Here is a 115,343-nt window from a genome sequence, read left to right on the forward strand (position 1 = left end):
TCCATTGATCTGGAAAACGCCGTCCGTAATTGTAATTTGCCTGAATCCGACTGGAAATTGAAGCACCTCATTACCACAATGAACATAGAGTTGGTACAGATTCGGTTTCTCGGCATTCCACAAGACCGGATTCGTCACCTCGAAGCGGAGCGTACCTTTGCCGTCGACAGAGGCTTCGTCCGTACCCACGATGTTACCTTCAGCATCCTTCAATTCGGCTCGGATCGTAGCCCGGCCCGTTGTCTCCAGTTCTGTCAACAGGGTAGCCTTGCGGAAACCGTCTTCGAACGTTTGTTTATTGAACACATCTCGAACATGGACGGAATCGCGTGCAAGCAAATACACATCCCGGAAGATTCCGGTATACCGCCACGCATCTTGGTCTTCCAGATAAGAACCGTCGCACCATTTCAACACCATGACGGCAATACGGTTCTTCCCTTCACGGAGTAAAGAGGATACATTGAATTCCGCAGGTACTCGGCTGCCTTGACTGTAACCAGCAAAGTTACCGTTTACCCAAAGGTAAAAGCACGAATTAACGCCTTCAAAGACGATATATTTATCCTTTTTGTCCCAGTGACCCGAAATATTGAATTCTCTCACATACAGTCCGACTGGGTTGGTATCCGGTACATAAGGGGGATCGCAAGGAAAAGGATAATTGATATTGGTGTATTGAAGCTGATCATAGCCATTCACCTGCCAGCAAGAAGGAACGATTAATTCATCCCAGGCGCTGACATTGGCCGATTCCTCATAGAAAGCTTCTTCTACCTCCCTAACACTGCGATGATATTGAAACTTCCAACTTCCGTTCAATGTCTGATAAAAAGGGGAACGAGCGCGTTTTCCGGATTTCGCCGATCCCGCATCCGCATAAGGGATGTAATGGGCTCGGGGAGTCTCCCTATTCACCTGCAAAACGCTTAAGTCTTCCCAATATCGATTGATGTGAATCAATGTGACCACTCTCTCCTTCGTCAAGACATCTATGAATTAAAGTAACCCTTTACCATCAAACGGTGGATCAACTCGCCGAATAAGCTGTTTGCCCAAGCAAACCATGGACGCGTATAATCGGACGGGGAATTCGGATCAAACCCTTCATGCATGTAGCCCGTATCCGCATCGGTGCGCAGCAGCATCTCCAGAAGCTCTCTTACTTCGCTTTCATCCTCCGAGGTAAGGGCCTGCATCGCCAGACTGATCGGCCAAATGTAGCCCGCCGGCGTATGTGGGCTTCCGATTCCCTTCGCATATTTCCCATCAAAGTAGTATGGATTGTCACTGCTTAGCACAAATCTACGCGTATTCTGATAGACTGGATCGTCAGAGGTCGTGTAACCCAAATAAGGAATCGACAGCAAACTGGGAACATTGGCGTCATCCATCAGGTTGTAATTGCCGAATCCGTCTGTTTCATACGCATAGATCTTTCCGTACTTAGGATGAAGATAAGTCCCGTAGTTTTGAATGCCAAAGTCTATCTCTTCTCGAAGCTCCGCTGCAAGCTGTACGCACTCCTGATCGTCCCATACGATCTTGGCAATTTCCTCGATGTATCGGAGCACCACTACCGCAAACATATTGGCGGGAATTAAATAGCCGAACGTACAGGCATCGTCGCTTGGCCGAAATCCGGACCAAGTCATCCCTGTATAATTTACGGGCATTCCCATCCGTTTATTACGCAGTGTATCACTTGGCGGACAATCTAAACGGGCGAACCTATAAGGAGATTCTTCGGCATGTCTTTGTTCTGTTTTCCATAGCGACATAATGGTGTGGACCGCTGACCGGAAGGAATCATCGAACATATCCGTCCGTCCGGTCGCCTTCCAAAACAAGTAAGACAGTTGGATCGGGTAACAGAGCGAATCAATTTCGTATTTGCGTTCCCAAATCCACGGATTCAGCTCGGTCAGATCCTGATCGTACCTATTATCGTTCGCTTCCTCATTAAACGCATTCGCATAAGGATCGATATGAATATAAGCGATTTGCCTGCGAATCAAGCCCGCTACTATTTCCTGCAGTTCTTTGTCTCCGGCCGTAAGCGGTAGATAATGCCTCACCTGCGCACTGGAATCCCTTAACCACATCGCCGGGATATCCCCGGTGAATACAAATGCGGTATTGTCGTTCATTAGTTTGGTCGTCGTTTCAAGTGTATTCGGATAGCAGTTCTTGAACATGGCGAGCAGCTTCGGATGCCCAGCAAGCTTAATCTCCGCTTTTTCAAGCAAGGATGTGACAGAATTCGGCAAGGTCATTATTTCCAATCCCCCAGAATATCCTTATAGGCTTCCAAATAATCATCGACAAGCAGCTTAGCAATGGAATAGGAATTAACAAGCGGATGAACGGTGAGTGCCTGGATGGCTAGATCACGTGATTTATGTTTGACAGCCTCAACGGTCAGACGCTCAAACAGCTTCACATTTTTCATTAGCAAACTCATTTCCTCCGGCACGGAACCGATCTGAACCGGCTTTGCCCCGTCTTTCGTGATTATGCAAGAAATTTCAACGACGTCATTATCCGCGAACCCTTCGATACTGCCTTCATTCGGTACAGACAGAACGATGTTGTTAGTCTCACCCGTTTGCAGCGACTCCACGAAATCCAGCATGACACCCGCATAGCCAAGTGAGTTAGGCAGTTCCAGCTTATCTGTAGGAAGAACTGGCTTCGACTCCGAGTTGGTTTCAATCGCCATGTAAGAAGCTTCCCTTTTTTGCGTATAGTATAAATAGGTTTGAATAGCTTCATCCGGATTGCTTTCAATATCCATCTTACGTAAGATATCCAACATTTCCTTATTATTCTCAGCGATCATCTGACCGCGCGTCATTCCTGATTTGACAATATTGGCGAAGGCCTTTTCGCGGTGGTAATAATAGTACAAATATTCATTTGGCAGAAAAGGAAGTGATTTCAGCAAATCGGTGTCGAACATTTTGAATTCATCCACTCGACTTGTAAAATCAGGATCATTCTTAAGCTCTGACATGATGTCTTTGCCTTGGTAAATCACTTTGGTCATCCATGACAAATGATTAAGTCCGAAAAACTCAACTTCAAGCTCCTTCGGATCGATCTCTAACGCTTCCGCCATTCGCAGCTTCGTATGGCTTGGCGAATCACAGATCCCGATCACCCGATCGTAACCCGCATTTCGCAATGCTTGCGTAACGAGTCCAGATGGGTTCGAGAAGTTAAATATCCAGGCCTGGGGTGCAAGCTCCTTAGCAATCTCGCAATATTCCATGAGAACTGGAATCGTACGAATCGCCATCGAGAAACCGGCTGGTCCAGTTGTTTCTTGACCGATCACGCCATGCTTTAGAGCGATCTGCTCATCTACATACCGTGACCATTCCTTACCTACACGTACCGTAGTTACAATGTAGTCCGCACCCTTAATCGCTTCGCGGCTATCTGTTGTCGTCTCCAACTGAAGGTTGATTCCGCTGCGATCGATTACGATCTGGCATAATTTCGAAATAATCGCTAGCTGCTCCTCATCCGTATCATGAAGAACAAGCTTAGTAATCCCGGCATCTTCTGCTTTTAACGTTAAGCTTTTTGTAAATAAAACGGCGCGAACCCCGCCGCCTCCGATTAAGGTCAATTTCATAATTACGCCTCCATACGTTCTTTGATGTGATCTCCGAATTGAAGGATAAAGGCCTCAAGCCCATCCTTGTCCGGTGTACCCGTGCTGCCGCCATGAGCTCCGACAGATAGTGCTCCGCAAACATTTCCGTACTGCAAGCATGTTTCCACATTTTGACCCGTCAAATGTCCATAGATATAACCAGCGTTAAAGGAATCCCCTGCGCCAGTTGTATCTACAGTCTCGGCTGGAAATGCCGAGTGGTACGTTATTCGGCCATCCTTCATGGCAACGGCCCCTTTTGGACCGAGTTTAACCACAATATGATTGGAATAGCTCGCCATAAAACGTAAGCTTTCTTCTATATGATCGAAGCCTGTGTAATGAAAAGCTTCCGTTTCGTTCATTAGAAACACATCAAAATAAGCCATTAAATCGAAAACACCTTTAAACCACTCACCGGAATCATCCCAGCCTACATCGCAAGAAAGGGTTAGCCCCATCTCCTTAAGTAGTTTGGCCATCGCTATGAATTCTTCGTGGTTGCGCCTTCCTCTATATCCGGTCACGTGGACATGTTTCCCTTGAGCGATTTGTAACAAGTCCAAATCCTTTATTTGAAGCTCCATATTGGATCCCCCATAAGTGATAAAAGAGCGATCCGTTTCGGGATTAATCGCGATCGTGATACCGGTGTTACTTGTTTTACTCGTCTTAATCAAGCTGGTATCGATTCCATATTGGGCAAACTCCTCTCGAACATAATGGCCATAGCCATCATCTCCCAGAACACCGTTAAAAGCCACATGAAGCCCGAGCTTAGCGAGTGAAATCGCGAACAAAGCCGCTCCCCCGCCAACATGCATCGTCATATTATTAACGAAAATCTCCTGCCCTGGCTGTGGAATTTGATTAAGTCCTGCCACAACGAGATCTATATTGGCGTCACCGATGACCACCGCATCAAATTTTTTCAATATACTCTCCCTCTCTCAATCCAGATAAATAATCTATGCTTTTACGCTTCTCTATATCTATGTTTTTCTATGCTTATTTGTCTTCGCGATAAGGCCCACAGCTGTTACGGACAACAAGCTTGTGTTTCAAAATGATATCTTCCTTCGGCGTTTCCGCATCCCCTGAAATCAAATCAAGCAGTGTTTCCACCGTAACTTTCCCCATATCCTGAATAGGCTGCTCCATCGAGGATAACTGTGGACGAACCAACTCCGTCAACTGGCTTCCATCGAATCCAATGATCGAAATGTCGTCCGGTACTTTCAACTGATGGTCATGAACGCAATTCATTGCCCCTACAGCCATATCGTCACTCACTGCAAATATAGCAGTTGGATGGGTACCGCAAGCCAGAATCTCTTTCATGAGATTGTATCCGCTTTGTATTTTATAATCGCCGAACCGAATGTATTCATCTACGATTGGGATGTTGCGCTCGGATAGAGCACCGCGGTAACCTATGTAGCGATTTTGGCCGGAGGTCACATCCCTCATATCTCCGCCAATAAACCCAATTCGTTGATGTCCAAGCTCTATCAAATAATGGGTTGCATCGAAGGCTGCCGCGTAATCATCAATGATCACAGAAAGGAACGTTTGATCCGATGGTCTTACACTTGAGAAAATAATCGGGATATCCAGCTTATTCAAAAATGCCCGGATTTCATCATTCAGTTTTTCATGCATAATGATAATGCCGTCTACACGCATTTCATTAAATACATTTAAATATTTGAACTCTTTATCGGTATCCTCAATGATGTTACACACCAGAAGATTGTAATCATTAAGACTCGCTGTTTCTTCAATACTGCTTAGAATGGTGGAGTAAAAGCTTGACGTAAGGTCTGGGACAATGACACCGATAAGGTTCGTCTTTTTCCGCACCAGACTCCTTGCGATATGACTAGGCGCGTAGCCGAGCTCGTCAATAGCTCTTTTCACCCTAGCTTTTAGATCGTCCTTTACATACTTCTCTCCATTAAGCACCCGCGAAACCGTAGTCACGGAAACGCCCGCTTGTTTGGCGACATCCTTAATCTTCGGAGCCAACCTTGTCACCCTACCTTCTGAAAACTAGTTCTCTTCAACTTCTATCTTAGCTTTTAACTGCACCCTCTGTGATCCCAGCTATGAATTGTCTGCTCACAATGAGGAAGAAGACAATCAATGGAAGGGTAGCCATAAGTGCTCCAGTCATGACCATGGAATAGTCTGCTGTATGAGCCGATTTTAATTGCTGTAAAGCCAACATTAATGTGAATTTGGATGTGTCTGTCAATACGATCAAAGGCCACAAATAATCTTCCCATACGCCCATAAACGTCGTGATAGCGAGAAAGGCAAGCGCAGGTCTTAAAATCGGTAAAGCAACATGCCAATAAAGTCCAAATTTATTACAGCCATCGATTCTCGCAGCCTCGAGCAAATCATCATGAATCGCTAGCGCATATTGCCTGATCCAAAAAATTCCGAATGCACTTGCCATGCCCGGGATAATCAAGGCCTTATAACTTCCCAGCCAACCGAACTCCTTAATAATGATGAATTGCGGAACGAGCAGCATTTGCGCAGGGATCATCATCGTAGCCATCATAGCAAAAAAGAGAAATTTAGAACCTGGAAACTTAAACTTGGCAAATGCAAATCCAGTCAATGAATTGAAAAACAACTGAAGCGCGCAGCTAATCAATGCAATGAAAACCGTGTTGAAGAATGAACGAATAAAATTGCTTTTCTCCAATACATGATGAAAGTTATTCATAAAATTAGTTCCGAACGTTAACTTCGGAGGAAAAGCAAACATCGCGCTTGTCTCATTCGTGGACATGACGATAAGCCAGTAAAACGGGAATATGGAGATCGCGACTCCGATCATCAATAAAGTATTTACGATTATCTTTTTGGTCAACACTTCAACAGTCATCTTGTATTCTCCTTTTTATCAATCATCCGATCTGTTGAAAAATTTCCAATTGAGGACGGATAATAAGCCGATGATGATGAATAACACCCATGATACCGCAGCTGCATAACCATAATTCTGATAATTAAAACCTTCCCGGAACATATAGAGAACGATCGTATCGGTGCCCGGGTATGGCGGTTGATTTCCAGCTAATACTTGAGGTTCCGTGAAAATTTGAAACCCGCCGATTGTCGACATCATCACAGAGAACAAGATGATAGGTCTGAGCATTGGTATCGTAATTTTAGTGAAAGTTTGAAATAATGTAGCGCCGTCCAACTCAGCTGCTTCATATAGATCTTTTGGAATCCTTTGCAAGCCCGATAAATAGATGACGGCGTTATACCCCATATATCTCCAAGAAATCATGGCTGCAATAACAACTCTTGCTCCAAATTCAGAATTTAACCATGCTATCTTATGAAGGCCGATTTTTTCCATCAAATAGTTAATTAGCCCGTACTCGTTGCCGAACAAGGACTGAAAGATAATGACGACAGCCACCATAGCTGTTACATTCGGTAGAAAATAGGCAATTCTGTAAAAACCCTTGAATCTTACAATGGATAAATTAATGATATAGGCGACAACCAATGCACACAGAAGCTGCGGGGCGTTCCCTAATATCCAAAGTGCGATGTTGTTGACTAACACCTTCCAAAAAGTCGGATCATGGAGCATATAATCAAAATTCTTGAATCCAACATATTTCATTTCTCCAATTCCATCCCATTTATGTACGGCTAAGTACATCGAGAACAAAATGGGAAATACAGAAAAGATCAGGAACAAAATATAAAATGGAGAAATAAATAGATACAGTGTTCTGCTCTTATAAATTTCTTTAAAAAGACCTCCCATGCTATTCCTCCGCTAATTGGACGAGGCGAGGAAGCCTCCTTCCTCACCTACATCCATTATTTCATTCATTTACTTGCCAGATCCGACTTAGCGTGAAAGCTGCCTTTTAATTTTTTCCTGCGCATCTTTCCAAGCCTTTTCTGGGTCTTTCTTCTGCGTATCAATTAAACCAATTTCATCGGTCAAAGAAGTACCGACCATATCATCTCTTGAATCAACAAGTGCGATTTTTACATCTTTTGCCGCGTCAGCGAATATCGGACTCAGATCTTGGTTTCCGAAGAACTCATTTTTATTTACCATTTCGGGTTTCGTGTAAACTTCCGGTGTAGACGGATAGTTACCGAATTCCTTATATCCAGCAACCAGATTGTCGGGGCTAGTTAGGAATTTAATAACTTCATAAGCTTCTTTCGGATTTTTCGTCGATTTCAACAATCCGAAGAAGGATCCTCCCTGATTACCCACACCACCAGGCGGGTAGGCAATTTGCCATTTCCCTTTCGTGTCAGGAGCTGCGCCAATCAAATCACCAACAGCCCAAGAAGCCCCGATGAAAGAAGATACTTTGCTGTTATTCGTTGCCGCATTTTTCTCAGCATCACTAACATTTGGGTACGTTAAGCCTGATTGGTAGGCTTTAACAGCCATATCCCAAGCACCTTTGATATGCGCCTGATCACCAATATATTTCCCATCTTCCGTAAAATAACCTTGGCTATTCTGGCCTATGATGTTTCTGAAAACATCCACAATGGATAATAATTGCGATCCTGTTGCGTCTTTCACTTTCTGCTGAAGATTGAAATAATCCCCCCAAGTCTTCACTTGGCTCTTAATGGCTTCCGGCGTGCTCGGCACTCCCGCTTTCTCAAACAAATCTTTGCGGTAGTACATAACAACAGGAGCGACGTCGATCGGCAAACCGATCAAATATTTATTGTCTGCTGACGCGGCCATTTTCCATTTCCAATCCAAATATTGGGGTTGAATGTCCTTAGCGCCTTGATCGTATAAATTCACAAATTTTTCTTTGTAAGGGAGCATGGAAGAAATCCAGCTATCCATCGCTACGATGTCCGGCCCGCTTCCTCCGCCTGAAATTGTTGTTTTTAATTTGGTAGCGTAATCACTTCCTGACGGAAGTTTCTGTGCTTGCAAATCAATATTCGGGAATTTTTTCTTAGCTGCTTCAATGGTTGAATCGGATATCGCACCGTTCCAATACCACATCGTTAACGAAACCTTTTGATTAGAAGCGCTTTCATTTTGATTAGGGCTGGTCGTAGTTGGTTTTTGCGTCGAAGTACTCGTATTAGTCTGGTCACCACAAGCAGAAACGACAAGAATCAAACTAAGAGCTAGTGGCACACTGTACAATGCTTTAAATTTCATAGTCTTGTTCCTCCGATTTAAGCGAAATTTGATAATAATATCAGACATTTGTAATTCCAAGGCTCATTTCAGCTTTCCCCAACCGCATACGACGCCCACTTGATTTCACGTTATTCATGGCGCTTGCACCACCATATATGCATTCATTAGCATAAACATTTCGTGTAAGAATTATTTCTGGTATCGATACCAGAAATGGTAGGCAAAACGTTCGCAGGGGCTAACCACCTTCCTGTGTAAGATTACAACAATCTGGTATCGATACCAGAATCAGCGCTAAATATCCAAATCATTTGTTGCTGAATAAATAATGCGTTTTCTGGTATCGATACCAGAAGGTTTACTGTGCTTCTGGTTCATAGTATAAATCGATTATCTTCTTTTGACAATGGCATAAATTTACAAGGGTTTAAAATTTTCAACCTACGCATCTCATTCATAAAGTATTGTATTATACAAATATTAAGGTGATCGAGGTGACACGAAATATATGAAGCTAGAAGTGAAAACGATACAACTTTCCGACATTGTTCCGCAAATATATCGAGCTGATTATTTTCCGTTTCGTCCAAATGAGCGAATTGGTCCGCGTAAATCGTTCGTACATTCCTTTGTATACATCTATGAAGGCAAGGGTTTAATAACTATTGGAACAACCGTTTATTCCTGTACCAGAGAAGAGTTATTTTACATTCCGCCAGGCCTGCCTCACTCTTTTCATGCGGATCACCAGCATCCGATGGTCCATGCTTCGATTTACTTTGATTGGATCAACACGATACCTCGAGTAGGAGATATGTCTTTATTTCATTTCGGAGATCAGATCTATGAGCCTTCCGAGTGCTCACCTAACGTCGTATTTCAGGATATGCCTACGATTCCTACCAAAGTGCACGCCCCCAAGCAGATGAGATGGATGGAATTGTACCTTCACGTAATCGAAAATATCGAGCAGACACAGGAAGATGCTAAACTTTTCAGAAGGGCTGCCTTTGAGCAATTTGCTTCAGAATTGGCGAACCTATGGCGAAACCCTACCCTTAAAAGTGACAGAAGAATGCAAGCGATTATGAAGCAAATGAAGGAATTTCCTCAACATAATATTTCTATAGAAAAATGGGCATCGCAACTAGGGATTAGCACTTCATACTTGCATAAGTTATTTATCCAGGAAATAGGCATGAGCCCTCATTCTTATGCGATTAAATGCAAGCTGGAGAGAGCCAAGAAGATTCTACGAGAGACCAATCTGTCTATCACTGATATCACGGAAGACCTTGGTTTCGGTTCCATACATTACTTCTCAAGATTATTTACGCAAAATTTCGGCGAGTCACCCTCAGCTTATCGCAAACGTCTAAGGGAGGGATATTAAAAGAATAGGATAGTTTTGTACAAATTTAATACATTCCTTCAAAGACAGCTTATAACGCTTTTGTTATTCTAAATTTGGGTTTCCATCCAAATTGATGGTTCACACGGAATAACAATACACTTAGAAAGAATGTGAATCTATGAAATCATTTAAATCTATTCGTTACCGCCAAGTCCATCTGGACTTTCATACGTCCGAGCACATTACCGGCGTTGGTAGAAATTTCGATGAAGAACAATTCATCTCTTGTTTACAAAGTGCTCAAGTAGATACCATCAACGTCTTCGCCATGTGCCATCATGGTTGGAGTTATTTTGACACGAAAGTCGGTAAGCCTCATCCTCATTTGGAAACGAATTTGTTGCCACGTATGTTAGATGCTTGCAGCAAAAATGACATCGAAGCTCCGATTTATATTACGGTCGGATTTAACGAGCTCTCTGCCCGCGAGCACCCTGATTGGGTGGCGATCGCCCCCGAAGGTGATGACCCCTACGGTCCACCGAAATCTGATCCAGAGGACCCCCGGTCGACTGGATTTGACGGTTGGCATATGCTGTGTCTGAATACACCGTATCTACAGTATCTTCTGGACTATACGAAGGAAGTCATGGAGAGATTCCAGCCAGTTGGAATCTTTTACGATATCGTCGGAGAATATCCTTGCGTATGTTCTTACTGCCGCGATAGTCTGAAAGAAATGGGTCTTGATGAAAACAACCCGGATCATCGCAAGCAATTAGCCAAAAAAGTGTACTTGAATTACTTGCAGCAAACATCCGAATTGATCTGGTCCCTTAACCCGGAAACCAGACTGTATCATAACTGCTGCACGGAAAAAATGGGTGAAAAACAATACTACCCTTACTATTCGCATTACGACATCGAGTCGCTGCCGACAGGCGGTTGGGGTTATGATTACTTCACCAGCATGGTTCGGTACATTCGCAAACAAGACTTTCAGTATCTAGGAATGACAGGAAAATTCCACAAATCATGGGGAGAATTCGGCGGATTCAAGAATCCGACCGCATTGAAGTACGAATGCCAGCAAATGTTAGCCTTCGGAGCGAGAATTTGTATTGGGGATCAGCTTCACCCAGATGGACAAATGGACGAAGAAACCTATCGGATTATTGGGGAAGCTTTCGATGGGATTGCTGCCAAAGAACCATGGTGTAAGGATACGACCAGCGTAGCCGAAATTGCCATCCTTTCAGCCAATGCACTAATGGATGCCGATGATAGCCGAACAAGCGATATGGGTGCTTATATGATGCTTGAAGAGGGCCACTATTTGTTCGATATCATCGATGACTCGATGGACTTCTCTGCCTATCGAATTATCGTTCTGCCCGATTGTATTCGAGTATCTGATGCCTTACAGCGCAAACTTGAAGATTATATAGCTAGCGGCGGAAATGTGATCATGAGCGCTGAAAGCGGACTTAGGGTTGACCGCCCAGAATTCGCCCTGGATCTAGGCGTAGAGTTCAATGGGAAATCCGAGTGGGATGTGGATTATACCCTAGTCACTGATCAACTAACCGGTTCGCTTGTGAGATCCCCTTTTCTCAATTATGAATCGGGTTATCAAGTTCAGGTGAATAGAGCTGAAGTGTTGGCCCAAACCTACAGGCCTTATTTCAACCGGAGGCATGGGCATTTCTGTTCGCATCTTCATGCTCCGGCCAAAGAAGAAGCAGATTATCCGGCTGTTGTTAAACACGGCAATATCATCTACATCGCTCAACCCCTATTTAGGTTGTATCGGAAGCACGGCGTGCAGTTGTATAGGGACTTATTCCTTGCGTGTGTCAAACAGTTTATCTCAGCTCCAACGGTGAAAACCGATCTGCCTTCTGCAGGGAAAGTAAACTTGACCCGTCAATCCAATGGGACTGATTACGTGCTGCATTTGCTCTATGCCGTCCCTATCTTGCGCGGAGATACCCAAGTCATCGAAGATGTGCTGACTTTAAAGGATATCTCCGTACAGATCAAATTGGATGAGACGGTTAAACAAGTCATGCTGCTGCCTGAGATGACGATGATTCCTCATAGGACGGACGAAGAAGGTTATACTTCGGTTTCTGTCAGTCTTACAGGTCACCAAATGGTTCTTTTTGAAACCTAAACATTTCCTTGCTTTCCGTGGAAAGTTGTATTTTGTACAAATTTATGCAAGCTAATCCGCGTTTTCCAAGCGAATGTTGCAAAAAATACAACAATTTCAGCCAAAAGTAGCTCTATTGCCTCCAAAAAGGCTAAATTGTTGTACCACATACAACATACTTAGCATTCCGAGAAGAAATCAAGAAAATTGTTGTACGCTGTACAACAACTTGCCCTTCTAATTCTCCATCTAGCTAACTTTCCTAGGTTATCGCCTTACCCGCTAGTCCAAAAAAGCCGTCAGGATATCCTGACGGCCCTTCCTATTTTACCTAACTAGACTTAATACTAATGTAATAAACTCAGCCCCGCAGCTGTTCCGTTCTATGTATGCTTCGTATCTTTCTCGTCCTTATACGATGAATCGCCATAATACATCCAATGAGTCCAGCGCCGCCAGCGGCAAACCCTGCCAGTACATCACTTGGATAATGAACACCAAGATAAATGCGGCTTAACCCGATACATACAACCACAACGATAGTAACAACCGGAATTAGCCAGGCTGCTTTCCAAATTCTACGCACATTGACCCACAATAAGTAGCCGATCAGTCCATAGAATAAGCTAGACACCATCGCATGTCCACTAGGAAAGCTGAAGCCATTTTCTTCTATTAACCACATTCCAACAGGGCGCTCACGCTGAAATAGAGCTTTAAGCAGTTGATTCAATCCCCATGCTGTCAATACACCAACAAGCAGAACAAACGTCTCCCATTTGTGCTTAAATTTGATCAGTAGGATCAGGGCTACAACAACGAATACAATGAATTCTGTTATCGCTTTTCCCATTATCGTAAAAAATAAAGCAACCGGCGTTACATCATCACTCCTAAGTGAACGTACGGCAGTTCCAATAACCTCGTCAAATTCCTTTAACCAGCTGGATGACAAGCTTTGAGACAATAGAACGAACCCGATTAACAATACGCACGCTGCCCCAAATCCCCAGAATAAATCTTTGTACAACGATTTCCCCTGCATAACTTAAGTTCTCCCCCTACTAAACTTCTATGTACGATTTTCCCGATCACGAGTCCTTAATGCTTGTGTCTTTTTCAGGAGCAGCGGTATTAACGCAAAAACGATGTACATTCCCACTGCGGCATAAAACTTACCCGATCCAATGTCTTGCAGTGATGCGCCAAAAACGTTATAAACAACGGCACCCGGAATTATACCAATCAGCGTTCCCCACGTATAGTCCCAGAAGCGAATTTTGGACAGTCCTGCCCCATAACTCACGCCATCGAAAGGAAAGAAAGGCATTAGCCGCATATACAGGACGACCATAAAGCCTTTTTCTTCGGCCTTTTGATCGAACGATTGAAGCTTCTTATTTCGCAAAATCCGCTGAAAGCTGTTGCGGCCCCATTTGCGCGTAATATAGAAAGAGAGCATCGCCCCGGCGCCAGCCCCAATAATATCATAGATAGTCCCCCAGAAAGCGCCAAACACATAGCCCCCATATAGGGTCAACGGTGTCGCAGGAAATAAGACTAATGGACGAAGCGTGTAAACAATAATATATAGCAGCCCACCAAGTGGACCTAAGTCACGCAGCCATTCGGTCATCCAATCCATATCCAAACGCTCCCATACACCGGTCCATTTCAAGACGAGCAGACCAGCGACAGCGATTATAAACCATAACAATAGTAACCAGAGCGATTTCGAGCGCGCCATGGCTCCCCTCCTTTATGCAATGCCCCAGTATTCTTGAGTTCCATCTTACACAAAGCGAGGGCTACTTATCAACCATGTGCATGCAAGCAAGGATAAACGAACTGAAAAAAGCCCCACCCGCTGAAGACGAGTGAGACTCCTAAGACCATACAAATTTATGCCAGCCATTGCTTCACTTTCGAAGCAAAATTGTTCAGCATCTCCTGCGAGCCATATTGACCGCTGAAATCTTCAATGCCGAGGTAACCATCGTAGCCGACTGCTTTTAGGTCGTTCAGCAATTGCTTCCAATTGACGACTCCTTCGCTCAGTGGTGACCACTCGCTTTTCCAGAGTTTGATGCCATCTTGCTCTTCGCCGGTTGGCAACCATCTTGCATTTTTAACATGAACATGCGCTAGATAAGGTCCGAGCAGCTCAAGACCCATGCGGAAATTCTCATATCCTTCATGCACCATGTTGCCTGCATCATGCAGAACCCCAATGTAATCCGGATTGAAGTTGGAAACCAGTCGATGTGCCAATCCAGCACTTGGTGTGATCGTATTATGGTGGATTTCAGCTAATGCTTTAATGCCATACTGCTGAGCAAATTCCTGCACATGCTGCAAATAGTCCACAGCCGTTGCATACAAGTCATTATAATTTTTGCTTCTGTCATAGCCAGGAACACCAACACGAATGAAGGAAGCTCCAATTTTCTGAGCAGCTTTGAAAACATGCTCGGTCTCTGCAACATTGCAAGCGTTTAAGTAAGGGGTAACACTCAAGTTCACCAAGTTATTGTTAACAGCAGCAAGCCGGAAGCGTTCCAATTCTTCATCCGAACCATTCGGATCAATGGAACAAAGATTATTTCGCCAGAAAGATGGCTTCTCATTTACCGCGTCTGCAGGAACATCTTTAAAACGCCATTCAATGCCTTCAATCCCGGCAGCAATAGCCGCCTTTGCTAGTTCTTCTGGAGTCAGGTCAGGTGTTGCTACAGTAAACACGGATAATTTCATATACGAGCCTCCTTATATTTTAACAAGAGCAGGTTGATTGTTTAACTATTCTTTATTTTGCAGTATAATAAAAACGTATTCATTGCATTAATTGGGCAAAAGTTTGCTAATATTGACTCCAGCTTAATAGAGGAGAGCCTCACATGCAGGAACTTTACCAGAATCTACATCGCATGATCGATTTTAGACATGCCGTGACCCATGATCCGATTCCATTGGATTTCCACCAGCATCAGGACAAATATGAAATTTATTTTTTCCTTACTGGAGACGTTCATTACTTCATCGAAAAACAGGTTTACCCCCTGCAGTATGGGGATCTGCTGATCATGCACAGTAATGAATTGCATCGACCTAATTTCCAATCCAAAAAACAGCGATATGAGAACGTCGTGATCCATTTCAATCCTACGCTGGTGGAGAAGTTTAGTTCTCCACAGTTTAACTTGCTCGACTGCTTCAATAACCGTATATTTGGTGAGCAAAACCGGATGCGGCTGACTCCTCAGCAGATTGATGACATCATGAAGCTCTATGAGCGTATGGAAACGCATAAAAGGCCTCAAGCGCTCCCAGGATCGGAAATCCTGTTTGTTTCAGCCTTTATCGAGCTGCTCGTGTTTATCAATCGAATTTTTCAAAATCAAGGCAAACAAGAGGAACAGATCATGATTCCCGACAAGCTCTCCTCTCTATTCACCTACATTGACGAAAATTTAGATCAAGATCTGTCGCTCGAGGTACTGGAACACGTCGTGTTCATGAATCGTTCCTACCTATGCAGACTGTTCAAAAAACACACTGGCAGCACCATCCATGAGCATATTTTGTTCAAGCGCATCGCCAAAGCGAAACAGCTGCTGCGCGAGGGCTCTACAGTCACAGATACGTGCCAGCTAGCAGGCTTCAACGACTACTCCAACTTTATCCGAACGTTTAAGAAGGCAGTCGGCCTTCCACCTCGGCAGTATCAGGCCCAGCAGCGGCGGGTTTGATTGGTCACCAAGCAGAAAAAGGTCGCCCAAGTCTTTTTGACTTTGGACAACCTTTTTTTTGTTGGCACTATGGAGGGGTAATCAGAACAGGAGGGAATTCGGTATTAGGAGAGCACTAAAGCTAAGTAACTGCATAAAGTGCATCAATTTCTTGAGGAATCACTCTATTCGTGTTGACTTGCTGCAGAAAGTGCATCTATTTTCCCGATTTCGAGCAAATGACAGCCTAAACGCCGAATTTTGCTGCACTTTTTGCAGTAAAACATGCTTACAAAGGCTTTAGAGCAAAATTTGCTGCACATAATACATCTAACTGACTCGAGGAGATACCTCGTAAATTAGCAGCCATTGTGCGGGGCATCTTAACACTTGAAAACCAGCTACCCATTACCAAGCAGTCACAGAACCCTCGAAACCAACTAACCATCACCACACTAGCTCAAAACCTCGCAAGCCAGCTACCTGATAACCGAACACCTCGTCGGCTCTACTTCAAGTTTTCCGGATTCAGCTGTAAAAGCTCAGGCAGTACGAAAATACCGTCCTTACGGATCAGCACATCGTCAAACCAAATTTCGCCGCCGCCGTATTCTGGACGTTGGATATTCACGATATCCCAGTGCAAGGAGGATTTGTTGCCGTTATAAGCATCATCGTAGCAATTTCCAGGTGTGAAGTGGAAGCTGCCGTCAATTTTCTCATCGAAAAGCGTATCTTTCATCGGCTCTTTAATATAAGGATTCACACCAATCGCGAATTCCCCTATATAACGCGCACCTTCATCCATATCGAAAATTTCATTTATTCGATCTGTATCGTTAGCTGTCGCTTTTATGATTTTACCATTTTCGAATTCAAGTACGATATTCTCGAAAATGAAACCATCATGAGGCGTTGGTGTATTGTAGGAAATGATACCATTCACTGACTCACGAACCGGAGCGGAGTAAACCTCGCCATCCGGGATGTTGAGCTCCCCATCGCATTTAACGCCGCCGATTCCTTTAATCGAGAACGTCAAATCCGTGCCTGGACCAACGAGGCGCACTTTATCTGTGCGATCCATTAGGTCTTTCAAAGCATCCATTGCTTTGGACATTTTGCCATAATCCATCGTACATACGTTGAAGTAGAACTCCTCGAACTCATCCGTACTCATGCTGGCAAGCTGCGCCATGGAAGACGTAGGGTAACGCAGAACGACCCATCTCGTATCTTTAATGCGGACATCGAAATGAACTTGTTGATAATAAATCGAATTGTACAGCTTCATCCGATCTGCCGGAATATCCGACAGTTCATAAATATTGGCTCCGCCGCGTACACCTATATAGCCTTGCATTTGTTTCATTTGGAAAGCATCGGCATCTGCCCATGTTTGCATTTGAGCTTCCGTACCGTTCATGATGAGCTGACGCATAATCACATGATCTCTTACATTGACGAAAGGATGCGCACCAGCTGCGTGAACCTTTTTCACGATCTCTTTCACAAGAGCTGAATCAATGCCATACGCTTCTATCAAAATATTTTCGCCCGGCTGCGCTTTCACCGAATAATTCACAAGCACATCTGCGAGCTTCGTTAGTCTTGGATCTAGCATACTTTATCTCTCCTCTTCTTCTACAACAGGGTCAAAAGACGGCTCATTCGTTTGAAAGCCGACCGTAGTCAAATAAAACCACTCCCCATTTTCTTCCTGTGACGCATCGAGCTCAAAGATAAGAGCACGAAACTTTCTCAGCCATTCTGCATATTTCTCTTTGCTCATTTTGACTTCGACCTGGGTCATGATAATCGGCCATTGGGTACGATCAGAAGAAGGAATTTGAAACGCCTCTTCAGGGGCATTGATCGCTCTGCGTCTAGCACGCCCAAGTACGCTAAGCGTCCTCTCGCGATAGTAATTCTCTACCTCTGAAACGTAAGGCAGCAGTTTTTCACTAGGAACGAAGCCGCGGGCAATTGCACGATAAAACTTTTGCAAAATACCATTCTTAAGTTCCGTACGAACGACCGAAATTAAACCATGCTTCTCAAGTTCATTCAAATGATAATGCACTTTTGCACGTGCCATTCCCAGCGTTTTAGCTATTTGCTGACCGGTGTAAGCTTTCTCTATTAAATAAAGTAACACCTTAGCGCGTAGTGGATCGCTTATCGTTTTTAATTGCTCAAGTTCTTCAATAATATAAACTGGTTGCAGCTTCATCTGGACTCGACCTCCCTCTATTGTACCAATCTAGCCCTTAAACATGCGCTCATGGTCAACTCTTAATCTCTTAATGAGATTAATTAAACGACGGTCAAATCTTTTTAACCGTATCATAATGCGAAAAGGATTTCATGTCAATTGCAGTCTCAGCAAGCATGAATGTCCTCTTTTCTGACCATTTCAACGCTTTAACGAATTAACGAAGTTAAGCTTTTCTCTATGGTAGCAAAAAGGGACGTTTCTGTCACCCATTAATGGTGGAAACGTCCCTCTATTTTATTGATATATTTGACTTCCTGCTTCACGGAATTCTTTGGACTTCTCTTCCATGCCACTGTTCCGCGCGGACTCTTCATCAAGCCCTTGTGCGTGTGCGTACTGCCTTATATCCTGCGTAATGCGCATGCTGCAAAACTTCGGTCCACACATGGAGCAGAAGTGCGCTGTCTTCGCGCCTTCGGCCGGCAGCGTCTCGTCGTGGTACTCGATGGCGCGTTCCGGATCGAGCGAGAGATTGAACTGATCGCGCCAGCGGAATTCGAAGCGCGCCTTCGACAGCGCGTTGTCGCGGATTTGCGCTCCCGGATGGCCCTTAGCCAGATCGGCGGCGTGCGCAGCGATCTTGTACGTGATAACCCCAACGCGTACGTCTTCCTTATTCGGAAGGCCGAGATGCTCCTTCGGCGTCACATAGCAAAGCATCGCGGTGCCGAACCAGCCGATCATCGCTGCCCCAATGGCCGAGGTGATATGGTCGTAGCCTGGCGCAATGTCGGTCGTCAGCGGTCCAAGCGTGTAGAATGGCGCTTCTTGGCAAACTTCCAGCTGACGGTCCATATTTTCTTTGACCAGGTGCATCGGCACGTGGCCTGGTCCTTCGACCATCACTTGGACGTCGTGCTTCCAAGCGATTTGCGTCAGCTCACCTAGTGTTTCCAATTCGGCGAATTGGGCTTCATCGTTCGCATCCGCGATCGATCCAGGGCGGAGTCCATCACCAAGCGAGAAGGCGACGTCGTAAGCTTTCATTATTTCGCAAATATCTTCGAAATGCGTATAGAGAAAGTTCTCTTGGTGATGAGCTAGGCACCATGCAGCCATGATGGATCCACCGCGGGAGACGATACCAGTTACGCGCTGAGCTGTCATAGGGATGTAACGCAGCAGTACGCCTGCATGGATAGTGAAGTAGCTAACGCCCTGTTCTGCTTGCTCAATCAGCGTATCACGGTACACTTCCCAAGTGAGGTCCTCTGCTTTGCCGTTCACTTTTTCGAGTGCTTGATACAGCGGCACTGTTCCAACAGGAACCGGGGAGTTACGAATGATCCATTCGCGTGTTGTATGTATGTTTTTCCCTGTCGATAAATCCATAATCGTGTCGGCGCCCCACCGGGTAGCCCACGTCATTTTTTCTACTTCTTCTTCAATGGAAGAAGCGACGGCGGAATTTCCAATATTGGCATTAATTTTCACAAGGAAGTTGCGTCCGATGATCATCGGCTCGCTTTCGGGATGATTAATATTGGAAGGAATGATGGCACGACCTATAGCGACCTCTTTACGAACGAATTCAGCATCGAGATTCTCTCGAATCGCAATGTACTCCATTTCCGGTGTCACGATGCCTTGGCGTGCATAATGCATCTGTGTCACGTTGCAGCCTTTTTTAGCTCGGAGCGGCCTGCGGTGTAAGCCAGGGAATATTTCAGCGGCACCTCTTGCATCAGGAGATGCAAGCCCATTATCTTCTGGCTTCACTTCACGTCCAACGTAAGATTCAACGTCACCACGTTCTTCGATCCATGATAAGCGATTAGCGGGAAGACCCTGACGGATATCCGTTTTCAGTTCTGTATCGGTATAAACACCACTTGTGTCATAAACCTGCACAGGCTCATTAGCTACTTCCTCTCCTTGTATATTCGTGGAGGTTCCCAAAGAAATTTCCCTCATTGGCACTTGAATATCGGGTCTTGAGCCTTGTACATACACCTTTTTACTTCCTGGAAATGTTGAAATTTGGACGTCTTTCACAGAACTACTATTAGTCGTTGTCATACGAATTCCTCCTCTATTTGATGTTTCTAAGCAGCTCAGCTGCTGCTTCACGTGGTGAGTGCGCGCTTGCAATCGCGCTGACTACGGCTACGCCATCCGCCCCTGCGCGGATGACGTGGCATGCGTTCGTGGCATCGATGCCTCCGATGCCAACGAGCGGCAGCCGGATGCCGCCTGCGCGAATCCGCTGGATGACGGCAGGCCCCTGGACCTCACGCGCATCCAGCTTGGTGCGCGTGGCGTATTGGGGGCCTACGCCAAGATAGTCGGCGCCTTCGGCGAGCGCCGACTGGGCTTCGCCAAGATCGTGGGCCGAGACGCCTACGATCATGTTCTTCAGCCGCTGCCGCACAGCGGCGGCTGAAGCGTCTTCTTGGCCGATGTGAATACCATCGGCCTCAAGCTCTAGAGCGAGCCCTTCATCATCGTTGACGATGAAGGGGATCGCGTGCTGCGCGCACAAGCGGCGCAGCCGCGCGCCCAGCTCGAACTTCGCCGCCCCCTGCAGGGCTCCGGCGCCCTTCTCGCGGAACTGAAACATCGTAATGCCGCCGGCAATCGCGGCCTCCAGCACTGCATATGGGTCAGCCCCGCCACAGTTCGGGCTGCCCATGACCAAATACAAACGCAGCGCTTTGCGCAGCTGCTCGATTTTCATCGTACACCTCGTATGAAAACATCCTCGTTGACGAAAATGTCATCAAAGCTAGCGGCATTAGCTTCAGCGCCCACAGCCTTATCACTCTTTAGCTGTCCGCCAGCTGATGTTCTATCAAGCTCATTCGCCACCGTTCGAGTAATACTTGCTCTTACTCCACGTTGATAAGCCCAATGGTTCGTAGGGCCATGACCGCTGCCTATGTGTAATGGATCCGCAATTGCAGCTTGGATGAATCTTTTTGCCAGTTGGATGGCTTCATTCGTCGTTAAGCCCTGCGCAAGTCCCGAAGTGACCGCAGCAGCAAACGTGCAACCTGTACCGTGCGTATGCTTGGTAACCAAACGTCTGGACGAAAACTCCGTGAAAGTCTTCCCGTCATAGAGCAAATCAGTTGCATGCTCCGTATTTACTTCATGACCGCCTTTAATCATCACGTTCTTGCAGCCGTAAAGATGAATCTGCTTCGCAGCCTGCTGACGCGATTCACTGTCCGTTATTTGCAAGCCGCTGAGCGCTTCAGCTTCAGGTATGTTTGGTGTAACCACATCGGCCAGCGGCAATAAAGAGTGGATCATCGCCTCAACAGCCTCTTGCTGAAGTAAGGAGGCCCCGCCTTTGGCTATCATCACTGGGTCGACCACGACACGCTCCCACTTGTAAGTTTGTATCGCGGCCGCTACGATTCGTATAATGTCACCACTGAATAACATCCCTGTTTTGAGCGCATTGGGAGGTAGATCTTCCCCGATAGAAGCCAACTGCTGCTCGATCGCCTCAGCGCTCATCGGATAAACCCCTTGAACACCCAGCGTGTTCTGCGCAGTCACAGCAGTAATGACCGACATCCCATAAACGCCCAGCTCTTGAAACGTCTTCAGGTCTGCTTGAATCCCCGCACCCCCTCCGCTATCCGAGCCCGCGATCGTTAATGCTTTGTAAACAGACATCTTGCTCCCCCTTTCAGACACACACTCTTGCTTCAACCCGGTAACATTAGCCGAGAAGGCCATTTTCGACCGCTCACCATGGATTATCTGCTATCCCTCACGCGAGACGTCATTTTCGGCTTTCTCCGATTCACACTTCTGCTCTTCCCCAACTAAACGCGACTAAAACCCTCCATCGGACTGCTAGCCGAAGCATAACGCTTCTTCGGAATACGCCCCGCTTCGAATCCGACACGTCCGGCTTCAATCGCCAATTTCATGGCGTAAGCCATTTTGACCGGATCCTTGGCACCCGAGACAGCGGTGTTGAGCAGCACACCATCAGCTCCCATCTCCATAGCAAGCGCCGCGTCCGAAGGAGCGCCAATGCCGGCATCGACGATTACAGGTACGGTCGCTTGCTCAATAATGAAGCTCAGGTTCAGCGGATTGATGATGCCTTGACCTGTTCCGATTGGCGATGCGCCAGGCATAATGGCATGAACACCGAGCGCTTGCAAGCGTTTGGCTAAAAGAACATCATCTGATGTGTATGGCAGCACGATGAAGCCCTCCTCCAGCAGCATTTCCGAGGCTTTCAACGTTTCAACCGGGTCAGGCAGCAGCGTCATCTCGTCTCCAATAACTTCAACTTTGATCATATGGCAAAGTCCGGAAGCCTTCGCTAGTCTCGCGATGCGTACAGCTTCTTCAGCTGTTTTGGCGCCTGCCGTATTCGGCAGTAGGGTGAACTTCGACACATCCAGCATCGACAGGAAATTAGGCTGACTCGCTTCAAAAATATTCATACGACGCACCGCAAACGTCAAAATCTGAGATTCACTAACCTCAACCGCTTGCTTCTGAATATTGAAATCCGGAAATTTCCCCGTGCCTAGCAATAGTCGTGAACGAAACTCGTAAGGACCGATTTTTAACATAAGAATTATCCCCCTCCAACAAAATGAACGATTTCGATTTTATGTCCTTCGGAAAGCTCAACTTTCGCGTGATCTTCTTTTTGTAAAATGTTTTCGTTATGTTCCACGACGAGCATTTTCTCACTCAAATCAAAATGCTTGAGCAGCTCTTCAATGGTTCGGATAGAATCTGGAATATCTACGCTTTGCCCATTAATGTGCAGCTTCAATGCTGTGCAGCTCCTTTCCTATGGCTGAAAATTGTTTCCCTTCACGCCGCCCAATCCGCTTCGATTGCCCAGATAGATCAGGACTAAAAGCATCGAGCAATGATTCCATAGCCGAAAAGGTCTGTGCTTCTGTTCTTGTTCCTGTTCCTGTCACTGTCCCTGATGTTGTCTCTGATCCTAATTCTGTCTCAGATCCTATCTCCAATACCAGCTCCAGCTCAGGCTGAAAGGAATCCTCTCCACCACCTAAAACAAAATCCGCGATCACCTTCCCGGTGACCGGACTGAGCAAAATCCCATTGCGGTAATGCCCGCAAGCAGCATATAAACCCTCGTACGCCGGCACTTTGCCGATGTACGGCAGCCCATCTGCCGTCTGCGGTCGCAGACCCGACCAAGCTTTCTCCCACTCGGCTTCGCCAAGAGCGGGCATAAGCAGCCTCGCGCGATCCATCAGCTCAGCCAACCCAGCCAGCGACACCTTGCGGTCGTAGCTGTTCGGCACTACCGTCGCGCCGACCAGCAGTCGTCCTCCGGCTTTCGGGACGATATAACACCCTGTCGTGAACAGGGTCTTCCTGAGCAGCGGCTTCGTCGTAAGGACAGAGAAGCACTCGCCCTTCACGGGATACATCGGCAGGTCGACGCCGATACGTGCCATTAGCTGTCCGCTCCACGTGCCAGCAGCCACAACGACGTTGTCGCTATAGAGCGGACCTTCGCTCGTCATAACCCCGACGGCTCGGCCTCGCTCCGTCAGCAGCCCTTGTACCTGGGCGAATTCTTGCACCTTCGCCCCCAGCACCCGGGCTGCCTGCGCGAACGCCGCCGCCAGCAGCGGTGCCTCTACCTGCCCATCGCCCGGCAGGTATAAGGCTCCGCGCGTCGCCCCGCTCAAGGCGGGCTCGAGCTTGGCGGCTGCAGCTGCGCTCAGCCACTCCGCCTGCTCGCCCGCAGCGCGTTGGAGCTTCTCCCTCGCGCGCAGCTCCTGCTCTTGAACGTCGCTGAGCGCAACGTTCAGCAATCCTTCACGGACGAGGCCGATGTCGATGCCCGTGAGAGCTTTCAATTCCTCGCTCAGCTGAGGGAACATCGCTCGGCTTTGCCGGGCCCACTGGAAAAGCGGCCCCGTATCCTCCATCTCGGATTGTGCTCCGAGCATGCCACCCGCCGCCGCTGAGGCCTCCATGCCAAGCCTCCCGCGTTCGAGGAGCATGACGGACTGGCCTCTCTTTGCCAGGTTATAGGCGATGGAGGAGCCAATGACTCCGCCGCCGACGATGATCACATCGTTCATATGTTTCATTTATCCCACCTCCTTTCGCTCTAGTACTTTGGCGTAAGCTTTCACTGCTTCTGAAGGGTCTTCCGCTTCCCAGATCCCACTCATCACTGCTATACCAGAAGCTCCCGCTTCCAAAACTGATCCTACACGTTCAGGTCTCATGCCTCCGATAGCAATAATCGGAATTGATACTTGGGCTGCCACATCTCTGAGCGACTCCAACCCCCGAGGTGGGATACCCAGCTTAGAATTCGTAGGAAAAATATGACCGAACATCACATAATCTGCACCCTCCCGCTCTCGTTGCTTAGCTTCCTCCGCACTATGTATCGATACGCCAGTCCTCTGCACTCCCTGAGAGAATTCTCTTAGGGTTGAAAGCGGCGGGGTGCTGCCCTGGAGTTGTAATCCGCCTAAAGCTGCAGCCGTAACAATGGACGGGTAACCATTGATATAAAGGCTTTTCGCCGGAATACCTGATTCGAGCAGAAACTGAACACCTAAGAAAATCTCGTCTAATGATTTCGTCTTTTCACGTATATGAATAGCTGTAACATGGGGGTGAATCTGAGCTGCAATCGCCGCTAGTTCCGTCCAAGACAACTTGCCATTGGAAATGACATGCAGTTCATATCCTGACATATTGAGGCTCAACTCCCTTCCTGAGCATTGCTAAAAATAACACTACAAAATGAGAAATTCCCTTATCCAGCTTCATCTCGGGTTTAAAGTATGTCTTTCATCACTACGGAGACACTTTTCCCCTTCGCATACACTTTAGCGGTATAAAACATCCCTAAAATCACTAAATACTCACTTACAACCAGCAAGCAGCTACTCTAACGATGAAAAACATCACTAACCCACCTGCTAGATTATCTATTCCAACTTTAGCGATGAAAAACATCCCTAAAATGGCTCAATACCCACTTACAACCAGAAATCAGCTACTCTAACGATGAAAAGCATCGCTAACCCACCTGCTAGATCATCTATTCCAACTTTAGTGATGAAAAACATCGCTAAAATCACTCAAAACTCACTCACAATCAGCAATCAGTTACTCTAACGATGAAAAACATCGCTAACCCACCAGCTAGCTCATCTATTCCGACTTTAACGATGAAAAACATCGCTTCAGAGTGGACATCTCCCTAAATCATCCTCATCTTTTTGTTTTAAGCATGTTTTTCATCGCTACGGAGGTTCTTTTCCCCCTCACACTGTCTCTAGCGATGAAAAACATCACTAAAGTGCAGGAATCCAAATAAAATCACAAAATTAAGGCCCAGCCAACTTTCTTTACCACACTGTATGGAATGGGTTTAAATAATCAATTTCACCCCAAAACTTAATTTCAGGCATGAAAAAAACCACTTTTCCAAAGAAAAGTGGTTGTAGGTTGCCGCCTAATAAACATACAAAGATGGCCTCAATGATCGTTCCACTTTCCTCCGCTGGTATGACCCAGTTCAGGTTCAAAGGGTTCAGATTGCTCTGTCTCAGCCTTGCGGCGCCCCTAGGGATTCATTCGTATGCAATTGTTAAATATCATAGCACGTCATCCATCACTTGGAAATAAAAATTTTCATTGAAAATTTTTACTCCTTTTTCTATTCAACAGATCTATCAGCAATCTCGATCGTTTTCCCTGTTTTTGCCGATTCATAGATTGCCTCCAAAATCTGGGTAACAACATATGCTTGTTCAGGTTTGACAAGTGGCTCCGTGTCTTGGAGAATACTCTCCAGCCATTGTCTGGCCTCTTTCACGCCTGGATCTTCAGCGCCTGCGTCGAAATAAGCAATGCCGCCACCCGTAGTTGCCTTGGTTTCGACTAGCTTTCCAAACTTGGCGCTGTTAAACACCAACTCACCTTTGCCCATAGCAGGACTGCCTTTCATTTCCGCGCCACCTTCTGTTCCGCACAGGGTAGTCATGGCTTCTCTGGTATCGGTTATATTCAGCGCCCATGCGCATTCCAGGAATATCGTTGCACCATTCTCCATTTTGATAAATCCGAAAGCCGAATCTTCAACCTCATAGCTTTTCGGATCCCATGGACCGAATATGTTGCCTTCGAACTTATCGCCTAGTTTGTGAAATACCGATCCTGTCACCGATTTTGGCTTGTAATTGTCCATGAACCAGAGAGATAAATCCAGCGCATGCGTGCCAATGTCGATCAACGGTCCGCCACCCTGTTGCTCTTTGTCTGTAAATACGCCCCAGGTAGGAACTCCGCGTCTGCGAAGGGCGTGTGCTTTGGCCATATAAATATCGCCGAACTCCCCATGGCGGCATGCTTTGTACAATACTTGCGAATCGTCTCTGAATCTATTTTGATAACCAATGGTCAATTTTCTTCCTGTCCTCTTGCTTGCCTCTAACATCTTTTTAGCTTCAATCGAATTGATGGCCATAGGCTTTTCGCACATGACATGCTTACCTGCCTCCAGCGCAGCTACCGTTATGAAGGAATGCTGAAGATTGGGAGTCAACACATGAATAACGTCAATAGACTCATCTTGCAATAATTCCTTATAGTCCAAATAAACTTTCGCCTGCTCCGTTCCAAATTCCTTTGCAGCTTTCACGGCCCGCTCTTCAACGATATCGCAGAAAGCGACCATTTCGCCTAAATGGGTGAGTTTGGCTAAAGAAGGCATATGCTTTTGGTTGGCAATGCCGCCGCAGCCTATAATTCCGATTTTTAATTTAGCTGATGACATGATCGAACACTCCCTATGATCAAATTCGCCATTTAAGCGGCTCTATACATACTTTTGCAAAACTTTTAAATCATTCTCAATACTTGTAAATTTATCGTCGCTTATACCCTCATTTTCAACAAAGGCATATTGGATAGTGCCCATTTCTTTTATTTTGTCGTAGGTGGCTTTGAAGTCTATTACGCCGGTTCCAAGATCCACAAAGTCACCTGCTTGTATGTATCCCTTCCCGCGATATAGCTGCATCATATCCAAATCTTCATCACCTGGCTGGAGGGCGTCAAATACGTTTAGAATGACGATATCTTTATTTAAATCTTTCTGATGGACGATATCGCATCGGCTGCCTAATTTCTCAAGAACGGCCATGGGATCAAGTCCTGCGCGCATAACCCAGACCAAATCCAACTCAAATTTGACATAGGACGGGTCCGTATTTTCAACTAAAATATCGTATAAGGTCGTATCTCCCCATCTTTTGAATTCATGGAAGTGATTATGAAAGTAAAATTGCAACCCGTTTTCCTTGCATTTTTTCCCGATTGCATTCAACTGTTCTGCGGTTTTCAGTGTATCTTCACGATTTTTGATCCAGGCAGACGGCAATACAATCGCTTTACATCCAAGTTCAGCATTTTCTTGAATTAACTGGTCCCAATTCCGGGCATCTTGATCCAGTCGTTCATGGGCAGCTATGGGCTTAAGCCCTAGTTCATCCAGCTTATTTTTGATGGTTTGCAAAGGGAATGAATCACTGTATCGGATGCCTGTCATAAAATTGGTGGTGATTAATTCCACATTGGTATAGCCTGCTGCAGCTACCTTTTCAAGGGTGCCAAAATAGTCGTTGTTTAGGGCCTGAAAGACTGAAAATAAATTGACGCCAATTGAAATACTCATTTTAACTGCTCCTTTTGTGTTAAATTTTTAAAGTCCCCAAGCTTATGGATCGCCAACTTTTCATTCCTTGGTTTGCCTCTAAACAGCGTCCATACGAGAGGAAGGCCAACTAATACGATCAACGTCGCCACGATATACACGTCATTGGAGCTCATCGTGAAGGCTTCCGCCTTCAGCAACTTTCGCTCGGCTTCCGCAGCCCCATCTAGACCAAGCGCTTGGTTGTGTACGGTCAACCGTGATGCAATAAGTGAAGTAAACAACGCGATTGAGAAGGAACCGAAGACTTGGCGGATCCAGTTATTCACCGATGAAGCGTGACCGGACAGTTCACGCGGGATGGCCTCCATACCGATATTGGTAAGCGGCATGATCGTTAACGAAAGCCCGATGTAGCGTATGGTCAGCCACAGAGTGATGTACCATTGCGATACGTTCACATCCAGACGTCCTATGGCTAACGTTCCAACCGCGATCAAGAGAATTCCGGAAACGATCAGCCATTGCGGGGCTATTCTCATATACAGCTTGCCGACAAGCGGCATCACGCCTGCCATCGCAAGTGTTGCCGGAAGTAAGACCAAACCGACCTCCAGCGCGGATGCCCCCTGAACATTCTGCAGGAACACCGGTATCAAATAGGCGCCTGAATACAAGTTGAGTGTAATAATGGCCAGCACGGCAAGGCTAACCGTATATTTCACATTGACAAATACCTTTAAATTCAAGAGTGGCTCGGGGACCGTCAATTCTCTCCGAATGAAGCACCCGAGCATCAGGAAGCCGAAAGCGAGCAGCGATAGCGTTCTCCACGAGCTCCATCCCCATGCATGTGCTTCGCTGAAGGCGATCAGGAGGGAGCCGCTGCTCAAAATTACGGTAACAAAGCCGGGCAAATCAAACGTTTTCGGTGTATTCAGTTTGTAATAGGGAATAAGCCGCCAAGCGACTGCAACTGCCGCAATGCCGAACGGAATGTCCATGAAGAACAGCCATTTCCATTCGAACTTTCCGATCAGCCAGCCCGCCAATAGAGGTCCGAACGCGGGCGAAAGCATCGTCGACAAGGTCCACATGCTGAGCGCAAACGCCTGCTTTGCTCGGGGTATCAGCTGATAAAGGATCGTCATCGTGGCCGGCAAGATCATACCGCCAAATATACCCTGTACAATTCGAAACGCAATTAACGATTCAATACTCCATGCAAAAGCGCAAAGCCCTGAAATCAGCGTATAACCAATAAGCGCAGCGACATAAAGGTACTTGGTGCTGATCTTTTCCCCAAGATAGCCGGTGACGGGAGCTACCACTCCGGTTGCCAGTAAGTAGCCCGTCATCGTCCACTGCATAGTCGTCAAATCGGTATGAAATTGACCCATCAACACGGGAAACGCTACACTTATCGAGCTCATTCCGAGTGTCGCCAGAACGGACCCAAAAAAAATCGCAGTCATTACTGGTACAAACGGTATGTTTCTCTCCTGTATCTCTGTAGGGGACATGCAGCTACTCCTCGCAAAATACTACTTATTGGTTTTCGCCCATTCATCAAGCTGCTTTTGCTTCTCAGCTATAATTTTGTCCATACCTGAAGCCTTCATTTTGCTTATAAATTCAGGCAAGTTTTTATCCGGATCCAGCGTACCGGTTTCCAAACCTAATTTAAACTGGTCCTTCACGCTTTGAACAGCAGCCACTTCCGTTTTAACTGGATCGACTGTGAAGCTGAAGCCGAGCGCTTTTGACTTTTTGGACGATTTGTTGAAATCAGCCTGATCTTTCCAAAGACTAACAGGATCCGTTTCCCAGATGTAGGAAAGGAATTGATTGCCCCACTCCCATCCATGATTCGGGCTATAGGTGGCATTCTGCGTATCGACGCCATTCGGAAAGCTGATCAAGTCACCCTTTTTGACGTAGTGCTTTCCTTCAATGCCATAGTCGATCAAGTTGATCAACTCTTTGTCGGAGTATAGCAAGTTGAGGAACATCATGGCTCTCTCCGGATCCTTCGAGTTTTTGGCGATACTGAACATGATGTTTGCAATCGACGACGTAGAAGTGACAGGTGGGATAATGCGAGCTGCAACCATCGGTGTGCCCGTCAAGATGGCTTCCTTCGTTTCATAGCCAGGCTTCATATGCACTGTAAAGGAAAAAGCTTTGCCGGCCTTCACAAGGTCTTCAGGGCGAATTTTGTTTGTAGCGATATCCTTAGGGATATAGCCGTCCAAATACCATCTTCTGACCATTTTCAATAAATCCGCATATTGCTTCGTTTCAAACCAATTGACTACCTTCAGGTTATTATCATGGTCCGGCAGCACGCCGTTATCATCATTCAAAGGGTCCATAAAGCCAGGTGCAATGGACGTTATAAAGGACGTACCTCCGCCTTCCGGAACAATAGCCGCCATATTCGGCTCGTTATCTTTGACGACCTTGAATACGGCATCCAAATCATCAAAGGTTTTGATTTTGCTCAGATCAATCTTGTATTTATCAACAATATCTTTGCGCATCAGGATACCGTAGTCGGCTGCCCAGTCGCGTACGCTAGGTATGCCATAAAGTTTACCGCTGGCCATCGTCGCTTTTTGAATCTCCGGTGTGACGACCTTGACAATATCCTGTCCATATTTCTTAAGTAGATCCTCTAAAGGAACAAGCTGTCCCTTTGCTGCTTGCGTACCGTAGCCGAGTGCTGTCAAAGTGACTAGCAAGTCCAGATTTTCATTGCTCGCAAGCATCAGATTGATTTGTTGCTGATATGCAGCAGGGTCAATAGGCACAAATTTAACCGTTGCATTAATTTTCTCTTTGGTTAGTTTGTTAACGGCATCTTGGACCTCCTGCAGATCCTTGTTGTTACCAATTTTATAGTAGGCCACTGTTAGTTCATAAGGTTTTAAATCTGACTTCGCCTTTCCTGTTTCCCCTGACGCGCTTGGTGCGGTTGTAGCTGTAGAGCCACCGCCACCACTGCTGCAAGCCGTCAATAGAAGAGAAACGGCTATCATTCCCGCTAACACTGTTTGGACGCTCTTTCTATTCCCTCTCATTTTCGTAGCCTCCCTAGTTTTATCTAGCATTTATGCTAACCGGCTGATGCCGAGTATAGCCTAGCCTTTGACTGCTCCAATAACGAGACCTTTGACGAAATATTTTTGAAAAAAAGGGTATGCAATCAGCAATGGAATAGTCCCAATAACCGCCATAGCCATCCGGACCGATTCCATCGGAATGTTACTGCTTGCAGCAAGTTCCGTTGTGCTGCTGCTCGCGTTGCTTGACAAAAATTGCGCGTTTAACAAAATCCGGTTTAACAAATTTTGCAAACTGAACAGCTTGCTGTCGGTCACATAGATTAATCCGTTGAACCAATCGTTCCAATAGCCGATCGTTTGCATCAATCCGACCGTAGCCAGAATGGGAAGAGAGAGCGGAAGCACGATCTGGAAAAAGATTTTAAATTCCCCAGCCCCGTCAATGGACGCTGATTCAATAACCGGGGTCGGGATTGAAGTCATAAAAAAGGTTCGCATAATCAGCACGTAAAATCCGTTGGATAACAAACCGGGAATGATTAAGGCCAGCAGTGTGTTTTTCATATCGAACACTTGTGTATATACCAGGTAGGTGGGGACCAGACCTCCGTTAAACAGCAGTGTGAAAAACACAATAAACGAGAGCGGCTTGCGAATCAGCATATCCTTTCTAGATAATGGATAGGCGCATAGGGCAGTAATGGACAGCCCCACAAACGTACCAACTACCGTAACTAGGATGGTTATGCCGTACGCCCGAAATATGTTGGAGGAATCGTTCCACAAAAATTCGTACGCTGCCAAGCTGAATTTACTCGGTAGGAAGGAATACCCTTCTGATACAATGGTCATTTCATCGGTAAAAGAAGTAATCACGAGCAGAAAAAACGGAAGAAGACAGAGACAAACAATGCCAATAAAGAAAACATGAATGATCGCTTGGTACAGTTGGCTTTTTACTTTCAATTGAATTCCCTCCCTCCTTATTAAAACAAAGCGTTATCGCTGTTTCGCTTGCTCACCACGTAATTCGAGATGAGTACGAGAATGAATCCCACAACGGATTGATATAGGCCCGCTGCCGAAGACATGCCGATGTCGCCTAATCTTAGTAAAGCCCGATAGACATACGTATCGATAACGTTGGTTGTAGGAAAGAGCGCGCCCGTATCAAGCGGTACTTGATAGAACAATCCGAACTCCGAGTAAAATATACGGCCGATTTGCAGCAGCGTCATAATCACGATAACCGGAGCGATTAAAGGGATTGTAATGTTCGTGATCTGCTGCCATTTACTTGCTCCGTCAATCCTAGCCGCCTCGTAATATTCAGGGTCGATTCCAATAATCGCCGCTAAATAGATGACACATAAGTATCCAACATGCTTCCAAATGTTCACAAAGGTCAAAATATACGGCCAATATTTGGCTTCGCTATACCATGAGATTGGATCCATTCCAAGCATAGGCAGGACTTGTTTATTAATGTAACCGGTTTCTCCACTTAGCATGGCAAGCACCAAATAACCGACAATAACCATAGAAATCAAATAGGGGATGAGAATGACGCTTTGGTAGAACCGGGCAAATAATTTCTTCTTCACTTCATTCAGCAAAATAGCTACGCCGACGGCGATGATTAAATTAATGATAATAAAAGCCGAATTATATAGAATCGTATTTCGGGTAATCAGCATAGCGTCGGAGGTTTTGAACAGGTACTCGAAATTTTTTAATCCTACCCAATCACTGGCCCAAATTCCTTTCGTAAAGTTAACGTCTTTGAATGCGATGATCAAGCCAAACATCGGCAAATAGTTGTTGATGATTAGATAAATGATTTCGGGTATGACCATCACAAACAGTGGGGCATACCTCCATAACTTTCTCAATTTTTTTCTAGTTATTGATTTCGTTGCCGTTATCCCAGAAGCTGTCGTGGTCGCTGAGTTTGTCCTAGTTGTTGTCGTTGTCCCCACATCGTTCCCCCCTCATCCGTTATACTCTCATCATATAGTTCTGCCACTTTGCACTCTACCTGTTTCCCGACTTCCTGTTATCGCATTTCCGACTTCTTTTTGAACAAAAAAAGACCGAACCCGAGAAGGGAACGATCTCATGTTTAAGGAACTTTATGTCTGGTAAGTTTCATATAATTTGCGGTAATCCTGTGGATTAATGGCCGTCGCTTTCTTGAACATTTTTGAGAAATGGGAAAAATTATTGTAGCCCACCGAAGAGGCGATGCTTCCAATCGGAAGATCCGTCTTCACCAGCATCTCTTTAGCCAATTCTACCCGTTCCTGAAGAACATAATCAGAAATCGTCAAGCCGGTTTCTTTCTTAAAGATTCTTGTCAGGTAGTCTGGATTCATATTCACATGGCTGGCGATATCCTCCCGCGAAACATCTTCGTTGATGTGCTGAGCGATATAGTGTTTCGCTTTTTCCACAACGGTTTGGCTTTCATCCACTATATTAATTCGACGTGCAGCTTCTTCGATCATCGTGTTTATCCATTGTCTGAGATCAGCTATGGAACGGGAAACGGACGATGCTTGCATAGACAGGAGTTCTTCCGAAAAAACCTGATGCGCCCTCAGGCCTTTATAATGCAATACGTGATGAATCATTTGCAGAAAGTCCTCATAAAATCCGCGCAGCAATTTGGCATCGAGTCTTTCCATTTGCTTCATCGCATCCAAACTTTGATCGATTTCTTTCAGCAGTTTCCCTTTGCATCCACACTTGAGCATTTCCGCCCAACCGTTCATTTTAGGCAGCGGAAAGGTATCGTAACTGCATTGTTGTTCACTCAAGAAGAAAATTTTATTCGTTTTTGTAACATTGTGTGATTCCATCGTGACTAAGGATTCGAACATCTCCAGCATTCCCTCCATCAATACGGGAGCACCGATATAACAACAAAGATCACAGAAAAAGTAATGATTACAGGCATCGATATACCCCTGCATTTCGCTGGAAAGCTTCTCTTTATCGATCCTGCTATCCGGGTCGACCGAGAGGATGATCAGTAACCCTCCGCTTTTGACCTGAACGATTTGGCCTTTGGCCGCTTTCCATACAGCCAATTCTTCCAAAGAATTACGCAAGGCGTATTCCATTATTTTTTCTTCACGAAGAGTCAGTTTTTTATGCCAACGCTGAACACTGATCCATATCGGCACAAATAAGGCTGTATCGCTATAAGGTATATTTTGCTTCGCCATAATTTCTTTGATTTGAACCTTATTCGAAGGGATCGACCTATGTATTAAATCCTGCCAAAAACGCTCAACAACCATGGGTTGGTACGATTCCCATAACTGATAGTAGTGTTTATAGGTTTCATTAAATTGGACTAATCCTCTTTTCTTTTCCAGTTGTTCGATGGCTTTGCGAACGGCTTTCTCCAATTCCGGAAAACGGACAGGTTTGAGCATGTAATCCAGACTTCCCAATTGAATCGCTTTTTGCGCGAATTCGAAATCAGCATGACAGGTTAAGAAGAGGGACTCGGTATCCGGAGAGTGTTCTTTGACCCAAGATAACAGTTGAAATCCGTCACCTTCCGGCATTTCAATGTCGCAAAGCATAACATCAATTTTCTGAGTCCCAAAGATTTCCTTCGCCTGTCGAATGTTAAAAGCTTCATGAACCTTTGAAAACCCAAGCTGGTCCCACGGTACCCCCGCTTTTATCCCTCGTACAGCATAAATTTCATCGTCCACGACCAGCAATTGAAGCATAGCCTTCTCCGCCTTTCTTCTCATGAAATGGGATGAGAATTTCAATCACTGCGCCGTGCCCCGCACCATTTGTAAACATGATCTGGGCTTGATCTTGATACAGCAGGCGCAATCGACGCTGCACATTCCATATCCCGATATGATGACCTTCTCCGTTACCGATATCCATTTCCATCTGCAGCCGAGCCAAAACGTCTTCAGGGAATCCTTTTCCAGTATCCTGCACCCGTATACGGATTCTATTAACTTCTATGGCTTCAATGGTTATACCAATATGAACCTGTTTATCCATGCTAACTGCATGTTTGATCGTATTTTCGACAAAGGTTTGAATAACAAGCGGAGGAACCAAACTATCCATCAGATTGTCTGGAACGGATAGATCATAGGTCAAATTTTTGGGAAACCGCATCTCCTGGATACGAAAGTAATTAAGCGTATGCTCGACCTCATCCCTTAAAGCGACGAATGCCATGTTACTCCGAAACATAAAGCGAAAATATTGTACGAGACAAAGCGCCATTTCCTGAATCAATGCAAAGTCTTTCACCTGCGCCAAATTATAAATAATGTTTAAGGCATTTAAAAAGAAGTGCGGATTAATTTGAAGCTGCAAATGCTTGAGTTCGGCCTTCTGATGATTTAATTGTTCTTCCAAAACATTGATTTTCAATTCTTGTATTTGCGATATCATGCGATTGAAGGATTGGTTCATCTTGTCGAATTCAATGACAGAAGGGCTGTATGTGATGCGGACGTCCAAATTCCCGTCTTCTATTCTCCTCATAGCCATCATGATCCTGTTTATCGGAATCAAGATGATTTTCCTCAAAAGAAATAAAATAAAGGGAAACAAAACGAGTGACCCCATCAAAATGAAAGATACAATACGGCGAAGGAAAGGAAGATTCTCCAGAATGATGCTGTCTGGTATGACAGCGATTAAGCTGAACCGACCTTTACCGGATTTTTCACCTACGACTAGAAATTTCTCATCTTTTCCCGTGAGTTTGTAATCCGTTCCATCATCATTCAAATTTATTTGATTTTCTTGTACAAATGCTTGGTTAGCCATCGCTTCGAAATGGTCCGTAGCTAGCAGAGCCCTACCGTTGTTGCCCAAATCGACCAGGTTCAGGGGAACCATCAATTTGCTCGCATCCGTCCATGCCCCGATATAGACATTTCCATATTTGATCACTCGGGTCAAAAAGTATTGATCGCCGAGCTTTAGCATGAACCATTCTCTCAGACTTGTCTGATTTGAACCATCGCGTTGATCCTGAAAAATGGTCTTAATGCTATTTTCAACGGCTTCCTGTCTGGTGTAAGTGACTTGATCACTCATAACTGTCAATAAATCTTGATTCGGCTCCGAGTAAACAAAGAACATATCCATTAATTTATAGCTAGGGAGGTCTTTTAACAGCTTATTATTCAATTGAATTTTCGTAAAAGAGTACCGATCGGCATTTTGATCTCGCTGCACATCAAGTACCAGCAGTCCTGTATCTTGCGCAGCGAAGTTGAATAAATACTTATCTACCTCATCCAAATTCCGGTCGATCTGTCCCATATATAAGCTGATTAAATTTTTATTCGATTGTGCTACCTGATTTCGAACAACTTTGATTGCATATAGATTGTTGTAGATCATGAATAGCACGATGGGGATGACAATAATCAGCAAACCAAATATCAGCTGAAAACGAAGTGATTTGAACAGAGGCAACGTACGAAATTGCACAGCTGATAGACCTCCCCTCTCATGAATACTAACTCGATCTGATAGAAGACGCTTCCGGTTTCAGATAGGCCATGATCATGTCAATTAACTGCCGCATCATCTCGCCTGGATCGATCTCTTGTTCTACACGGAGGATATTACCCCTTGATGCCATTCGCTGCGTCATGCTCATCATCGTGTTAGCAATCATGGCTGACGATTTGGCTGGATCAAGATCAGGACGGATCGAACCATCCTGAATGCCTTCCTGAATAAGCTGAACAGGCGATGGAAAGACATTTTGGATGAATATTCTATACTTCTCCTCCAATTCGCGGGTTGGATACTTTTCTCGGTAATAGTGATCAAACAGTCCTATAAAGCGCAAATGGCTAGAACTAGTCTGGGTAAAATCCTGCCATGCTAATAACAAGTTTCGCATTTTCTCTTCGGCTCGTTCACCGATTTTGTGAGAATCGACAAATCTAAATAAATCGTCTAAAACCTTCATCTGAACCTCAAATGCCAGCTCATCAATCGAGTTATAATATTTGTAAAGTGTCACACGGCTGATCCCCAATTGATGTCCGATGTCTTTCATCGTTACACCTGGCAAATCTTTTTCCAAAAAAAGCTCCTGAGCCGCTAAAATAATTTCCTGCCGCCGTTTATTTCTTTGTTCCTCTAATTCCTGTTCCCATCTGCTTTTCATACAAACACTCCTCGATACAGAAGCTGTCCATTCCATAAAACACAACCTATTTACACAGTGTAAACACCTTACTTGTACCCCAATTATATCCAATAGCCTAATTCATTGCAAACGTTTTCATCATTCCTAAGCACCCTTTTAACCATTTCTCCAGAGGCATAAAAAAGCTCGCCTAATTTCCATCCATAACGATGTGGGGCTAGTCACTCCCCCTACCAACTCTTATAATAGGGAGACAGAGCTGCCTAAGAAGTTTGCAGGAAGGATGTTCACCTAAATGCTGTCCCAATTGAATCGTCAATTAGAAAAAATCTTGCCGCTAATCACACCAGTCAGCGTTCTCATCGGTGTTTTGCTAGGCAGTCATTTATCCGGATTCAGCTATTTATCCCCTTGGTTGTTTGCCTTTATGACTTTCGCAGGCAGCATAAGCTCCAGCTTCAAAGAATTCGTCAAAGTGGTCGTTCAGCCTCTTCCACTCATAACCACATTGTTGATTCTACATGTAGCGATGCCGCTGATTGCGATGGGTCTCGGGCATGTCGTATACAGCAATGAGCCTATGACCATAACTGGCCTCATCTTAGCAGCAGCCATACCTACTGGCATTACAAGCTTCGTCTGGGTAGCCATTTATCGCGGAAATATCGTGCTCACGTTATCGATTATTCTCATGGATACCATTCTTTCACCCTTTGTCTTTCCCTACACACTATCCGCATTAATTGGCACCAAAGTACAGATGGACTCCTTCGCGATGATGAAAGGTCTCTTCTTTATGATCGTTTTACCCTCTATCATTGGCATGCTACTGAATCAATGGACGCGCGGCAAAATTAAAGAACAATGGAGTGGGCGTCTAGGTCCTTTTTCGAAAATAACCATGGGCATCGTTGTCGCTATCAACAGCTCCGTGATCGCCCCTTATTTACGTGATTTTAATGCTAAATTATTAGGTTTAGCCGGATTTGTACTCTTCATAGCCTCACTTGGTTACATCCTAGGATGGTTAGTCGCCAAGCTCATGCGGTGGAAACAAGACGCCGTCGTAGCACTTACGTTTAACAGTGGGATGCGTAATATTAGTGCTGGCGCGGTACTCGCAGTTGCCTACTTCACGCCTCCTGTGGCTGTCCCCGTTGTACTAGGAATGCTGTTCCAGCAATCTCTGGCTTCCCTTTTCGGTTATCTGCTGAACAGGCGGTACGCTTTGAAGAGTGATATTCCCAGCTTAACCGTCAAAAGTGTGAAACAAGTTTAGTTTTGGAGCTGCCTGAGCAGCTTCTTTTTCTACGACTGACCAATCAACATACAGCTGTTGAGTAAGGAAATGGGTGCGAAATCAACTTCAGATTCATCTTTCCAGGCTAAAGGACTGGAGCGACGTTAATCCCTGAAAATGATTGAATTTGAAAATCTTATGGACTCGACAGCCCTTAATCTACTTCAAATTATGAAAATAAGAGAGATTGAAACCGAATAACGGCGCTGAAGTCCGTAAGCTTGGAATCATCGCTCCAAATAGGCAGTTAACGGCATCCTGGTCCGTTAAACGTCTATTTCCGGTTGGTTTCATTAGCAGTGTACGTTAATTGGCCCGTCGTAGTTTTTTTGTTCTGTTAGCTGTTGATTTCGCTCTCTCCATCAAAACATTCGAAACATATTAACGTGTTATCCTCTAACACTACGCCGTCAATAAATCCATCATTGCAGAAAATTGGCTTTTTACATGCCTTGCACTCCCCAACAAGCTCCTGCATGAAATAGTACCTCCCCATAACTACATATTTCCTTTAATATAAAAAGACTATTGCTTGAGCAGGCACTAACTTTCTCTTTCATCTCAGCACATTTTAAGCTAACTTTTATGTATCATTCAGCTTCTCTTCTCAGATTTTTCATAATTGTCGTGTACGATTGTGAAGAAGATGATTGATAGGAGTGATACATAATATGATGAAAATGAAGAAAATAGCGGGCTTATGCATCCTTATCCCCGTATTACTTAGTGGTTGTGGGAATGCGTCTTCCTCACAACCCGCTGCAGCAAGCTCAGCACAACCACAGCAACAACAACAAAACGGACAATCCCAGGCAGACGGCAAGCAAAATGCTCAAGACCGACCTGTCATGAATGCGGCGCAAAGACAAATGTTCAGTACGTTCCAAACTCTGCTCATGCTAGACAAAGCTGATGGACTTACCATTACGAAGGAACAGGCTCAAGCCATGCTGCCCGTTGCTCAGGAAATCGTTACAAAAGCTGAACTTAGCGATGAAAACAAGACCAAGCTGTTTGAAAAACTAACAGATGCCCAGAAGAAATTTATAGAAGATGCAGCTGCGCGTATGGGCAATCGAGGAAACGGCGGTACAAATGGTCCTGGGAATAACGGAAACGCCGGTGATGGCAAGGGCAAACGAAATGCTGGATCTGGAAATACAGAAAATAAACCAGAAGCTTCTGCACAACCAAACGCTAACGCACCCGATCAAACCGGCGGCAAGAATGGCAATGGAAATCGTCCTGCTGGCGGCCAAATGAGAGATCCTGGTAAGCAGCTTATCGAACTACTACAGACTAAAATCAAATAACGCATGATATTGCCAAAAAACCGATCTCCTAAGGAAGGAATCGGTTTTTCGGGTTTACCTTAACTATCTCAAAGATTGAACAACTTGCTCCGCAGAGGCTTCACCACTCGCTACTAATTCAACATGCTCAGCAAACATATCGCACATGTAGACGAACAAGCTTAGAATTTCCAATACCTCTTCACTCTCAAAAGAACTTGACGCTGATATGCTATATACGTATCGGTAGTGCAGTTCGTCTTGTTCATTAATGCCAAAATGACCGATTGGCAATCTCGTATTGATCTCCAACAGAACGGCAGCCACGCCATCTCGCGCTCCTTCTTGTAGATGAAACGGCAGTGTACTGTAAATTTGCAGCAGCTGGATGGCAACAATATCATCATCGTTCAGAGGTAAAAAACTAAAGTGCAGGAACCGTTCACGCCCTTTTTTATCCTCTTGAAATCCCGCCATTAACACGTGAAGTGGAATCGCTTCGGATTTTTCCAATAAATTCGTGGCAAGATCCGCTTCATCTAGGATTTGCTTCAATAATCCCAGTTGCGCCAAATGGCGCGCATGTACCAAATCTGGTAGCATGTATGTCCACTCTCCTATTCTCTTTGGCCCATCGCAGTAATAAGACCTTCTCTCAGTTTATCCCGATCATTCTCTAAGCCTTTAAGCGTTGGCCAATTAACTCCCGCTGCCTCAATAAAACTACATACTTGTTTGTAGCGAGTAATCACTTCTGGATCTGTATGGCCACCTCCGGTGAAAGACCTAGCTACCGGTGCTGGTGCAGGAGTTGCCGCTGCTGGTGCAGACCCAGTCGCTGGTGCTGCCGTTGCAGGCGCAGGCGCTGCTGCTGGTACAGGATCGTAGATCTCAGGCAAGCTCCTGATTAAATCAAGAATCAGATCCGCATCTCTGCTACGACGTTCCAACTTCTTCTCTGTCGATTTATTCGCATCGAATACCGCTTTGGTAATGCCCCATGCTCCGTCCTTAGCTGCACGGTCGCGTCCTGCTTGTTTCAAAGAGCGCACAATTGGCATGGCAGCTCCCACACCAGAAGCGACAATTTTGAGAGGTGTTCCGACTTGTGCTCCAACCCCAGTCAATGTTGCAATGTCTGCTGCAATTTTAGTTAACTCTAAGCCAATTTGCAAGCCGCCGCGAGTCGTCCGCTTCACATTAATGTTCTTCATTTCCTTGGCTAGTTCGTAGTTTTTAATTGCTTCGAGCTGATTTCTAGCTGCCGCATCGCCTTGCGCTGCCTTCGTTTCTAGGGTTAATTTATGCGCGGCAAGCTTCGCTTTATCCACGCCTGCGTTGCGATACCACGTTTTAGCTTTGACGAATGCAGCATTCTCAGCTTTCCCTTTGAAATCACGTTTCAATGCCGTCATTGCCGAACGGTTTAAGCCGGCTTTAATCACATCGACGGTTTTTATGGCAATTTTCACACCGCTGACCGCAATGCTGACACCCGGTATGACGGAGGTTAAGCTTGCTGTACTTGACTCCATAATTTCCATGATGCCCTTAGCCACTTTAAGACCCGATTGCGCACCTTGGATGGCATTGCTGATAACATCAATAACACCCTTTGCCTTCTCGCCCGTATCCTTCTCGGAGAACTTACTGTACATATCATATATACCCTTAACGGTCATAATGGTACTCTTCACAGCCGATATCGCCTCAGCAACCGTTCCGGAGTAATCGCTGACTGATGAGGAACCACCTACGCCATCCTTGTGACCCGTAGATTTCGCTGCTTTATCAACCAAACCTGCCGAGCCGCTGACCATTTTGCCGCCGGATTCAGTTATGGCTAACCCTGCTGATGCGTAATCCCCTTTCGTACGGTCAGCTGAAGAAATGGCTAACGTTTCCCTGATCGTACTCAAGATTTGGAAGGGACCTCCAATCAAATCCGCAGCTGAAGCGACAGCCCCCATACTAGCGGATTGTTGAGCATCACTTGCATTATCCGTTTTATCAAAAGAATCTTTCAAATTATCCGATCGAGCCCCGAAGCTGTCACTGAATGTTGATGTGACACCCGCAGTCATATCTGCGGTTTGCTTAGACATTCCTGATGCTGCCGCCGCTGGCGCTGCAGTTTGCGTTGCTGCTGGCGTTGGAGCTGCTGTCTGTGTCGCTGCTGCTACCGGTGTTGGTGCTACCGTCTGCGCTGCCGTAGCTGCTGGCGCCGCAGTAGGAACCACAAGTAAAGGAGAAGCCGGTGTATTACGCTGAATGAGTTGATTGGTATAAGCTTGCGTTGCCCGATTGCCTGCCGTACGCTGCATCTGTATAAAGAAGTTCGGAGCGAGCGGAAACGCTTGAGGCGCTGCACTGCTAGTCTGAGATGTTTGCGATTGATTCACATTCTGGTGAACAGATGCGGTCGGCTTGGTTTGAATTTGGTTACCTTTTGCCATTAGAGCTTTACTCCTTTACGCGATCTGGTTATCCATACAAAAAGGCAACAAGCGAATAATATTCCCTGTTGCCGTAGATCTAAGTTTATTTGCCGCCTCGTTGCTGGATTACATGCGTTAATTCATGCCCCAGTAGTTCCTGACCTTGATGACTTTCAGGATTATATCTGCCTTCTCGGAAAAAGATATCATTCCCCGTTGCGAACGCTTCCGCTCCTAACGATTCGTTTAGCTTCGTAGACTCTGCGTTATTATGTATATTAACTTTGCTAAAGTCAGCCTTGAATGCAGATTCCATCTTCGCTTGAATCTGATCATCCATCTTACTTCCGCTGCCTTGTTTCGATTTAATCTGAGATTCAATGGACGCCCCAGCGTCGAAACTTCCGCCATCTGACGGCTTCATCTGCAGCTCTTCCTCTTCCGATTCTCCGCTCTCCAAGCGCTGGATCACTTCGCCCGATGGCTTCATCTGCAGCTCTTCCTCTTCCGATTCTCCACTCTCCAAGCGCTGGATTGCTTCGCCCGACGGCTTCATCTGCAGCTCTTCCTCTTCAGATTCTCCGCTCTCCGAGCGCTGGATTGCTTCGCTCGACGGCTTCATCTGAAGCTCTTCCTCTTCCGAACCTGCACCTTCACTCTCCGTACGCTGAACGTCAGTCTTAGATGCTCCGCCACTTTCCGATGCTGCGATATGATCAGCTACTTCTTTACCGACTTTGTCGGCCTCTTGTTCATAAGAATCACCCACGGGTCCAACAGTAAGCTTCGTCTGAACAGTCAGCATGCTGCCAACAGCTTTGTTGCCAATCGTGCGCTGAATATTCATCAGATCTGCTCCCGCAGACTGTCCTTGCGTACTGCTTTTGGTACGATGATTCGTTTGCAAAGAAGTATCTGGTTGCCTGTTTATACGTGACTGTTGCATTGGCATGAACCCCCTATTGTGGTATTTCCCAGCCTTATTTCCCATCCGCTGATGGCTTGCGTCCCCTAATTATCCGTGTCTGAACGCATGAAGTCGTATAAATTCACTATATCACAACTATATGGCTTTGAGGTTACATTTTGGTTGTATTTCTGTCTATAACGAGCACAGCAATATCATCAGACTGGACAGCGCCATTCGTGAAGTCATCTACGTCCTCAACCATCCGCTCAAGCAAGCTCGTTTGATTACTTGCTTGCTCCTTCGTCAATAGTTCACATAGTCGAGAGAAGCCATATTGCTCTTGCAGCCGATCCTCTGCCTCTGTAATCCCATCGGTATAAAGTATAATTCGATCACCAAGACTTAATGTTATTTCATTATCCATATAAAGCATATCGTCCATAACGCCAAGCGGAAGACCCTTCATCCCTTTCAACTGCTCCACGTCCCCGCTATCCCGCACGATGTAAGGGGGACAATGACCACCATCGCTATAAATTAACTGTCCTGTTCGGACATCTAGTAAACCGCAGAAAATCGTCGCAAACATCGTTGAGTCATCCTTATAAAGCTCTTGATTGACTGCCGTCAACAGCTCTCCAGGAGTCATCTCTGAGGTCATCTTCCCTTTCAACAATGTCATAGTTACCGCCATGAATAAAGCCGCAGGTATTCCCTTGTCAGATACATCGCCAAGCACGAAGAACAAGCGATCCGCCCCAATACAGAAGTAGTCATAGAAGTCCCCGCCCACTTCACGAGCAGGACGAATAATGGCCTGTGCCTCCACGACGGCTACGTTAGTACTTTCACGACCTCCCGCTTCAGATGAGCCGTTCATATCACCTTCAACGCCGACACTGCTTAAACATAAACTCCCGTGAGGGAGGAAGCCCATCTGGATGTCGGTGGCAATGCGCAGCTCGCTCTCCATCCGTTCCTTGGCAGCGGTAGTCGTTTTCAATGCATGGATAGACTTCTCAAGAGCTTCATATAGCATGGCATTCTCTAAAGAAACCGCCGTTGGCGATGCGATGGACTCAAGAAGCTGTAAATCGCGGTCAGAGAAATGAGCGCCATCCCGCTTGTTCAACACCTGCAGCACACCGATGATTTTCCCTTTGCTTACCAGCGGTACGCAAAGAAGGCTGCGCGTCGGATAATCGACTCGTTTCGCTACCTTCGACGACCATCGCTCATCCTGCCCAGCATCATCAACCTTGACCGATTCGCCAGTCTGAGCCACCCAACCTGCAATGCCTTCACCCATTTTGAGGCGAATTTCACGAACCTCATCGCCTTTTTCACCTAGCGCAAGGTCAAAGAACAGCTCCCCTTTTTCCTCATCGACCAAAATAACTGACGAAGCCTCCGCATTCAAAATGCGGGAAGTGGTTTCCATGATTTTCACAAGCAAATCCTGCTTGCGGATCGTCGAATTCACTTCCAAACTTACATCGAATAGCTGCATAGTTCTCTGAAGCTCCAGCTCAGCGGATCTACGCTTTCGCTCGCTGAATAGCCAAGCAATAACGACCACGAGACAAACAATGAGGAGATCACCAACAACGATATTCATCCAGCGTGCCCCCTATTATTTGCCTTACATTGATTCCTGGCCTTCGTACTAAGAAATCGCATGGACTGCATCCGCTTCCGTCTCATAAATCGAGAAAATACGGCTAAATCCCGACATATCGAATACATCCTTCACATGCTCATTCATTCGTACCAATGCCAGCTTGCCTTGAATCACCTTAATCATTTTGGCTGCAGCAAGTAAGCTTCTGAGTCCTGCACTGCTGACATAGTCAAGTCCTTGAAGATCAAACACAAACTTGCCATTCCCTTGCTCGACTAGTTTTGCAAAAGCCGATTCCAAGCTCGCGGATGTATTCGCATCCAATCGGCCATTTAAGCTCAGCAGTACGATATCTCCTTGCATTTGCTCGGTTATCATCATGATATTCCCTCCTCCTTGATTCGCCATTTTTTCATCATTAGAACATTTTCCTCATTCAAGCGTTCATACACAATGTCATCCATAACCTGCTTCACAAAGTAGATGCCGAGACCGCCAATCCCTCGATCATCCAAGCTCAGGTCCACAGTCGGACTTGACTTCAACAGAGGATTAAAAGGCACACCGCGGTCTGTCATTCGAAGCTCCCAACCCCCAGAGACAAGCCCCAAATCAATGCGGATCGTATGCATACGGGGTTCACCAGGCGGATAGCCATAGAGAATGATGTTCGTCACAAGCTCGTCGCAGACTAAATTCACTTGGTACAACGTATGGTCATCCATGCCCATCGTCCCTGACAAGCCTCGCAAGAATACACCTAGCCGTTCCAGTTCCTTCAGATCATTGCTCAAAACGATGGACTCTGCTGACACGACATTCACCCTCCCAGACGCTGATTACTGAAGCCACTAGCCGAATAACCGGTTTAAGCCATTTTCAAAAGCATATTTTCGAGCAGCCGCACTCTGGCACTAGAAGCATGAAGCAGCCCAATCCCGATCTCTGGATACAATCTCACTAACCGAGACAAGCTTTCCCCTTGCAAAGTGAGCACACGCACCTCATCGAAAATCGCTTGAGCTGTAATCGAGGAAGGCGATCCGTCTAATGCCGTCGTTTCGCCGAATGCTTGCTTCGGTCCCAGCACACCAATCGTTACAGTCTCCCCAATACCTGTCTCATTGCTCAGTTCAACATTGCCTTCAATGATGAGATACATGGCTGCATTCCTCTCACCACGGCGTAATAGATAAGTCAGATCCTCATGAACTTCTTCTGTTGCAATCCCTGCAATTAAACCTAGTTCATCCACAGACAGGTCCGCGAATAGGGAAACCTGCTTCAAGAAAATAACTTTATCCAGCATCGTTAAAAACTTGCGATCTTCCTTCATATCAGCACGCTCCAGTGAACTTAGTGCATAAATAGCAATATCTCGAAGCCAATCATCCGACCAAATCTTAGCTTCTTGCAAAATGAGAAGCGGTTCCGTCGTAACCCCACGACTGCTGCCGGCCTCTTTCTTTAATAATTCCAACAGAGCCAAGGCTAATCTGCGATCACCGAGCCCCTCAGCCAAAACTTCCAAGGCATTATCGCGAACTTCGTCACTCTCGTCCTGCGTCGCTTCGCGGAGTGTCGTAACCACACGCTCATCTACGAACTTGGCCATTACCGCCCACGCGCCGCCTACCAGTGCATTATGCAGCTCACCACAGCGCTGGTTGGCAAGCTCGGCAAGCCCCTGCATCCCCAGCTCTTGAAGAGCAGCAGGCAGAGCGCGTTCCTGCGTGGAAGCAAGCATTCGACTAACGCAGCGATCAACTAACTCTGAATGTAATTTACTTTCATCCAACAGCTCAGCAAGTGCTGTAACCGCCGAATTCCATATAAACGGATTCACATGATTCGCACCGTTCAGCAAGGCTGGCAGGGCCTTAGCCCCCATATCTACGAAAGCCTCGAGAATAGCCTTGCGCAGCTCTTGATCTGCGAGTGGCACCATCGACAAGAGGTGAGGAATTGCATCCACCTGCTGAAGCTTGCCAATACAGTGCGCAGCCGCAACTTTGACAGCAGGACGATGATCGTCAAGCAAAGATAGCACCCATGCTGAATAGGAATCCAGCTTCAAATCGGCTACAGTGTGACAGCCATATACCGCCCATTCACCGCCGTTATCGAGCATTTTAATAATCGCCTCGTCACAGGCTTGATAGCTTTCTTCACTTTCCAGCGCATAAAGCGCCTTAACGCCTTCGTGCACAACCTTCGGGTGGTTGTCTAGCAGCTTAACACGAATGAAGAAATGTGATTGGCTTTTGAGATGTGTTGCCTTTGAAATCAACTTCACACTCTCCGCACGCACCTCAGGGTCCTCATCTTCTAGGAATGAAGCCACCTGTACGAGATCCTGAATCGTTGCCCCTTGCAAATTCATCGCCCGCAGCACAGCAATGCGGATTCTTGAGCTTTCCTCACCGATCATTCCGATCAACTGCGGCAGGAACGCGGAATCTTTCGCTTTACCAATCACTTCGAGAGCCAGCTCTCGCACATAATCATTCGGATGCTTCAGATAGCCAAGCATGGAGGATAAAGCTTTGGAGCTGCGAATGCCCCCAATAAAGGAGCCCGCAATATCGGAAAGATCCGCATGCAAAGATTGCACACTTTTGACCAGTTCACGAATGTACAGATTCCTTCCGAACCAAGCCACCACGACGAGAATAGCCGCTACAACTACACCTATCCAGGCAAGTGGGGACAGCTGAATTAAGCCAAACGAATGCAGCAAGGACAGCAGCGAACCGATTAAGATCCCGCCCGAAGCAGCCACACCTTGAGCAAAATAACGATAGCCGTCGCGCTTTCCGATAGGCATCATTTTGAAAAAGAGCTGATAGCACGGCTCCGCAATGTAATACAGAAGAATATAAAAAATGGCATATGAGCCGGACACCATCACAAGCCCCAGCGATTGATTTAAAAACAAAGCAGTAAGTCCAAAGCCGCCAAGGAAGATGACCGTAATCGCCAGGAGCATATTGCTCGCGCCCAGCCAGTTCATTAAGCGGGTAGACACCGTTTGCAGAAGCAAGCAGATTGTGAACTGAATAGCGGTAATTAATCCATAAAATGAGGTTAGATCGCCTTCCTTGGAGAACTTGCTCTCAGCAACCGTGAAGTACTGATACTCGATCATAAAATAAACCGCAGGCATAAGTGTCATCAAAGCAATGGCGCAAAGCAGGAACGGGCTGCGCAGCATCTGTTTCGCATAATAGCCAGCAGGCTGCTGCGCCTCTCCCCCCGTTCCGGAAGTTCCCAGGTCCTTCAATCGTTTGTCTTCTTTCAAAGTCAAGGGCACCAAATACCGTGCCAACGCTTTGCGGAAAAAGATGAAGCCGAACACCATCAACACTGGAGCGAGTGCATACACCGCTTCGGTACCAAGCAGTTTACCAATTTGGTGAGCGATCAAGCCTGCCGTAATACCCCCGGTCGTCGTCGAAGCGATGAACATCGGCATTAACCTTTTGGCCTGTTGTGTGGGACACAGATCAAAGGCCGTACTCCAAAGCAGCAGCGTCAGCTGCCTCACGACAAAGTTGGAAGATAAGAACAGAATCGGGTAGTAATACCGGAAATCAATGCCGCCAATCTTAAATCCAAGCAGCACGGCACCATTGAGGAGCAGCAATCCTATCATGATTAGGTAGAGCGTAGTCATCATTTTGGCCTTAGGCAGCCGATTAGCCAGCTTCGCTAAGAGCCAACCCTCAAGAGGCATGATTGCCGCTTCTACGATATAGATATAAGGTAAATACTGCACACCGAATCTTTGGTTAAAAAGCGCCATGAACGCGGTATAGTTCAGGGATTCAGCAATCCCGCTAAAATAAAAGATCGGCAGCATCATCCATAGCTTCCGAATATCTTCTGTGCGCAGTCCCATCCATCTGGTTAAGCTTCCTTGCATATCATCAGGTCCAATCTATTATTTCATTTGTTGTTTAACAGTGGTTTGTAAAAAGCCAGCCTGGCTTCACCTTCATAATAGTAATTCGGATAAGTGCCGATTAATTCAAAACCATTCGCTCTAAACATTTTTTGGATGGGCTGGTACTCTGGCAAATCACAGGTATAGGTAAGTATATATCGTCCCTCCGCTAACCTGGCGAACGTCTCCAACGCTTGGAATAATATCTTCGCAAAGCCATGTCTGCGGTACTCGCGGTGTACAGCTAAGTAATCCCACAGAAATCCTCCGGATTGATGTTCATTTTCCTTGCAGCTGGTAACCGCAATAATCTCACCTGATTCGTTCTCAATAAACCAATGACGATGATTGCGCTGCGTTAAGCTTAGCATGGGAGCATTGCGGAAATGATCAAGCTCTCCCGGTGTATGCCGCTGGTCATCAAAAGAATCCGAAGACAAATAGAAATCTGTTATTCGCAATGCGTCCTTTTCCGTTGCTAATTCGTGTACATGCATGTCAAGATCGCCTCTTTCACCTTAAGAAACAGATAATGTACCATTCCACTCTGCTGTTGTACCGTTTTGGAAGTATTCATCACAAATATAGAAATACAGCTGTGCTGCTTTATCTTGACGATTTTGCTTAATAACCATTAAGAAGGCTTCACGAGCATCATAGAAACGGCCTACCTGGTAGTACGTTACAGCTTGCTCGAACAGAGCTTTGGTTTTATCCTTCAGAGTTCGGACCGTATCCGGATCACCCTGGTACACATCGAAAAGATGAAGCGGCTCTTTGACCCCTTCTACCTGAATCAATCCCAGATTACGGTAGAGGAAGCCGTCAGGCTGTTCCAACGATTGAACCACATAATCAGTAATGAGAATCGATGCCCCTAGCGGTTCCGTCATTTTCTCCAGCATGGTTGCCAAATTAACACCGTCGGAAATCACATTGCCTTCCAAACGCTGCTCCTCACCAATGATCCCTAGCCGGAGCGGTCCTTTATGCAAACCAATACCGAAATCAACCGCCTTATAACCAACTTTGGCTCGATGAGAATTATAGATGTCCAGTTCTTTACGCATCTCGATGCAGGCTCGCAGCGCTTCATCTGCTTGATTCGGGAATAACGCCATGAAGCCCGCGCCCAGGTACTTATTCATGAGACCTTGATGATTGCGCACATAAGGTCCGAATCTTTTAAGAAATGAGTTCACGAAGTTGAAGTTTTCTTCCGGCGAAAGCCTTTTGGACAGTTGATAAAAGCCTCGGATATTGAAAATTAAGATGGACATATTTTGCTCAACCTGATCACCGAGCTCGACATCCAGTATGCTTTCTTTGTTCAGAAAACGAAGAAATTGCTGCGGCACGAAGCGATAGTAGGATTGGCTGAAGTTTTCCACCTTGGTGATATAATCTCGAATGCGAGCAGCCATCGTATTGACACTGTCGCCTAGGTCTGACACTTCATCCCTTGTATTTATCGTAACAACCGCATCCCAGTTCCCCTTGGCAATCTCCCCAACACTATTGCGAAGCTTCCGAATCGAAGAGAGCAGCACATAGGTCATCAGAAAGAGAACGAGCAGTAAGCCTATCGATATAAAAGCAATGTTGCGAATGATCGATTGAAGTACCAATTGGCGATGCTTGAGGATGCCGTCCAAATTTTTACTAGTTTCGAAAACGCCGACAATTTTACCCGCTGAATTAAAAATAGGAGCAATCGCATATCTCCATTCCCCAGAGAAATCCTGCCATTGACCTGTGGCCGGCTTACCTTGGAGCACGACCTGCTGATTCTCGGGTGTTTGTAGAAATGGATTAAACATATGCATTCCGTCATCGTCTTCCAAAATCCGATAAATGACGCCATTTTCGTATTTATAAACCGCTTTGTAAAAACCTTGATTATCATCTTGTTCATTATTATCGAAGACTGATTGAATCTTTTTACGGAACGATTGATAAATTGACCCATTGTAATCCAGAGGTGAAGTAAGACTCTCCAGTTTATCGCCGTCAATCAGGTTTTGACCGTTTTTGGCCAGTAAGAGAAGCTCACTGAATGTTTCTTCTTCCATTTTCGTCGAGAAACTAGTGTAAATGACGGTAGATAGAAGAATCATCGAAACCGCAATGACCGGCACTAAAATGAAAATTTGCTTCATCATAAGAGGCAGGCGCCGCTGCAGCAAGTTGAAGAAAACTAATTTGATGGCATATAGCACAAGCAAGATTCCCGCAATAGCGATGGACCAAAGCAGAATTGCCTTTGTCTTCACAGCTTCGCTATACTGTGCCTCTACCATGGAAGGGGTAATGGTTCCATCCGGAAGACGGCGATTAATTTGAGCCGTTTCTACAATAATGAGGCTGCCATCTTGGCCGATACTGCTATTCGTTGCATCGAAGGCAAGCTCCACACCGCTAGCTTTGGCTTTATCCTCATTCACAAGGCCTTCAATGATGTAGGGCTGTTTGGGATCGAGTCTGGAGATTGATTTGCTGTTGAAATCGATAAAAATAAGCCGTCCCTGATTATCCAGATGCAAGCTCTCCGGAAAATTACGCCTTGTACGGTCAAGACCGGGAAGCGGATAAACTAGCTCCGAGCGTCCATCACTAAAAGCGCGATAAATTTCTCCGCTGCGCGTTGAATAATAAATCTCCCCTGGCTTATAACCATCTGCCTCGGACACATATTTATTCTCCGGAAGCTTAATCGTGTAAACGGACTTCGGCTCGGAGGAAGAAGCTTCTCCAACTGGCGCCTGATATAAGGTTAATTGATGTACCTCGTCGTTGAAAAAGTACACCATACCTTCACGGACCTGAACATTCCGTAAGGACCCCAGTCTGTATCGTTTCGTTTGGGAATCATATTCTTCTGTAAACAAGCTGCGATCAAACTGTCCGTCAGGCTTGTAACGAACAATCTGTTCGGATTTGACCGCAATGCCATACGGATCTAGCAGTGTACGAATGGTATAGAGGTAGCCTTGGTCATCGACAGCCATATCATTAAAACGGTACACTTCCCCGTTCTTCCCCGTCTCACTTGTAATGGAGAATTGTAGGACTCCTTGGCTGTTCAGCTTGTGAATGGTTTTTTTGGCATTATCGATCACGAACAAGTTGTTTTGATGATCAGAGACAGCCTTCGACAAGCCATCGAAGGGCATGCTTTGGTTAAAGGGCCATAGCGTAAAGCTATCCCGGTTTAGACTAAGATAAGTACCGGCAGCACCCAGAAGCAGCAGTACGAGCAGCAATGCCGCAATCGATTTCTTCATCGCTCTTTAATCTCCTCTTAATTAGAAATCTGAATGATTTGAGTAGGTGTATTCCAGTCGACCTGAAGTCCTAGGGATTCGGATATGAACCTTAGCGGCACATAGGTCCTTCCTGCGAGCAGCAAAGAGGGTCCATCGATCTGAGTCGGCTCGCCATCTATATAGGCTGTAGTATTATTAATACGGCTAGTGATGGTCGCATATTCCGTGCTTACCGTTACGGTCAGGCTTTCTTGATCCCAATCAACGGCTGCACCGAACGATTCGGATACGGACCTTATAGGTAAATAGGCCTGCCCGTTTATTATAACAGGCGGAACGTCGAATTTGATGAAAATATTGGGAGAAAGTACGTTTTCTGCCGAAATGGGTTGAATCGTGACATCAGAACCAGATGCAGAGCTTGTGTCTACCGTTGTGATGTTAGTTGAGATTTCGGCCAGAGCTTGCAGCTCCTCTGGCGTGTATTTGGCTTTCTCTTGCTGCTGGAGCTGCTCCAACAGCTTGGTTATTTGCTGTTCCAGCTGCGGCTGCGCGGCTGAAGCTGGCGGCAGCGCTGCCAGCAGCTCCTGCACAGCGTCAAGCTGCGCGAACAGCGCGTCCTTCTGCAGCGACAGCATTGCTTCGTCGACGGCTTCGATTGAGCGGGTCAGCGTCGCGACCCGCTCAGGATCCTGCTGCGCTGCGCTAAGCGCAGCTTGGAGCTTCTGCTTCGCCTCTTTGAGCGAAGCCAGACCTTCGGATGCGCCAGTTTGCGCATCCGCGAGCTGCGCCTTCGTCGCCAGAAGCGGCTGCAGCTGAGCTGCTGCCGCTTTGGCATCGCCGGCGGCGAGTGCTTGCTCCAGCTTCTGCTGCTGGAGCTCGGCTTGTTCGGCCAGCTGATCTTCGCTGGCCTCGCTATTCCCAGGCGCGGTGCTGCCTGGGGTTTCTTCACCGCCCGGTTCGACCGGCGGTGCGGCTTCCTCGGACAGCGCTGCGATCAGCGCGTCCGGGTTGTTCACCAGCTCCATCTGCTTGAGAGCTGATTGGCTGTCGCCCTTCAGCAGCGCCTCCAGCATCCCGAGCTGGGCCTGCGCATCCTTCAACTGAACCGCTAGATCAGCGATCTCGCTCAGCTTCAAGTCCGCTACGGCCGCTTCTTTGGCCGCTTCCAGCTTCACGATATCTTTCTTCAGCGTATCGATCTGCTGCTGCAGCTGTGCGGGTGTTTCCAAGGATGCAATAGCTCCCGGCTTCGTAATCTCAACGGTAACCTTCAAAGCAGCCGCTGCTTCCTTCGTCAGAACAGCAGAACTGGCTGGATCGGTTAACGCGCTTGGGTCTACGGCATTATCCATGCCAATCCAAGCCGCCCCAGGCTCATCCGATTTATAAAAAATCCCTTGCCCCGACTTCGTCATCGTGGCTGCCGCTGCGTTATAGGCCGCAGGAGTTAGCGCGTCCAGCTGCACTTTGTAGGAACCGATGATCACGGTTCCTAGCCCCTCATCAGCACCTGAACTGTTTTCGCCTGTACCACCACTGCCGTCCCCTTTGCTTCCCCCAGAATTGCTGCCTGAATTTCCACCAGACGTTCCATCCTCGGCAGTTACAGCAACTAATTGCCCTGAATTCCCTTTTCCTTCCAGGGGTAGTTCGTCGATCTTTTTCCCTTTTTGATACAGCACAACCTTCAGCTGATCTATGGAACTAAACTTAAGCGATAAATTACGCACAGGCTTATTCATTTTCGTCCGCTTCCCAATGGCACGGCCTTCTTTCGTAAACACCGCGTACTCCGTAGCGCCCAGCTTTTTATTTACTTTCACACTGAAATCACTAAGCAGCGCTCCCACCGAAGGCTTCAGCTTCCAAGTACCTAAAGGCGCTTTCGGCTTTTGCGGCTTTACAGCTGCAAGCCCATCATCGAGGTCACGATAAGGCAAAATACCTTTCTTTATCGTTCTTTCAACCGCACCGCCAGTATCCAAATCCAGCTTGCCGAGCGCCATTTTATAACCCATTTGGGCAGATAGAATTTGTTGATCAGCTTGAAAGACAGCGTCCATATAAGCCTGCAGCTCATCTGTTTTCATCAGGCTTAACTTCAGCTTCTGGTTCGCTTTATCCAGATTGGCTACCGCATTGTCTTTATCACGCAAGGCCTGCGCATAGCCTTCTTCAGCCCCTTTTGCTTCCAAAAACGACTGCCGCACCGCAGCAATAACCGCATTCCTACTTTCTTTCTCTTGAAGCAGCGCCTTATTCTGCTCCATGGTCGCGATCGGAAGCGCATCCCTGAGATCGTCCAAATAGCGCAGCCCGTCAAACTCCCCTTGAAGCAGCGATTTGGGAATAGGAATGAATCCAAGCAGCATGAAAAAGCCTTCCCAGTCCTTCTTCACTTGTGAAAGTGTCGTTTCATAACTAGCTAAGAACAGCTCCATATCTACATCTTTGGCTTTATACATCCCGTCCATGACCTTCATTCGCGCCGAACCAAACTTAGAGCTGTACAAATCACGCGTCGTGTTCAGCTTCTCATCTGCTAACCGCCGATCCTCCGTGTCCTTAAGCAAACTAAGCGTCGACTTTTGAGCCCTTGCGATGTAGGCAGGCAGCTGCTTCTGATTCAAATCCGCGTAATCCGGCTCAAACGAAAGCTGGACTTTATTTTCCATGTCCAAATTCAGCAGCTTGCCCAGCGCCAGACGACTGGATTTAGCCGTTAACTGCGCTTGTTTATATTCAGATGCTACCTTCTCCAACGCCTTATCAGCCTTCTCCTGTTCCGTACTATCTGCAAGACCGAATTTCCGCTTCTTTTTTACCGTTTCCACTGCTGTCTTAGCTTCTTCCGCTTTCTTCCGTGCATTTTCTTCTGCCACTGCATCTTGATATGCTGCTAGATAAGCTTTTTGCACATCAAATCGGGCCGTATTCATCGACTGACGCAGCGTTTCCTGCGCGATATAAAGCTGCTTGCGTGCTTCAGGCACCTTCAAACGAGTCGATAATTCCTGACCTAAATTACGAGGTTTGGCAAATAGTCCGGAAGCCTTAGCTTCCTCATTTTTAACCGCATGCTGCGCTTGTTCCAGCTCTATCTTTTTCTTCAAAAAATCAGTCTTAGCATCCCGCAATTGGGGACTTATTTTCAAACCCTGATCGATGGCTTCCCGCATGGTTAAAGACTTCACTGTCGCAGCTTCTGCTCCTGAACCAACTGCCAAAATAGACGATGCCCCCAACAGCAGCGCAAGCCCCAACTTTACAAATTTTACCCCTATCACTATGAATCCCTCCGCTCAACCATCTCCTCCTATAGTACAATATCTCCCCCCACTCCCGCACCCATCTTTTGGAGAAAAATAGTGAAAACTATCGAATATAGTAATAGACTGCTCATATACTTATCTAGTAGTATAAAAGTAATGGAAAACAGCGAATTTTGACGGGAACACGCTATCCTAGCTGGGTGCAGCTCATTTCTCTCATTTCCACCAAAGTTAACGATATAAAACAACCCTAAATGCGGGACGATTGCTATTTGTGTTTCATTAACAATGAAAAACATGCTTAACACCAACCAGATCCACCACTAAACACCCATACAGCAATTTTAACGATATAAAACAACCTTAAATGCAGTACAAATGCTATTTCCACTTCATTAACGATGAAAAACATGCTTAATGCCCTGCTTAAGGTACGCGGCAAGTTTTGCTCAACGAAGGAGAGACTCACATGGGAAACCTCGTTTGCGGTGGAGCGATGCTGCAATGCTCGTTCGGTGCAGCGCCCGGTACATTAATGGTGCTTCCGGCGAACATGGTGATGACTGCTATGCCCATTGCCAACATTATGGATAATAAGCCAATGGTGAACATTATGCCGTTTGGCATGTGCAATTCTATCGCGAATCCGATGGTTGCTGCGGCAACGGCAGCTGCACTTGGAGTTCTAACTCCCATGCCCTGCGTACCTGTAACAGCTGCGCCTTGGGCTCCTGGGTCACCGACCGTGCTCGTCGCTAACATGCCCGCTCTGAACAATACGTCCAAATGTATGTGCAACTGGGGCGGCGTCATTCAAATTCAACAACCAGGGCAAATGACCATTCAGGTGCCTTAACTTATTTTAAAAAACACGTCATTTAATAATGCCATCTAGGAGTGAGAAGATTTGGAGATCCAGCCGGTCAAAACCCTTGAAAAAGTGCTAAGGCCTGTCGTTGCACCATTCATTGGGCATATCATGAAAGCCATCTTAACAGTCGGAAGGCTGCCCAAAATGGCGATTATTAAGTTTCAGCAGATCCTAAGGGTCATGCTGCAGACGCGCGAAACGTCGCTGAAAAACTACGTTTTGATCGGCTCCTATTATGTCTCCAAAAGATTGCTTCTTTTCCTCACTTTGTTCCTACTCGTTTTGATCTTTTTTATCTTCATCCGCCCTCCTGCGATCGTGAATAAGTGGTTGAATCGCGTTCCTGTTCTTCAGAAAGATACCCCTAAACTTACGAGCTTTTCAGGCAATGGCAAAGTCGTGGGTACCCAAAAGGATTCTCTCTATGTGGGGGATCTGGTTGACGGCAAATATGCTGGTAAAGGTAAACTTTTCCATAGCAACGGCAAACCCGCTTATGAAGGTGATTTTGAAAAAGGGCAAAAATCAGGCAACGGCTCCCTTTATGACGAAAACGGCACCCTGCAATATAAAGGGGCATTTGCCGGAGATGTCTTTAACGGGGCGGGAACCCAATACGATCCGCAGCAGAAAGTGCAGTATATCGGCGAATTTCAAAATGGAAAATACGGCGGGGCCGGGAAATTGTTCGCGCCAAGCGGAGATCTTTTGTATGAAGGCTTGTTTAACGGCGGCCTGTACAATGGAGCTGGAAAGCTGTTCTCATCGGGCGGTATCGCCCAATATGAAGGTGAGTTTGCAGCCGGTCAATATAATGGGGCTGGTAAGCTTTTTGATGCGAAGGGACTTCTTATCTATGAAGGCGGATTTAAGAACGGCAGCTATTCCGGAGATGGCACCGAGTTTTATACGAATGGCCTGATCAAATATAAAGGCCAATTCCTCGCTGGCACATATGGCGGTGAAGGCACCGCCTTCGATGAGAAAGGCGTGCCGCGCTTCAAAGGCACGTTCCAGAGCGGCGTCCTTAGCGGCGCCGGGGAAGCGTATGACGAGCCCGGTAAACTCGTCTACAAGGGCGATTTCAAGGCTGGCGTCTATGACGGCCTTGGCACGTTGTTTGATGCAGACGGCGCGCCGCTGCTGCGGAGCTTTTTTGCAGGCGGCCAGGCCAGCCTGCAGAGCTTCCTCGGTTTGTCCAGCAAGAAAGTCGAAGACTTGCTGGGCAAACCGGCCGAGGTGACGCTGCAGGATGCCAGCGTCATGCTCGCGGGCGAGGAGGCGCCGCAGGTTGCCTCCTCGGAGACGGCGGCTGCGGGCGACGTCGCCGTGGAACCGCCGGCCGCGGGCGCTGGCGCGGCCGATCCGGCATCAGCAGCAGGCGTTAAGCTGCTGCTGAACTATCCGGCCTACCAGCTGTCGCTGCTGGTAGAGCCGTCCAAGGGCAACCCGAAGGAGGCCGTCGTCACCTCCCTCAGCATTTGGGGCTCGAAGCCTTTGGCGCTGCTGCAGCCAGCCATCGAGACTGTCAAAAAGCGCGGAGAACCCAACGATGCCGGCTACATCGTCATGGAACTCGCGGTAGGTGCCGGGGCTGGCACCTACACGAACAGCTATTACAAAGGTGATTTCATCTTCACCTTCACGCATTTCAACAAAACCAAAGAAGCTCACCTGCTTCAGGTCAGCTCTACCAAATAAGATGCGCTGCCTCATGTCTTTTGTGTGCTAACGGATTCCTTTTGCAGATGGCGCTACCTCAAGTCCTTAATGTGCTAATGAGTTCTTTTTATACGTGTTGCTGCCTCGATTCCTTCACGTGCTAACGGGTTCCTTTTGAACACATCGCTGCCTCGATTCTTTCACGTGCAAACGGCTTCCTTTTGCACGCGGAAGGGTAGTTAGCTACAAACTTCTGACCTGGCAATCGCTTTCTCCGCACTTAGACGGAACGTAGTGCCGCTATTTGGGTGAAAAAGCTCAAATTCCGAAGCAAACGGAACGACAAGACCTTATTTCGCTGTTTTACCTCTGGATTGGTGCTTATTTTAACAAATAAGGCCCTCACGTTCCGCCATTTTCATTTTTAACACTTATTTCCTAAAATAGCGGCTCCTCGTTCCTCTAAATCAGTATAAGTAGATAATTCTTCAGCTTTCTCACTCATTACCTCAAGTTAAAACAAAGGGGCTGTCTCAAAAGTAGATAAATCTACTTGCGGACAGCCCCTTTGAGCCTACTGACCTTCTGGGACATTCGAATCGGCATTCAGAACGAAATTCATACTTCCATTGGATTTTTCCAATGGAATCGACTTTCAGGCTTCTGCGAAATACATATAGTGGGATTTCATTTTTCCGAATATGACTTTTGAGGCAGCCCCTTTTCTATATCTCCTAAAACGATCCACGTTTGAAAGCTTACTTCGCTACAGAAGTCCTCGCCACTCGCATCGACGCGAGTGCATAAACGATCAGCGCCGTCCAAATCAAGGAGAAACTGACGAGAAGCACGGGAGAGAATTTCTCTTTAAATAAGAATACACTTAACAGCAGCGTAATAGAAGGACCTATATACTGAATGAATCCCAGCATAGAAAGAGGCAGCCGAGCAGCCGCTTTTGCGAACCATAGTAGAGGCAAAGCGGTTGCTACACCAGACAATAATAGCATCGCTAAAGAGATAGGCGGTAACGTCCATGCAGAATCATGATGCGAGAAGTGTAAGTAGGCAATATACGCGACTGCTATGGGAAAGACAATGACGGTTTCCCCTGCCAAACCAATTGAAGCATCGTAGGAAACTCTCTTTTTCACAAGACTATAAAGACCGAAGGAAAATGCTAGCGAGAGAGAAACCCACGGGAATCTGCCATAATCGATAGTTGCCAGCAAAACGCCGGCACCCGCCAAAGCAACGGCTACCCACTGGCTGCGGCTTGGTTTTTCACGCAAAAACATGACCGCCAGCATGATATTAATTAGTGGAGTAATATAATACCCCAGACTCGTCTCGATGACATGGCCGTTATTGACGGCCCAAATGAATATCAGCCAATTGGAGCTGATCAAAATGCTGCAGGCTCCGATCTGGAGCAGCATTTTCCCGTTCGTAACCATCTTACGAAACTCAGTCCATCTACTTTTCCCTATCAGTAAGAGAATGGCCATGAATACAAATGACCAGATGACACGGTGAGACAATATTTCACCCGCAAGCAGAGAGTCAAAAGACCTCCAATAAACAGGCAGCAAGCCCCATGCGGTATAGGCAAGAATGGCGTACCAAAGCCCTTTTTTCATAGTAAAATCCTCTTTTCAATTCTAGTAACACAATTCTACGAATTCTAGTAATTTGTCCGTTGGTTAATTTTCAAATGAGATAAACCTCTATCGAGGTCTTTCGAAGATGAGCGACCGCGCTTAGAGGAAGGTTTATTCGCCAATAAGAATTTCGTTCTCCGATTACGTCGGAAACTTTAAATTCTTATGTGGTAACAAATCCCCGATTTCCGGGGATCCGACTACACTCTTTATGATGCTTTCCTTTAACGGAGACGATCAGCGTCTATGACATAGCGAAATCCGTCTTCTAAATCTTGCTGGATTTTCTCTAACGCCATGTGGGCGGTTCTCCCTTTTAAATGCGACTACTCAGCCCTCATGCCTATAAAAAAAGTTAGGCAGCTTCACTTCATTTGAATAATGCTGATGAAAAACATGCGTTGTTGCCGGAGATAGCGGCGGGATCAGCCACGACCAATCACCCGTGACATCACGACCGACCTTCTCCTCTTTCTCTTCAAAACTTCTAAATTGCTTCGCCGCCGTATGATGATCTACAATAGCTACTCCCTGCTGTTGAAATGAATGCAGCACAGCCACATTTAACTCAATAAGGGCTCTATCTTTCCAAAGAGAGGCATCACGCCGTGTATCCAGACCCATGAGAGACGCTACACGCGGCAGCATGTCATATCTCGTTTGATCCGCAAAGTTTCGCGCCCCGATTTCAGTGCCCATGTACCAACCATTGAATGGCGCAGCAGGGTAATGAATCCCTCCTATTTCAAGGTACATATTCGACACGATCGGTACGGCATACCATTTGAGATGCAGATCATCGAATGCCGCTATTTCCGGATGTGTAATATCTACTTCCAGGACGAGCTCGGCAGGAATCTCAAACAGCTTAGGTTTCCGATCTCCGATTTGAACAACAAGCGGCAGCACGTCATAAGGCGTTCCGGCCCCCTGCCATCCAAGCGATTGACATAACGCAGTTATTTGAATAGAAGCTGGGTCACCGAGAATCCCCTTGTCAGTTTCATAGCCCGCGTAACGGATTAGTTGGTCATTATGAATAAAGGCTCTCTGAGCCGAAACGTTCTTAGATGGGAAAATCGTAATCACTGGACGGATTTTGCCACCATTAGTTGCTGTTTCTATATGACGAAATAGGGCCTCAGCCATCTGATCTTCTGTTTCTATATGACGAGCATCGTGTACCGTCAGTGATTCCCAGAACAGTCGCCCGATACAGCGGTTGCTGTTGCGCCATGCCATTTTGGCCCCATGCTCAAGCTCTTGACGTGTATGTTCGTAGTAACCTTTATACCTAACAGCTTCGGTAATTTCAGCAAGACGGTTCTTAATTTCGCCCGAGCTATGGTCTAGTTCACCATAACATTCCTGGATAAAAGGAATAGCTTTCTCTAGTAATTGATCCTGCACTTTCATAGATGTTGCTCCAATCCGATAAAGGGGAGCCCCGCAAGTTTTTGACACCTGCACAGCTCTCCTTATGTTGAGTTACAATTGCGCACTAAACTGATCAGGAATGTAGACGATTTGAGACTTTGCTACTATGGTTAACTCGCCTTTTTCCTCGGAATAGTGAACGGAATCATCTCCTACATAAAACCATAGTTTCTTTGTTGGCTCATTCTCAAACTCCTGAAATAGGAACACGTTGAGTTCCTCTTTCCATTTCAAAAGCTCAGCGATATCTTCCTTCTTCTCTATCTGCACGGTAAAAATCCATTGGTCTCCAACCTGCTCCCACGTGTAGGGGATCGGATGTTTACCTGTATCTACGAACGCTCGACCGCCCACTGCATGTTTAATCAAAAACACTTCCTTCATCCGCATAGCCCTCCTTCATCATCCGTTATGGCAGATCGATTAGCATGAAATGTGTATTTTCTATCGCACGAATAGCAACCGTCTGTTCAGCTTCCATACGAGCGCTATCTTTCGTTTCCAATACAGCTTCATTCGCTGATAACTTCCCACTAATGATCATAAGGAAGACGCGGCGATTATCCGCCTGACGGAACACAAGCTCTTTGCCCGCTTCCAGCTTGCTGAGGTAAATGCTCATATCCTGGTGTATCTTGGCTGCATGCTCGCCCCCCTCGGGCGTAACTACCGGCAGCAGCGTGTTTATCATGGCTTCAGGCTCATAGGTAACATTCTCAAAGGACGGCTCCAAGCCCCGCTTAGAAGGCATGAACCAAAGCTGAAATAGACTCATCGGTTCCGTATCCGACGCATTGTACTCGGCATGGATAACGCCGCTTCCAGCCGACATCCGCTGAACGCCATTGACGCCTGTTACCGCAACATGCCCCAAACTATCTTCGTGTTTAATGGCTCCGCTGAGAACGATGCTGACAATCTCCATGTCGCTGTGGGGATGTGGACCGAAGCCCCGACCGGCAGCAATATCATCGTCATTACAAACACGCATAACCCCGAAACCTACATTATCCTCATCAAAATAATCGCCGAACGAGAAATTCTTATGGCTCTTAAGCCAGCCCAGATCGGTTGTATTACGCGTATGCGCAGGGAAAACTTGAATCACAGCAATCGCCTCCTTTTTCAATACGTATAGCTTATCATATATGGACTACCGACTTCCATGTCGGAACGGTGGCGGAAAGATCTCCCAAACACAAAAAACCTCTACTCTCACTATCATGAGGTAGAGGGTATACTGGTCTAATCACCTAATACGGAGCCAACAAAATCCGGTGTGCCATCCGCGTGCCACTTCAGTAAACGCACAAATGTGTGGCGATTCGGATCGTAGAGCGGGTCGCCTACAATTTCTTTATAATTTCTCGCGTGGAAAACGAAGATATCCTGTATGCCATCCTCCGATACAGTGAAACTATTGTGTCCGGGTCCAAAAAGTCGGATGCTTTCATCGGTGGTCAGAACGGGCGATGTGGATTTCGTCCATGATTGTGGATCAAGCAGATCGGCGTCTTCTGAAGCCGTCAGCAGACCCATGCAATAATTAAAGTCTGTTGCGCTTGCGGAGAAGCTGATGAAGATGCGTCCGTTCCGCTTCAACACCGCGGCGCCTTCATTGACCTTAAAGCCGATGATTTCCCAATCATACTCCGGCGTCGTTATCATGACCTGCTTGCCGCGAAGCGTCCACGGGCTGCTCATTTCGGAAATGTATAGATTGGAATTTCCTGGTATGTTTAAATCTTTTTGAGCCCAGACGAGATATCGCTGGCCTCGATGCTCGAAGGAAGTTGCATCCAGTGCAAAGCTCTCCCACTCGGTGCGCAGCTGCCCCTTCTCTTCCCACTCCCCTTCAAGAGGATTGGCCGAACTATTTTCCAACACAAACATCCGATGATCGAAAAGGCCTTCATTCGTCTCTGTCGTTCTAGCCGCAGCAAAATAGATATACCACTTGCCTGCAACGAAATGCAGCTCCGGTGCCCAAATATTGGCGCTTAGCGGGCCTTCGGCATACTTGCGCCATGCTACGACAGGCTGCGCCTCGTTCAAACCGGCAATCGTAGCGGAACGCCGTAGTTCAATGCGATCGTATTCCGGAACCGATGCGGTAAAGTAATAATATCCATCCGTATGTTTATAGATCCATGGATCAGCACGCTGCTCCAAAAGTGGTTTGATATAGCTGGTTTCTAAGTTCTCCATCGTTATTCTCCTTTGATGCTATCTGTGTATTTGCCCCATATGTTAATACCATTCTCGTTCATCCCTGTAAACACAAACGTAGGCTTGTCATTCTCCCAATCCCAGGCAGGCGAGACAAGTACCTTCTCTGTCGTCGGGGTGCCCTCATTTGTATCCAAAGCCGTCCATTGCAGCGTTAACTCATTCGGTTCTTGAAATGTCCACTTGCCCGTACCATGTGCCGATTCGATCTTTCCGTTTGGCTGCAGGGTAATAGGCTCAGATCGTTCTGTACCCGTCCATGCCATCGGAATCGGCAATCGATCCCAATGCCCTGCAAGCAGCTTCGGAGATAGAGGCTGTGTTTTCTCTCCCGCATATCGTTCAGGCGAAGCAACCGGCCATCCGTCACGTGTCCAGAAAAGCTCACGAATATGGAGGTAAGACCAATTCTTATCTTTTTCTCCACGGGCATGGTGTAAGAGAAATGTGCGATCACCGTCCTTCAGAACCGAGTTATGGCCCGGCGCGATCCAGCCTTCTTTCCCACTAAACGAGTAGCTAGCAATAAGTTTATTTCCTACATTCGTCTGCGGCGAAAACCCCGTATCCGAAAGCTGATGCCCATTGAAATCCTCATAAGGCCCCGTAATCGAGGAAGATCTGCCAACCCTCACACTATAATCGGAAGATAAAGAATCATAGGATACGAATAAGTAGTACTTTTTCTGATCCGGTTGATAGATGATATACGGCGCCTCGACGGCACCTGCAACTGTTCGACTGTCTCTGCGGGCAAGCAGCGTAGGCTGCTCCCCTTGCTTCACTTTACCGGTGTGTTCATCAAGTCTTACGAGATAAATACCGCCAAAAAAGGAGCCGTACGAAAGCCATGGTTTGCCTTCGCTATCAAACACCGGATTAGGATCAATCGCGTTCGCTTCATCTCCCTTGGCCGTCTTCACGACGGCGCCTTGATCCGTCCATGGACCGGTAATTGAATTGGAGGTTGCAAGACCAATCATGGACTGATTGCTTCCGAATGTAGATGCTGCATAGTACAAATAGTAGGTATCTCCCAACTTGAAGACGTCAGGTGCCCATAGATTCGTTGCCCGTGTCCACGATACGGCTTCCTTCGGTATACCATCCAGCGCATAGCCTACCCAATCCCATGTGATCAAATCTTTTGACCGTCTCACCATAATCCCCGGCCGAAGCGGATCCCTATTGGCGCCAACTTTTATATCTGTCGAAAAGACATAATACGTATCCCCATCTTTATAAATGGAGGGATCGTGCGTATTCATCGTATGCCAGTTTAATTCCGTATTCGTGCTTCCGGTGTCATACATCGGGTACTGAACAGGTCTCTCCGGAAACTCAACAGGGGCTGAACGTGAACCCCCGAATTGGAGAAAAGAACCCCCTACAGCCACTGCTGCAAGCGCGAAACCGAGCGAAAGCAGCAGCCTTTTTTTCATCCGCGTGACCGCCATTAACCTTTCACACCGCCAACCGTAAGACCCGACACAAAGAATCGTTGGAAGAAGATGAAGACGATCAGGATAGGCACAATCGCAAGCACCGAACCGGCAATGAGAATATCGTAGTTATTGCCATAAGGCGTTACAAGACTGGATAAACCAATCGGCAGGGTCAGTTTATTCCCAGTTTTGAGTACAATAAGCGGCCAAACAAAGCTGTTCCAGCTCGCAAGGGCCTGCAATATCGCCATCGCCCCGAAAGCCGGAGCCATCAATGGCATCATGATTTTGAAAAAGATACCATACTCCGAACAGCCGTCAATTCTCCCTGCATCAAGGAAATCCTTGGGCAGCCCGGCAGCATATTGCCGGAAGAAGAAGATCGGCAGCGGTGCGACGACAAAAGGTAATATGACACCACTGTAAGTATCGATCAAGTGAAAGGCAATCATTTGTTTATAAAGTGGCAGCATAATAATTTCGACAGGTACCATCATGACCAAGAGGACCAAGAGGAAAATAAGGTTTCTTCCTCTAAATCGGTACATCGCGAGCCCATAACCCACCATCGAAGATAGAAGCAGACAACAAGCCGTATAAACAATGGAGATAAGGACGCTGTTCTTATACCAGATCAGATACTTCTTCGCAGATGCAGAGAATAAGAAGGCATAGTTATGAAAGGACAATAACTCCGGCTGCAGCTTCACATTGAGCCCGTAGCGCAGCATCTCCTTGGAAGGCTTAAACGAAGCCAACGTGAGACTGTAGAACGGGAATAGCGCCAATGCAGCAAGTACCACAAACAGGAAGAGCAGTAAGGAGGTTTGAAGGAACTTATGTCGTTGTATCAGCATGTCCTAATCCTCCTTTCTGAACAAACCGAAGAATTTCAATTGAATGACATTTAAGATCATGGTTATACCTAGCAATGTGATCCCAATTGCAGATCCGAAGCCCAAATTATTACGCTCGATGCCTTCCCGATAAAGTAGACCGATCATCGTCAGACCAATGTCATTCGGGGAACGATTACCGTTCCAGAGAATGAAGCTTTCCGTAAACATCGAATAACCGCCATAGATGGAAATCGTAATGACGTAGATCGCTACCGGCTTCAATAACGGCAGGGTAATTCGCCAGAATTGGTCCCATTTGTTAGCTCCGTCAATCTCTGCTGACTCATATAATTCATGCGGAATGCTCTGCAGCGCGGATAGGAAATAAATAATATTAACGCCGGTAAACCGCCAAGTCGCCAAAATAACCATCACGAGCATTCCCGTCGCGGAGTTGGCCAGCCAGTTAATCGTAGGCATGCCCAGCATATGACGGAAAGCATTCATCACCGAATCATCCAAGCTGCCAAAAACAAGCCGGAATATAGTTCCCGCCACAACAACCGAAGTGAGGGAGGGGACAAACAAAGCGGAACGGAAGAACGCACTCGCCTTGGTCAGCTTCGCATTTAGGAATACAGCAAGTACAAGCGGTAATGGAATAAGCACCAGCAGGGTCCAGAACGTATACCGACTGCTATTTTTCAACGCGGTGAAAAACGACTCGCTCCATAAATTCCGGTAATTCACTAACCCAATGAAATGGGTTTGGCCGGGCAGAACTTCTTGAAAGCTCATGACAATCGTGGTCATAACCGGATAAGCAAAGAAAATAAGGAACGATAACACAAATGGCAGAACAAAGACATAAGGAGCTACCCGGGAGGAATACAGAAATTTATTCATATCGTTAATCACCACTCCTCTCTAGAAGCGCTGCAAGCCTTGCCGAAGGGACGTCCCTAGGGCAAAGCCAGCAACGGAACGCGGGGCGTTCAATTTACTTAATATTTTTCACAGCATCGTCTAGAACTTGCTTCGGATCTTTCAAATCATTAAGCGCCTGGAAGATGGTTTTCGTCTTGATATAGTCAGAGACAGCCGGCGTCTTCTCTTTAATATTGGTAGGCGCGATTTCACTCTTCACAGAAATCAAAACATCCCACAGATTTTTGCCAAAATAAGCCGTGAATTTATTGTCCGCTTTCAGCGCCGGATCGTTCCAAACATCAGAGCGAATCGGGTCAAAGCCGAGTTGTGACCAAATCTGGATGTTGCCCTCTTTGGACAATTTCGCATAGGAAAGGAATTTCTTAGCTACATCTTGATTCTTCGATTGCTTCGTAATAACCGTACCCGTCCCCCCCATACCGGAAGAGCGCATCTCACCTTGTTTAAATACCGGCATCGGTTTAATGATGACTTTGCCTTTCAAATCAGGCATGTAGTCCGTAAAGCGACCCATGTACCACATCGGCATCCAGACGGAAGCTGCGCCGCCTTTATTCATGAAGCCGTAGTATTCTTCCGCATGGTGCAAGCCGCCCGGAGCCACCACGGCAACTTTCTCCTTCACAAGCTTCTGCAGGTAAGTCAATACATCTAGATTCGCTTGGTCGCCTATTGTCACGTTACCGTTTTTGTCTAGGAAGTCCGAACCGTGTTGTACAACTAGCGGCCAGAATGACCATTGGTCCGACGTTTCGACCGTCGTCATCGGCTTGCCGGTTTTCTCAAGAACTTGCTTACCCGCTTTTTCATAATCATCCCAAGTCTTAATATCGTCAGCGTTTACGCCTGCTTTATCGAGAATTTCCTTGTTGTAATAGATGACTTGTGCCCCAACGTGGTAATCGATCCCGTAAAATTTGCCGTCCTTCGCATAATTATCGAGTCGAGACATGACGAGGTTGGCCTTCTCCGGCTCAACAATATCATTCAGCGCGGTTAGCTGGACATCGCCTTTTAGGAAATTGCCGATTTTACTGATTTCAATGTCAGCCATGTCGGGAGCACCCGTTCCTGATTGCAGCGCCACTAACAGTTTATTGTGGTTATCGTCATACGGGAAAGTTGTTGCTTCCACTTGAATCGGCTGTTCAGGATGTGTTTTATTCCATGATTCAGCCATGCTTTCAAAAAATTTCTGATGCAGCTCATTGAACGTCCAGAAGCTCAGTTTAACAGGTGCACCTGATTTGGTTGCGCTATCACTTTTGGTTGTAGCTGCTGGATTCGCAGTTGCAGTTCCCTCATTACTCGTGCCCGAGTTTGATGTACAAGCTGACAATAAAAGCATGGATGCCAAGATAGCAGCAGAAGAAACTTGAAGCTTTCTCTTCATACGATTAATCCCCCTAAATAGAAATTTTGATTGTCATATAAACTATCATGCAAATGGTCGATTAACGTGTAAGCGCTTTACAAATCGAATTATAGTACATAAAAACCTATAATTATATAATCAATTGAGTATAAAATTATGTTTATTATATTTAATAACATAAATTCCACGGCTAAAAGTTTGTTTAGAATCCATATTAAATTTTTCGTTTTATGAAATATAACTGGTACCTGTTGAATCGGATTTCATTGGTAGGTATTCCCAATTTTATATATACAATTGGTTATAAAATTTAATTAAAACATTATAAATATACTTTTTAGACTTTTATGTATTCCCTTTTACACATTTACTGAGTACAATAAACCTAAGACTATGAAGAATCAGGTGATGCACGAGTGAATAAAATTCCTCTCTATAAACAAATCTACCAATCCATTAAAGATAAGATTATATCCGGAGAGCTTCGTCCCAAAGATCGCGTGCCTTCGGAGCAAGAATTTATGGATGAATTTATGGTTAGTAAAATAACCGTGAAGAATGCGCTAGCCGTATTGGTTGACGAGGGACTAGTCACTCGTATTCAAGGTAAGGGGACATTCGTGGCAATCAATCCCAACTCGAACACAGTGGATCCTAAGCGTCGTTCTTCAGCGCCTTCTTCCCAAAATTACATTGGTCTGATTATCCCTACCATGAAAACCAAAGTCATTCAGAGACTTGTCGACTATATCGAATATTACGTCAAGGAAGCCGGGTATCAGCTTGTCCTGCATATCACACGTGAATCTTCCATCGAAGAATCCCGTTCGGTCCAGGAATTGACCAACATCCCAGGCGTCCGCGGCATCATTGTTTTCCCTACGGAGGATGAGCGTTATAATGAATCCTTGCTCCGTTTATCCTTAGACAAGTATCCATTTGTGTTTATTGATCGGTATTTACGAAATATCGAAACCTACCGGATTACATCCGATAATTGGGGCGGCGCTTATGAGACGGTTACCAACCTGTTAAACAAAGGCCATCAGCAAATCGCGCTCATCTCTCCCGATAATACGAATACAACTGTTGAAGACCGGACTCACGGCTTTGAGAAGGCTTATATTGATGGCAACATTTTGATTGATAAAAGCTTATGGTGTCATGTCCCCATCGACATCCTCAGAAATGGCGATACTTCAGCTTATATTGTTAAATTCCTGCATCAGCATCCTAACATTACAGCTGTTTTTGCTTTAACTGCTGAGATGGCAAGGCTCACGCATCATGCTCTGCATCAGGAAGAAGGCTTGAACCCGAAAATCGAGTTGGTTTCCTTCGATGATCCTGAGATTCCGGGAATCTCGCACATTTTACAAGATGAAGAGCAAATTGCCTTATCCGCTGTTAAATTGCTGCTTGAGCAGTTCAACGGGCATTATGTTCCGCAACGCATCGAGGTCCCTGTGCAATGGATTCAGGTTTGAGTCCCTGCGCAGCGTGTGAAATGTCTGCGATTAGGTCCCTAAATCATTCCCCCCCCCACAATCTTGCCACTGAGTCATCTATTCGTGTAAAATAATCGTGATAGGATCACGGGTCGTGAAGCACACAGACCGCTCTCTCCAATAGGAGATAGCGGTCTTTTTTAGGTGTTATAATCAATAGGGGGTATTGATATGCTATTCGACGCATGCTATGAGAAATTTATGCAATTGCAGTTACAGACGAGGTCAGGCGAATCTCAAAGGCGTCTTCAGGATGGCCACGGTCATGCTGAGAAGTTGTTCCTCGAGCAGGTCTGGTGGCCAGCGGTCGGTCGATTTGATTTTCTTCCTGCCGAATATCCGATTTCGGACTTTAAGGATGGTGATCGCTATTTGGACTTCGCTTATATTCGCGGGACTCATTTGGTTTGTATAGAAATTGATGGCTACAAAGCGCACCATAAGGATATAAACCGTTGGCAGTTTGCAGACCAGTTAACTCGTCAAAACCATCTCATTCTGGATGGGTGGAAGGTACTCCGTTTCGCCTATGATGAAATGAATGAAAAGCCACGTCGATGTCAGCAATTGATCCTCCAAATGATGGGCAGCTGGTTTGGTGAGGAACAAGCTGATCCAGCGTTATCATTGGAAGAAAAAGAAATTCTGAGAATCGCCGGACAAACGGGTGAACCCCTCCTGCCAAAAACCATCTCCCAGCGGCTGCATATTAGCAGAAACCATGCCGGTAAACTCCTGCGCAAGCTTGTTCAGATGGAGCTATTACAACCTGCTTCCGGTACTACACGTATTCGCTCTTATAAGCTGTCTGGCAAACATCGCTCCTACTACGGGTAGCTATTTATCTGGGAATGAATAAGCAAGCTTATCTCCCTTAACTATTCTAATATCGGGGCTTCTCGTGAGATAAGACTACCGCAGATGCTTATTATCTGCAAAACGTTACATTCTGTGTACATTAGCCAACAATAAGCAAGCTTTGCGTGCCTATGCAAGCATAACAGGCGATATTAAGACAAATAAGCAATTTCAATTGCCTAACTCACTTAATGAACCACGTAAAAAGGCCCATAGAGGATTTCGCATGCATACATCCCATTTGCCAATGTCCCTCAAAAACATTTGATTCAAGAATCTTTGTGCCCGTATCTATACTTCATACAAATTCTCATACCTCATAAAAAAAAGGGGGCCTCAGCCCCCTTTTTCTATTCCTGCTCCTCTATCTGCATCCACTGCTCATAGAGCCTATCCAACAACTCCTGCGCCGCTTCTCTTTCCGCCCACAGTTGGCTAAGTTCATCTGCCGCCAGATTCTCTAGCCGCTGGTCCAGATTGTTCAACTGCGCTTCGCCATCCGCAATCTGCTTCTCTAGCCTCTCTCGTGTGAACACGACCGAGCTTCTAGACTTCCCTCGTGGCGCAGCATCGGCATTATTTCTTGCCATCGCACTCCCCGATTCTCTTGGCGCAGACCCGGCCTTAGATTTGGCCCCAGCCGCCGAAGCTTCATCCGAAGCTCGCCTCGAAACATCATTAGCACCTTGTGGCTTTCGTGTCCCAATGCCCATGTTTCCACTTTCCCACACAATTGAGCACTCTTCTCTTTATAGTCATCAAAATTGCCCAAATAAACGGTAATTCGCCCTTGATCCAGCTCCCATATTTTCCGAGACAGCCGATTCATAAAATAACGATCATGCGTCACAGCCAGCACGGTTCCCGGAAACTCCTCAAGCGCCTCTTCCAACGCTTCCCTTGAAGCTATATCCATATGATTCGTGGGCTCATCGAGAATGAGTAAATTAGGCTTACGCAGCACAAGCAGTGCTAGCCGCAATCTAGTCCACTCACCACCGGAGAGAGAACTAACCGACTTGAATACATCTGCTCCATAAAATAAATATGCAGCAAGCCGGCCCCTAGCCTCTCCTTCTTCCAGCTTCGCTTCCTCACAGAAGTAAGTCAGTACCGATTTCTTATGGTCCTCGGGATACTCTTGTTGAGCCAGATAACCAATATCGACCCGCGCTCCTAGCTCGAGCTCCCCTTGGTCAGGCTGCTCTTCACCCAGAATCATTCTCAGCAGAGTTGTTTTGCCCGAACCATTAGACCCGACGAGCATTACTTTCTCGCCATACTCCAGCAAGCCGCTTGCCCGCCTCAGCAGCACTTTATCCCCATACTGCTTATTCACATCATCGAAGCGAATCACTCTCCGACCGGAGCGGTCATCCAGCTTCAACCCGAATTCCGCTGCCTTCGGATCAAGAACAGGCCGTTTGAGCTTTTCCATCCGGTCTAGTGCTTTCTGCATAGAAGCTGCCCGACGGCAAAACTTCTCATTCCCACCTATTCGGCCCCACTCCGTCAGCTGTTTAATCGCTTCCTTCATCTTTTTGATGACCTTCTGCTGTTCTTGATAGTCAGCAAACTGCTGAAGCAGTCGGACTTCCTTCTCCTTCACATATCCCGAATATGAAGTCAAATAGGTCGTAGACTCGCCATCTTCCAGTTCAACGATCTTCGTAACTACTCGATCCAGAAAGTAGCGGTCATGAGAAACAATGAAACACGCACCATCATAATGGGTGAGATATTCCTCCAACCATTCCACGCCGAACAAATCCAGATGATTCGTCGGCTCATCCAGCAGCAGCAAGTCTGGTTTGCCGATCAGCTGGGATGCGAGCGCAATCTTCGTCTTTTCCCCTCCGGACAGCGAGGCAAAACTCCGCTCGTAAAACTCCCGTGCAATGCGTAGTCCGTTCGCTACCTGGTCGATTCTTGCATCCAGCTCGTATCCGCCTTCCCGTTCAAAACGTTCTTGCAGCTGAGCGTACCGCTTAAGCAGCTGATCTAGCTGCTTCTCATCGTTCATGACGTCGGGGCTCGACATTCGCTGCTCCAGCTCCGTCATGTTGGCGCGGCATTCAAGTAGCTCTTGAAAACTCGCTGCCAGCACATCATACGCCGTACCGCTCTCCCACTCCGTTGGGATTTGTGCTAAATAGCCGATCCGCGTATCTTTTCGTACCGTTAATTGCCCTTCATCGGGCTTCTCCATCTTGGATATAAGGCGCAGCAGAGTCGATTTACCGCTGCCATTGCGTCCCACAAGTCCTATTCGTTCTCCCTGATGAATTTCAAAAGTAACATCCTCGAGAACCAGCTGCGCACCATGGTATTTCTTTATATTTTGACCGTTAACTATTAACATAATGAAGGATCCTCCTAGTTTGTGAAAGACCCTATCCATCGCAACCAAAGAACAAAAAAAGGCCGCAGGAAAATTCCTACGACCTTTCGGATTTATCCGTTTGAGGGTTAAGGTAGGTGTCTTTTCGTGAGTTGTAATTCCGTATGAGCATAAATGGACAGACTTCTCGCGTCTTTGACTGCTGCATGAACGATGCCAGCCATCGCAATGGGTAACTGGCTCACACGGTTGTTCACGAACTCTCGATTCATCCTACCTTCACCTCCTTCTTCTTCATTATTTCAAAATAATACCATAACCACCGGTCAATTCGCAACCAGAAACTGCCCTAAACTTTGTTCTTATCTACCCTATTTTTGTTCTTATCTACGCTAATTTTGATCTTATCTGCGCTACCCCTAATTTTCACCGCGCATCTTATCCGTAACTTCAAGATAGAGAACTTGGAGAAATTTCTTAATATTGACCTTGCCCTTCTCCGGCTTCGAGTTCTCATCGATTTCTTTCATCTTCATACGCACATCCTGGAATTCAAAATAAAGAGGCGCATAATGCTCAAATTTCGGATTGCTGTAATCCGTCAAGCCGATACTGGCGATATGGGTTAATGCAGCCATGACGGTACGGCGAATCCGCTGTTCGACGGCTTTACCTTCTTTTTCAACATCCGCTTCCTTTACCTTGTGGCATCTGGACACAGTTTCATAAAGCTCCTTGAGCGGCGGAATTCCTTCCGCTTTATGATGACGTGCGAGATGTTCCATTATGTCCATCAAGTCGCGACTGCCGGTGTCCCCCACGATCCCCATATCCATGAGAATGGGCTGCATAATTTCGCGAACCGTGCGTTTTTTACGAGTACTCTCAGGACCTGTATGCAGTAAACTTAGCTTGGTTAAAGATTCTTTAATCTCCTGCAAGGAGCGGCTAATATTCCACTGCTCATTAACCTTGGACAGTACCGCTTCCACTTCAATTTTATTAATTGGCTTTTGAATATAGAATTCGACACCAGCTTGATACGCCTTGCCAATCATTTCTTTATTTTCAATTTGCGATATCATCACATATTTCCCTTGATAACCTTGCTCCTTCAATCGAATAATGGTCTCAATTCCATCTTGATCCGGCATTAATAAATCAATGACCACGACATCCGGTGTGGTTTCCAGAAGGACCTTCTCCCCTTCGCTCCCGCTGCCAGCCGTACCAACGACTTCGCCTAAACCGCCTTTTTCAATGATCTTTTGCAGCATCCGTCTACTTACCGCATCATCGTCAACAATTCCGAATGACAGCATGATCTCTACGCTCCTTTTTTCAACGTATCGGTCAATATAGTTATCACAAAAGTGGTCTGAAAACCCGGCTCGTCAGAGCGTAAATGAATGTCTCCACCTAAAGAATGAACAATATCTCGAACATGAGAAAGTCCAATTCCGGTCGCGGCAAAGCCCTCCAGGTTGAATTTGGTCGTAAAACCAGGTGCAAAAATCATATCTCTATCCTGCTCAGAAATGCCAACACCGTTGTCAGCTACGATTATGACGGTCTCGGCACCTTGCTCATAAGCACTCACGAGTATCGATCCTTGATCTTCAATCGCTTCTACGGCATTAGACACGAGATTATTGATGACAGTTAAAAGGGGGAGGAATTGATCCGAACAATAGTCCGTTTGAATGTCGCTTTTGAATTGAATCTTTTTGCCAAGCATCGCACTATAACCCAAGTTGGATTTAATAGCGAACTCCACGACTTCGCCCAGCCTCATATCGGAAGCGAAATCACGATCGAACAACTTCAACAACCCGGCTAGGATGCGTTGCGAATCTTTTTTGACCTCATGGATTTGCTGGGTAATTTCCAAAATGGTACGAGAGTAGCTTTTTAGCCCCGCGCCATTGATTTTTTCATATAAATTGTGGCTCTTGGCTGTTATTTGCTCAATCGTATCCATCGACTTCCGCAAGTAAAATACTTCGCCATATAAACCGCTATTCGTATTTAACATCTGCTCCATACGCTTCTGCTGCTCATTATGCAGAACTCGCATCTGATTAATGGTCACACTGTTGTAGATACCAACGACGAAGTAGCTCCGCACGACAGCGGTAACTGTGATATACACTAATTGCTCTGAAAACATATTCGTTGAATGGAAAATCAAGCTGCGCGCCAACAATTCAATCTCATTGGACATAAGATCAATAACCGATAAGAACAACCCCAGAACAAAAGGGTGGAATTGGTCCCAATTCCGTTTAATGAAGCTCATGGCAATCGCAAAGGTCATATAATAAAAGGCGGCTGATAAATGCGTTTGCGCGCTCGCACTGAAAGACATGGCTCCTTGTAATAGGATACCGTCCTCCAAAGTCCGAAATAGCAGGACTGTGATTCCGGTAATGATACCTGTATAGACATAAGGCAGATGCTTCATCAAAAGCAAACTGAGTAGAAAAGCACTGCTGCCAAGTCCAATCCGAAACATTTCGCCACTGAAAGGTGTGATCTTAAACTCTCCGGCTATGGCCGTCACAATAGCAACGAGAATCATTTGCAGCCCTTCGTTCTTTAAGCGTCCCAGCCTTTCACCCCCTACAAGATATCCCATATCTGTTTACCAATAAGGATTATACAAACGGTAAGAAATAGCGGTCGAACGTACGCTGAGCCTTTGCGGATCGCCATGCGTGAGCCCAGCAAAGATCCACAAACCATGGCTATTCCCATCGGGATGCCAATCCCATAATTAATGGATCCTAGAACCATGAAAGTAGCCAAGCTAGCCACGTTGCTCCCGAAATTTAGTACCTTAGAATTACCAGCTGCTTTGACGAAATCGAATCCTAACATCAGAAATACGAAAATAAGAAAGGAACCGGTCCCCGGCCCGAAGAAACCATCATAAAAACCTAAACCAAATGCTGCGAACCCCATTAACATCGCTGTTTTCGTTGAGAATTGGCGGAAGGTAGAAAGATCCCCCCAATTTTTGCGAAAAATGGTATAGATGGTGATCAATATAAGCATAACAACAACCAACGGCTTTAAGAAATCAGATGGAATTTGCCGCAGCACCATCGTTCCGCATACAGCTCCTAAGAGGGACAAAAAGAACAAACCGCGTACGGCTTTCAGATCGACATTCCCGGACCGCATGAAAGAAATTGTGCTCGTCAGAGAAGACATGGTGCCCGCCAATTTGTTCGTTCCTAGTGCGATAGCCGGGGGTAACCCCGTTGCCAGCAGAACCGGAAGAGCGATCAGCCCCCCTCCACCAACGACAGAATCTACATAAGCCGCTACAAAACCACCGATGATGATGAATATCATCATTTCCCAACTTACATGTAACATGATGCCAAGACTCCTTCTGGATGTTATATTCCTCTTTATACCAATCTTGATTCCATCCTGCGGGCTGCTAATGATAGCGCATAATTCACAGCGAAATACAGAATAGCCACTAAAAATAGAATAGGAATGGTATAACTGTAGTTTTGTCCAATTACTATTTTCGCATGGTGCATCAGTTCAGGCAAGGAAATAACAATCGCCAGAGACGTATCTTTTAACAGGGATATAAATTGACTCACGAGTGGCGGCATCATTCGGCGCAGCCCCTGAGGTAAAACAATATGCCAAAGTGTTTGCACATAGCCTAGTCCTGAAGATCTAGCGGCTTCAATCTGCCCTTTATCGATGGAATTCAGGCCGCTTCGCACAATCTCCGCAATCATCGCGCCTTCAAATAACGTCAATGCCAAGATCGTTGCATTCATGGGTCCGAGTTTAATTCCGATATCCGGTAAGGCAAACCTTGCGAAAAATATGATTAACAACAGCGGTAAATTGCGAATGAGCTCGACTGCTATGGCCAGAATCGGTGAAACAACCGGCAGCTTCGTATACCGAATTGTACCGATAACACACCCCACGATAAAGCTCAATACAATTGAGATCGCAGCGACTTTAAGCGTCATATAGAAGCCCTCAAATACAAACCTTACGTTATCAGCTGAGAAAGCATGCATGATATCCATTCGTTCACCTCCCCCTAAAGTCAGTCCGTACGAGCTAATTTACGTTCTAGGCGTAAGGCCATGTAACTTAGCGGCAGCGTGAGTATTAAATAAAGCACAGCAACGAAGATATAGGTATCGAACGTAGCATAGGTCTCACTTGCGACCTGATCCCCGAAATACATGAGGTCAAAACCAGCGAATACGCCAAGTACGGACGAGTTCTTAACGAGGTTAATAAATTGGTTGCTAAGCGGCGGTATGACAATTTTGATCGCTTGCGGAAGGACGATATGCCACATCGTTTGGAAATAGGTCAGTCCCGAGGATTGTGCTGCCTCAGATTGACCTTTGGGCACCGACATAATACCGGCACGGATCGCTTCTGCGATAAAAGATGCGGTGTACACCGTAAGGCCTAAGGTCCCGCATACGAATCCGCTAAGGGTAATACCCATGGACGGCAGCCCATAGAAGAACACGAATACAACAAGCAAGAGCGGTATGTTTCGAATGAACTCTACGTAGGCAGTCCCTATCCATTGCAGCGGTTTCACCGATCCGATACGAAAAATAGCAATGACCGTACCCAGCACAAAGCTGCCAATTAACGCAATAACGCTGGCAATGATCGTGTTGAAGAAGCCCTTCATGTAGATATCAAAATAATCGGTAAAAATCGAGAAATCCGGCATGCGCTCCCCCCTCATAGACAGAAGATGGGCAGCAGCTGCCACCCATCTCTTCTTTTATTCTTGTTACTCTTATTTGGTTGGCGCTTTGCCAATCCATTTCTCGTAGATTTTCGCGTATTCACCGCTGGACTCCAACTTCTTCAGTCCATCATTCACAGCAGTTGTAAGAGCAGTCTCGCCTTTCTTTATTGCGATACCATAAGGCTCATCCGTGAACGGTTCACCAACTACTTCGAAATTCTTATCCTGTACCATCATGCCATAGAGGATGGCATTATCTGTGGTCAACGTATCCCCTTGACCCGCTTTCAGGGCACTGAAAGCATCTTGGTAATTATCAAACTCAAGTATGGTGGCATCTGGGGATTTCGCTTTAATATTCGCAACGGAAGTAGCGCCTTTCACAGCCAATACTTTCGTTCCTTTTTTAACATCCGCTACACTCTTAATAGGGCTGCCTTTCTTAACGAGCAAAGACTGTCCTGCTTTAAAATAAACATTAGAAAACTCAACTTGCTTCTTCCGCTCTTCGGTAATCGTCATCGTCGCAACAATCATATCAATCTCTTTGTTGTCGAGCATTGGAATGCGCGTCTTGGACGTTACTTCTTTTAACTCAATTTTCTTCTCATCGCCGAGAATTTCTTTCGCTAATGCTTTCGCAATGTCGATGTCGAAGCCTTCAACTTCGCCGCCAGTTGGGTTTTTCAAACCGAATAGCTTGGTATCAAACTTCACACCAACGACAACTTTGCCTCTGCTTTTGATCTCATCCAGGACGGACGCTCCACCTGCTGGCTTCGCAGTGCTCGGGGCGCTGCTTGCTGCCGTAGAGCTAGCCGGAGTGCTTGATGCGCCTCCTTTTGTGCCGTTAGAGGCACAACCCGCCAATGCGAATATCGTAATTAACATAAACATGAAATTCCACTTTTTTGACATCATGGTTTTGTTCATCTCCTTATTAATGGTTAAGTACTCGATTCAGAAATAATTTCGCTCTTTCTTCACGCGGGTTGACGAAGAATTCCTCGGGAGGTGACTCTTCTACAATCTGACCTTTGTCCATAAAAACAACGCGATTGGCTACTTCACGGGCAAAGCCCATCTCGTGTGTAACCACAACCATCGTCATTCCTTCGTTTGCAAGCGCCTTCATTACATCAAGCACCTCTCCGACCATTTCTGGATCCAAGGCTGATGTGGGCTCATCAAATAACATAATTTTCGGCTTCATCGCCAGTCCCCTCGCAATAGCCACACGCTGCTGCTGTCCCCCGGATAACTGGGAAGGAAAACTGTGCGCCTTATCCTGAATCCCAACCTTATCCAGAAAATACATTGCGATCTCTTCGGCTTCTTTCTTAGCCATACCATGCACCTTCATCGGAGCAAGCGTAATGTTATCGATCACTTTCTTATGCGGGTATAGATTGAAATGTTGGAATACCATGCCGATATCTCGGCGCAGCTTGTTCATATCCATCTTCTTATCGCTGACCTTGTACTCATTCACGATTAGCTCACCGCTTGTGATGGTTTCCAGCCGGTTGATACACCTTAGCAGCGTACTCTTGCCCGAACCTGACGGACCTACAACGACAACGACTTCACCCTGCTTGATCTGAAGATCAATTCCTTTGAGCACATGAAAATCGCCGTAATGCTTCTCTACTTGACGAAATGAGATCAATGGAACCCCCCCTTCGAAGAATCATTATTGATGTAAACTATTTGTTATGTAAATTAACATTGATGTATTTTAAATGATAAGGAAAAAACTATGGAATCTTATGCAATCCGACATTTAGTTTTAAAAAAACTATGACAGCATGATTATGAACCTTGTGTCGGATCAGCTTGGCATACTATAATATAACCCAGATAGATACCAACATTGAATGGCCCGGAGGTTCTTAAATAAATGGCGGGTAAACCCAAACGATCAACCTTCCGAACCCGACTGGAAGATATGGTCACGACATTACGCAATGACATCGTAGCCGGAAAACTTCAGCCCGGTGACTTTTTACCTTCCGAATTAACTCTTGCTGAACAGTTTCAGCTTAGTAAAAACTCGGTTCGCAAAGGACTGGAAGCACTACTCGATCAGGAAATGATCGAAAAAGCGCCGCGAATCGGGACGCGCGTTGTTGGGACGGGTCGGAACGAAAAGCTTACCCTGAAATTCGGTTATTATCCTACTCTCGCCCTTGAAGCTAATTTATTGGAACTGGTCGAAAAGTTTCAACAGCAGCATTCGCATATTGCCGTCCAAATGATTCCTCTTTCGAACTCGTACTTTTCTCAGAACGCGAAAGACGCCATGGAAAGAGATGCGCTTGACCTTATCACTTTAAATACGCAAAACTACGAAACGGTTACTCAAACTGGAGCAGTTTCGGATATCTTGGAGCCGCTTGAACGAAAGAATGGCACGTATACCTTTCTGTCGGGACCGTTCACCAAAGACAGTCATTTGTACGTGCAGCCGTTTATATTTTCACCGATCGTCTTGTGTTACAACCGAGATCATTTCAAGGAAGCAGCATGGCCTGAGCCGGATAGCAGTTGGCGTTGGAACGATGTACAGACAGCAGCGCTAGCCTTAACGCAAAAGCATGACCGCATCGGCATCTTGTTTCACCTGCAATCCATCAATCGGTGGCCGCTCTTTTTATTGCAAAACAAGGTCGTTTTTGAACGAGATCAACACGGTAAGTTGATTTTCAACAATGAAAATTTTCGAAAAGCCATGCAAACAAGCCTTGGGCTGTTTGAAGGAATGAACCCAGACACCGTCTATATGTCGGAGAATGACTCTGATGCCGAACGATTTTTCTTGCAGCAAAAGACGTCCATGATTGTGACCAGCTACTACAGCTTGAACCATTTGCGTAATGCTGAATTCGCCTATGACATCGCACCTCTTCCCTATTCGTTGGAAGCGAAGACGCAGCTCTTAATCATTGGTCTTGCAGTCATTAAGTCGAGCAAGCACAAGGAAGCAGCCCAAACCATGCTCGATTTTCTCGTTTCGAACGAAACACAGCTGCATATTCGCAAAACGACCCTTACCATTCCTAGCGTCAAAACGGCGGCTGAGTGGATCGGGGAAGAGACGTTGGCGCGGCCTTCCCGGTTCTTCATGTACCGGGACATCATCCCGACATTTAGTTTCTACACCGACATGAATGTTACTTTCCACGAACTGGAAACCATGCGTCACATTCTCAAGCTTTACTGGGCACGGCTCGATGACTTCGAGACGGTTTGTCGACAGTTGGAGAATAGCCTCTAGGATAGATTCACCAAAATAACGAATCAACGTTCAGCTAACATGAGGCGGGCGACTTTTGCATTGCAATCAACAGAAAATAAAAAATGAGATGGCAGGAATAACCTTGCCACCTCATTTTTTTGTTTTTTGTGCCCGTAAGTGAAGCTTGGGACAACCTCGTTCATTTCCTAAGATTGTTATTGCGATATCGGCAATTTGTAAAGCTTGGTTCCGCTGGTCCTGTAATAAAGCTCACAGTTATTGCCTAACACCATCAGTTGTAATCATTTAAGTTTGATATTGCCAGACCATTTCTGCCCCAATGATTGATAGAACGGCGCACCTTGAGCATTCAGACCCTGCCAAATTTGCAGTGAAACGACTTCCTGTTGTTTTCCTATCATAAGCCTTACCATATAGGATATTCCGTCATCGTCCATTGCCTGGCCCTGTATATAAACACTATTCGATGTTACAACCAACCATTGAGCCGTTTTCAATTCCAACTTTAATCCTTTTGGCTCTGCATGAATCTTCAATTTCCCTTTTGGAAGCTTTGCTTTTTCATCCATTTCCCATTCGGCTTCGATGTGTACTTTCTTAGCTTTGCTGCCAATCGCCGTATTACCCTCGGTAATGGCAAACCATCCCTCTGCTTCCACCTCTTCTTCGCTGGAGCCGTATACAGCAAGAGTCACGTTCGACTCCGCTTTCGCATACCTGCTATTCATCAACAACTCTGTCTTCACCTGATATAATCCTGCTGGAAGCTGCTGATTCATATAAACATTTCCTGTGACATCTGTCTGGTATACAACCTGTAGCGCAGGAGCGGAAAATGGCGCGAGTGATCCATCCGGATTCATTTGTGAAATCGTAAATTGGATTGGCAGCCCAGCTATAGACCCCAATTCTCCATCTTCCTGCTGAGACACATGAGCTGCTAGTTTCACCGTCTCAACCGAAGCAGATGTAGTGCCTGTATAAGCGACTGACGCCGTTTCACGCTTTACAGTTATGCTGCCTTTCCCTTCGCTCGTTCCAGTATGCGTGACGTCATCCCGCTCGAAGACAGCCCGCACTTCATAAACAGCCTCTTCCATATTTGTCGTCGCGCCTTGTGTAACTACATATGACAACACCGCAACGCCTTGCGCATTCGTCGAGGCACTGCCTATCGTTACCCCGTCCACGGAGAATTGTACGGAACGGTTAGCAAACGGCTGCCCTTGAAGATCTGTCAACGTCGCACTTAAAGTCGCCGTATCGCTGTAAGTGGCTTCTGTTACTGTATTCACAGTTAACGAAGTGCCTTGATAAACGGTAACTTCGATCGTGTTCGTTCTAATTGTCGATCCACCTAAAGTAATATCAGCATAAACGTTCGCCGTTCCCGCTTTGAGCGCTTTAACCTCTCCATAAACAACGGACAGAACAGTCGGATCGCTGCTTGTGAAGGAAGTGGTACCCCCTGCCAAGATGGCCGGCAGTCCGTTCTCCAGAACGCCGGAACTGATAATCGGCTCACTTTGCCCCTGATCCAGCGTAACCTTAGCCATTGATATAGAAGCTTGAGCCAAAGGAGCTTGTAGTTTAAACAGCGTCGGTCCCGAAGTATAGTAAATGCTTCCGTCGACTCCCAGGTCCAACAGATTCGATTGCGTTTCCGTAAGTTTACGGTATTTCAGAGTGACAAGATCGAATACGGTTACGTTGCGCGCTATGGTCGTATACAGCAAACCATCTTGCCCCCAGCGTAAATAAAAGCCTCTCCATTGACTGCCGCCTTTTGCCCCCGGGTAAACCAACTTGTTCTTAACAACCGCGTTGGTGTCGGGATTCAGCGCATAGACTGCGAATATGTCCACACCCTCAGTATCAATTCCCCATGCTCCGCCCCAAAGTAGTCCATCAGGTCCAAAAGACAGACCGCCGAGCAATTTGAACGATGAGATGCCCGGGATAGCGGGTACAAACTCATCCAACTTGGTGTTTGTTCCCGCGTTCCATTTGAACAGCTTGGCTGTTGCAGCCGTCCTGGTGGAACCGAGGCCTCCTTCTACCGACGTGCCTCCGTAAACAATGCCATTCTTATAAGCGAGAGCAATGATGCTTTGATTCTGCACAACATTTCGGGTTGAGCTCCATAATTTAGTTGTGTCATCGTAGGTCGTTAAGCTGCCCCCCAGTTCCCCGTAACCTGGTATCGTTCCAATAAAGAGCTTGTTATCACCGGAAGCGAACGCATAGGGTCGGTCTTGAAAATTCGGGATTGTATAAACGAGGCCGGGATTATGTGCAACCGTTTCCCCGTATTCATAGGGCAGACTTGCGTCGAAGCGGTTAATGCGCGCCCCGCCGTAATTGCCGAAATAGGTCTTGCCGTTCAAAAAGCCGATTTCCTCAATTTGGTGCGGAGAATACGGGTTAGACATTTGTCTCTCCAAGCTCTGCGTTGACTGATTGAATAAGGTCATTCCATCAATGAAACCGCCGAGATATAGCTTGCCGTCAGGCCCTGCCGCCAGACTTTGAACATCGACGCCATCCTTTACTATAGCTATTAAGGAGGTCTGCAAAGAATTATCTTGCGGGTTGTAAAGCGTATAGTATCCATTCTCATATAAAGTAGCCAACACTTTGTCGCCGCTATCCGGCAATGTAATCCAATTGATCGCTTTCGTCCCATATTCCAGCAGCTTCACCTGCGGCGTTACGGGCTGCACCGTATTCGTCGAGACATTATAAGTCCACAGATCTCTTGAATTTTTATTTCGATAATAGATCAGATCAGAATTATAAGGTGACGGAGGAGATAGGTAACCGTCAAACGCCTCTGGGGAGTTATTCGATATACGCAATTTCTCATCCAGTGTCTGTTCGTCCATGATGGAAAGCGAGGTTCCGTGTACAATATATACGAGTCCGTTGTAGGGCCATATGTTGTGCACGAAGTCGGTTTTCCCAGTAAATGAAAGCGTGATCTCTGTGCGTTCCCCGGTAATCCGGTCCATACGCATCAAATGCTTTAACGAACCTATTCCCGTATACAGGTATCGATCGGAAACCCCGACCCCCCGGGCATATTGCTCGGTTGCATGCATTCTGCCAAGATCAACAAACTCATTCGTTCTAGTTTTGTAGCTAAATACTTTGGCATTCGGAGATGTGCCGCCATATATGAGGCCATCGGAGCTCGCATCCAGATCCCACACAAAGTTGTCGGAAGGATTTCCGTTACCCACCGAAGTAATCACTTTTTGGATCGGATCGTACTTCCAGAAACCACGATTTTGCGAAGCGGCAAAATAGACGTTCTTATCCGATCCGACCGTAACTGCCCAAGTTTGTGTTGTGCCGGGGACAGCCTGGGAGAAGTTGATTTTCCCTGTAGCGGCATCGACGGCATAAAAAGTCCCTGGATTGCCGTTAGCTACAAAATAAACCTCATTGTTGCCTATCGTTCCCCCCTGAGTCAACGCCGTGATCGTCGGTTTACCCAAGTCGACAGGATTGCCATACTTAAATGGTAATTTAAGTGCGTCACCTTTATAAGTAAATGAAACATCGTCAAAATAGGCTTTACTGAGAGTCGCTACGCCGGAATACAATAGAACCTGCGCTGTGGCCGCGTTATCCGGAGCTATGCCCTCTATTTTGATTTGCTTCCATGTATTGAGCGGTGAACCATGTGAAACGGAGGATGTTCCAATTTCTTTGCCTGATGCATTATAAAATTTGATATAAATGCTTACGCCTCCTCCGGATACTAAGTAAACGCTGGCTTTCGCTTCATATATGCCGTCTTCTTTCACACTGATCGCTTGGGTGCCCAGCCCAACAGCTTTGTCCGTATAAGTGTCATCAATCAGCAGACTAGACAACCCACTGTTCTGCACCGCCTTACTTATCGACACTGAGCTTGCGGGCGTACCTGAGAACAACCCCCAACCAGGAATAGTTGCTCCGGAAGTAGGATCTTCAAATCCGGGATTGATCACGGCAATTGTATCGGCCACGCGGTAAAACTGGGCCTCGTCTACGTAGGCCGTCATGGTCGTACCCGATGACGCATACACGAAGACCGTTGCAAAGGCAGCATCCGCCGGAGCAATACCTTGGGCTCGAATGTCCAGCCATTTGTTTAACGGAGGCGCGGAGATGTTATAAGTCGCCTGTTTGTTCAAAGGTTTTCCCGCTGCGTCATGCCAGCGAATCCAAAGAGCAGGCGTTCCTGTAAAGTTTTCGATATACAACTTGACTGCTGCCTCATAAGATTTTCCGGGCGTTACGGCCAACTTTACGCTTTCCGCTCCAAGTGCTCCTGCTACTGCTCCAGTTCTCTCCATCTTCAAGCTTCTATTGCCAGCGATTTTAGTCGTTTCTGACAATGAGAGCCCTGAAGGTATACCGGCAGAAAAATAACCCCAACTCGGAATCTTCCCTGATACCAAATCTTGCTCGAATCCGGAGTTGGGCACCGGAATGATCTCCGCCGCCTCAGCGGCTTGTACGTTGGAGGGCAAGTAAAAAGCTAAGCATAGCAAAGCTAACAATCCCAACAACCATTTGGAAAACGTACTTCTACCAACCATGGATATAGCCATTTTCATCATCCTTCTTCAAAATTCTACCTGATTCGGTAGTGGGTGTGGTGATAAGCGAGATTGATGTTTTGTGAAATCGCTTACATTTCGTGTATAAACGAACTAATGAGAATAAGTCGTAGCCTGACCAGTCATGGAGCATGACAACGCTATTTTCAAATGAAAAATGGCTAGAAATATCTATCATACTCTCATGGACTGGTAGGCTTTGATGAAGGAAAACGAGGTACGCATCAACAATGAATGGCATTGAACAACTTGCACAATATTGGCTTCGAGCGTTTCTTTGGGGATCGTATACGAACAGCAGTGATTACAACATTTCAAGAGATACAGGTACAGCACTTACTTGTTTCTCAGCTTCCCCTCCTTGCTCCTTCCCGTAATCAATGAGAACGCCTAATACGTCTCGTGGAGATTCGCGAAGCAATTCGTAAGCCACTGTCATTGAGGGTAAAGACATCTCATGCGTGATAAGTGTTTGGATGGAAATCCGTCGTTCCGCAAGTAAACGAATAAATTCCGCCATGTTGCGACCTTCTGTCCAACGTACGTAACCGATGGGATAGTCGACGCCCTTGCTTTCGTAGCTGTCATGATATCGCCCAGGACCACCAGCTCGTGAGATGAGCACCTGTGCCTCTTTGGCAAACATCAGCTCCCGATCGAAGTCCATCTTCACATCGCCGACAATGACGATTTTCCCTCTGTCGCGAATCCAGCGAAGGGCCTGATCAATAATGCCGGAATTGGCACCATTGGCGCAGATGACGACCGCATCAACACCTTCATGCGGTTGAAACGAATCGATAGTGCGATTAACATCCTGTACATTGTCGCATACTTGTACGTCACAGGCTTCCGAAAGCTTGGCGCAGCGTTCCGCCAACAAATCAAGCCCGATTACCCGGCTGCCGGAAACGTCTGCAATCCGACATACGATTTGTCCCAGTATACCTAGTCCAACCACGACAACCGATTCTCCAAAACGCAAATCCGCTTGCCGCAGCGCATGAATGGCGATCGCACCGAGTCCGACGAAGGATGCTTCTTTGGAGCTGCATTCATCTGGAAGCGGAACAACTAAATGCTTAGGAACCACTAAGAATTCCGCATGTTTAACATAAGGAGAGCCGTAACAAGCAACTCTCTGCCCTACCTTCACATGGGATACGCCTTCCCCAATTTCCCGCACAATTCCCATCGCACTGTAACCAAGTTGAATGGGAGTATCGGTCATCAGGTTTTTCAGCAGCAGCTCTGTGCCCGAACTAATTGCGGAATAGCAGGTTTCAACACGTACATGGTTCGTTTCAACAGAAGGTTCTTCAATGTCTAAGACTTCAACCTTACCTTTCAAGGAAATAACTGCTTTCATCTCTTCCCTCCTTTCTTCATTGGTATTTATCTGGATCATATTATTCATGTTAAGCGATAGTAAAAGGACTGTCAAACTTTTTTCATAAGCATTTCGTCCTTATTTTCTGCAAATAGTTTTAGATAAGTACCAAATAAGAACCAATGATTATGATATAATTAACTACAAGATAGGGGTTGACTAGCATGAAGAATGATATGCTCTCATCTCTGCTGGAAACAGCTGAGTTAAAAGTGTTAAAGTTTGATATCCATCGACGTCGCGAGATGAACTACCGGAACCGTGTATTTCAAGAGTATTACATGATGACCTATGTGAGAAAAGGCTCGGCCAAACTCAGGGTTCAGGACAAGATCTATGCGATTGAACCGGGCTCCGTCATTTTTATTCCTACTTTTCTGGAACACGACCAATATAAAGATAGCGATGAGGAAACCGAGTTTCTCTGGTGGCATTTTACTTACAAGATTCAGAATGTGATCGATGTGCTGCCGTTTTTACAAATCCCATATATCTATCCGCTGAAAAATCACAAAAAATTCGAAGCCGTATTCGACGAATTCATTCTCTCCACCACAAGGGAAGGCCATATCCCTAACATCATTTTGCAAAAAGCAAAATCTCTTGAATTGCTTTATTTGTTATTGGACAATGCTTTGGGAAGTACGAATATCACGGATTTGAGACAGCAGTCTCACAGCTTTTTGTCCATCTTATTGAAGATTGTAACCCAGCCCGAGGCTTCGCTTTCCTTATCGGAATTAGCCAAGGATTTACATATGAACCCAACCTACGTAAGCAACCACTTCAAAGAGATGTTCGGCAAATCACCGATCCTTCTGCATCGGGAAATGAAAATCGCAAAAGCAAAATCGCTTTTGGAAATGCAACAAATGAACATTACCGAAATCAGCAGCACCCTTGGATTTAACGACTTCCAAACCTTTACCCGCCTTTTCAAGAAATACACAGGCATTTCTCCCGTTCAATACAAGCGTTTGTTTGATAAAAATATTTGAAAATACTTCCAGATGAACGACCTGTATAAGTGTTAAACTTCAGCAAAGTTGTGCTCTATTTTTGTAATTCCGATACCTATACACTATTCTCGAGGGGAAATGAAACCCGTTCGAGGAGGTAGGGAAATGGAAACACTGCGTATCGTTTTCACAGAAAAACAAAAGGTTGAGGTCCGAAAAGAAACGTTCGATCCTGCACTCGGTCAGACCGAAATTTTATGTGCCGCTCTATGCTCCCTGATTAGTACAGGGACAGAGCTTCAATGCCTTAGAGGTGTATTTGACCCCGATACCAACTGGTCGGACTGGGTTAAGTATCCTTTCTATCCCGGTTATTGTATGGTGGCTGAAGTGCTAGAAATTGGCCCAGAAGTTAAGGGGATACAAAAAGGGGATCGCGTATTTGTCGAGAATTCGCATTCGCAATATTTTAAAACAGATGCCAAGCATGCCTATCTTCTTCCCCAGCATATCAGCGCCGAGCAAGGCGTATGGATCAACCTTTCCAAAACAACACAGCTTGGTGTAAGAAGAGCAGAGCTCCAGCTAGGGGAAACTGTAGGCGTCATCGGTCTTGGACTTCTTGGACAGTTGGTTACCCAATATTTATATCTATCTGGGGTCAAAGAGATTTTCGCCATCGATCCTGCTGAGAGCCGTTTGCAACTGGTTCACGAACGACCGGGCATTCATCTGCTGCCCATGGATGCGGGAAAAGCACATGAAGAAATCAACCATAAAACGGATGGCAGAATGCTGGATGTTATCTTCGATATTACCGGACATCCGGCTGTTCTAGCCCAAGCCACTCGGCTCGTTAAACCTTTGGGACGAGTTATTTTGCTGGGAGATACAGCAACGCCTTCTGAACAGGGAATGGGCCGAAATGTTGTGTCCAATTCCGTTTCCATTCTGGGCATCCACGCCCAAATGAATTACAACGGTTGGAATCATCCCGAAATGGCCGCTTTATTTTTAAGTTATATCGCGCAGGGACGAATGGACGTGTTACCTTTGAATACCCATCATTATTCGCCATCAGAAGCCCCGCAGGTGTACGATTCATTGGTGCAAAACCGTAGTTCTGCCATGGGCGTTCTGTTTGATTGGACGAAATTAATGGGAGGAAGCGAATTGTGAAATCACAATTGAGGGTAGGACTAATTGGATGTGGGGCCATTTTACAGCGCCGCCATTTGCCTGAGTACCTAGCACATAAGGATGTAGTCATTGTAGCTGTATGTGATCCTAATTTGGAACGCGCACAAGAAGTTGCTAGACAGTTTGGTATACCGAATGCCTACGAAACACATCAACAACTGCTGCAGAGTGGCGGGATTGACGCTGTTTCCGTCTGTACGCCGAATCATCTTCACAGCTCCGTGTCCATTGAAGCCATGGAATTGGGCATTCACGTACTGGTCGAAAAGCCGATGGCCACCTCTCTGAAAGAAGCGGAAGCTATGATTCGCACGGCCAAAGAACAGAATGTATTTTTGATGGTCGGCCACAATCAAAGGTTTATGCCAGTACACAGCAAAGCAAAAGACATTTTACAATCCGGAAAATTAGGCAAGGTGTTAAGCTTTAGTACGATATTTGCTCACTCTGGACCCGAACATTGGAGCATAGATGGCAAAACCAGCTGGTTTTTCAACCAGGAGCATGCCTTTTCCGGCGCATTAGGCGATTTAGGCATCCATAAAGCGGATTTGATCCACTGGCTGTTGGAAGACAGGTTCACGGAAGTCACGGCATTTTGCTCGACGCTGCATAAACCTACGAACGTGGATGATCACTCGATGATATTATTGAAAACAGCAAGCGGAACCGTAGGCTCGTTAACAGCCAGCTGGACCAATTATGCAAACGAAATTAACGCCACTACGTTATACTGCGAAGAAGGTACATTGAAAATCGGAACCGATGACCGTTTCGGGGTAATCGTTGAATACTCAGACGGTACGAAGGATTACCATGAAGTCGGGGCATTGCAAACCAATAAGACTGGGGAACAGCATAATTCGGGCGTTATTCATCATTTTGTCGATGGTATTCTGTCTGGCAACGGCCATGACATTACCGGAGTGGATGGTTATAGAGCGCTTCAGACCATCCTTGCGGGTATGGAATCTCAGCAATTGAAGAAAGTCGTCGTTATTCCGGAGCTGGCGGAAATTAATTAATTCTTTTCTACAATGTAAAAAAGTGCCCCTCCCACGCGATTGCAATGAGAGTGGCACTTTTGTCTACAAATCTTGAATTCGATGTTTATTCTGCTGCCGAAACTGCCCAGGCCTGATCCCAGTCGCTCTCTTAAAGACTACACTCATATATTCTGTATGTTTAAAGCCGATGCGTTCGGCGATGACAGCTAAGGAAAGTTTAGTATCTAGGAGTAGTTTTTTTACAAGCTTTAGTTTTACATTTATGATTTCATCATGTGGTGTGCGACCCAATGCTTTCTGAAATCGGCTTTCCAATATACGGCGCGAAACCTTGAGTTGTTCGAGAATATCTTGAACTTGAATATCATCATAGGCATGATTGCGAATAAAACGGACGGCATCGGATACCATTTTGTCCTCTATAGCAAGAACATCTGTTGACAATCGGACATGAACATTTAAGGGTTCAATCAAGTGCATTTGTGCCCCTATTACTTCGCCTGACATCATACGCTCGAGTAACTCCGCTGCTTGGTAGCCTGTTTTGACGGCATTCGTTTTGATGCTGGATAAGGGAGGATTGGATAATTCGCACAAGAGCTCATCGTCATCCACACCTAGGACAGCCACTTCATCAGGAACGGCAATCTGAGCAATCCGGCAAGCCTCGAGAAGCTGTTGGCCGCAAATGTCATAGCACGCCATGATCCCTATCGGCTTGGGTAGGTCATACAACCATTGGACCAGCTTGTCTCTTTCTGTCTTCCATGATTTTCCACTTAATAGATTTTCAGAGGCTTCATACATATGGCAATAATGACCTCTCTCCGCAAGATATGCTGCCAAATAGGTGCATCGTAAGTTCGACCATCGAAAACGAGAGTCCCCATAAAACCCTATATGTTTAAATCCACGTTCGAGAAAATGCTCTGCAGCCAATTGGGCAATGGATTGATCATTCGTCTCTACATAAGGAAGGCTCGGAATCATTCTTGAGGCACTGAGATCTACGGTTGGAAGACCCGCGTCCTTAATAAACCGAGCGGTTTGCTCGTTTTCTATACGGGCGATAATGCCATCTCCCTGCCACTCACGCAGCCAAGTCAAATCGGTGTTATTTCGGCTATATTCACTGAGAAATATCGACCAAGGACGATTTTCACGCAAATAGGTGTTTATCCCGCTGAGAAGTCCACGAGCGTACCCATTCGAGGTTTCAATTAATAGAGCGACCTGTTTTTGCTGTGGATTCGTTATGGATACATTTCCGCCCAATCCTGATGTGAATAAACTCATTAGTAAACAACCCCTTTTTCACACTACTTATTAATATATGGTTATATTTCACTATTTACAACTAGGAAAGATAGGTGAAAAATCTCATTTTAAAAAGCAAATTATCTCATCGACTTCTTTTGTTTTTTGGTCTAAAGTCAAGCTATAAACGGAATATGACAGGAGGATCCAACTGTGTCTTCAAAAATACGAGTCGCTATTGTCGGTTTAGGCTTTGGGTCAGAATTTATTCCAATCTATCAAAATCATCCCTATGCGGAAATGTACGCCATCTGTCAAAGAACAACGGATAAATTGAATCAGATAGGTGACCATTTCGGTATTGAAGTTAGGTATTCCAGTTTTGATGAAATGCTGAAGGATGACAACATTGATGCCGTGCATATTAATTCTCCGATCCCTAACCATGCCGAGCAGAGCATTGCAGCATTGGTGGCAGGCAAGCATGTAGCTTGTACGGTCCCTATGGCGACGACTGTTGAAGATTGCAGGCGAATTATTGAAGCCCAACAGCTGTCTGGGAAAAATTATATGATGATGGAAACCTGCGTTTACACCCGCGAATTTCTATATGTGAAAGCTTTGCGTGACAGCGGCCAACTTGGGCGGATTCAGTTTCTACGCGGAGCTCATCAACAAGAGATGTCAGGCTGGCCTGGCTACTGGGAAGGACTTCCACCCATGCATTATGCAACGCATGCAGTTAGTCCATTGCTCGCACTTGCCGGCAAGGAAGCAGAATTCGTCTCGTGCTTGGGTTCTGGACAAATTGCCGACAAGCTTGCTGCAAAATACGGCTCACCTTTTGCAGTCGAATCTGCCATATTCCGACTTCGTGACTCTAACCTTGCCATGGAGGTTACGCGTTCTCTCTTTGAAACATCACGCGAATATGTCGAAAGCTTCGACGTGTATGCAGATCAAATGAGCTTTGAATGGCAGCAGTTAGAGGGGGAAGAACCTGTTATTTTCACAGGTGAGAACGCTAAGCGAGTTGAAGTTCCAGATTATGCAAACTTGCTCCCAGAAGGCATACGTAAATATACACTGGAGGGTGTCTATGATTCGGCAGATAACGTACATTTATCCTTCAAACAAGGAAACGGGCATGGTGGCTCCCATCCGCATTTGGCACACGAATTCATCATGAGCATAGTTGAGAAACGTGAATCTTTCCCCAACGTCTATACGTCTGCCAATTGGACTTGTGCCGGCATATGCGCACATGAATCCGCCATGAACAATGGTGAGCAAGTGAAGCTGCCAATATTCCGATAAATTTATATGGAGGTCTTCCCCATGGGTATCCCTTATTTAAGAGCTGAAACCGATGAACAAAGCATACGTATCTATCGTGGCGATCATCCAGATCCGATTCTTGTACAGAATGCACAAACGAATCAACGTCCCTTTATTCATCCAATCCTTGCTCCGGATGGAAAAGGTGTGTTAACTGAAAATACTCCGCCTCATCACCCCTGGCAGCATGGCATTTATGTCGGCTTGAATGATGTAAATGGCATTGGATTTTGGGAGGAAGGCATTAAACATCATCCAAAGGATGGCAGCTTTCACCCTCAGCCGCTCAAGCCTGCAGTCGTTAACCTACACCATGCTTCATGGGAGATTGAAACGCATTGGCGTGATCCACAAGGAAACCATATGATTACTGAACTGCAGCAATGGAGTCTGCATGATCTGGGGAGTACATATGAGCTTGATTTCCAATGGTCTTTACGAGCAGAAATCAAACTAACCTTCGGACGTTACGATTATGGCGGTCTTTTTCTTCGTATGCCTTATCGTCATGAACTAGGAGGCGAAGCGCTCAATAGTGAAGGTCAAATGAATGGTGAAGCAGAGGGAAAACGTGCCCGTTGGGTATCTTGCAGAATGCCGATTGAAGGCCGATCTGACAACGCTGGCTTTGTGTTTATGGACCATCCGAACAATACGGAGCATCCTGTGCCATGGCGTGTTGATGGACAATTAGGTATTTCTCCTAGCCGTTGCATTGCAGGTCAGTGGGAGCTGGATCAAGGAGAAACACAAATGAGCCAGTATCGGATACTCGTATTTTGTGGCAATATGGATCCATCCACTGTGAATGAAAACTGGCGAAATTTCGCATCAAAAATAGCAATGAACAAGGAGTGAATCCTATTATGAGAAGTGTTATTATCGTCCATCCTAGTTTCGATGCGATCTGGCCGTGGACCGCGGACCACTTTCACACACTTTGGAAAGCTCAAGGAACAACTGATTTTATTCGATTGGCTCCTGATGAGTTAAAAACGCTTGGTGAGCTTGTTCCCGAACCCAGCAGCGTTACCCGTTTGATTTCTTTAAATGTAGCTGTCACATCCGATTGCTTACACGCTTTCAGTAGTTTAAAAGAAGCCGTTATTACAACTAGCTCCTATGGGAGTCCTTTAGCGGAAGAACAAATGGGTATTTTGAAAGATGCAGGAGTGACCGTGTACACGCATCCTAGCGAAGGTTTCTGGGGACAATCCGTATCCGAGTTCGGTCTGGCGCTAACCCTATGTGGTTTACGTAGAATTCCTCAAACGCATCATGACATCATGACAAGCTTGCAGCCTTGGCATTATGAACCTGATAATGGTGTAGGTACGCCGAAAAAAAGAGGACAACAGTTTGGTGACGATCCCAACTTTACGAATGGAACCGTTGAAGGTAAACGAGTCCGTATTGTTGGGGCAGGCAACATCGCTTCTCGTTATGCCAGCTTTGTCAGCATGCTTGGGGCAGACGTTGCGGCGTGGGATCCCTTCGCTACTGAACCTTCCTTTCACCGCGCAGGAGCTAGAAAAGAATGGCACTTGTGCCAGCTCATCCAAGATGCTGAGATTTTCGTACCCATGGTACCCTTAACAGAGAAAACAACAGGACTGATTACATCAGAGCATATTCATTCATTGCCTAAAGGATGTTTGGTGGTACTGGTAACGAGAGCAGAAATTTGTGATATGCAGGCGATTCGTGAGCGCGTTCTTAAAGATGAGCTTAGCCTTGCAGCAGATGTTTTTGATATCGAGCCCTTACCCTTGCAGGATTCATTATTAGGAAGACATAATGTTGTTCACACTCCACATAACGCTGGACGAACAGTACAAGCAAATCAACGTTGGGCAGAGAAACTACTCGAGCAGTTCCTTCCCTTTTCACAACATGAATAAGAATCAATTCATCAACAACAAATGCAACAAAAGTGCCCCTCCCATGTGATTACATGGAGCGAGGCACTTTTCATGTCCGAAGTCTATCTCACCGGAACAACTGTAAACGTAGTCTTGTCCGCTTTCCTCTTCTCCACTATCGTTGGAATTTGGTCAATTTTGAGGACATCTATGACGCCACTTTCATTTTTAGATAGAGTCAATGAAAGAATCATTCCCCGAATCGTACTCTCACTTTTTGTCAGCTTCGACGATATGAAGTTACCTAAGGAGGAAGCAGCGACTCGATTGCGCACCTTGCCATCGTTGTCTTTCACTACAGTCTGAGTTACCGGGTGCAGCACATGTGGATGTGAGCCTAAGACTACGTTAACGCCTTGTTTAAAGAGGAACTGCATCAATTGCTTCTGATCTCTGCTCGGATAAGTCTGATACTCTTTCCCAAAATGTAAGCATACTATGATGAAATCGGTTTTGTTTTTCAATTGGCGGATATCTGCAATCATCTTTTTTCGATCGAATGGATTCACCATCCATCGACGAGGAACAGATATGGCATTCGTCCCCTTGGTATAGGCCAAAATACCAATATCCACCCCTTTTACACGCATAATCAGATGCTGATTAGCTTCATCAAGGGTACGAGAGGTACCCGTATGCTTGAGCCCGTGTTGATCGAGGACCTTCAACGTTCGCTTTAAGCCAGCTACACCACCATCCATACAATGGTTATTGGAAGTTGTTAATACATGAAACCCTGCGTTTTTCAGCGTTGCTGCCAAGGCATCCGGGCAATTGAATACGGGATATCCGGTTCTCGGATTCCTTCGTTCCATTGGACAATTGCATTTGGGACGGATTCCCATCCTGCCCAATTGCCTGTTCCCAGAGAAGGTCGTTTCCAGATTGCCAATCGTTAGATCATGGTTCATTAGGTAAGGTTTAATAGGTTCAAAAATAGGATCAAACGAATATCCGTCTTCTTGTTTAGCAGAGTCAATGATTTCACTTTTCATCAGCAAATCTCCGACTGCGGCGATCGTTATTTGCTCCAACGCATTCCCTCCTCTCATGAGCACATTATTCGACGAAAGGGGTTGTTGATTGTAAAATAGGCTGGGCTTTGGAGTACGACAGGTTGGGAGAGTCGGTGTTGGGGGCTGGGGCGGGAGCTGATAATGGGGCATGATACTGGGTGTTTGGTGCTGGTGTTAATTCTTAATACTGGACCCGGCAGCTGTCCCCCTCCGTTGCGAGGTATTTAGCGATGTTAATCATCGCTAAATATGGAGATCCCCCTCTGGCACACACTTTAGCAATGAAAAACATCACTATGGAGCAGAAATCGGACTAATTAGCTGATTCCTCATCATTTAAGGTTGTTTTATACCGTTAACGAAACACATTTTGGTAGCGTTCAAACTTTAGTGATGAAAAACATCCTTACGGAGCGAAAATCCTACACCACAGCCAGCGTGCCAGTTCCGAGATCACACACGTGACTATCCCCAAATCCCATTTGTGATTTTCGAGCCCCACTATACAATAACCAGCTTACGCCGACCTTAGTCGAGAGTGTTTGTAGAGATCGATGCCGTGCAAATTACGTCTATGACGTTTTTGTTTAGCCAATCGCTTGCTAATCCGTGTAATGTTGTACATTCGTGAGGGCAAATGGGCTATAGTGGTTACCAATGTTGTATTCTCTACAACAATTCACACGCCAAAAGGCTATTTCGCAAATTGAAGTTGCATTTCGTACAACATTTCGAGCCCATTTGTTGCGAAATGGCCTGTATAGGACCAAATTGTTGTACATGATACAACAACGAAGGGGGTGAGGTGAGAATTAGGCAGCAATTGTTGCACTTTCTACGATATCTTCAACCGCGAATAGAGTTTCATTGATCCAGCAACCTCAACCTAGCATAGTTGAGCTAAATAGGGGGAAGCTTTCCCAAAAAACACATAAATTCTGTTAAAAAGAAGAACCTCCAAACCCACTTCAGGTGGGTTTGGAGGTTCCTTTACGATAAATTTGAAACTGACTCATTCGCGCCGAGTCCATACGGCGTCTTGCCAGCTCCAGTCGCTGTGCGTTATCCTTTAGCGCTGCCCTGCTTTCACCAGCAACCCGCTCGGAAGCTTGGCATCCCAATCATCCGGGAATGGTAGGCCTAGCGCAGATAGCGCGACGGCAGCCGTGTCCATGATAGTCAGGCCAGCCAAATCAGCCTCTGTTTGAATGCCAGGGCCACGGCAGCCCCAGAAAATCGTCATATCTTTCGGATGATCGCTGCCATGATTGAAGGAATCCAAGCCCCCGCCGCCATGATCCGTCGTTACAATAATCAGACTGTCTTCCAGCATTCCTGCATCTAGAATGGCTTTACTGATCTCACCGATTTGACTATCTGCACGCGAGATCGCCTTTAAGTACTCCTCCGAGCCATACCCATGCCGATGGCCGGCAGCATCCACATCATCCAACTGAACGAACAGCAGCTCAAAATCCGGATTGTTATGGATATACGCGGCAATGGCAGGAACCAAATCTTCATCCGGTGCAGCGTATTTATAAACCGCATCGTTCTCTTCAATGACTCCGGTCTGTATCGGTTTCCACGAAACGAAGGAAGCCATCTTGCTGTTAGGTTTGGCTTCACTAATGATTTGAAATAAGGAGGGCGTTGCCGAGACTACTGGGTAGTTCCGTTCCATTTTGATATTCACATGGGACTCATGTCTCTCCGGCGTTACGCCATGCAGCAGAGAACCCCAGCATTCCCCGCTAATGGAGGGAAATACGGTTTGGGCATGATCCGTTTTGGCTCCGCCCAGGAGGAGTACATCGATATACGGCGTATCCGCTTCGCTGACGAATGCCCCCGCTCCATCTATACCAAGAATGATGACTCTTTTGACTGCCATGGTTGATGCCATTGTCAATCCCTCCGATTTCAAGTTATCCCAAATCCGGCGTATCCGTCAGTTCAATGACCGGCGTATCCGTATGATGTAATTCAAATACGATAATTTCATTGCGTCCAATTCGCAGTAATGGCGCCGGCAGATACAACGTTTGCTGCGGCCCTTTCTCCCAATAACGTCCCAAGTTAAACCCGTTAATCCAGACTACACCTTTCGTCCAGCTGTCCAAACGAATGAACGTGTCCCCCGCTTCTTCCACGGTGAATTCCCCTCGATAAAAGGCAGGACGATCATTCCTCTCACTTACCTCCGCGGAACGTTCAAACGGAATCGCCGTCAGATTATCCAGTGGGAGTGGATATATTGTCCAATCAAACAAGAACTGATTGTTCATCCGTACGCCCTCTGTAATTCCTTTATAGTCCTTTAACTTCGGACCATAGTTGACGCGCCCCATGTTCTCGACCACAATGTCCAGCTTCGCGCCTTCAGCGGGAATGTCCATCGGGAGTGGACGCGAATCCCATCTTTCCACCGTGCCTTGATAGACACCGTCCAAAAAGACTTGCGCACGGTCATGTACCTCCTGCAGGTGCAGCTTTTCACCGGAACGCGGCCCGGAGACATGCGTCGAATAGACGATGAAACCGTAGCTTTGACCAAGCTTCTCCATTGGTTCCGGGTAAACGCACTTCACGGACTCTGAGAGAATTGGCAAATGGTCAAGCATATCTGCTTTTTCAGCCAACGTGATACGACCGTAGCTTTTCTTCTTAATAGGTGCAGGTAATTCCGGGAAATCCTTAACATCTTTTCCTAGATAGTTAGCAATCACGCTGCGGACAGCTTTATATTTCTCCGTCTCATCTCCGCATTCGGACAAAGGAGAATCATAGTCGTAGCTGGTGATGGTCGCTTCATACTTATCACCATAGTTCGCTCCGTTGTAGAAGCCAAAGTTCGTCCCGCCGTGGAACATGTAGAAATTCACTGAGGCGCCAGCGCGAAGCATTCGGTCGAATACGTCCGCAACATCGCCCGCATCACGCGTGTGGTGAGGCTTCAACCAGTGATCAAACCAACCGTTCCAGTACTCCATGCAAACGAGCGGCTCATCAACACGATACTCGCGAAACTTATCAAAAGCCTCCTCCGGCTTAGAACCGAAGTTCACCGTGGCAAGCGTGCCTGGAACTGTCCCGCCTTGCAGCATGCCATCCTCTGGACCATCAGATGTAAACAGCATAACATCTACCCCGCGGTTGATGAGCCCATCCCGTAAATACGTTAAATATGCTGTGTCATTGCCGTAGCTGCCATATTCATTTTCAATCTGCATCGCAATGATAGGTCCACCATTTGTACTAAGCAGCGGGACCAATAGAGGGATCAACGCGTCATAGTAACGGTCGACTTTCTCCAAATAAGCCTGATCCATGCAGCGAAGCCGCATATCCGTATATTTCAACAGCCATGCCGGGAATCCGCCAAACTCCCACTCCGCACAGATATAAGGGCTCGGCCGCACGATCACATGTAGACCCAGCTCGCCAGCCTGCTCCACAAATCTCACGATGTTCGCTATACCATCGAAGTTAAACACATTTTCCTGCGGTTCATGCAAATTCCAAGGAATATAAGTCTCCACGGTATTAAACCCGCAGGCTTTGAGCTTCAATAAACGATCGTTCCAATATTCGGGCACGACACGAAAATAATGGATGGCTCCAGATATGAGTTGCAAAGGCTTCCCATCTAAAAGAAACTGCTTATTTTGGGCTTGTAAAATGGCCATGGTTATCCCTCCGGATTATGATTGCGATTTGGTTTATATTCACCTTCATCATCGCTGAAATAGCACTTCTCCCTCAATCTCCAAATGGAGCATTTTCTATACCAAATGTGCCAATTCAATGATATGATGGAACGTACAGCGATAACGTACGGAAGGAGCCCTTCATGGATGATTTGTACCGTTTTCCGAATATGATCAATACCTTACAAGTAGTAGGATGCCATTTCGGCTTGCAGCCCCCGGGATGGCACTACCCTCGGCATCATCATCATTTGTTTGAACTGCTTTACTGCTCGGAAGGTGAAGTTGTGCAAGAAATGAACCGTGAATCCATCACCATGCGGCAAGGAGACTGGCTGCTAATCAAATCCGGTGTCAGGCATCAATCTTCGAATTTGGCTTCTGTAGATTATGGCTACTTTAATGTGCATTTCGATCTCGATGATACCGAAATACGCAGCCTGCTCTCGACTACCCCTTATCGGCACATCCATCATCAGGATGCGGAGCAAAGCAAGCTTCAGTTCTACTTGAGCGAACTAGAGGCCGTCATGCATCGCAATCGGTCGATGGATACCGCCAAGCAAGAGCAGCAACCCTATTTGCGCTTCGAGGATAAGCTGCTGCTGCATTCATATACACTACTCATCATTCATGACGTGCTAAATTTGATTCGCGAACACGACTCACTAAGTAGACATGCGCCAATGACGGACAAAGACGCCTCCTTGTTCACCGCGGACGTCGCCCATGCGATTGAAGAAAAGCTATCGCTCGGTCTCTGCGAGGAGGCGTCCGTCGCGGGGGTTGCGAAAGAGCTCAATCTGAGCCGTAGTCAGTGCAGCAAGCTCTTCTCCAAAGTGTACGGACTATCGCCGCGCCAGTATGTCAGCCGTCAAAAGCTGAACCTAGCCAAAGAGCTGCTCGTCACAACCAATTTGCCGATGACAGACATTGCGGAGAAGCTCGGCTTCCATTCTGCCAGCCACTTCTCGCGGCAATTCCGGCGCTGGACCGGCCAGTCGCCAAGTGAATTCAAGCCGAAGCATCATGCTGTGCAATAAGCTTACACCAAAAAACAGAAGCGCCCAGACCAATTGTAGGGGCGCTTCTCTATTGTTATTGGTGCGTAGAGCCAGGCTAGTTGATAATTCCGTGAGAAACAATGTCTACTTCCGTTGAAACTTGAAAATCCGTCTCCGGGTATACGGTTTCCCAGTTCATACGTTTCCACTCATTCGGATAAAAAGCCATAATGTCCCGACCTATGCCAAAAGCGTCTGAACGCGAACGCAGAAGCAGCTTGCAAATGTCTTGTGCTTCATGAGTCAGTAATTCGGAGAAATGTTTATTCAATTGTATGATCTTCTGCTTGTCGGCTAGATCGTCTTTTGTGTATTCAACGACGGAGGCTTTCATTTTGAGATGCAATTGAACCCTAATTTGCCCCTCTGCGTCAACCCAGACATGCTTATTTCGCTTCAATTTCAAAATGTTAAGCGATAAATATTGCGAGGGATCATTTTTGGAACCCGATTCCTCCATATTTCGCGTGATGACGCAGATGTTCCCCTTCAAGCCGCTCATTAAGAGAAATAAGGAAGATTGTTCCGGCGTTAGAAAATAGCCCGTATATTTACGTTGATTCATAAGAGCCACGCCATCAACGACTGCTTTATCCTTCAACCTGCTGATAAGAGGAATGACGGAATCGCGTCCCTGATCGTGCAGAACAGGGTAAAGCGAATGTAAGGTAACGGATGGTATAGCTGTTTCATACTTGGCGCTTTTGAGGATTTTTCGCAGATATTCCCCAGCCGTTGCGGAACCGATACGATCCAGACGAATCAATCCACTAGCGTTCCCGCGGACGATTGCTACTTTAGCGAGCATAGGATCATTCGAATTCCGAAAAGTGGAGTCGAGGATCTCCGTTAAATCTTTTCTCGCCAGCTTTTCACCGATGAGCATCACTTGATTTTTGGATGTGCCGATCGGGCCTGCGATTTGCATGCCGATTTTTTTAAATAAAGATTCTTGCAGCGTAGGGCCTGTAGCCGATAGCACTTCATGTACGGGAGCGGATCTTTCCTTTCCGCCGGGTGTTTGAATGGTTACGGTGGTGACGATTTCATTTTTATCGTTCATGTCAAGGGAGGTTGCATAGATGAGCTGCAAATTTTTCAATTCATTATGATAATTGCATCCCGACAAAGGCAGGATGGCAATAAGCCATAAAAGTAAAATACGTCTCATGCCTGCTGTTCCCCCCTTTTTCCCATCAGCCATGCCAACAATAAGAGTACAATCGGAATTCCGAGAATGATAAAGCTTTCCACATTAGAGATTTGCTCCACAAATTGGATTCTATCCTCCGATCTCCAAAAAAATCCGACTAGACAGACAATAGGGACTAAATAATATACAGCTTTTCGGTGCTCGTTGCGATGAAATAAATAGCCCATTCCCTTGCTGGCGGCGTAGATGTAACTGATGAATGTTGCGGTCACTTTCACCAACCAGATGGAAAGAAAGAGCAGATCCACTCGCTCCAAAAAAGGCAGTGAAATTCCGTTCAGATAGTAAGGTACAGGCTGCGGAATGAAGCTGATCGCCTCGGGACTAAAATTTAGAAAACATACAAGTACGACAATCAAAAAAAATATAGTTGCCAATCCGTTCGCCCACAGAACGGGGGCTATCAAACTCTTTCCTTTCGTTCTGACATCGGAACTCAGCACGAGCAGAACCTCAAAACCTAAGAAAGAAAGTACGGAACTTTTCATTCCCATTATTATTCCATGCAAACCTTTTTGCCCGACAGGCAGAAGATATCGGTAATCCATATTGCCAAAGCTAGTAAACATGAGCGCTAACATAATAATAATTAACAATGAAATCAACGCATGGTAACGGGCGATGATCCGAATGTTCTCCTTAGCCATAAAGAGGCAAACCAAACAATTAGCTACAATGATGAGCCAAGGATTTGAATACGGTAATATCCAAAGCTCAACGAACATCATTTCCAGCAAAAGAATAAGGCAAGTCGTGAATGTGAAATGTAAAATGTAAATCGCATTGAGAACATTTCCGATCCATTTGCCAACGATGAGAGGCGTGAACTCATATAGATTTTGCTGTGGAAACCTTTTGCATAAAACAACGTAGGCCAACAGGATAAGTTGTATAATCCCCCCAGCCAAAAGAATGGAAATCCAACCATCCGCGCCGGCAGATTTATGCAAATCATAAGGAAATGACAGAACGCCGATGCCGATTTGAGTTTGCAGAATGAATGCAAATAATTGAACCCGTGTCATGATGCCCTCCTATCGGAAGCTTCCCTGCCGAAGATCCGCCTTGGAAGCTGAATAAGCGCAGTCAATATACGTCTAGGCTTAAAGGGAGTAAACGGATAAAAATAAGGGACGCCAAACGTTTCGAGTTTGGTTAAATGCATGAATAATAGACTGAAACTAAACGCGATACCCGCAAAACCAAGCAGCGATGATGCGATCATAATGGGGAAGCTGATAAGCCTAATTGCCATCCGCATTTCATGAGAAGGCACGCTGAAAGAAGCGACGGCTGTCAGAGAAATGACGACAATCATCGTTGTGGACACTAAGTTCGCATTGACAACTTCACTTCCAATGACGAGACCTCCGACAATAGACAGTGTTGATGCAATTGACTTTGGCAGTCGGATAGCGGCTTCTCTGAGCAGCTCCAATACAGTGATCATGAACAAGGCTTCCATCAGAGGATTGAAAGGAATATTTTCTAACGAAGCTTTCAAAGAAAATACCAAATCAATTGGAAGCACATCAAAATGATTCGACACAATGGCTATGTAAATCGACGGAAGTGCTAATCCGATCATGACGCTGATAAACCGGAGAAATCGAAAAAAAGTCCCGTTCCACCACCTGACATTAAAATCATCTACGACTTGAAAAAACATAAAGAAAGTCACTGGGAGAATGATCGCAAACGCGCTGCCATCCACGAGCAGAGCGATCCTTCCTTCCATTAAATGAGACACTGTACTGTCGGGTCTTTCGGTAAAAAGCATTTGCGGGAACAACGACCAACGGCTGCTTTCCAAACGATCTGTTATTTGACCAGGAGATTTAATGAATTTATCCTGATTCGAGAGTAGGTTGGCGATAACCTCGTCTACAATGTTCAGATCAGCAAGATCACTCATATATAGCAACGTCACTGTAGTCGGGTTTTGAGCACCCAATGTGAAATACCGTTCGACAAGATTGGCATTCTTCAACCGTTTGTGGATCAATTGTGTATTGACGCCAACATCATCGACAAACCCTTCATGAGATCCGCGAATCGTTTGTTCATTTTGCGGTTCTGTGATGCTCTGAGTAATACTGCTACTAACATCAGCTAATAAAATATCCATTCTTTGATCAAGTAGAATAGCGCATTTGCCTTGAAGCATCCCTGCCGCTGCAGCCTTCAAATCGCCCACGAGCTCTATATCCAGAATGGGAAGGATATCTTCAAGACGGTTCTCTCTGGATTGAAGCAGAGGTTTCAATACATCGGATTGCAACTTTTCCCGATCTGTAAAAGAGTTGAGGTAGAGGATGGATCCCTTTAATCCATTTAAGTGAAACTCCCTGGCGCGTACATCGTCGGAAGAATTGAAACTATGGATAAGGTTACGGATATTCGTCTCCATCTCAATTGAGATTTGGAATGAATCTTGATGCATGTCCATGCTTTTTCCTCCCACCCTAATTGCGGCTAGTATTTGCTAGTTTGCTCAATTTATCCAAATACATCCATAACGCAAGGGATACGAAACGGCTTCATTCGTTGAGACTTAAATAACAAATAAGCGCCTCCTCATAAGTCTGAGGAAGCGCGGAATTAACATAATGTGCGTCAAATTTTCTCAAAAGAAAAGATCGTCATGGCTGGTCTCCTTTCCTGAACTGTCCCGGTGTAATCCCTTCATAGCGTTTAAACACTCTTATGAAGGTATTACTGTTCGAGAAGCCGACCTTTTGCGTAATATCCGTAATCGTATCATCGGTCTCCGTCATCAACTGCTTAGCCAACTGGACACGCTGTTTATTAACGTAATCAATAAACGTTTCACCAGACTGCTCCTTGATGAACCGCGATAAATACGGCGCATTCACTTCAAACTTCAGAGACAGCGAGGTCAGGCTCAAATCCATATCCGCCAAATGCTCATCAATATAGCTCAGCACTTGATCTTTCAGATTCGTATTGTGACTTTTCTTCTTGGAATCGACGTAGTCACAGACGGTTTTCAAAAACTTATAAATTTCATCTTCAATTTCCACGAAGGACTCGCACTGGGTCAATTGTTTAATGAGTGCGTGCTTCTCTACCGCCAGTTCATTAGGACCTTGATCAAGATGCTCGATGGCCTTCAAGATCGTGCCGATCAGTTCAAACATGAGAAGCTTGCCGAGCTGCAGCGACAACGTGCCATCCGACACATTCGTTACGATCAGTTCACTGACGGCCTCCATGGCTTCCTCGTACTGCCCGGTTCTAATATGATTGATCAGCTGTCGCTCCATATCCAGCGGATAATACAGCTCGTTCTTCGGTCGTTTGATCCGATCAAAAGGTATGATTTGGCTCGGGCCAATGACGAATTTATATTCAAGCGCCTCCAGCGCCTCGTCAAATCCTTGGGGTATTCCGGTCAAAAGAGGATGAATATCACTGATTCCTATTGTCAGTTGAATGTAAAATTTCCCCTGAATAATCGTCTGCGCCTCTTGCGCAATATCAATCAAATCCTGCTTCGTCCGAGCTTCATCATCATTCTGAATATTAACCAGAAAAGCAATCATACCATCCACCTCGGTCGTGAACACGGTATGCTTACGGCCAATCAGCTCTTCGGTAATGTTCGTCACAATATAATAGACATATTGCAGCTTGGACTCCGCATCGCGGGACCCGTTATCATTGAATAAAGCATCATAGTCGCCAATGTGAAACAGCAATACCGCAAAGCGGTTCGATTCAAACCGCAGGTCAAACGACTCCATCGATTGCGCGAGTGCAGAACCGCTCTCGACTCTGCCTTTGAGCAGTCGTGCCAGGAAATGGCTGCGCAGCACGTCTTGCTGCTTCTGGATGGTTCGGTTCGCCGTAACCTGCAAAGCTTCATTCTCCGACATGAAGGACTGAAGCAGTGAGAATTCATTCCCAATCCCTTCGAGATTGGACTTCACCTTCGGAGAAACCAAATCCACCATGCGGCGGATCGGCATATAATGTCTTCGCGTCAGCCAGATGGACATCGGACCTCCGACAAAAATACACAGAAATAAGCCCGCATAAATCCAACTGCGCAATTGACTTACTTTCGCTGAATAAATTTTCGTAGGAACGATGGAAACATACTTCCACTCATTTTCAACCGAGGAAACGTAAGAAATCGTCACCTCTTCCTTACCCCATTTTTGACTAAATGTGCCTTCCGCTGAGCGGATCTGCTCAAAATCAATATCGGATACATGATCCGAATCTCCTGCCGTCATCAGCAGCTTATTGGTGGAATCGAGTATCAACACGCTGCCTGCTTGGGCAATCTGGATATTCGAGATGGCCGCTTTCAAGCGTTCTGCATTCAGCGTGACAACAAGTGTTGCCGGCGCTTCGCTGGCATTCTGAATCGGCAGTGATTGCATGTACACCATGTCATCGTCAGCGAATTGAAGGAAATTTCCATAGTAGATTTTCTCCATACTGTCGCTCCACTGCTTCATGGTGATGCCTTTATTTCCTCCATGGAGCAATTGGAAAAGGAGCTCATCTTGATTCATTGTCGATGTCGTAACCCCGAAATGCCCTTTTTTCATATAGACATATAAATCGTTAATATCCCCATTCGAGGCGGCATAAGAACGAAGCGAAGTGATCAAATCCAGTGTATCGATCTTGACTTGTGAATTGTTGAAATCAGCTTGATTAACATACTTAATGACTTTAGGATCCAGGGAAAGCTGGAGACCCATCCGCTTAATATCTTTGAACTGATTGTCTAGTGATTGCTTCACCTGGTTAAGCAGCGCTTTGTTGGATCGAATGACCTCCGAGCTCAATAAATGCTGCGACTGAAAAAGAACCAACATCGTGATGACGATGGGAATACATAGAATGGTTAAGTTCGAGTAAAGCCAAAATAAAAATACGCTCCGCTTCACAAAGATGTCCTCCCTTACTCATGCTGTATGCAGTATTATCCCATCTTCATCCGCTCAAGTACAATCTACGATTTTTGTATCATCATCATTTTTATTGATTCCCTCACAGAATGTGGAAAAAACCAAATATCCCGCCCTCTTTTTGAAGATCCAAAAAGAGAACAGGCCTGGTCGTTATTCTTTGAGCGCGCCAACCATGACGCCTTTCACAAAATATTTCTGTAAAAAAGGATAGGCAATCAGAATCGGCAATGTAGCCACCATGATCGTTGCGTATTTAATACTTTCCCCAATCGCTTGCGTGTCGTTCGCATTCCCCGTCCCAGTGGTCATCGAATCCGTGCTGTTTTGCACCAGAATTTCTCGAAGAATCAGCTGCAGCGGGAACATCTCCCGATCGTGAAGAAACAGCATGGCATTAAACCAGGAATTCCAGTGGGCTACGCCATAGTAAAGCACCATAACGGCAATAACAGGCATGGACAGCGGAACTACAATCTGGAACAAAATGCGCCATTCGCCTGCGCCATCAATCTTAGCGGATTCCATCAAGCCCTCTGGGATGGCCTCGAACGAGGTTCGCATAATAATCAAGTTCCACGTGCTGATCGCCACAGGCAAGATGAGTGCAAGGTAACTATTTCCCATATGCAAATAGTTGTTAATTAACAAATACGTTGGAATTAATCCGCCGCTGAAATACATCGTGAACACGATGCAGATCATCAAGAACTTCCGCATTACGAACTTTCTGGACAGCGCGTAAGCCCCAAGCGTAGTAAAAAACAGATTTACCGCTGTACCCAGAATCAGGATGAGCAATGTATTCCCATATCCCGTCAAAATGTTGGGATTCGCAATCACTTTCTGAAAAGCGTCGAGGTTAAACCCCAGCGGTTTCAACAACAACCCGGAATGCTGGATGAGTAAATTGGAATCGCTGATGGAAGCCATGAAAACATAGTAGAAAGGGTATAACGTACAGACGATAAGCAATATCATCAGAATTGCATTACCGATATCGAATAGACGCTCAGTTGCGCTTAATTTCATCGTTAGTTCCTCCTGAGAGCTTTTCATAAGAAAAGCTGACATCGTAAGCGTAGGCTACCACAACCGGCTGCCGGAGAATCGGCGAGATATGCTGTTAGCGCTAATTAGAAGTATAAAGTTGATCATGGATTGAAATAGCCCTACGGCCGTTGTATAGCTGTAATCATTCCCTTGAGCCAGCCCTTCACGATAAACAAAGGACGAAATCACATCAGCAGTTTCATACGTATTTGGATTATAAAGCAGAACGACCTTCTCGAAGCCGACCTCCATCAATCCGCCAATTCGAAGAATGAGCAAAATCATAATCGTTGGAATAAGTCCGGGAAGCGTTACACTCCAGATTTGGCGAAACCTTCCTGCCCCATCAACGCGAACAGCTTCGTACAACTCAGGGTTGATCCCGCTAAGCGCGGCCAAATAAATGATAGATGACCAACCGAGCTCTTGCCAAACAGACGTACTGACGAAAATGGTACGGAAATTCTCTGCATTATTCATAAGGGCAGAATCTTGCCCGCCAAAGAACATAATGATGGAATTCACAATACCTCCACGGTTCGTGAAGTCAATAATTAACCCTGAAATAACCACAATCGAGATGAAATGCGGCAAGTAGGAAACCGTCTGCACAATTGATTTAAAAAGCTTCTGGCGAATCTCGTTCAATAGGATCGCGAGAATAATCGGCGCAGGAAAGCCGAAAATCAAGTTATAAAAGCTGATCAGAAACGTATTGCGCAGGACGCGAACAAAATAATAGCTTTGAAAGAAGTCTTTGAAATGTTGAAAGCCTACCCAATCGCTGCCCCAAATGCCTTTCGCAGGACTAAAATCCTTGAAGGCGATAACGGCGCCATACATCGGGAAATATTTAAAAATGAAGAAGTACAGCGCAACCGGCAGTACCATCAGGTAGATCGCGCGATTTTTTCTTATGTCATCTAGTAAAACCCGAATGGAATTAGCCATGTTCTCACTTCCTTACACGTGTGATGAAAAAGGGGAGACTGGCTCCCCACGAACTTTTTAGCGTTTGTTGTAACGATCTGTTGCCGCTTGGTAGATCTCCACAGCACGGTCCATATTCATCTTTTTCACTTGCTCTACTGTTTTGTCGTAATCTTCCACTTTTGCGGCACCCATCACAATTTTGGTGATTTGCTCTGTCAGTAGCGTGCTCACATCGTTCAAGATTTTTGCAGACTCCTTCGCTTCATCCGTAGACAGAACCACAGGAGGTAACATCACTTTGTAGGCGTTATTCGCATATTTAGCATATAGTTTTACAGCATCTTTTTGAGCCGGCAACTGGTAATACTGATCGTTGTAACGGTCATCATCCAAACCGGAGAAGCCGTAGTTGGCGATAAAATATTTAGCCATCGCTTGACCGATTGGAAGATTGTCTGGGTTTTTCAAAATCAGGTCCGTGTACTTCGGTTGACCGTCTACTTTCGTGTACGTTTGACCTTCGATACCGAAGTTTTTGAGCATCGCGCCTTCTTCGCTATACAGATAGTCCAAGGCTTTTACAGTTTCCGCAGCATGTTTGTTCGCACTTGTAATAACCGTACCAACATTGTCGTATTCCCATGACGCTTGCACGAATTTAGGCTCGTCGCCCTTTTTCAACACGGGATATTGGACAGCAGAAAGCTTCGCTTTCGGGTCTGTCTTCTGCAGCGCCGGTGTATACGTACCGATGCTTCCGCCGATGAAACCGTAGAACGCTCCCGCTTTGCCGGAAGTTACTTTGGCATCCATCGTTTTGGAATCATTGGAAGCGAAGTCCGGATCGATCAGACCTTCCTTGTACCATTTTTGCATCGTCGTCAAGTATTGCTTAAATTCTGGTTGAGTTGGTCCAAATTTCACTTTTCCATTATCGATATAGAAGCTGCCCGCATTCGCAATCGTCGACATGCCCGTAACACCGTAGGCGCCTGCGAAGTCAGCAAATGACATCGGATAGGATTTGTTCAGCGTGAAAGGAATAGCGCCTTTCTTCTCTTTGAACGCTTTGAGCACTGTTTCCCACTCATCTATCGTTTCCGGCGATTTCAGTCCGAGTTCATCGAGCCAATCCTGACGAATGACCATGCCGCTGAATGTTTTGTACTGGCCGTATTGACCTACCTTCAAGTGAGGCATCGCGTAAATATCACCGTTATCCGCCTTGATCTGTTTGGCGATTTGAGGGTTAGTGTCCAGAATTTTTTTCAAATTCGGAGCATTCTTTTCAATTAAATCATTCAGTTTAATAATCGTGCCGTCTTTGAACATTTTGGATGTTCCACCCTGCACACCGTTCCAGTTCCACAGCATCGAATCCGGCAGATTATTAGAAGCAACCATGACACCGTATTGCTGAATATCATCTTGCGGTGTGTTTCCAGAAGAATGTTGGAAGTCAAACGTTACGTTTGTTTTCTTGGCCCACTCTTTCACCATAGGCAGCTCGTTCAAGCTTTTGACGACTGCTTTGGCATTCGGATTCATCGGTGTCCATAATGTCACCTTTACAGGATCTTTAGAAGCTGTCGTTGCGGTTGGCGCTGTGCTGCCCTTAGGAGCATCTTTAGTAGATCCAGCGTTTCCGCAAGCGGTTGCAAGCGATAATGTAAGAATGGTTGCCGCGATCGGCAGCATTTTAAATTGAAATCTTCTTTTCATGGAAACACTCCCCTTATATCGTAGTCCGGCGCTAACGCCGTGAAGCGGATTAGCCCTGTGAAAGAAGCATATCTCACGCCTGCTGATGTCGTATATCGTCGATTATTCAATCGTATTGTTTTCTTAGGAATAGACGTCGCTTCTTTTTGTACCATCCTCATTTTTTGAGAATGCCCTTATTTGCAAAGAAAAAACCGCCCTTTCGCCGCTATGAGAGCCGGTTTGGTGGCGATTTTCCTTTTAGTCGCTGATCAGCACTTCAATGCCGAGCGCCTCAATCTTATCGATCCATTCCTTCGAGCAGCCCGGATCGGTAATGAGCATCGAGATTTCCTCGAGCTTTGACACTTTGGCGAACGTAGACATACCGAATTTGGAATGATCCGCTACCAGAATGGATTCCTCGGCCCGCTGCATCATTTTTCGCGAAATGATGGCTTCAGCCAAATGAAAGTCGGTAATACCGTCCACGAGTGAGATACCTCCGACGGAGATAAACGCTTTGTTCACTTTAAATTGATCCAGCATCTGATCCGTCAATGAGCCTGTTGCAGCTTGATACTCGACGTTCACTTCCCCGCCTGCGAAGATAATTCTTCCCCGGAACGTTTCCATGGCCAGATTGAGAATCGGGACCGAATGGGTAATCAAGGTTACACTCGGACGATCCTTCAGGTAAGGCAAAATTTCAATCGTCGTGGTGCCGTTATCCAGCATGATCGTTTCACCGTCTTGAACTAAAGAGGCAGCCAGCTTGCCGATCGCTGTTTTCTCTGATTTCATCATTTGGGTCCGCTTGAGAAAGGGAGGCTCAACAAGCTCCATGCGCATTTTGACAGCGCCTCCGTACACCTTGCGAAGCTTGCCTTCCTTCTCCAGCCGATCTAAGTCCCGTCGCACCGTTTCCGTCGAGACGTTCAGCATCTCAGACAGGTGATGCACCTGCACTTTCCCTTCCATCTCCAAATGGTTCAGGATGGTCATCCTGCGATCTTCGTATGTTAATGACATAATGGCCTCCTAAGAGTTTTCCGTAAGGAAAACTGGCATCGTAAGCATCAGCTATTGACCGATGATATCCACATGGTGATGTTTCCTGTTGTTTTCATCCAGTTTATAAGGTGGCGCTTACGATGTCAACGGATCGGCTTCATCCTTAAGCCAGCGATGCAATAAGTTGATTGATCTGCTCACGCTTTTTGATAATCCAGTCGGGTTCATGCGGATAATCGCTGAAGGTTAGTGGCACAGCAAGATCTTCTTCAATTATAGCAATCGTTCTCTCGCGACCAATCAAACCTTCTAACATTTCAAGTGCCCTTACATCTTGCAAAGCTTCATAAAATACAACCATTCGAATAGATTCGATGGGTCCCGCTTCTCCTGGATATACAAGAAAGGCATCCCCAGATGGAAAAGCTCGATCTGCATCCGTTTGGACAAATGGATTCACCATTTTACGTGCATATTGCGAATACCAGAAGTTATACCCCCAGTGTAAAAATCCTCGTATATCAAATTTATATAACTGGAATCCAATGATCCGATTTCTCTCCGAAGGAAATGCAAAGAATCGATTTGATACTTTTTTGTACTGCGCACAGCAATAATAAGTCCACAGGTTATCCACGCCGCGGCTAATAAAGGAATCGATATGATTGTTGGCCACCACTGGTGTGTTCACAAGGCCATGTGCGTAAAATTCATAGTCCGAAAGTGCATCGAAAGTAGGATAGCCTTGAAGGAACTGGCTCAACCGAGTACTTGCTGCTCGATACGATTCCAAATTGTCCAAGGTCGGTTCGTCCGAAACGTGGAAAAATACGCGAGCCTGAATGCCCTGCTTTTTGATAAACTGATCCAATTCAGGTAAAAATGCCTCTAGGAACTGGCCATATTCTTCTCCAGTTGCATCTGTTTCCCATCCAAATATTCGCTTCAGCTGCCCCTTTTCCGTTGCCATGATTTTGGGAGCAAACTGTGCCCCCCATTGCGTAAATAAATGAGAAAACTCATAATATTCAACCCCGCAGCGTTCTCCAAGTGCTATCCATCTCTCCAGTAAGCGAAAATCAAATCGGTACCCATTCTCATCCCGCTCTACTTCAACCAACTGCACAGTAGTCCGCTCACCGCCAACTTCTGTATCCAATGGAGGGGTGAATAATGGTGTTAAAATCATATTGATCCCTTGCTTAACCGCAGTTTGAACATATTGCTCAATCAGTGCCCAATGCTCTTCGCTGAAGACATTCACATTGTAATGATTGGCCAAACAATCCGTATGAAACCATTCGGTTCGAATCAACTTTTGCTTGGGCAAAGAACCGCTTAGTACGTGCAAATCGATGCGTTCAGAACCCATCCGATTGCCATCAGCAGATAGCAATATCACATCAATTGGATACACACCCTCTGAATGTTGATCTTTGAGCTCCACCGTTATCCATAGAGAGCTCCAACTTCCAGGTAAAGCGACCTCACCATGGACATCTAATGGCATCAACGGATCAGGGTACAGTCCAGGTTGATCACTGATGACATAATCATCATGATCGCCATAACATGCCAATTCACTTGGCACCAATCCAACTTTTCGCACCGCTATGCAGTCGGAAAGAGGTGATTCGATTTCTACACGTAAGCCTTTGACAAGCTGCTCCGATCGATAGGCTACCTGAAAAGAGAAAATCTCATTGCTGAATGTTGTTGCTCGTTCAAGGAAATAACGGGAATCCAGTTCAAGATGAGCGATTACTTTAGCCAAAGAATTCAAACATCGTAATTCTACCTTTTTATCAGACATTATGTAGGCTCCTTTTACTTACAATTAATATAGTTATTGATTATAAAGATACGGTTGTTGCTCCCTACAGTATATCGGCATTTTTTGCCTAATCGCTCTTTTTTGCGAAAAAAATTCTTCATTGACAGCAGTGCAAACCAGCGATACAATAGCCAACAAACAACATTATATCACAAAGAAACAACATGAATACTACAAAAATACAACTTATAGGGGGACATTATCGTGCAGCATCAGCTTGCCTTTCGCGAAGATCGAACTTTTACGATTGCCCAGTTCACTGATTTACATTGGGAAAATGGTGAGGCTGAAGATCAGCAAACACGTCGTCTAATGGAAGAAGTGCTAGACGCCGAGCGTCCTGACCTTGTCGTATTTACGGGCGACGTCATTTATACAGGTGCTTCAGGTGAACCTGTTTGCAAGCATCCGCACCAAGCGTTTCGCGATGCCGTTCACACGGTTGAATCTCGCGGTATTCCATGGGCCGTTGTGTTCGGCAACCACGATACAGAAACTACCATTACTAGAGAAGAACTTATGAATACAGTGCTGGAGCACTCTCATACCGTTACCCAGCGAGGACCAGAAGAAATTAACGGTGTTGGCAACTATACATTGTCCATTTCTGGCTCCAATGGTCAGACCGCTGCCGCTTTGTACTTCTTTGATTCCGGGGATCACTCTGTGCTGCCGCATATCCAAGGTTATGATTGGATTCGCAGCAATCAGATCGACTGGTACAGGGAGGAATCTCGTAAGCTCCAATCGAGCATCGGGGCGCAGGCATACCCTGCCTTGGCTTTCTTTCATATCCCGCTTCCGGAGTATAAACAAGTTTGGGACAATGAGACCTGCTACGGCAACAAGTTTGAAAATGTCTGCTGCTCTCCCGTCAATTCAGGACTATTTACAGCCATGGTAGAAATGGGCGATGTCATCGGAACCTTCTGCGGCCATGACCACGTCAACGATTATTGGGGCGAGCTTCACGGAGTACGTCTCTGCTATGGAAGAGCAACAGGTTACAATACCTATGGCAAAGAAGACTTCCCTCGTGGTGCCAGAATGATTCGACTCCGCGAAGGCGAGCGTTCTTTCGAATCCTGGCTGCGACTGGCTGACAGCACGGTAGTCCGTGATCAACCCGAACACCAACCTGGGGTTTAACCCTATCTAATCGTTTGGAGATGATCGCTTGTTTATCGTTTCAATTTTACTAGTCGTAGCTTCTGGTCTTACGCACGCGGTCTGGAGCTTATTCACCAAAAGAAGCCAGAATAAAAGCGTCTTCCTATGGTCCATCATGATGGTAACCACAATCGGACTTCTTCCTTATTTAATCAGAGAACTGTGGCTTACCCCTTTATCCCTACAAGCCTACGGATTCTTACTTTTATCTGCGTGTCTGCAAAGCGTCTACTCCCTGTTGTTGGCACGCACTTACAATATGGGCGACCTGTCCCAGGTGTATCCGATTATGCGAGGCACTAGCACGCTCTTCATTCCCATTGGCAGCGTCTTGTTCCTTCGTGAATCCTTATCGATATACGGTTGGATAGGTCTGCTCTGCATGGTCTTCGGTTTCATTTGGCTTAGCGGTATTTTCACCCGTAAAAAGGCATCCGCCGGAACGGTCAAACCATTCCTTATGGCCCTTAGTGTCGGCCTATGCACGACATGCTACGTTTTTGTTGATCGGATCAATCTTCAGCATGTCTCAGCTATCTCTTTATTAGAGGTTACGAATATCGGGTTCATGGCTGCACTGACGCCAATTGTACTCGCTTCTAAACAACTTCGCGTCGAATGGAAGCTGAACGCCAAGATCATATTACTGGGTGCTATCCTCAATCCAGGATCTTATTTGTTATTTCTGATCGCCATGAAATATGCCCCTGTCGCCCATATCTCACCAATTCGTGAGATTGGCACAGTCTTTGCTACAATTCTAGGCATTGTTGTACTCAAAGAAAAGCAAGGCACACTAAGAATTATTTGCTCGATTCTTATCTTGATCGGCATTCTGATCATTAGCTTTTTTGGCTAAACAAGGGGTACTCCCCTTGCTTCATGCCACTATTTTTGTTAAGATACAGAACGAACGTTCAGTATTATTAATGTATTCAATTCATTAAGACCTTCTAATAATCAATTGAATCGGAGTCGAGGCATATGAATAAAAAGCAGTTGCAAAGTGAGCAGACCAAAAAACGTGTTGCCGACGCCGCAAGAGCCCTATTTGTTCAAAAAGGGTACAAAGCCACTTCCATTGAAGATATTGTGGAGGCAACCGCGAGCAGCAAGGGGAACATTTACTATCATTTTAAGAGCAAGGAAGGCTTGTTTCTCTATTTGCTTGATGAATGGGAGCGAGATTGGGAACATAAATGGAGCCTAAAAGAGGCGCTCTACCCAACAATGACAGATAAGCTTTACGGACTTGCAGAGCAGCTTGTTCGTGAAGACTTAAATCATCCTCTTACCAAAGCAGCTGATGAGTTTTTCAGCAATCAGGAAAATGCCACCGAAGTCGAAGAACGAATTACGGCGATGATCGCTGGACATCTTACGTTCAACCAAAAGTTGTTCCAACAAGGAATTGATAACGGTGAATTCAAGAAAAATGATGTGGAGAGATTGGCTATTATTCTAGAAAGCTTGATTATTGGGCTTAGTCAGATGTCTCGAA

Annotated in this window: 93 protein-coding genes, 1 pseudogene and 1 riboswitch (2 of these 95 cut by a window edge); of the genes and pseudogenes, 20 read left to right on the plus strand and 74 right to left on the minus strand. The window is 46.1% G+C overall.

The window, feature by feature from the left end:
- From GC102_RS15380 to GC102_RS15415, 8 genes are all read right to left on the minus strand, one after another.
- On the minus strand, positions 1–972 hold the beginning of the coding sequence (locus GC102_RS15380) for a glycoside hydrolase family 2 TIM barrel-domain containing protein (protein ID WP_312883288.1). It extends 2,067 nt beyond the left edge of the window; only the first 972 of its 3,039 coding nucleotides appear in the window; its start codon is at positions 970–972; its stop codon lies beyond the left edge, outside the window.
- A gap of 20 nt (positions 973–992) precedes the next feature.
- Positions 993–2,276, minus strand: coding sequence for a glycoside hydrolase family 125 protein (locus tag GC102_RS15385; RefSeq protein WP_171690331.1), 1,284 nt, complete (start codon positions 2,274–2,276; stop codon positions 993–995).
- Positions 2,276–3,643 carry a family 4 glycosyl hydrolase gene (locus GC102_RS15390; protein WP_171690332.1) on the minus strand — a complete coding sequence of 456 codons (1,368 nt, stop codon included), beginning with the start codon at positions 3,641–3,643 and terminating at the stop codon, positions 2,276–2,278. Before GC102_RS15390 ends, GC102_RS15385 begins: the two co-directional genes overlap by 1 nt.
- Positions 3,644–3,645: 2 nt before the next feature.
- Positions 3,646–4,599, minus strand: coding sequence for a carbohydrate kinase family protein (locus GC102_RS15395; protein WP_171690333.1), 954 nt, complete (start codon positions 4,597–4,599; stop codon positions 3,646–3,648).
- 73 nt (positions 4,600–4,672) lie between these two features.
- Entirely contained in the window at positions 4,673–5,692 is a 1,020-nt protein-coding gene (locus GC102_RS15400) for a LacI family DNA-binding transcriptional regulator (protein WP_171690334.1), read from the minus strand.
- Positions 5,693–5,738: 46 nt separating this feature from the next.
- Positions 5,739–6,566 (minus strand): carbohydrate ABC transporter permease, encoded by an 828-nt coding sequence (locus GC102_RS15405; RefSeq protein WP_171690335.1) that lies wholly within the window; start codon positions 6,564–6,566, stop codon positions 5,739–5,741.
- Positions 6,567–6,584: 18 nt separating this feature from the next.
- Positions 6,585–7,469 (minus strand): carbohydrate ABC transporter permease, encoded by an 885-nt coding sequence (locus tag GC102_RS15410; protein ID WP_051253895.1) that lies wholly within the window; start codon positions 7,467–7,469, stop codon positions 6,585–6,587.
- A gap of 87 nt (positions 7,470–7,556) precedes the next feature.
- On the minus strand, positions 7,557–8,864 hold the full coding sequence (locus tag GC102_RS15415) for an ABC transporter substrate-binding protein (protein ID WP_171690336.1): 1,308 nt from the start codon (positions 8,862–8,864) through the stop codon (positions 7,557–7,559).
- A 490-nt stretch (positions 8,865–9,354) separates the two neighbouring features.
- Between GC102_RS15415 and GC102_RS15420 the strand changes: the two genes are divergently transcribed.
- Together GC102_RS15420 and GC102_RS15425 are read left to right on the plus strand one after the other, a co-directional pair.
- Positions 9,355–10,239 carry an AraC family transcriptional regulator gene (locus tag GC102_RS15420; RefSeq protein WP_171690337.1) on the plus strand — a complete coding sequence of 295 codons (885 nt, stop codon included), beginning with the start codon at positions 9,355–9,357 and terminating at the stop codon, positions 10,237–10,239.
- 139 nt (positions 10,240–10,378) lie between these two features.
- Positions 10,379–12,376, plus strand: a complete 1,998-nt coding sequence (locus GC102_RS15425) for a beta-galactosidase trimerization domain-containing protein (protein ID WP_171690338.1) — start codon at positions 10,379–10,381, stop codon at positions 12,374–12,376.
- Between the two features lie 340 nt (positions 12,377–12,716).
- Here GC102_RS15425 and GC102_RS15430 read toward each other — a convergent pair whose 3' ends face one another.
- The 3 genes from GC102_RS15430 to GC102_RS15440 all read right to left on the minus strand — a co-directional run bounded on the left by GC102_RS15430 (position 12,717) and on the right by GC102_RS15440 (position 15,109).
- A complete protein-coding gene (locus GC102_RS15430) occupies positions 12,717–13,400 on the minus strand; it encodes a phosphatase PAP2 family protein (RefSeq protein WP_171690339.1) in 684 nt (227 codons plus the stop codon).
- 27 nt (positions 13,401–13,427) lie between these two features.
- The gene (locus GC102_RS15435) at positions 13,428–14,102 is read right to left on the minus strand and encodes a TVP38/TMEM64 family protein (protein WP_171690340.1); all 675 of its coding nucleotides are present in this window, start codon (positions 14,100–14,102) and stop codon (positions 13,428–13,430) included.
- A gap of 155 nt (positions 14,103–14,257) precedes the next feature.
- Entirely contained in the window at positions 14,258–15,109 is an 852-nt protein-coding gene (locus GC102_RS15440) for a sugar phosphate isomerase/epimerase family protein (RefSeq protein ID WP_171690341.1), read from the minus strand.
- Positions 15,110–15,252: 143 nt separating this feature from the next.
- Here GC102_RS15440 and GC102_RS15445 point away from each other — a divergent pair, with 143 nt between their 5' ends.
- The gene (locus GC102_RS15445; RefSeq protein WP_171690342.1) at positions 15,253–16,104 is read left to right on the plus strand and encodes an AraC family transcriptional regulator; all 852 of its coding nucleotides are present in this window, start codon (positions 15,253–15,255) and stop codon (positions 16,102–16,104) included.
- A 487-nt stretch (positions 16,105–16,591) separates the two neighbouring features.
- Here the strand turns inward: GC102_RS15445 and GC102_RS15450 are convergent, their stop codons facing one another.
- From GC102_RS15450 to GC102_RS15535, 18 genes and pseudogenes are all read right to left on the minus strand, one after another.
- Positions 16,592–17,707: an aminopeptidase gene (locus GC102_RS15450; RefSeq protein ID WP_171690343.1), complete on the minus strand. Its 1,116-nt coding sequence runs from the start codon at positions 17,705–17,707 to the stop codon at positions 16,592–16,594.
- Between the two features lie 3 nt (positions 17,708–17,710).
- Positions 17,711–18,316 (minus strand): ArsR/SmtB family transcription factor, encoded by a 606-nt coding sequence (locus tag GC102_RS15455; protein ID WP_171690344.1) that lies wholly within the window; start codon positions 18,314–18,316, stop codon positions 17,711–17,713.
- Between the two features lie 279 nt (positions 18,317–18,595).
- On the minus strand, positions 18,596–20,380 hold the full coding sequence (gene thiC, locus GC102_RS15460; protein WP_171690345.1) for a phosphomethylpyrimidine synthase ThiC: 1,785 nt from the start codon (positions 20,378–20,380) through the stop codon (positions 18,596–18,598).
- A gap of 13 nt (positions 20,381–20,393) precedes the next feature.
- Positions 20,394–21,038 carry a thiamine phosphate synthase gene (gene thiE / locus GC102_RS15465; protein WP_171690346.1) on the minus strand — a complete coding sequence of 215 codons (645 nt, stop codon included), beginning with the start codon at positions 21,036–21,038 and terminating at the stop codon, positions 20,394–20,396.
- A 161-nt stretch (positions 21,039–21,199) separates the two neighbouring features.
- Positions 21,200–21,988 (minus strand): annotated as a pseudogene (thiD, locus tag GC102_RS15470) (bifunctional hydroxymethylpyrimidine kinase/phosphomethylpyrimidine kinase); the annotation flags it as partial.
- Between the two features lie 152 nt (positions 21,989–22,140).
- Complete coding sequence (locus GC102_RS15475; protein ID WP_171690348.1) at positions 22,141–22,908, minus strand: thiazole synthase; 768 nt, start codon at positions 22,906–22,908, stop codon at positions 22,141–22,143.
- 5 nt (positions 22,909–22,913) lie between these two features.
- Entirely contained in the window at positions 22,914–23,117 is a 204-nt protein-coding gene (gene thiS, locus GC102_RS15480) for a sulfur carrier protein ThiS (protein ID WP_171690349.1), read from the minus strand.
- A complete protein-coding gene (gene thiO / locus GC102_RS15485; RefSeq protein ID WP_171690350.1) occupies positions 23,101–24,423 on the minus strand; it encodes a glycine oxidase ThiO in 1,323 nt (440 codons plus the stop codon). Before thiO ends, thiS begins: the two co-directional genes overlap by 17 nt.
- Positions 24,424–25,044, minus strand: coding sequence for a thiamine phosphate synthase (locus tag GC102_RS15490; RefSeq protein ID WP_171690351.1), 621 nt, complete (start codon positions 25,042–25,044; stop codon positions 24,424–24,426).
- 790 nt (positions 25,045–25,834) lie between these two features.
- Positions 25,835–25,933: riboswitch (TPP riboswitch) on the minus strand.
- Between the two features lie 82 nt (positions 25,934–26,015).
- Positions 26,016–27,134 carry a Gfo/Idh/MocA family protein gene (locus GC102_RS15495; protein WP_171690352.1) on the minus strand — a complete coding sequence of 373 codons (1,119 nt, stop codon included), beginning with the start codon at positions 27,132–27,134 and terminating at the stop codon, positions 26,016–26,018.
- Positions 27,135–27,176: 42 nt separating this feature from the next.
- Positions 27,177–28,034, minus strand: a complete 858-nt coding sequence (locus GC102_RS15500) for a sugar phosphate isomerase/epimerase family protein (protein ID WP_171690353.1) — start codon at positions 28,032–28,034, stop codon at positions 27,177–27,179.
- Positions 28,031–29,536 (minus strand): MDR family MFS transporter, encoded by a 1,506-nt coding sequence (locus tag GC102_RS15505; protein WP_171690354.1) that lies wholly within the window; start codon positions 29,534–29,536, stop codon positions 28,031–28,033. Before GC102_RS15505 ends, GC102_RS15500 begins: the two co-directional genes overlap by 4 nt.
- Before the next feature lie 21 nt (positions 29,537–29,557).
- Positions 29,558–31,096, minus strand: coding sequence for an ABC transporter substrate-binding protein (locus GC102_RS15510; RefSeq protein ID WP_171690355.1), 1,539 nt, complete (start codon positions 31,094–31,096; stop codon positions 29,558–29,560).
- A gap of 60 nt (positions 31,097–31,156) precedes the next feature.
- The gene (locus GC102_RS15515) at positions 31,157–32,047 is read right to left on the minus strand and encodes a carbohydrate ABC transporter permease (protein WP_057304174.1); all 891 of its coding nucleotides are present in this window, start codon (positions 32,045–32,047) and stop codon (positions 31,157–31,159) included.
- Positions 32,048–32,067: 20 nt separating this feature from the next.
- Positions 32,068–32,937 carry an ABC transporter permease gene (locus GC102_RS15520; RefSeq protein ID WP_171690421.1) on the minus strand — a complete coding sequence of 290 codons (870 nt, stop codon included), beginning with the start codon at positions 32,935–32,937 and terminating at the stop codon, positions 32,068–32,070.
- 276 nt (positions 32,938–33,213) lie between these two features.
- Positions 33,214–34,830: a response regulator transcription factor gene (locus GC102_RS15525; RefSeq protein WP_171690356.1), complete on the minus strand. Its 1,617-nt coding sequence runs from the start codon at positions 34,828–34,830 to the stop codon at positions 33,214–33,216.
- Complete coding sequence (locus GC102_RS40340) at positions 34,802–36,577, minus strand: sensor histidine kinase (protein ID WP_171690357.1); 1,776 nt, start codon at positions 36,575–36,577, stop codon at positions 34,802–34,804. Before GC102_RS40340 ends, GC102_RS15525 begins: the two co-directional genes overlap by 29 nt.
- A 28-nt stretch (positions 36,578–36,605) precedes the next feature.
- Positions 36,606–37,268 carry a TetR/AcrR family transcriptional regulator gene (locus GC102_RS15535; RefSeq protein ID WP_171690358.1) on the minus strand — a complete coding sequence of 221 codons (663 nt, stop codon included), beginning with the start codon at positions 37,266–37,268 and terminating at the stop codon, positions 36,606–36,608.
- 277 nt (positions 37,269–37,545) lie between these two features.
- Between GC102_RS15535 and GC102_RS15540 the strand changes: the two genes are divergently transcribed.
- Positions 37,546–38,529, plus strand: a complete 984-nt coding sequence (locus GC102_RS15540; RefSeq protein WP_171690359.1) for a bile acid:sodium symporter family protein — start codon at positions 37,546–37,548, stop codon at positions 38,527–38,529.
- A gap of 358 nt (positions 38,530–38,887) precedes the next feature.
- Here GC102_RS15540 and GC102_RS15545 read toward each other — a convergent pair whose 3' ends face one another.
- The gene (locus GC102_RS15545; RefSeq protein WP_171690360.1) at positions 38,888–39,028 is read right to left on the minus strand and encodes a hypothetical protein; all 141 of its coding nucleotides are present in this window, start codon (positions 39,026–39,028) and stop codon (positions 38,888–38,890) included.
- Positions 39,029–39,221: 193 nt separating this feature from the next.
- On the opposite strand from GC102_RS15545, the gene GC102_RS15550 reads away from it, so the two are divergent.
- Positions 39,222–39,863 (plus strand): hypothetical protein, encoded by a 642-nt coding sequence (locus tag GC102_RS15550; protein WP_171690361.1) that lies wholly within the window; start codon positions 39,222–39,224, stop codon positions 39,861–39,863.
- 63 nt (positions 39,864–39,926) lie between these two features.
- Here the strand turns inward: GC102_RS15550 and GC102_RS15555 are convergent, their stop codons facing one another.
- The 10 genes from GC102_RS15555 to GC102_RS40345 form a co-directional block, all read right to left on the minus strand.
- Positions 39,927–40,445: a YbjN domain-containing protein gene (locus tag GC102_RS15555; protein WP_171690362.1), complete on the minus strand. Its 519-nt coding sequence runs from the start codon at positions 40,443–40,445 to the stop codon at positions 39,927–39,929.
- Between the two features lie 14 nt (positions 40,446–40,459).
- Positions 40,460–42,298, minus strand: coding sequence for a hypothetical protein (locus GC102_RS39095; protein ID WP_216628068.1), 1,839 nt, complete (start codon positions 42,296–42,298; stop codon positions 40,460–40,462).
- An 85-nt stretch (positions 42,299–42,383) separates the two neighbouring features.
- A complete protein-coding gene (locus GC102_RS15565) occupies positions 42,384–43,226 on the minus strand; it encodes an eCIS core domain-containing protein (protein WP_171690363.1) in 843 nt (280 codons plus the stop codon).
- Between the two features lie 133 nt (positions 43,227–43,359).
- Positions 43,360–44,808 (minus strand): PP2C family protein-serine/threonine phosphatase, encoded by a 1,449-nt coding sequence (locus tag GC102_RS15570; RefSeq protein ID WP_171690364.1) that lies wholly within the window; start codon positions 44,806–44,808, stop codon positions 43,360–43,362.
- Positions 44,809–44,856: 48 nt separating this feature from the next.
- The gene (locus tag GC102_RS15575) at positions 44,857–45,192 is read right to left on the minus strand and encodes an STAS domain-containing protein (RefSeq protein WP_171690365.1); all 336 of its coding nucleotides are present in this window, start codon (positions 45,190–45,192) and stop codon (positions 44,857–44,859) included.
- Positions 45,189–45,626 carry an ATP-binding protein gene (locus GC102_RS15580; protein WP_171690366.1) on the minus strand — a complete coding sequence of 146 codons (438 nt, stop codon included), beginning with the start codon at positions 45,624–45,626 and terminating at the stop codon, positions 45,189–45,191. The genes GC102_RS15575 and GC102_RS15580 overlap by 4 nt, the downstream gene beginning before the upstream one ends.
- Before the next feature lie 53 nt (positions 45,627–45,679).
- Entirely contained in the window at positions 45,680–48,736 is a 3,057-nt protein-coding gene (locus GC102_RS15585) for a cyclic nucleotide-binding domain-containing protein (RefSeq protein WP_171690367.1), read from the minus strand.
- Positions 48,737–48,759: 23 nt separating this feature from the next.
- The gene (locus tag GC102_RS15590) at positions 48,760–49,254 is read right to left on the minus strand and encodes a GNAT family N-acetyltransferase (RefSeq protein ID WP_171690368.1); all 495 of its coding nucleotides are present in this window, start codon (positions 49,252–49,254) and stop codon (positions 48,760–48,762) included.
- Positions 49,255–49,275: 21 nt separating this feature from the next.
- Positions 49,276–52,041: an adenylate/guanylate cyclase domain-containing protein gene (locus GC102_RS15595; RefSeq protein WP_171690369.1), complete on the minus strand. Its 2,766-nt coding sequence runs from the start codon at positions 52,039–52,041 to the stop codon at positions 49,276–49,278.
- A gap of 17 nt (positions 52,042–52,058) precedes the next feature.
- A complete protein-coding gene (locus GC102_RS40345; RefSeq protein WP_171690370.1) occupies positions 52,059–55,313 on the minus strand; it encodes a stalk domain-containing protein in 3,255 nt (1,084 codons plus the stop codon).
- Positions 55,314–55,767: 454 nt separating this feature from the next.
- Here GC102_RS40345 and GC102_RS15605 point away from each other — a divergent pair, with 454 nt between their 5' ends.
- Both GC102_RS15605 and GC102_RS15610 read left to right on the plus strand, forming a co-directional pair.
- On the plus strand, positions 55,768–56,154 hold the full coding sequence (locus GC102_RS15605; RefSeq protein ID WP_171690371.1) for a DUF4280 domain-containing protein: 387 nt from the start codon (positions 55,768–55,770) through the stop codon (positions 56,152–56,154).
- Positions 56,155–56,205: 51 nt separating this feature from the next.
- The gene (locus GC102_RS15610; protein ID WP_171690372.1) at positions 56,206–57,870 is read left to right on the plus strand and encodes an MORN repeat-containing protein; all 1,665 of its coding nucleotides are present in this window, start codon (positions 56,206–56,208) and stop codon (positions 57,868–57,870) included.
- 719 nt (positions 57,871–58,589) lie between these two features.
- Here GC102_RS15610 and rarD read toward each other — a convergent pair.
- From rarD to GC102_RS15655, 9 genes are all read right to left on the minus strand, one after another.
- Entirely contained in the window at positions 58,590–59,471 is an 882-nt protein-coding gene (rarD, locus tag GC102_RS15615; RefSeq protein ID WP_171690373.1) for an EamA family transporter RarD, read from the minus strand.
- A 351-nt stretch (positions 59,472–59,822) separates the two neighbouring features.
- Positions 59,823–60,908, minus strand: a complete 1,086-nt coding sequence (locus GC102_RS15620) for a nitric oxide synthase oxygenase (RefSeq protein ID WP_171690422.1) — start codon at positions 60,906–60,908, stop codon at positions 59,823–59,825.
- Between the two features lie 72 nt (positions 60,909–60,980).
- Positions 60,981–61,313: a hypothetical protein gene (locus GC102_RS15625; RefSeq protein WP_171690374.1), complete on the minus strand. Its 333-nt coding sequence runs from the start codon at positions 61,311–61,313 to the stop codon at positions 60,981–60,983.
- Between the two features lie 25 nt (positions 61,314–61,338).
- Positions 61,339–62,037 carry a pirin family protein gene (locus GC102_RS15630; RefSeq protein ID WP_171690375.1) on the minus strand — a complete coding sequence of 233 codons (699 nt, stop codon included), beginning with the start codon at positions 62,035–62,037 and terminating at the stop codon, positions 61,339–61,341.
- 137 nt (positions 62,038–62,174) lie between these two features.
- Positions 62,175–63,137, minus strand: a complete 963-nt coding sequence (locus tag GC102_RS15635; protein WP_171690376.1) for a glycoside hydrolase family 43 protein — start codon at positions 63,135–63,137, stop codon at positions 62,175–62,177.
- A gap of 2 nt (positions 63,138–63,139) precedes the next feature.
- A complete protein-coding gene (locus tag GC102_RS15640) occupies positions 63,140–64,600 on the minus strand; it encodes an arabinan endo-1,5-alpha-L-arabinosidase (protein WP_171690377.1) in 1,461 nt (486 codons plus the stop codon).
- A gap of 14 nt (positions 64,601–64,614) precedes the next feature.
- Positions 64,615–65,457, minus strand: coding sequence for a carbohydrate ABC transporter permease (locus tag GC102_RS15645; protein ID WP_376769376.1), 843 nt, complete (start codon positions 65,455–65,457; stop codon positions 64,615–64,617).
- Positions 65,458–65,463: 6 nt separating this feature from the next.
- The gene (locus GC102_RS15650) at positions 65,464–66,348 is read right to left on the minus strand and encodes a carbohydrate ABC transporter permease (RefSeq protein WP_171690379.1); all 885 of its coding nucleotides are present in this window, start codon (positions 66,346–66,348) and stop codon (positions 65,464–65,466) included.
- Positions 66,349–66,442: 94 nt separating this feature from the next.
- Positions 66,443–67,786 (minus strand): ABC transporter substrate-binding protein, encoded by a 1,344-nt coding sequence (locus tag GC102_RS15655; RefSeq protein WP_171690380.1) that lies wholly within the window; start codon positions 67,784–67,786, stop codon positions 66,443–66,445.
- A 398-nt stretch (positions 67,787–68,184) separates the two neighbouring features.
- Here GC102_RS15655 and GC102_RS15660 point away from each other — a divergent pair, with 398 nt between their 5' ends.
- Together GC102_RS15660 and GC102_RS15665 are read left to right on the plus strand one after the other, a co-directional pair.
- Positions 68,185–69,255: a GntR family transcriptional regulator gene (locus GC102_RS15660; protein WP_171690381.1), complete on the plus strand. Its 1,071-nt coding sequence runs from the start codon at positions 68,185–68,187 to the stop codon at positions 69,253–69,255.
- Positions 69,256–69,447: 192 nt separating this feature from the next.
- Positions 69,448–70,113: a DUF559 domain-containing protein gene (locus tag GC102_RS15665; RefSeq protein WP_171690382.1), complete on the plus strand. Its 666-nt coding sequence runs from the start codon at positions 69,448–69,450 to the stop codon at positions 70,111–70,113.
- Positions 70,114–70,484: 371 nt separating this feature from the next.
- Here the strand turns inward: GC102_RS15665 and GC102_RS40870 are convergent, their stop codons facing one another.
- From GC102_RS40870 to GC102_RS15710, 10 genes are all read right to left on the minus strand, one after another.
- The gene (locus tag GC102_RS40870; protein WP_446686377.1) at positions 70,485–70,670 is read right to left on the minus strand and encodes a hypothetical protein; all 186 of its coding nucleotides are present in this window, start codon (positions 70,668–70,670) and stop codon (positions 70,485–70,487) included.
- Positions 70,649–72,496, minus strand: a complete 1,848-nt coding sequence (abc-f, locus tag GC102_RS15670; protein WP_446686378.1) for a ribosomal protection-like ABC-F family protein — start codon at positions 72,494–72,496, stop codon at positions 70,649–70,651. Before abc-f ends, GC102_RS40870 begins: the two co-directional genes overlap by 22 nt.
- Before the next feature lie 107 nt (positions 72,497–72,603).
- Complete coding sequence (locus tag GC102_RS15675) at positions 72,604–72,747, minus strand: hypothetical protein (RefSeq protein WP_171640423.1); 144 nt, start codon at positions 72,745–72,747, stop codon at positions 72,604–72,606.
- Between the two features lie 147 nt (positions 72,748–72,894).
- Positions 72,895–73,797 (minus strand): response regulator, encoded by a 903-nt coding sequence (locus GC102_RS15680; protein ID WP_171690383.1) that lies wholly within the window; start codon positions 73,795–73,797, stop codon positions 72,895–72,897.
- A gap of 5 nt (positions 73,798–73,802) precedes the next feature.
- Positions 73,803–75,113 (minus strand): sensor histidine kinase, encoded by a 1,311-nt coding sequence (locus tag GC102_RS15685; RefSeq protein ID WP_246320939.1) that lies wholly within the window; start codon positions 75,111–75,113, stop codon positions 73,803–73,805.
- Positions 75,098–75,859 carry a TSUP family transporter gene (locus GC102_RS15690; RefSeq protein WP_171640427.1) on the minus strand — a complete coding sequence of 254 codons (762 nt, stop codon included), beginning with the start codon at positions 75,857–75,859 and terminating at the stop codon, positions 75,098–75,100. The genes GC102_RS15685 and GC102_RS15690 overlap by 16 nt, the downstream gene beginning before the upstream one ends.
- Before the next feature lie 35 nt (positions 75,860–75,894).
- Positions 75,895–76,545, minus strand: a complete 651-nt coding sequence (locus GC102_RS15695; protein ID WP_171690384.1) for an amino acid ABC transporter permease — start codon at positions 76,543–76,545, stop codon at positions 75,895–75,897.
- 20 nt (positions 76,546–76,565) lie between these two features.
- Positions 76,566–77,219, minus strand: a complete 654-nt coding sequence (locus tag GC102_RS15700; RefSeq protein WP_057304141.1) for an amino acid ABC transporter permease — start codon at positions 77,217–77,219, stop codon at positions 76,566–76,568.
- A gap of 69 nt (positions 77,220–77,288) precedes the next feature.
- A complete protein-coding gene (locus tag GC102_RS15705; protein ID WP_376769375.1) occupies positions 77,289–78,161 on the minus strand; it encodes a glutamate ABC transporter substrate-binding protein in 873 nt (290 codons plus the stop codon).
- Between the two features lie 19 nt (positions 78,162–78,180).
- Positions 78,181–78,909, minus strand: a complete 729-nt coding sequence (locus GC102_RS15710; RefSeq protein WP_171690385.1) for an amino acid ABC transporter ATP-binding protein — start codon at positions 78,907–78,909, stop codon at positions 78,181–78,183.
- Positions 78,910–79,140: 231 nt separating this feature from the next.
- Here GC102_RS15710 and GC102_RS15715 point away from each other — a divergent pair, with 231 nt between their 5' ends.
- Entirely contained in the window at positions 79,141–80,517 is a 1,377-nt protein-coding gene (locus GC102_RS15715) for an extracellular solute-binding protein (protein WP_171690386.1), read from the plus strand.
- A 263-nt stretch (positions 80,518–80,780) separates the two neighbouring features.
- Here GC102_RS15715 and GC102_RS15720 read toward each other — a convergent pair whose 3' ends face one another.
- Complete coding sequence (locus GC102_RS15720; RefSeq protein WP_171690387.1) at positions 80,781–85,103, minus strand: Ig-like domain-containing protein; 4,323 nt, start codon at positions 85,101–85,103, stop codon at positions 80,781–80,783.
- Between the two features lie 313 nt (positions 85,104–85,416).
- Positions 85,417–86,481 (minus strand): zinc-dependent alcohol dehydrogenase, encoded by a 1,065-nt coding sequence (locus GC102_RS15725; protein ID WP_171690388.1) that lies wholly within the window; start codon positions 86,479–86,481, stop codon positions 85,417–85,419.
- A 185-nt stretch (positions 86,482–86,666) separates the two neighbouring features.
- On the opposite strand from GC102_RS15725, the gene GC102_RS15730 reads away from it, so the two are divergent.
- The 3 genes from GC102_RS15730 to GC102_RS15740 all read left to right on the plus strand — a co-directional run bounded on the left by GC102_RS15730 (position 86,667) and on the right by GC102_RS15740 (position 89,686).
- The gene (locus GC102_RS15730; RefSeq protein WP_171690389.1) at positions 86,667–87,500 is read left to right on the plus strand and encodes an AraC family transcriptional regulator; all 834 of its coding nucleotides are present in this window, start codon (positions 86,667–86,669) and stop codon (positions 87,498–87,500) included.
- 126 nt (positions 87,501–87,626) lie between these two features.
- Positions 87,627–88,640, plus strand: a complete 1,014-nt coding sequence (locus GC102_RS15735; protein ID WP_171690390.1) for a zinc-binding dehydrogenase — start codon at positions 87,627–87,629, stop codon at positions 88,638–88,640.
- Positions 88,637–89,686 carry a Gfo/Idh/MocA family protein gene (locus GC102_RS15740; RefSeq protein WP_312883292.1) on the plus strand — a complete coding sequence of 350 codons (1,050 nt, stop codon included), beginning with the start codon at positions 88,637–88,639 and terminating at the stop codon, positions 89,684–89,686. Before GC102_RS15735 ends, GC102_RS15740 begins: the two co-directional genes overlap by 4 nt.
- Positions 89,687–89,749: 63 nt before the next feature.
- Here GC102_RS15740 and GC102_RS15745 read toward each other — a convergent pair whose 3' ends face one another.
- Positions 89,750–90,964, minus strand: coding sequence for a DNA-binding transcriptional regulator (locus GC102_RS15745; RefSeq protein ID WP_171690391.1), 1,215 nt, complete (start codon positions 90,962–90,964; stop codon positions 89,750–89,752).
- Between the two features lie 174 nt (positions 90,965–91,138).
- Here GC102_RS15745 and GC102_RS15750 point away from each other — a divergent pair, with 174 nt between their 5' ends.
- From GC102_RS15750 to GC102_RS15760, 3 genes are read left to right on the plus strand one after another with little or no spacing between them, the layout of a single operon-like run.
- Positions 91,139–92,242, plus strand: a complete 1,104-nt coding sequence (locus GC102_RS15750; protein ID WP_171690392.1) for a Gfo/Idh/MocA family protein — start codon at positions 91,139–91,141, stop codon at positions 92,240–92,242.
- A 21-nt stretch (positions 92,243–92,263) separates the two neighbouring features.
- The gene (locus GC102_RS15755) at positions 92,264–93,121 is read left to right on the plus strand and encodes a DUF6807 domain-containing protein (RefSeq protein ID WP_171690393.1); all 858 of its coding nucleotides are present in this window, start codon (positions 92,264–92,266) and stop codon (positions 93,119–93,121) included.
- 8 nt (positions 93,122–93,129) lie between these two features.
- Positions 93,130–94,164, plus strand: a complete 1,035-nt coding sequence (locus GC102_RS15760) for an NAD(P)-dependent oxidoreductase (RefSeq protein WP_171690394.1) — start codon at positions 93,130–93,132, stop codon at positions 94,162–94,164.
- 83 nt (positions 94,165–94,247) lie between these two features.
- On the opposite strand, the gene GC102_RS15765 is transcribed toward GC102_RS15760, so the two are convergent.
- From GC102_RS15765 to GC102_RS15775, 3 genes are all read right to left on the minus strand, one after another.
- Positions 94,248–95,219, minus strand: a complete 972-nt coding sequence (locus GC102_RS15765) for a CapA family protein (RefSeq protein ID WP_171690395.1) — start codon at positions 95,217–95,219, stop codon at positions 94,248–94,250.
- Between the two features lie 1,051 nt (positions 95,220–96,270).
- Positions 96,271–97,107: an alkaline phosphatase family protein gene (locus GC102_RS15770; protein WP_171690396.1), complete on the minus strand. Its 837-nt coding sequence runs from the start codon at positions 97,105–97,107 to the stop codon at positions 96,271–96,273.
- Positions 97,108–97,129: 22 nt separating this feature from the next.
- Positions 97,130–98,890 carry a glycoside hydrolase family 35 protein gene (locus tag GC102_RS15775; RefSeq protein ID WP_171690397.1) on the minus strand — a complete coding sequence of 587 codons (1,761 nt, stop codon included), beginning with the start codon at positions 98,888–98,890 and terminating at the stop codon, positions 97,130–97,132.
- A 164-nt stretch (positions 98,891–99,054) separates the two neighbouring features.
- Between GC102_RS15775 and GC102_RS15780 the strand changes: the two genes are divergently transcribed.
- Entirely contained in the window at positions 99,055–99,954 is a 900-nt protein-coding gene (locus GC102_RS15780) for an AraC family transcriptional regulator (protein WP_171690398.1), read from the plus strand.
- A 76-nt stretch (positions 99,955–100,030) separates the two neighbouring features.
- Here GC102_RS15780 and GC102_RS15785 read toward each other — a convergent pair whose 3' ends face one another.
- The 9 genes from GC102_RS15785 to GC102_RS15825 all read right to left on the minus strand — a co-directional run bounded on the left by GC102_RS15785 (position 100,031) and on the right by GC102_RS15825 (position 112,651).
- A complete protein-coding gene (locus GC102_RS15785; protein ID WP_171690399.1) occupies positions 100,031–101,146 on the minus strand; it encodes a Ger(x)C family spore germination protein in 1,116 nt (371 codons plus the stop codon).
- Positions 101,143–102,213, minus strand: a complete 1,071-nt coding sequence (locus GC102_RS15790) for a GerAB/ArcD/ProY family transporter (RefSeq protein ID WP_171690400.1) — start codon at positions 102,211–102,213, stop codon at positions 101,143–101,145. The genes GC102_RS15785 and GC102_RS15790 overlap by 4 nt, the downstream gene beginning before the upstream one ends.
- Positions 102,210–103,637 (minus strand): spore germination protein, encoded by a 1,428-nt coding sequence (locus tag GC102_RS15795; RefSeq protein WP_171690401.1) that lies wholly within the window; start codon positions 103,635–103,637, stop codon positions 102,210–102,212. The genes GC102_RS15790 and GC102_RS15795 overlap by 4 nt, the downstream gene beginning before the upstream one ends.
- A 193-nt stretch (positions 103,638–103,830) precedes the next feature.
- The gene (locus GC102_RS40350) at positions 103,831–106,116 is read right to left on the minus strand and encodes a helix-turn-helix domain-containing protein (RefSeq protein WP_171690402.1); all 2,286 of its coding nucleotides are present in this window, start codon (positions 106,114–106,116) and stop codon (positions 103,831–103,833) included.
- A 174-nt stretch (positions 106,117–106,290) separates the two neighbouring features.
- Entirely contained in the window at positions 106,291–107,169 is an 879-nt protein-coding gene (locus GC102_RS15805; RefSeq protein WP_216628071.1) for a carbohydrate ABC transporter permease, read from the minus strand.
- 54 nt (positions 107,170–107,223) lie between these two features.
- Positions 107,224–108,141 (minus strand): ABC transporter permease, encoded by a 918-nt coding sequence (locus tag GC102_RS15810; protein WP_171690403.1) that lies wholly within the window; start codon positions 108,139–108,141, stop codon positions 107,224–107,226.
- A gap of 57 nt (positions 108,142–108,198) precedes the next feature.
- Entirely contained in the window at positions 108,199–109,845 is a 1,647-nt protein-coding gene (locus tag GC102_RS15815; RefSeq protein WP_171690404.1) for a type 2 periplasmic-binding domain-containing protein, read from the minus strand.
- Positions 109,846–110,085: 240 nt separating this feature from the next.
- Positions 110,086–110,856 (minus strand): DeoR/GlpR family DNA-binding transcription regulator, encoded by a 771-nt coding sequence (locus GC102_RS15820; RefSeq protein WP_171690405.1) that lies wholly within the window; start codon positions 110,854–110,856, stop codon positions 110,086–110,088.
- A gap of 145 nt (positions 110,857–111,001) precedes the next feature.
- The gene (locus tag GC102_RS15825) at positions 111,002–112,651 is read right to left on the minus strand and encodes a DUF4091 domain-containing protein (RefSeq protein WP_171690406.1); all 1,650 of its coding nucleotides are present in this window, start codon (positions 112,649–112,651) and stop codon (positions 111,002–111,004) included.
- Between the two features lie 225 nt (positions 112,652–112,876).
- On the opposite strand from GC102_RS15825, the gene GC102_RS15830 reads away from it, so the two are divergent.
- The 3 genes from GC102_RS15830 to GC102_RS15840 form a co-directional block, all read left to right on the plus strand.
- Entirely contained in the window at positions 112,877–113,821 is a 945-nt protein-coding gene (locus GC102_RS15830; RefSeq protein ID WP_171690407.1) for a metallophosphoesterase family protein, read from the plus strand.
- Positions 113,822–113,849: 28 nt separating this feature from the next.
- Positions 113,850–114,701 carry an EamA family transporter gene (locus GC102_RS15835; RefSeq protein WP_171690408.1) on the plus strand — a complete coding sequence of 284 codons (852 nt, stop codon included), beginning with the start codon at positions 113,850–113,852 and terminating at the stop codon, positions 114,699–114,701.
- Positions 114,702–114,826: 125 nt separating this feature from the next.
- On the plus strand, positions 114,827–115,343 hold the 5' portion of the coding sequence (locus GC102_RS15840; RefSeq protein ID WP_171690409.1) for a TetR/AcrR family transcriptional regulator. Its footprint extends 83 nt past the window's final position; the window shows 517 of its 600 coding nt (coding positions 1–517); its start codon is at positions 114,827–114,829; the stop codon falls past the right edge of the window.

Origin of the sequence: Paenibacillus germinis (genome assembly GCF_013141785.1) — a bacterium.
GTDB classification, from domain to species: Bacteria; Bacillota; Bacilli; order Paenibacillales; family NBRC-103111; genus Paenibacillus_E; species Paenibacillus_E phytorum.

Bases quoted from the DNA above. Each gene is read 5' to 3' on its own strand.
- GC102_RS15570 (WP_171690364.1), bottom strand. From the start codon at position 44,808: ATGAATATCGTTGTTGGTGATCTCCTCATTGTTTGTCTCGTGGTCGTT.
- GC102_RS15595 (WP_171690369.1), bottom strand. From the start codon at position 52,041: ATGAAGAAATCGATTGCGGCATTGCTGCTCGTACTGCTGCTTCTGGGT.
- GC102_RS15745 (WP_171690391.1), bottom strand. From the start codon at position 90,964: ATGAGTTTATTCACATCAGGATTGGGCGGAAATGTATCCATAACGAAT.
- GC102_RS15565 (WP_171690363.1), bottom strand. From the start codon at position 43,226: ATGCAACAGTCACGTATAAACAGGCAACCAGATACTTCTTTGCAAACG.
- GC102_RS15520 (WP_171690421.1), bottom strand. From the start codon at position 32,937: ATGGTCATACCCGAAATCATTTATCTAATCATCAACAACTATTTGCCG.
- GC102_RS15450 (WP_171690343.1), bottom strand. From the start codon at position 17,707: ATGCTAGATCCAAGACTAACGAAGCTCGCAGATGTGCTTGTGAATTAT.
- GC102_RS15425 (WP_171690338.1), top strand. From the start codon at position 10,379: ATGAAATCATTTAAATCTATTCGTTACCGCCAAGTCCATCTGGACTTT.
- GC102_RS15635 (WP_171690376.1), bottom strand. From the start codon at position 63,137: ATGGAGAACTTAGAAACCAGCTATATCAAACCACTTTTGGAGCAGCGT.
- GC102_RS15775 (WP_171690397.1), bottom strand. From the start codon at position 98,890: ATGGCCATTTTACAAGCCCAAAATAAGCAGTTTCTTTTAGATGGGAAG.
- GC102_RS15550 (WP_171690361.1), top strand. From the start codon at position 39,222: ATGATGAAAATGAAGAAAATAGCGGGCTTATGCATCCTTATCCCCGTA.
- GC102_RS15650 (WP_171690379.1), bottom strand. From the start codon at position 66,348: ATGAATAAATTTCTGTATTCCTCCCGGGTAGCTCCTTATGTCTTTGTT.
- abc-f (WP_446686378.1), bottom strand. From the start codon at position 72,496: ATGTTAATAGTTAACGGTCAAAATATAAAGAAATACCATGGTGCGCAG.
- GC102_RS15455 (WP_171690344.1), bottom strand. From the start codon at position 18,316: ATGAAGCTGCAACCAGTTTATATTATTGAAGAACTTGAGCAATTAAAA.
- GC102_RS15625 (WP_171690374.1), bottom strand. From the start codon at position 61,313: ATGAAGGAAGTGTTTTTGATTAAACATGCAGTGGGCGGTCGAGCGTTC.
- GC102_RS15655 (WP_171690380.1), bottom strand. From the start codon at position 67,786: ATGAAGAGAAAGCTTCAAGTTTCTTCTGCTGCTATCTTGGCATCCATG.
- GC102_RS15575 (WP_171690365.1), bottom strand. From the start codon at position 45,192: ATGATGATAACCGAGCAAATGCAAGGAGATATCGTACTGCTGAGCTTA.
- GC102_RS15715 (WP_171690386.1), top strand. From the start codon at position 79,141: ATGGCGGGTAAACCCAAACGATCAACCTTCCGAACCCGACTGGAAGAT.
- GC102_RS15500 (WP_171690353.1), bottom strand. From the start codon at position 28,034: ATGAGTATTTCAATTGGCGTCAATTTATTTTCAGTCTTTCAGGCCCTA.
- GC102_RS15535 (WP_171690358.1), bottom strand. From the start codon at position 37,268: ATGAAAAGCAGATGGGAACAGGAATTAGAGGAACAAAGAAATAAACGG.
- GC102_RS15770 (WP_171690396.1), bottom strand. From the start codon at position 97,107: ATGGCATCAACCATGGCAGTCAAAAGAGTCATCATTCTTGGTATAGAT.
- GC102_RS15780 (WP_171690398.1), top strand. From the start codon at position 99,055: ATGGATGATTTGTACCGTTTTCCGAATATGATCAATACCTTACAAGTA.
- GC102_RS15475 (WP_171690348.1), bottom strand. From the start codon at position 22,908: ATGTTAAAAATCGGTCCTTACGAGTTTCGTTCACGACTATTGCTAGGC.
- GC102_RS39095 (WP_216628068.1), bottom strand. From the start codon at position 42,298: ATGGCAAAAGGTAACCAAATTCAAACCAAGCCGACCGCATCTGTTCAC.
- GC102_RS15385 (WP_171690331.1), bottom strand. From the start codon at position 2,276: ATGACCTTGCCGAATTCTGTCACATCCTTGCTTGAAAAAGCGGAGATT.
- GC102_RS15510 (WP_171690355.1), bottom strand. From the start codon at position 31,096: ATGAGAGGGAATAGAAAGAGCGTCCAAACAGTGTTAGCGGGAATGATA.
- GC102_RS15755 (WP_171690393.1), top strand. From the start codon at position 92,264: ATGGGTATCCCTTATTTAAGAGCTGAAACCGATGAACAAAGCATACGT.
- GC102_RS15490 (WP_171690351.1), bottom strand. From the start codon at position 25,044: ATGTCAGGATATGAACTGCATGTCATTTCCAATGGCAAGTTGTCTTGG.
- GC102_RS15640 (WP_171690377.1), bottom strand. From the start codon at position 64,600: ATGAAAAAAAGGCTGCTGCTTTCGCTCGGTTTCGCGCTTGCAGCAGTG.
- GC102_RS15435 (WP_171690340.1), bottom strand. From the start codon at position 14,102: ATGGCGCGCTCGAAATCGCTCTGGTTACTATTGTTATGGTTTATAATC.
- GC102_RS15700 (WP_057304141.1), bottom strand. From the start codon at position 77,219: ATGCCGGATTTCTCGATTTTTACCGATTATTTTGATATCTACATGAAG.
- GC102_RS15815 (WP_171690404.1), bottom strand. From the start codon at position 109,845: ATGAAAAGAAGATTTCAATTTAAAATGCTGCCGATCGCGGCAACCATT.
- GC102_RS15735 (WP_171690390.1), top strand. From the start codon at position 87,627: ATGGAAACACTGCGTATCGTTTTCACAGAAAAACAAAAGGTTGAGGTC.
- GC102_RS15585 (WP_171690367.1), bottom strand. From the start codon at position 48,736: ATGCAAGGAAGCTTAACCAGATGGATGGGACTGCGCACAGAAGATATT.
- GC102_RS15445 (WP_171690342.1), top strand. From the start codon at position 15,253: ATGCAGGAACTTTACCAGAATCTACATCGCATGATCGATTTTAGACAT.
- GC102_RS15785 (WP_171690399.1), bottom strand. From the start codon at position 101,146: ATGAGACGTATTTTACTTTTATGGCTTATTGCCATCCTGCCTTTGTCG.
- GC102_RS15620 (WP_171690422.1), bottom strand. From the start codon at position 60,908: ATGAAAGTGCAGGATCAATTACTAGAGAAAGCTATTCCTTTTATCCAG.
- GC102_RS15430 (WP_171690339.1), bottom strand. From the start codon at position 13,400: ATGCAGGGGAAATCGTTGTACAAAGATTTATTCTGGGGATTTGGGGCA.
- GC102_RS15695 (WP_171690384.1), bottom strand. From the start codon at position 76,545: ATGGATATCATGCATGCTTTCTCAGCTGATAACGTAAGGTTTGTATTT.
- GC102_RS15545 (WP_171690360.1), bottom strand. From the start codon at position 39,028: ATGCAGGAGCTTGTTGGGGAGTGCAAGGCATGTAAAAAGCCAATTTTC.
- GC102_RS15415 (WP_171690336.1), bottom strand. From the start codon at position 8,864: ATGAAATTTAAAGCATTGTACAGTGTGCCACTAGCTCTTAGTTTGATT.
- GC102_RS15495 (WP_171690352.1), bottom strand. From the start codon at position 27,134: ATGTCATCAGCTAAATTAAAAATCGGAATTATAGGCTGCGGCGGCATT.
- GC102_RS15440 (WP_171690341.1), bottom strand. From the start codon at position 15,109: ATGAAATTATCCGTGTTTACTGTAGCAACACCTGACCTGACTCCAGAA.
- GC102_RS15720 (WP_171690387.1), bottom strand. From the start codon at position 85,103: ATGGCTATATCCATGGTTGGTAGAAGTACGTTTTCCAAATGGTTGTTG.
- GC102_RS15805 (WP_216628071.1), bottom strand. From the start codon at position 107,169: ATGAAATTAAGCGCAACTGAGCGTCTATTCGATATCGGTAATGCAATT.
- GC102_RS15795 (WP_171690401.1), bottom strand. From the start codon at position 103,637: ATGGACATGCATCAAGATTCATTCCAAATCTCAATTGAGATGGAGACG.
- GC102_RS15665 (WP_171690382.1), top strand. From the start codon at position 69,448: ATGCTATTCGACGCATGCTATGAGAAATTTATGCAATTGCAGTTACAG.
- GC102_RS15810 (WP_171690403.1), bottom strand. From the start codon at position 108,141: ATGGCTAATTCCATTCGGGTTTTACTAGATGACATAAGAAAAAATCGC.
- GC102_RS15760 (WP_171690394.1), top strand. From the start codon at position 93,130: ATGAGAAGTGTTATTATCGTCCATCCTAGTTTCGATGCGATCTGGCCG.
- GC102_RS15705 (WP_376769375.1), bottom strand. From the start codon at position 78,161: ATGATGTCAAAAAAGTGGAATTTCATGTTTATGTTAATTACGATATTC.
- GC102_RS15690 (WP_171640427.1), bottom strand. From the start codon at position 75,859: ATGTTACATGTAAGTTGGGAAATGATGATATTCATCATCATCGGTGGT.
- thiO (WP_171690350.1), bottom strand. From the start codon at position 24,423: ATGAAACATATGAACGATGTGATCATCGTCGGCGGCGGAGTCATTGGC.
- GC102_RS15675 (WP_171640423.1), bottom strand. From the start codon at position 72,747: ATGAATCGAGAGTTCGTGAACAACCGTGTGAGCCAGTTACCCATTGCG.
- GC102_RS15405 (WP_171690335.1), bottom strand. From the start codon at position 6,566: ATGACTGTTGAAGTGTTGACCAAAAAGATAATCGTAAATACTTTATTG.
- GC102_RS15825 (WP_171690406.1), bottom strand. From the start codon at position 112,651: ATGTCTGATAAAAAGGTAGAATTACGATGTTTGAATTCTTTGGCTAAA.
- thiE (WP_171690346.1), bottom strand. From the start codon at position 21,038: ATGAAAATCGAGCAGCTGCGCAAAGCGCTGCGTTTGTATTTGGTCATG.
- GC102_RS15790 (WP_171690400.1), bottom strand. From the start codon at position 102,213: ATGACACGGGTTCAATTATTTGCATTCATTCTGCAAACTCAAATCGGC.
- GC102_RS15505 (WP_171690354.1), bottom strand. From the start codon at position 29,536: ATGTCCCCTACAGAGATACAGGAGAGAAACATACCGTTTGTACCAGTA.
- GC102_RS15820 (WP_171690405.1), bottom strand. From the start codon at position 110,856: ATGTCATTAACATACGAAGATCGCAGGATGACCATCCTGAACCATTTG.
- GC102_RS15540 (WP_171690359.1), top strand. From the start codon at position 37,546: ATGCTGTCCCAATTGAATCGTCAATTAGAAAAAATCTTGCCGCTAATC.
- GC102_RS15420 (WP_171690337.1), top strand. From the start codon at position 9,355: ATGAAGCTAGAAGTGAAAACGATACAACTTTCCGACATTGTTCCGCAA.
- GC102_RS15525 (WP_171690356.1), bottom strand. From the start codon at position 34,830: ATGCTTCAATTGCTGGTCGTGGACGATGAAATTTATGCTGTACGAGGG.
- GC102_RS15685 (WP_246320939.1), bottom strand. From the start codon at position 75,113: ATGGGATATCTTGTAGGGGGTGAAAGGCTGGGACGCTTAAAGAACGAA.
- GC102_RS15390 (WP_171690332.1), bottom strand. From the start codon at position 3,643: ATGAAATTGACCTTAATCGGAGGCGGCGGGGTTCGCGCCGTTTTATTT.
- thiC (WP_171690345.1), bottom strand. From the start codon at position 20,380: ATGACAACGACTAATAGTAGTTCTGTGAAAGACGTCCAAATTTCAACA.
- GC102_RS15605 (WP_171690371.1), top strand. From the start codon at position 55,768: ATGGGAAACCTCGTTTGCGGTGGAGCGATGCTGCAATGCTCGTTCGGT.
- rarD (WP_171690373.1), bottom strand. From the start codon at position 59,471: ATGAAAAAAGGGCTTTGGTACGCCATTCTTGCCTATACCGCATGGGGC.
- GC102_RS15725 (WP_171690388.1), bottom strand. From the start codon at position 86,481: ATGAAAGCAGTTATTTCCTTGAAAGGTAAGGTTGAAGTCTTAGACATT.
- GC102_RS15680 (WP_171690383.1), bottom strand. From the start codon at position 73,797: ATGCTGTCATTCGGAATTGTTGACGATGATGCGGTAAGTAGACGGATG.
- GC102_RS15410 (WP_051253895.1), bottom strand. From the start codon at position 7,469: ATGGGAGGTCTTTTTAAAGAAATTTATAAGAGCAGAACACTGTATCTA.
- GC102_RS15555 (WP_171690362.1), bottom strand. From the start codon at position 40,445: ATGCTACCAGATTTGGTACATGCGCGCCATTTGGCGCAACTGGGATTA.
- GC102_RS15730 (WP_171690389.1), top strand. From the start codon at position 86,667: ATGAAGAATGATATGCTCTCATCTCTGCTGGAAACAGCTGAGTTAAAA.
- GC102_RS15590 (WP_171690368.1), bottom strand. From the start codon at position 49,254: ATGCATGTACACGAATTAGCAACGGAAAAGGACGCATTGCGAATAACA.